At 63.3% G+C, this 109,265-nt stretch carries 87 protein-coding genes, 4 tRNA genes and 3 pseudogenes; 58 read left to right on the forward strand and 36 right to left on the reverse strand.

Going from position 1 to position 109,265, the window contains the following annotated elements:
- Nucleotides 1–275 precede the first annotated feature (275 nt).
- The 15 genes and pseudogenes from ACNFCH_RS16050 to ACNFCH_RS16120 all read left to right on the forward strand — a co-directional run bounded on the left by ACNFCH_RS16050 (nucleotide 276) and on the right by ACNFCH_RS16120 (nucleotide 14,731).
- A complete protein-coding gene (locus ACNFCH_RS16050) occupies nucleotides 276–1,280 on the forward strand; it encodes an aspartate-semialdehyde dehydrogenase (RefSeq protein ID WP_337158748.1) in 1,005 nt (334 codons plus the stop codon).
- Between the two features lie 71 nt (nucleotides 1,281–1,351).
- The gene (locus tag ACNFCH_RS16055; RefSeq protein WP_337158749.1) at nucleotides 1,352–4,051 is read left to right on the forward strand and encodes a FimV/HubP family polar landmark protein; all 2,700 of its coding nucleotides are present in this window, start codon (nucleotides 1,352–1,354) and stop codon (nucleotides 4,049–4,051) included.
- Between the two features lie 54 nt (nucleotides 4,052–4,105).
- On the forward strand, nucleotides 4,106–4,996 hold the full coding sequence (gene truA, locus ACNFCH_RS16060; protein ID WP_416743112.1) for a tRNA pseudouridine(38-40) synthase TruA: 891 nt from the start codon (nucleotides 4,106–4,108) through the stop codon (nucleotides 4,994–4,996).
- Nucleotides 4,997–5,056: 60 nt separating this feature from the next.
- Entirely contained in the window at nucleotides 5,057–5,677 is a 621-nt protein-coding gene (locus ACNFCH_RS16065; RefSeq protein WP_337158750.1) for a phosphoribosylanthranilate isomerase, read from the forward strand.
- A gap of 250 nt (nucleotides 5,678–5,927) precedes the next feature.
- Entirely contained in the window at nucleotides 5,928–6,821 is an 894-nt protein-coding gene (gene accD / locus ACNFCH_RS16070; RefSeq protein WP_043206823.1) for an acetyl-CoA carboxylase, carboxyltransferase subunit beta, read from the forward strand.
- Nucleotides 6,821–8,124 (forward strand): annotated as a pseudogene (gene folC, locus ACNFCH_RS16075) (bifunctional tetrahydrofolate synthase/dihydrofolate synthase). The gene accD and the pseudogene folC overlap by 1 nt, the downstream one beginning before the upstream one ends.
- Nucleotides 8,108–8,782, forward strand: coding sequence for an SPOR domain-containing protein (locus tag ACNFCH_RS16080; RefSeq protein WP_337158751.1), 675 nt, complete (start codon nucleotides 8,108–8,110; stop codon nucleotides 8,780–8,782). The pseudogene folC and the gene ACNFCH_RS16080 overlap by 17 nt, the downstream one beginning before the upstream one ends.
- Nucleotides 8,783–8,974: 192 nt before the next feature.
- Nucleotides 8,975–9,529 (forward strand): CvpA family protein, encoded by a 555-nt coding sequence (locus ACNFCH_RS16085; RefSeq protein WP_043206819.1) that lies wholly within the window; start codon nucleotides 8,975–8,977, stop codon nucleotides 9,527–9,529.
- Between the two features lie 42 nt (nucleotides 9,530–9,571).
- A complete protein-coding gene (gene purF, locus ACNFCH_RS16090) occupies nucleotides 9,572–11,077 on the forward strand; it encodes an amidophosphoribosyltransferase (RefSeq protein ID WP_070092554.1) in 1,506 nt (501 codons plus the stop codon).
- A 15-nt stretch (nucleotides 11,078–11,092) separates the two neighbouring features.
- The gene (locus tag ACNFCH_RS16095; RefSeq protein ID WP_337158752.1) at nucleotides 11,093–12,304 is read left to right on the forward strand and encodes an O-succinylhomoserine sulfhydrylase; all 1,212 of its coding nucleotides are present in this window, start codon (nucleotides 11,093–11,095) and stop codon (nucleotides 12,302–12,304) included.
- Nucleotides 12,301–13,074 carry an SDR family oxidoreductase gene (locus ACNFCH_RS16100; protein WP_337158753.1) on the forward strand — a complete coding sequence of 258 codons (774 nt, stop codon included), beginning with the start codon at nucleotides 12,301–12,303 and terminating at the stop codon, nucleotides 13,072–13,074. The genes ACNFCH_RS16095 and ACNFCH_RS16100 overlap by 4 nt, the downstream gene beginning before the upstream one ends.
- Before the next feature lie 176 nt (nucleotides 13,075–13,250).
- Nucleotides 13,251–13,326 (forward strand) — tRNA-Val (locus ACNFCH_RS16105).
- 78 nt (nucleotides 13,327–13,404) lie between these two features.
- Nucleotides 13,405–13,481, forward strand: a tRNA-Asp gene (locus ACNFCH_RS16110).
- Between the two features lie 99 nt (nucleotides 13,482–13,580).
- Nucleotides 13,581–13,657: transfer RNA gene (locus ACNFCH_RS16115), tRNA-Asp, on the forward strand.
- A gap of 201 nt (nucleotides 13,658–13,858) precedes the next feature.
- Nucleotides 13,859–14,731, forward strand: coding sequence for a DUF2242 domain-containing protein (locus ACNFCH_RS16120; protein ID WP_337158754.1), 873 nt, complete (start codon nucleotides 13,859–13,861; stop codon nucleotides 14,729–14,731).
- Between the two features lie 299 nt (nucleotides 14,732–15,030).
- On the opposite strand, the gene ACNFCH_RS16125 is transcribed toward ACNFCH_RS16120, so the two are convergent.
- Together ACNFCH_RS16125 and ACNFCH_RS16130 are read right to left on the reverse strand one after the other, a co-directional pair.
- Nucleotides 15,031–16,071, reverse strand: a complete 1,041-nt coding sequence (locus ACNFCH_RS16125; RefSeq protein ID WP_337158755.1) for an AraC family transcriptional regulator — start codon at nucleotides 16,069–16,071, stop codon at nucleotides 15,031–15,033.
- A gap of 4 nt (nucleotides 16,072–16,075) precedes the next feature.
- On the reverse strand, nucleotides 16,076–17,194 hold the full coding sequence (locus ACNFCH_RS16130; RefSeq protein ID WP_337158756.1) for a carbon-nitrogen hydrolase family protein: 1,119 nt from the start codon (nucleotides 17,192–17,194) through the stop codon (nucleotides 16,076–16,078).
- A 183-nt stretch (nucleotides 17,195–17,377) separates the two neighbouring features.
- On the opposite strand from ACNFCH_RS16130, the gene ACNFCH_RS16135 reads away from it, so the two are divergent.
- The 3 genes from ACNFCH_RS16135 (at nucleotide 17,378) to ACNFCH_RS16145 (ending at nucleotide 21,820) form a co-directional block, all read left to right on the forward strand.
- Nucleotides 17,378–19,414: an FAD-dependent oxidoreductase gene (locus ACNFCH_RS16135; RefSeq protein WP_416743113.1), complete on the forward strand. Its 2,037-nt coding sequence runs from the start codon at nucleotides 17,378–17,380 to the stop codon at nucleotides 19,412–19,414.
- 209 nt (nucleotides 19,415–19,623) lie between these two features.
- Entirely contained in the window at nucleotides 19,624–20,850 is a 1,227-nt protein-coding gene (locus ACNFCH_RS16140) for a hypothetical protein (RefSeq protein ID WP_337158758.1), read from the forward strand.
- A gap of 73 nt (nucleotides 20,851–20,923) precedes the next feature.
- Complete coding sequence (locus ACNFCH_RS16145; RefSeq protein ID WP_337158759.1) at nucleotides 20,924–21,820, forward strand: 1-aminocyclopropane-1-carboxylate deaminase/D-cysteine desulfhydrase; 897 nt, start codon at nucleotides 20,924–20,926, stop codon at nucleotides 21,818–21,820.
- Here ACNFCH_RS16145 and ACNFCH_RS16150 read toward each other — a convergent pair.
- Nucleotides 21,811–22,356 carry a cytochrome b gene (locus ACNFCH_RS16150; RefSeq protein ID WP_337158760.1) on the reverse strand — a complete coding sequence of 182 codons (546 nt, stop codon included), beginning with the start codon at nucleotides 22,354–22,356 and terminating at the stop codon, nucleotides 21,811–21,813. The genes ACNFCH_RS16145 and ACNFCH_RS16150 overlap by 10 nt on opposite strands.
- A gap of 124 nt (nucleotides 22,357–22,480) precedes the next feature.
- The gene (locus tag ACNFCH_RS16155) at nucleotides 22,481–23,470 is read right to left on the reverse strand and encodes a DUF1853 family protein (RefSeq protein WP_416743127.1); all 990 of its coding nucleotides are present in this window, start codon (nucleotides 23,468–23,470) and stop codon (nucleotides 22,481–22,483) included.
- Nucleotides 23,471–23,527: 57 nt separating this feature from the next.
- Between ACNFCH_RS16155 and ACNFCH_RS16160 the strand changes: the two genes are divergently transcribed.
- The 11 genes from ACNFCH_RS16160 to ACNFCH_RS16210 all read left to right on the forward strand — a co-directional run bounded on the left by ACNFCH_RS16160 (nucleotide 23,528) and on the right by ACNFCH_RS16210 (nucleotide 35,600).
- A complete protein-coding gene (locus tag ACNFCH_RS16160) occupies nucleotides 23,528–24,418 on the forward strand; it encodes an NAD(+) kinase (protein ID WP_196165634.1) in 891 nt (296 codons plus the stop codon).
- Entirely contained in the window at nucleotides 24,418–25,389 is a 972-nt protein-coding gene (locus ACNFCH_RS16165; protein ID WP_070092542.1) for a metallophosphoesterase, read from the forward strand. Before ACNFCH_RS16160 ends, ACNFCH_RS16165 begins: the two co-directional genes overlap by 1 nt.
- Nucleotides 25,386–26,258: a rhomboid family intramembrane serine protease gene (locus tag ACNFCH_RS16170; protein ID WP_416743115.1), complete on the forward strand. Its 873-nt coding sequence runs from the start codon at nucleotides 25,386–25,388 to the stop codon at nucleotides 26,256–26,258. Before ACNFCH_RS16165 ends, ACNFCH_RS16170 begins: the two co-directional genes overlap by 4 nt.
- A 13-nt stretch (nucleotides 26,259–26,271) precedes the next feature.
- Nucleotides 26,272–26,532, forward strand: a complete 261-nt coding sequence (locus ACNFCH_RS16175) for a YeaC family protein (RefSeq protein WP_043206786.1) — start codon at nucleotides 26,272–26,274, stop codon at nucleotides 26,530–26,532.
- Nucleotides 26,529–27,359, forward strand: coding sequence for a DUF2797 domain-containing protein (locus tag ACNFCH_RS16180; protein WP_070092540.1), 831 nt, complete (start codon nucleotides 26,529–26,531; stop codon nucleotides 27,357–27,359). The genes ACNFCH_RS16175 and ACNFCH_RS16180 overlap by 4 nt, the downstream gene beginning before the upstream one ends.
- Before the next feature lie 13 nt (nucleotides 27,360–27,372).
- Entirely contained in the window at nucleotides 27,373–30,030 is a 2,658-nt protein-coding gene (pepN, locus tag ACNFCH_RS16185; protein ID WP_337158762.1) for an aminopeptidase N, read from the forward strand.
- 345 nt (nucleotides 30,031–30,375) lie between these two features.
- Complete coding sequence (locus ACNFCH_RS16190) at nucleotides 30,376–31,404, forward strand: WD40/YVTN/BNR-like repeat-containing protein (RefSeq protein WP_337158763.1); 1,029 nt, start codon at nucleotides 30,376–30,378, stop codon at nucleotides 31,402–31,404.
- A complete protein-coding gene (locus ACNFCH_RS16195; RefSeq protein WP_416743116.1) occupies nucleotides 31,401–33,803 on the forward strand; it encodes an efflux RND transporter permease subunit in 2,403 nt (800 codons plus the stop codon). Before ACNFCH_RS16190 ends, ACNFCH_RS16195 begins: the two co-directional genes overlap by 4 nt.
- Before the next feature lie 110 nt (nucleotides 33,804–33,913).
- Nucleotides 33,914–34,201 (forward strand): DUF5629 family protein, encoded by a 288-nt coding sequence (locus ACNFCH_RS16200; RefSeq protein WP_196165628.1) that lies wholly within the window; start codon nucleotides 33,914–33,916, stop codon nucleotides 34,199–34,201.
- Nucleotides 34,202–34,205: 4 nt separating this feature from the next.
- On the forward strand, nucleotides 34,206–35,297 hold the full coding sequence (locus tag ACNFCH_RS16205) for a lactonase family protein (protein WP_337158807.1): 1,092 nt from the start codon (nucleotides 34,206–34,208) through the stop codon (nucleotides 35,295–35,297).
- 123 nt (nucleotides 35,298–35,420) lie between these two features.
- Nucleotides 35,421–35,600, forward strand: coding sequence for a hypothetical protein (locus ACNFCH_RS16210; protein WP_416743117.1), 180 nt, complete (start codon nucleotides 35,421–35,423; stop codon nucleotides 35,598–35,600).
- A gap of 287 nt (nucleotides 35,601–35,887) precedes the next feature.
- On the opposite strand, the gene ACNFCH_RS16215 is transcribed toward ACNFCH_RS16210, so the two are convergent.
- From ACNFCH_RS16215 to ACNFCH_RS16275, 13 genes and pseudogenes are all read right to left on the reverse strand, one after another.
- Nucleotides 35,888–36,481 carry a glutathione S-transferase gene (locus tag ACNFCH_RS16215; RefSeq protein WP_416743118.1) on the reverse strand — a complete coding sequence of 198 codons (594 nt, stop codon included), beginning with the start codon at nucleotides 36,479–36,481 and terminating at the stop codon, nucleotides 35,888–35,890.
- Entirely contained in the window at nucleotides 36,478–40,122 is a 3,645-nt protein-coding gene (locus ACNFCH_RS16220; RefSeq protein ID WP_416743119.1) for an AAA family ATPase, read from the reverse strand. The genes ACNFCH_RS16215 and ACNFCH_RS16220 overlap by 4 nt, the downstream gene beginning before the upstream one ends.
- A complete protein-coding gene (locus ACNFCH_RS16225) occupies nucleotides 40,119–41,357 on the reverse strand; it encodes an exonuclease SbcCD subunit D C-terminal domain-containing protein (RefSeq protein ID WP_070092531.1) in 1,239 nt (412 codons plus the stop codon). The genes ACNFCH_RS16220 and ACNFCH_RS16225 overlap by 4 nt, the downstream gene beginning before the upstream one ends.
- Before the next feature lie 51 nt (nucleotides 41,358–41,408).
- Nucleotides 41,409–43,034 carry a BatD family protein gene (locus tag ACNFCH_RS16230; RefSeq protein ID WP_337158767.1) on the reverse strand — a complete coding sequence of 542 codons (1,626 nt, stop codon included), beginning with the start codon at nucleotides 43,032–43,034 and terminating at the stop codon, nucleotides 41,409–41,411.
- Nucleotides 43,031–44,749 carry a tetratricopeptide repeat protein gene (locus tag ACNFCH_RS16235; protein ID WP_416743120.1) on the reverse strand — a complete coding sequence of 573 codons (1,719 nt, stop codon included), beginning with the start codon at nucleotides 44,747–44,749 and terminating at the stop codon, nucleotides 43,031–43,033. The genes ACNFCH_RS16230 and ACNFCH_RS16235 overlap by 4 nt, the downstream gene beginning before the upstream one ends.
- Nucleotides 44,746–45,822, reverse strand: coding sequence for a VWA domain-containing protein (locus ACNFCH_RS16240; protein ID WP_337158769.1), 1,077 nt, complete (start codon nucleotides 45,820–45,822; stop codon nucleotides 44,746–44,748). Before ACNFCH_RS16240 ends, ACNFCH_RS16235 begins: the two co-directional genes overlap by 4 nt.
- Nucleotides 45,815–46,309: a DUF4381 domain-containing protein gene (locus ACNFCH_RS16245; protein WP_070092527.1), complete on the reverse strand. Its 495-nt coding sequence runs from the start codon at nucleotides 46,307–46,309 to the stop codon at nucleotides 45,815–45,817. Before ACNFCH_RS16245 ends, ACNFCH_RS16240 begins: the two co-directional genes overlap by 8 nt.
- A complete protein-coding gene (locus ACNFCH_RS16250; RefSeq protein ID WP_337158770.1) occupies nucleotides 46,306–47,250 on the reverse strand; it encodes a DUF58 domain-containing protein in 945 nt (314 codons plus the stop codon). Before ACNFCH_RS16250 ends, ACNFCH_RS16245 begins: the two co-directional genes overlap by 4 nt.
- Before the next feature lie 4 nt (nucleotides 47,251–47,254).
- Nucleotides 47,255–48,214, reverse strand: coding sequence for an AAA family ATPase (locus ACNFCH_RS16255; RefSeq protein WP_043206762.1), 960 nt, complete (start codon nucleotides 48,212–48,214; stop codon nucleotides 47,255–47,257).
- Between the two features lie 140 nt (nucleotides 48,215–48,354).
- Nucleotides 48,355–48,507, reverse strand: a pseudogene (locus ACNFCH_RS16260) (MFS transporter); the annotation flags it as partial.
- Nucleotides 48,508–48,530: 23 nt separating this feature from the next.
- Nucleotides 48,531–49,724, reverse strand: a complete 1,194-nt coding sequence (lhgO, locus tag ACNFCH_RS16265) for an L-2-hydroxyglutarate oxidase (RefSeq protein WP_337158771.1) — start codon at nucleotides 49,722–49,724, stop codon at nucleotides 48,531–48,533.
- 104 nt (nucleotides 49,725–49,828) lie between these two features.
- Nucleotides 49,829–50,539: a FadR/GntR family transcriptional regulator gene (locus ACNFCH_RS16270; RefSeq protein ID WP_337158772.1), complete on the reverse strand. Its 711-nt coding sequence runs from the start codon at nucleotides 50,537–50,539 to the stop codon at nucleotides 49,829–49,831.
- A gap of 153 nt (nucleotides 50,540–50,692) precedes the next feature.
- Entirely contained in the window at nucleotides 50,693–51,046 is a 354-nt protein-coding gene (locus tag ACNFCH_RS16275; RefSeq protein WP_337158773.1) for a hypothetical protein, read from the reverse strand.
- 338 nt (nucleotides 51,047–51,384) lie between these two features.
- Here ACNFCH_RS16275 and ACNFCH_RS16280 point away from each other — a divergent pair, with 338 nt between their 5' ends.
- Nucleotides 51,385–56,250: an NAD-glutamate dehydrogenase gene (locus ACNFCH_RS16280; protein ID WP_416743121.1), complete on the forward strand. Its 4,866-nt coding sequence runs from the start codon at nucleotides 51,385–51,387 to the stop codon at nucleotides 56,248–56,250.
- A 75-nt stretch (nucleotides 56,251–56,325) separates the two neighbouring features.
- Here ACNFCH_RS16280 and ACNFCH_RS16285 read toward each other — a convergent pair whose 3' ends face one another.
- On the reverse strand, nucleotides 56,326–57,144 hold the full coding sequence (locus ACNFCH_RS16285) for a pyruvate, water dikinase regulatory protein (RefSeq protein WP_043206750.1): 819 nt from the start codon (nucleotides 57,142–57,144) through the stop codon (nucleotides 56,326–56,328).
- Between the two features lie 178 nt (nucleotides 57,145–57,322).
- Here ACNFCH_RS16285 and ppsA point away from each other — a divergent pair, with 178 nt between their 5' ends.
- The 9 genes from ppsA to ACNFCH_RS16330 all read left to right on the forward strand — a co-directional run bounded on the left by ppsA (nucleotide 57,323) and on the right by ACNFCH_RS16330 (nucleotide 66,738).
- Nucleotides 57,323–59,698 (forward strand): phosphoenolpyruvate synthase, encoded by a 2,376-nt coding sequence (ppsA, locus tag ACNFCH_RS16290; protein WP_337158775.1) that lies wholly within the window; start codon nucleotides 57,323–57,325, stop codon nucleotides 59,696–59,698.
- Between the two features lie 96 nt (nucleotides 59,699–59,794).
- On the forward strand, nucleotides 59,795–60,787 hold the full coding sequence (locus ACNFCH_RS16295; RefSeq protein ID WP_416743122.1) for an alpha/beta fold hydrolase: 993 nt from the start codon (nucleotides 59,795–59,797) through the stop codon (nucleotides 60,785–60,787).
- A 155-nt stretch (nucleotides 60,788–60,942) separates the two neighbouring features.
- Nucleotides 60,943–61,434, forward strand: a complete 492-nt coding sequence (gene rraA / locus ACNFCH_RS16300; RefSeq protein WP_043206744.1) for a ribonuclease E activity regulator RraA — start codon at nucleotides 60,943–60,945, stop codon at nucleotides 61,432–61,434.
- Between the two features lie 27 nt (nucleotides 61,435–61,461).
- Nucleotides 61,462–62,457, forward strand: a complete 996-nt coding sequence (locus ACNFCH_RS16305; protein WP_196164162.1) for a zinc transporter ZntB — start codon at nucleotides 61,462–61,464, stop codon at nucleotides 62,455–62,457.
- Between the two features lie 112 nt (nucleotides 62,458–62,569).
- Nucleotides 62,570–62,821, forward strand: coding sequence for a CrfX protein (locus ACNFCH_RS16310; protein WP_196164163.1), 252 nt, complete (start codon nucleotides 62,570–62,572; stop codon nucleotides 62,819–62,821).
- A gap of 2 nt (nucleotides 62,822–62,823) precedes the next feature.
- A complete protein-coding gene (locus ACNFCH_RS16315; protein WP_337158778.1) occupies nucleotides 62,824–63,648 on the forward strand; it encodes a mechanosensitive ion channel family protein in 825 nt (274 codons plus the stop codon).
- A 113-nt stretch (nucleotides 63,649–63,761) separates the two neighbouring features.
- Entirely contained in the window at nucleotides 63,762–64,328 is a 567-nt protein-coding gene (gene sigX, locus ACNFCH_RS16320; RefSeq protein WP_043206738.1) for an RNA polymerase sigma factor SigX, read from the forward strand.
- A 110-nt stretch (nucleotides 64,329–64,438) separates the two neighbouring features.
- Nucleotides 64,439–65,473: an OmpA family protein gene (locus tag ACNFCH_RS16325; protein ID WP_070092515.1), complete on the forward strand. Its 1,035-nt coding sequence runs from the start codon at nucleotides 64,439–64,441 to the stop codon at nucleotides 65,471–65,473.
- A 239-nt stretch (nucleotides 65,474–65,712) separates the two neighbouring features.
- Nucleotides 65,713–66,738, forward strand: coding sequence for a quinone-dependent dihydroorotate dehydrogenase (locus ACNFCH_RS16330; protein ID WP_337158779.1), 1,026 nt, complete (start codon nucleotides 65,713–65,715; stop codon nucleotides 66,736–66,738).
- Nucleotides 66,739–66,838: 100 nt separating this feature from the next.
- On the opposite strand, the gene rmf is transcribed toward ACNFCH_RS16330, so the two are convergent.
- Nucleotides 66,839–67,054 (reverse strand): ribosome modulation factor, encoded by a 216-nt coding sequence (gene rmf, locus ACNFCH_RS16335; protein WP_080642046.1) that lies wholly within the window; start codon nucleotides 67,052–67,054, stop codon nucleotides 66,839–66,841.
- 552 nt (nucleotides 67,055–67,606) lie between these two features.
- Here rmf and rlmKL point away from each other — a divergent pair.
- Together rlmKL and ACNFCH_RS16345 are read left to right on the forward strand one after the other, a co-directional pair.
- Entirely contained in the window at nucleotides 67,607–69,799 is a 2,193-nt protein-coding gene (gene rlmKL, locus ACNFCH_RS16340) for a bifunctional 23S rRNA (guanine(2069)-N(7))-methyltransferase RlmK/23S rRNA (guanine(2445)-N(2))-methyltransferase RlmL (RefSeq protein WP_337158780.1), read from the forward strand.
- Nucleotides 69,800–69,896: 97 nt separating this feature from the next.
- The gene (locus tag ACNFCH_RS16345) at nucleotides 69,897–72,290 is read left to right on the forward strand and encodes a diguanylate cyclase (RefSeq protein WP_416743123.1); all 2,394 of its coding nucleotides are present in this window, start codon (nucleotides 69,897–69,899) and stop codon (nucleotides 72,288–72,290) included.
- Between the two features lie 764 nt (nucleotides 72,291–73,054).
- Here the strand turns inward: ACNFCH_RS16345 and dacB are convergent.
- The gene (gene dacB / locus ACNFCH_RS16350; protein WP_337158782.1) at nucleotides 73,055–74,518 is read right to left on the reverse strand and encodes a D-alanyl-D-alanine carboxypeptidase/D-alanyl-D-alanine-endopeptidase; all 1,464 of its coding nucleotides are present in this window, start codon (nucleotides 74,516–74,518) and stop codon (nucleotides 73,055–73,057) included.
- 187 nt (nucleotides 74,519–74,705) lie between these two features.
- Here dacB and ACNFCH_RS16355 point away from each other — a divergent pair, with 187 nt between their 5' ends.
- Nucleotides 74,706–75,053, forward strand: coding sequence for a YggL family protein (locus tag ACNFCH_RS16355; RefSeq protein WP_070093503.1), 348 nt, complete (start codon nucleotides 74,706–74,708; stop codon nucleotides 75,051–75,053).
- Nucleotides 75,054–75,082: 29 nt separating this feature from the next.
- On the opposite strand, the gene ACNFCH_RS16360 is transcribed toward ACNFCH_RS16355, so the two are convergent.
- From ACNFCH_RS16360 to ACNFCH_RS16385, 6 genes are all read right to left on the reverse strand, one after another.
- Nucleotides 75,083–78,703 (reverse strand): transporter substrate-binding domain-containing protein, encoded by a 3,621-nt coding sequence (locus ACNFCH_RS16360; RefSeq protein WP_337158783.1) that lies wholly within the window; start codon nucleotides 78,701–78,703, stop codon nucleotides 75,083–75,085.
- A gap of 8 nt (nucleotides 78,704–78,711) precedes the next feature.
- Entirely contained in the window at nucleotides 78,712–79,332 is a 621-nt protein-coding gene (locus ACNFCH_RS16365; RefSeq protein ID WP_337158784.1) for a response regulator transcription factor, read from the reverse strand.
- A gap of 274 nt (nucleotides 79,333–79,606) precedes the next feature.
- Nucleotides 79,607–80,938 carry a deoxyguanosinetriphosphate triphosphohydrolase gene (locus ACNFCH_RS16370; RefSeq protein WP_196164171.1) on the reverse strand — a complete coding sequence of 444 codons (1,332 nt, stop codon included), beginning with the start codon at nucleotides 80,936–80,938 and terminating at the stop codon, nucleotides 79,607–79,609.
- A gap of 75 nt (nucleotides 80,939–81,013) precedes the next feature.
- The gene (locus ACNFCH_RS16375) at nucleotides 81,014–81,343 is read right to left on the reverse strand and encodes a hypothetical protein (RefSeq protein WP_337158785.1); all 330 of its coding nucleotides are present in this window, start codon (nucleotides 81,341–81,343) and stop codon (nucleotides 81,014–81,016) included.
- Nucleotides 81,340–81,714, reverse strand: a complete 375-nt coding sequence (locus ACNFCH_RS16380; protein WP_070093499.1) for a phage holin family protein — start codon at nucleotides 81,712–81,714, stop codon at nucleotides 81,340–81,342. Before ACNFCH_RS16380 ends, ACNFCH_RS16375 begins: the two co-directional genes overlap by 4 nt.
- A gap of 9 nt (nucleotides 81,715–81,723) precedes the next feature.
- Nucleotides 81,724–82,038, reverse strand: coding sequence for a DUF883 family protein (locus tag ACNFCH_RS16385; protein ID WP_070093498.1), 315 nt, complete (start codon nucleotides 82,036–82,038; stop codon nucleotides 81,724–81,726).
- Nucleotides 82,039–82,337: 299 nt separating this feature from the next.
- On the opposite strand from ACNFCH_RS16385, the gene ACNFCH_RS16390 reads away from it, so the two are divergent.
- The 4 genes from ACNFCH_RS16390 (at nucleotide 82,338) to ACNFCH_RS16405 (ending at nucleotide 85,163) form a co-directional block, all read left to right on the forward strand.
- Nucleotides 82,338–83,546, forward strand: coding sequence for an ammonium transporter (locus ACNFCH_RS16390; protein ID WP_337158786.1), 1,209 nt, complete (start codon nucleotides 82,338–82,340; stop codon nucleotides 83,544–83,546).
- Between the two features lie 73 nt (nucleotides 83,547–83,619).
- The gene (locus ACNFCH_RS16395) at nucleotides 83,620–83,856 is read left to right on the forward strand and encodes a glutaredoxin family protein (RefSeq protein WP_337158787.1); all 237 of its coding nucleotides are present in this window, start codon (nucleotides 83,620–83,622) and stop codon (nucleotides 83,854–83,856) included.
- Between the two features lie 63 nt (nucleotides 83,857–83,919).
- Nucleotides 83,920–84,228: a transcriptional regulator gene (locus tag ACNFCH_RS16400; RefSeq protein ID WP_337158788.1), complete on the forward strand. Its 309-nt coding sequence runs from the start codon at nucleotides 83,920–83,922 to the stop codon at nucleotides 84,226–84,228.
- 50 nt (nucleotides 84,229–84,278) lie between these two features.
- Nucleotides 84,279–85,163, forward strand: coding sequence for a pseudouridine synthase (locus ACNFCH_RS16405; RefSeq protein WP_337158789.1), 885 nt, complete (start codon nucleotides 84,279–84,281; stop codon nucleotides 85,161–85,163).
- Between the two features lie 77 nt (nucleotides 85,164–85,240).
- Here the strand turns inward: ACNFCH_RS16405 and ACNFCH_RS16410 are convergent, their stop codons facing one another.
- The 3 genes from ACNFCH_RS16410 to acnA all read right to left on the reverse strand — a co-directional run bounded on the left by ACNFCH_RS16410 (nucleotide 85,241) and on the right by acnA (nucleotide 90,666).
- Nucleotides 85,241–86,806: a PAS domain-containing methyl-accepting chemotaxis protein gene (locus ACNFCH_RS16410; protein WP_337158790.1), complete on the reverse strand. Its 1,566-nt coding sequence runs from the start codon at nucleotides 86,804–86,806 to the stop codon at nucleotides 85,241–85,243.
- A 197-nt stretch (nucleotides 86,807–87,003) separates the two neighbouring features.
- Nucleotides 87,004–87,780: a CPBP family intramembrane glutamic endopeptidase gene (locus ACNFCH_RS16415; protein WP_337158791.1), complete on the reverse strand. Its 777-nt coding sequence runs from the start codon at nucleotides 87,778–87,780 to the stop codon at nucleotides 87,004–87,006.
- A gap of 144 nt (nucleotides 87,781–87,924) precedes the next feature.
- Nucleotides 87,925–90,666: an aconitate hydratase AcnA gene (acnA, locus tag ACNFCH_RS16420; RefSeq protein WP_337158792.1), complete on the reverse strand. Its 2,742-nt coding sequence runs from the start codon at nucleotides 90,664–90,666 to the stop codon at nucleotides 87,925–87,927.
- Between the two features lie 277 nt (nucleotides 90,667–90,943).
- Between acnA and rlmM the strand changes: the two genes are divergently transcribed.
- The 3 genes from rlmM to pdxB all read left to right on the forward strand — a co-directional run bounded on the left by rlmM (nucleotide 90,944) and on the right by pdxB (nucleotide 93,605).
- Complete coding sequence (gene rlmM, locus ACNFCH_RS16425) at nucleotides 90,944–92,008, forward strand: 23S rRNA (cytidine(2498)-2'-O)-methyltransferase RlmM (RefSeq protein ID WP_337158793.1); 1,065 nt, start codon at nucleotides 90,944–90,946, stop codon at nucleotides 92,006–92,008.
- 153 nt (nucleotides 92,009–92,161) lie between these two features.
- Complete coding sequence (gene tusA / locus ACNFCH_RS16430; protein ID WP_043206710.1) at nucleotides 92,162–92,404, forward strand: sulfurtransferase TusA; 243 nt, start codon at nucleotides 92,162–92,164, stop codon at nucleotides 92,402–92,404.
- Between the two features lie 58 nt (nucleotides 92,405–92,462).
- A complete protein-coding gene (gene pdxB, locus ACNFCH_RS16435) occupies nucleotides 92,463–93,605 on the forward strand; it encodes a 4-phosphoerythronate dehydrogenase PdxB (RefSeq protein WP_416743124.1) in 1,143 nt (380 codons plus the stop codon).
- Between the two features lie 70 nt (nucleotides 93,606–93,675).
- Here the strand turns inward: pdxB and ACNFCH_RS16440 are convergent, their stop codons facing one another.
- Nucleotides 93,676–93,849, reverse strand: coding sequence for a PA1571 family protein (locus ACNFCH_RS16440; RefSeq protein ID WP_170831791.1), 174 nt, complete (start codon nucleotides 93,847–93,849; stop codon nucleotides 93,676–93,678).
- A 262-nt stretch (nucleotides 93,850–94,111) separates the two neighbouring features.
- On the opposite strand from ACNFCH_RS16440, the gene ACNFCH_RS16445 reads away from it, so the two are divergent.
- The 4 genes and pseudogenes from ACNFCH_RS16445 to mqo all read left to right on the forward strand — a co-directional run bounded on the left by ACNFCH_RS16445 (nucleotide 94,112) and on the right by mqo (nucleotide 99,673).
- A complete protein-coding gene (locus ACNFCH_RS16445) occupies nucleotides 94,112–95,875 on the forward strand; it encodes an ABC transporter transmembrane domain-containing protein (RefSeq protein ID WP_416743125.1) in 1,764 nt (587 codons plus the stop codon).
- Nucleotides 95,876–96,642: 767 nt separating this feature from the next.
- Nucleotides 96,643–96,753 (forward strand): annotated as a pseudogene (locus ACNFCH_RS16450) (hypothetical protein); the annotation flags it as partial.
- 228 nt (nucleotides 96,754–96,981) lie between these two features.
- Nucleotides 96,982–97,686, forward strand: coding sequence for a methyl-accepting chemotaxis protein (locus tag ACNFCH_RS16455; protein ID WP_372340673.1), 705 nt, complete (start codon nucleotides 96,982–96,984; stop codon nucleotides 97,684–97,686).
- Nucleotides 97,687–98,086: 400 nt separating this feature from the next.
- Nucleotides 98,087–99,673 carry a malate dehydrogenase (quinone) gene (mqo, locus tag ACNFCH_RS16460; protein ID WP_337158797.1) on the forward strand — a complete coding sequence of 529 codons (1,587 nt, stop codon included), beginning with the start codon at nucleotides 98,087–98,089 and terminating at the stop codon, nucleotides 99,671–99,673.
- Between the two features lie 196 nt (nucleotides 99,674–99,869).
- Here mqo and ACNFCH_RS16465 read toward each other — a convergent pair.
- Both ACNFCH_RS16465 and ACNFCH_RS16470 read right to left on the reverse strand, forming a co-directional pair.
- Nucleotides 99,870–99,946 (reverse strand) — tRNA-Pro (locus tag ACNFCH_RS16465).
- An 82-nt stretch (nucleotides 99,947–100,028) separates the two neighbouring features.
- Nucleotides 100,029–100,250: a YgdI/YgdR family lipoprotein gene (locus ACNFCH_RS16470; RefSeq protein WP_110971301.1), complete on the reverse strand. Its 222-nt coding sequence runs from the start codon at nucleotides 100,248–100,250 to the stop codon at nucleotides 100,029–100,031.
- A 177-nt stretch (nucleotides 100,251–100,427) separates the two neighbouring features.
- Here ACNFCH_RS16470 and moaB point away from each other — a divergent pair, with 177 nt between their 5' ends.
- Nucleotides 100,428–100,967: a molybdenum cofactor biosynthesis protein B gene (gene moaB / locus ACNFCH_RS16475; protein WP_337158798.1), complete on the forward strand. Its 540-nt coding sequence runs from the start codon at nucleotides 100,428–100,430 to the stop codon at nucleotides 100,965–100,967.
- Nucleotides 100,968–100,989: 22 nt separating this feature from the next.
- Nucleotides 100,990–102,177 (forward strand): gephyrin-like molybdotransferase Glp, encoded by a 1,188-nt coding sequence (glp, locus tag ACNFCH_RS16480; RefSeq protein WP_337158808.1) that lies wholly within the window; start codon nucleotides 100,990–100,992, stop codon nucleotides 102,175–102,177.
- Here the strand turns inward: glp and ACNFCH_RS16485 are convergent.
- The gene (locus tag ACNFCH_RS16485; RefSeq protein WP_337158799.1) at nucleotides 102,166–103,413 is read right to left on the reverse strand and encodes a glycosyltransferase family 4 protein; all 1,248 of its coding nucleotides are present in this window, start codon (nucleotides 103,411–103,413) and stop codon (nucleotides 102,166–102,168) included. The two genes, glp and ACNFCH_RS16485, sit on opposite strands and share 12 nt — an antisense overlap.
- A gap of 183 nt (nucleotides 103,414–103,596) precedes the next feature.
- Here ACNFCH_RS16485 and yegS point away from each other — a divergent pair, with 183 nt between their 5' ends.
- Nucleotides 103,597–104,484 (forward strand): lipid kinase YegS, encoded by an 888-nt coding sequence (gene yegS / locus ACNFCH_RS16490; protein WP_416743126.1) that lies wholly within the window; start codon nucleotides 103,597–103,599, stop codon nucleotides 104,482–104,484.
- Here yegS and ACNFCH_RS16495 read toward each other — a convergent pair.
- The 3 genes from ACNFCH_RS16495 to ACNFCH_RS16505 all read right to left on the reverse strand — a co-directional run bounded on the left by ACNFCH_RS16495 (nucleotide 104,468) and on the right by ACNFCH_RS16505 (nucleotide 106,893).
- Entirely contained in the window at nucleotides 104,468–105,127 is a 660-nt protein-coding gene (locus tag ACNFCH_RS16495) for a response regulator transcription factor (RefSeq protein WP_337158801.1), read from the reverse strand. The two genes, yegS and ACNFCH_RS16495, sit on opposite strands and share 17 nt — an antisense overlap.
- Nucleotides 105,117–106,013 carry a sensor histidine kinase gene (locus tag ACNFCH_RS16500; RefSeq protein WP_337158802.1) on the reverse strand — a complete coding sequence of 299 codons (897 nt, stop codon included), beginning with the start codon at nucleotides 106,011–106,013 and terminating at the stop codon, nucleotides 105,117–105,119. The genes ACNFCH_RS16495 and ACNFCH_RS16500 overlap by 11 nt, the downstream gene beginning before the upstream one ends.
- A 367-nt stretch (nucleotides 106,014–106,380) precedes the next feature.
- Nucleotides 106,381–106,893, reverse strand: coding sequence for a histidine kinase (locus tag ACNFCH_RS16505; RefSeq protein WP_337158803.1), 513 nt, complete (start codon nucleotides 106,891–106,893; stop codon nucleotides 106,381–106,383).
- Nucleotides 106,894–107,243: 350 nt separating this feature from the next.
- On the opposite strand from ACNFCH_RS16505, the gene ACNFCH_RS16510 reads away from it, so the two are divergent.
- Complete coding sequence (locus tag ACNFCH_RS16510; RefSeq protein ID WP_070093477.1) at nucleotides 107,244–108,179, forward strand: chemotaxis protein; 936 nt, start codon at nucleotides 107,244–107,246, stop codon at nucleotides 108,177–108,179.
- Nucleotides 108,180–108,237: 58 nt separating this feature from the next.
- Nucleotides 108,238–109,041 carry an MOSC domain-containing protein gene (locus ACNFCH_RS16515; RefSeq protein WP_337158804.1) on the forward strand — a complete coding sequence of 268 codons (804 nt, stop codon included), beginning with the start codon at nucleotides 108,238–108,240 and terminating at the stop codon, nucleotides 109,039–109,041.
- Nucleotides 109,042–109,265: the final 224 nt, after the last annotated feature.

The raw sequence follows: 109,265 nt of genomic DNA on the forward strand, positions 1-109,265 counted from the left end.
TCATGGCGTTTCTCACGTTCCAAGGCATGGCGAAAATCCTGGCAAAGGGGGCTGCCGGGAAGTGTCAACCATGTCTCCGCACACGTGTCCACCATGTGTCCGGTCTCTACACCAAGACCAAAGTGACCCGCCGTAAAGGCGGAAAGCGCCAGTGGCGCCACCACCAAAAATGGATATGCTCAAAACTCAAAACGTCCAAGCCCAAGCAAAACTACTCCCCACCACTCAATCCAAGTAAAGTGCCGCACCCCAAGTTCCGCCAGAAGGCCCAAACCATGCCCCAGCCCATAGACATCGCCATCATCGGCGCCACCGGCAGCGTCGGCGAAACACTCGTCCAGATCCTCGAGGAACTCCAATTCCCCGTCGCCACCCTGCACCTGCTGGCCAGCATGGAGTCCGCTGGCAGCAACATGATGTTCGCTGGAAAGAAACTGCGCGTCCGCGAAGTCGACAGTTTCGACTTCAGCCAAGTCAAGCTGGCCTTCTTCGCCGCAAGCCCCGCCGTCACCCGCAGTTTTGCTCCCAAGGCCCAGCAGGCCGGCTGCTCGGTCATCGACCTGTCGGGTGGCCTGGAGCAGGCCCTGGCGCTGGTCCCGGAAGCCAACGGGGACAAGATCGCCCAGCTCAAGTCTCCTGTGCTGATCGCCAGCCCCAGCGCAGCGGCCGTTGCATTGGCAGTAGCCTTGGCGCCGCTCAAAGGCTTGCTCGACATCGAGCGGGTACAAGTAATGGCTTGTCTGGCCGTGTCGGCCCAGGGCCGCGAAGCTGTCAGCGAATTGGCCCGCCAGACCGCCGAACTGCTCAATGCCCGGCCGCTGGAGCCGCGTTTCTTCGATCGTCAGGTCGCTTTCAACGTGCTGGCGCGGGTTGGTGCGGCCGATGAACACGGTCACACCAGCCTGGAACGGCGCCTGGTCGATGAGCTGCGGGTGCTGCTTGACCTGCCGACGCTGAAAATCTCCGTGAGCTGCGTTCAAGTCCCGGTGTTTTATGGCGATAGCTTCAGTGTGGCGGTGCAGAGCCGTCGCCCGGTCGATCTGCTGGCGGTCAACGAGGCGCTCGAGGCCGCCGATGGCATCGAGCTGGTCGAGCCGGAGGATTATCCGACAGCCGTCGGCGACGCAGTGGGGCAAGACGTGGTCTATGTTGGTCGTGTACGCCATGGCATCGACGAGCAAGAACAACTCAACCTCTGGCTGACCACCGACAATGTGCGTAAAGGGGCCGCCCTTAACGCCGTGCAAGTGGCCGGATTGTTGATAAAAGACATGGTGTAAAAGATACTGGCGCGTACTTTTGTCCTACACCACACGCAGGTCTAGGGACGATTCTTAGAAGGGAAGAGGTCATGCTTCGAATTCGCAAACTGGTTCTGGCCATGGCAGCAGCCTCGGCGCTGTCGTCTGGCATGGCCAACGCCCTCGGGTTGGGTGAGCTGACCCTTAAGTCGGCGCAGAACCAGCCGCTGGACGCCGAGATCGAACTGCTCGACGTGCGTGACCTCACCGCTGCCGAAGTGGCGCCGAGCCTGGCGCCACCGGAAGAGTTCTCCAAGGCTGGGGTGCCTTACCCGTCCTACCTCGAAGACTTGACCTTCACACCGGTGATCAACCCCAACGGCAAGAGTGTGTTGCGGGTGACCTCCAGCCAACCATTGCCGGCACCGGTGGTGAAGTTCCTGGTCCAGGTGATGTGGCCGCAAGGTCGCTTGCTGCGTGACTACAACGTTTTGCTCGACCAGGCCAAGGCCCAGGGCGAGGCGGCCTCCGCCACCGGCATCGCGCCAGCGGTCAGTGGTACCAGCCGCTACACCACCAAACGTCGCGATACGCTTTGGCAGATTGCCGCGCGCAACAGCCAGGGCGGCTCGGTCCAGCAGACCATGCTGGCTATCCAGGCCCTGAACCCGGATGCCTTCATCGGCAACAACATCAATCAGCTCAAGATCGGCCAGGTCCTGCGCCTGCCGGATCAGCAGCAGATCCAGAACATCCCTCAGGGCGAGGCGGTTCGCGAAGTCGCCGAGCAATACGCGGCCTGGCGTGAAGGCCGGCGCCTGGGGCCTCGCGCCCGCCAGCTCGATGCGACCCGCCGAGGCGCGGCCGAGGCAGCACCGGCGCGAATCGCCCAAGGCGACAACCTGCGTCTGGTCAGCCCGGATTCCAAGGGCGCGGCAGGTGATGCCAAGGCGCTCAGCGATAAACTGGCCGTGGCCCAGGAAAGCCTCGACACCAGCCGTCGTGACAACGAAGAACTCAAGAGCCGCATGGCTGACCTGCAGAGCCAGTTGGACAAGCTGCAGCGTCTGATCCAGCTCAAGAACGATCAACTGGCGCGCCTCGAGGCCCAGGGTGCGGCGGGGCAGCCCCCGGCAGCCGCAGCCTTGCCTGGCGAACCGGCCCCTGCGCAGCCGGCGGTCAATGCCCAGCTGACCCCGGCCGAGCCTGTGGTCGAGCCGGCACCGGCAGCCGTGGACACGGCGCCTGTCGTCAAGGAAACCCCTTACCAAGGCGTGCTCGACGAGCTGCTCGGCAACCCGCTGTTGCTGGGGCTGCTGGCCGGTTCGGCCTTCCTGGTGTTGCTGTTGTTGTTGCTGCTTCTGGCACGCAAGCGCAAGGCACAGCAGGAAGCAGAGAAACACCTGCGCATGGCGCGGGCCCTGGCCGAGGAAAATGAGCGCGGTCCTGACCTGAACATGCCGCCAGGCAGCTTCGATGACCTGGATGTGTCGGCGCCGAGCGTGACACTGTCACCAGCCGTGGTGGCAGCTTCCGCCGCCGCTGCCGTTGCCGCGGAGAAGCCGACCGCACCTGCGCCGGAGTCTGCCCCTGCTGTCGCGCCTGTGGCAGCGGCTGATCCGCTGGCCGGTTTGCTCGCCGAGGTCGACCAGAGCCTGGCGCAAGGGCGTCTGAACCACGCCGCAGACCTGCTCGAGCCTGCGCTGATTGCTCAGCCAGAGCGTGGCGACCTACGTCTGAAGCTGATGGAAGTCTATGCCCGCCAGGGGGATCAGAACGCGTTCGCCAACGAGGAGCGCCGTCTGGCGCCGACCGAACAGAACAAGGCCGAAGTCGAGTCGCTCAAGGAGCGTTTCCCGGCGATGGTGGCCGTCGCCGCTGCAGGTCTTGGTGCTGCAGCCCTGGCTGCCGAAATGGACGCGCAGTACGTTCAGGACCTGCTGCAGGAAAGCACTGATGAGGTCGTTGACAGCGAACCTGCGCCGGAGCCCGAATCTGAGGCGGCAGCCGTTGCCCAAGTGGAGCCTGAGCCACAAGTGGAGCCTGAGCTGGATGGGATCATCGAGACGCCAGTCATCGATGAAAACGATCTGGACAGCGCCTTCGACCTCAGCCTGGATGATGACCTTCCCGAGGACGCAGCGCTTGGTTTCGCGTTGCCGGAAGAGCCCGTGGTCGCTGAAGCGCCCGTGCTGGAAAGTGTCGAGCCGGTCGCGCCGCAGACCGATGCCGACGAAGATTTCGAAGCCTTGCTCGAGCAGGCCCAGGTTCAGGCCGAACCACAAAGCCTGGACGATCTGGCCGATTTCGATCTGGACATTGGCGAAGCGCAGTCTGCGGCGTCCACTCCTGCTCCTGCGGAGGCCGAAGAGGCGCCGGTGGATGTGGCGGCTGAGTTGGCAGCCTTCGATGAGATTCCTGAGTTCGATCCGATTTCCGAACTGGAGCTGCCGGAAGACTTCGATCTGTCCCTGTCGCTGGACGATGAGTCGCCGGCGGCCAAGAGCTTTGCCTCGGAGCTCGACGACGTCAACGCCGAGCTGGACAAGCTTTCCCAGAGCCTGGAGTCGCCTTCGCTCGAGCCGCACTTCACCGCTGAGGATGCTGCCCAGGAGCCGGATCCGCTGGACGATCTGGACTTCGACTTCTTCTCCGGTGCTGACGAAGTGGCGACCAAGCTGGACCTTGCCCGCGCCTACATCGACATGGGCGATCACCAAGGGGCGCGCGACATCCTCGATGAAGTGGTCAAGGATGGTGATGACAACCAGCGCCAGGAAGCCGAGGAGATGCTTTCGCGGCTGGTCTAGCACCAACCGATTCACCCGATAACGGCAGCCCTCGTGGCTGCCGTTGCCGTTATAATGCCGCCTTTCGTTTCATCCACAGGTTTCACGTTCTTGGACATTAACGACATCGAGGCAACCGAATCGGCGGCCGAAGGCTACTCCCGCATCGCTCTAGGCGTGGAATACAAAGGCTCGCGCTACCGTGGCTGGCAGCGCCAGGCCAGTGGTGTGCCAAGCGTCCAGCAGGCATTGGAGCAGGCGCTGTCGACGGTGGCCAACGAGCCGATCTCGGTGATCTGCGCCGGGCGTACCGACGCCGGTGTGCATGGTTGCGGCCAGATCGTTCACTTCGACACCCGCGCGGTGCGCGATGAGCGGGCTTGGACCATGGGCACCAATTTCAATCTGCCCAACGACATCAGCGTCACTTGGGCGCGTCCGATGCCCGCGGATTTCCATGCCCGTTTCAAGGCCATGGCGCGGCGCTATCGTTATGTGATCTACAACGACCCGATCCGCCCTGCGCATTTGGCCGAGGAGGTCACCTGGAACCACCGGCCGCTGGATGTCGAGCGCATGGCCGAGGCGGCCCAGTTCCTGCTCGGGACCCATGACTTCAGCGCGTTCCGTGCCAGCCAGTGCCAGGCCAAGTCGCCGATCAAGCATATCTACCACCTGCGCGTCACCCGCCACGGCAAGATGATCGTGCTGGACGTTCGCGCCACGGCGTTCCTTCATCACATGGTGCGCAACATCGCTGGTGTGCTGATGACCATCGGTGCAGGCGAACGCCCGGTGACGTGGGCACGCGAAGTGCTGGAAGGGCGCAATCGTCGCGAAGGCGGCGTCACCGCCCACCCCTACGGCCTGTACTTGGTGCAGGTGGAGTACCCCGAGGTCTTCGCCTTGCCGCAACGTTACATCGGCCCACACTTTCTCACCGGTTACGAGGCGTTGGCAGACTGACGGGCGAAACGTCATTTGCTACCATCCGGCCTTTCACCGACCACTCAAGGTTCGCCGTCCATGAGCAACGTTCGCAGCAAGATCTGCGGGATTACCCGCATCGAGGACGCCCTGGCTGCCGCCGAAGCCGGTGCCGATGCCATCGGGTTGGTCTTTTATGCCAAGAGCCCGCGTGCGGTGGACGTGCGCCAGGCGCGGGCGATCATCGCCGAGCTGCCGCCGTTCGTGACCACGGTGGGCCTGTTCGTCAATGCATCGCGGTGCGAACTCAACGAGATTCTCGAGGCGGTGCCGCTGGACCTGCTACAGTTCCACGGCGATGAAACCCCGGCCGACTGCGAGGGTTACCATCGGCCCTGGATCAAAGCGCTGCGGGTGCGTCCCGGCGATGACCTTGAGTCGGCCTGTCAGCGGTATGCAGGGGCCCGTGGCATTCTCCTGGATACCTACGTGCCCGGTGTGCCGGGCGGTACTGGCGAGGCCTTCGACTGGTCGCTGGTGCCTGCTTCGCTGAGCAAACCGATCATCCTGGCTGGCGGCCTGTCTGCGGGCAACGTCGGTCAGGCCATCGCCCAGGTACGGCCTTATGCCGTTGATGTCAGCGGCGGGGTGGAGCAAGCCAAAGGCATCAAGGATGCGGCGAAGATCGAAGCCTTCATGCGTGCGGTGAAACAGGCGTGACGTTGGATGTGACGGCTGCCCGCGCGGCATCGTCCATAGCTTTCGCAGCCCGGTGCTGCCAAGCCCACCCCTTGGGTGGGTGGTGTGGTTCGCCGGCATGACAGATTGACGATGGCCCGACCGCCAGGTCGGCCCCGCTCAACGCGGGCCCCGGACCGGGCCATCATCGTTTCATTGAAGAACATGAGCTCAAGGGCAGGGCATGGCTGGCCAGACCGGCCCCCGCCCACCGATACTGGAGAAAGAAAGCATGAGCAACTGGTTAGTCGACAAACTGATCCCTTCGATCATGCGTTCCGAGGTGAAGAAGAGCTCGGTGCCGGAAGGCCTGTGGCACAAGTGCCCGGCATGCGAGTCCGTGCTGTATCGTCCGGAGCTGGAAAAGACCCTGGATGTCTGCCCCAAGTGCAACCACCACATGCGCATCGGCGCGCGTGCGCGCATCGATATCTTCCTCGATCCCGAGGGCCGTGCCGAACTGGGTGCGGACCTGGAGCCAGTGGATCGTCTGAAGTTCCGTGACGGCAAGAAGTACAAGGATCGCCTGACCGCTGCCCAGAAGCAGACCGGCGAGAAGGATGCGCTGATCTCCATGAGCGGCACCTTGATGGGCATGCCGATCGTGGTCAGTGCCTTCGAGTTCTCCTTCATGGGTGGCTCCATGGGTGCCATCGTCGGTGAGCGCTTCGTGCGCGCTGCCAACTACGCCTTGGAAAACCGCTGCCCGATGGTCTGCTTCTCGGCTTCGGGCGGCGCGCGCATGCAAGAGGCCTTGATCTCGCTGATGCAAATGGCCAAGACCTCGGCCGTGCTGGCCCGCCTGCGTGAAGAAGGCATTCCGTTCATCTCGGTACTGACCGATCCAGTCTACGGCGGCGTTTCCGCAAGCCTGGCAATGCTCGGTGACGTCATCGTCGGTGAGCCGAAGGCGCTGATCGGCTTCGCCGGCCCGCGCGTGATCGAGCAGACCGTGCGCGAGAAGCTGCCGGAAGGTTTCCAGCGCAGCGAATTCCTGCTCGAGCACGGCGCCATCGACCTGATCATCTCCCGTGGCGAGCTGCGCCCACGCCTGGCGCGTCTGCTGGCCCAGATGACCGGCCAGGCGACCCCGGCGCAAGCCCTCGAGGCGGCTGCTGTCGCGTGATGAGCACTCGCACGCTGGGCGACTGGCTCGCCTACCTCGAGCAGTTGCACCCTTCGGCCATCGACATGGGCCTGGAGCGTTCTCAACAGGTGGCGGCACGGCTCGGCCTGGGCAAGCTGGCGCCTCGGGTGGTGACGGTTACCGGTACCAACGGCAAAGGCTCGACCTGTGCGTTCGTGGCATCCTTGCTCCGGGCGCAGGGGCTGAAGGTCGGCGTGTACAGCTCACCGCACCTGTTGCGTTACAACGAGCGGGTGCGCATCGACGGTGCCGACGCCAGCGATGAGCGCCTCTGCGAGGCGTTCGCCGCGGTAGAGGCGGCCCGTGGCGAGATCTCCCTGACCTATTTCGAGATGGGCACGCTGGCGGCGTTCTGGCTGTTCCAGCAGTCCGCGTTGGATGCGGTGGTGCTCGAGGTCGGCCTGGGAGGGCGTCTGGATGCCGTCAATCTGATCGATGCGGACCTGGCGCTGGTCACCAGCATCGGTGTCGATCATGCCGATTACCTAGGTGATACCCGCGAATCCGTCGCGTTCGAGAAGGCGGGAATCTTCCGCCAAGGCAAGCCTGCCCTGTGTGGTGACCTCAACCCACCGCAGCCGTTGCTGGACAAGGCGCGTGAACTGGCTTGCCCATTCCTGCTGCGCGGCCGCGATTTCGATCTGGCAACCACCGATCGACACTGGCAGTGGCGGGGCGCCCGGGCCGACGGCAGCAGCGTGGAACTGCATGACCTGCCGCTGCTCGACCTGCCGATGGAGAACGCCGCCCTGGCGCTGCAGGCCTATCTATTGATGGGGCTGCCGTGGGAGGCTGGGCAGATTCGTCAGGCATTGCTCGATACCCAGGTGACCGGTCGTCTGGATCGCCGCGCGGTGCGCTGGCAAGGTCGGCGTCTGGAGGTGTTGCTGGATGTGGGGCACAACCCCCATGCTGCCGAGTACCTGGCCGCCCGTTTGGCCGCGCGCCCCATCAGGGGGCGTCGCCTGGCAGTGTTCGGTCTGCTCGCCGACAAGGACCTGGAGGGTGTGATCGCGCCGCTCGTGGGGGGGGTCGACGAATGGGCAGTGGCGCCGCTCGAAACGCCACGCAGCCGCCCAGCTGCAGAGCTGGCGGCAGCCTTGACGAACGTCGGTGCGGCGGTGAAGTCTTATGCCAGCGTCGATGCCGCCCTTGAGGGGCAGTGTGCGCAGGCGACGGCGGATGATCAGATCTTGCTGTTCGGTTCGTTTTTCTGTGTTGGCCAAGCCCTGGAATGGCTAGAGCGGCAAGCTCCGGAGGAGTAGATGGCAGTGCTGGATAAAGGGATTAAGCAGCGCATGGTGGGTGCGTTGGTGCTGGTGGCGCTGGCGGTGATTTTCCTGCCGATGCTGTTCACCCGTGAAGACGAGATGCGCCAAGTGCGTGTCGAGGCGCCTGAGGCGCCTGCCATGCCGAGCCTGCCGCAGGTTCAGGTCGAGCCTGTGCAGGTGCCTGAGCCCCAGCCACTGCCCGAGGTCTCGGCGCCCATGCCGGAGCAGCCACCGGTGGTGGTCAATGAATCCAGTGCACCGATGACCACCCCGAGCCAACCGATCGCGCCAGCGCCCACCCAGGCGCCGGCGCCCAAGCCTGCGCCAGCACCCGCACCGAAGGTCGAGACGCGCCCGGCTGCCGCCACGTCCGCACCCGCAGTCAGCGCCCCCAAACCGGCCGCACCGTCCAAGATCGACGTCAATGGTCTGCCGGTGAGCTGGTCGATTCAATTGGCCAGTCTTTCCAATCGCGCTGGCGCCGACAACCTGCAGAAAACCCTGCGCAGCCAGGGCTACAACGCCTACATCCGCTCCGCCGACGGCATGAACCGTGTCTACGTCGGGCCGCTGATCGAGCGGGCCGAGGCCGAGCGTCTGCGGGATGTGATCAACCGCCAGCACAACCTCAAGGGCTTCGTGGTGCGCTTCCAGCCAGAGCGCAACTGATCTGCGGTGGCTGCGCGGCCTATCGCAGGCTGCGCCAGCTCCCACCATTGCTGGTTTGACAGGGGTAGAGAGCTCCCAGCGGGCCTTGTGTCGCGAGAGGGCGCAAAGCAGCCCCAATGGGCTGACATTCCGCTTACCCCAAACCCGCCGCTCTGGTAAAATGCGCCGCCTCAAACGTCGGCAGGCAACACCGTGGCATTTACCTGGGTCGATTGGGCGATCATCGCGATCATCGCCATTTCCTCACTGATCAGTCTCAAGCGTGGCTTCGTCAAGGAAGCCTTGTCCCTGCTCATCTGGATCATTGCCGGTGCGGTTGCCTGGATGTTCGGCGGCTCCCTTTCGCAGTATCTTGAAAGCTATATCCAAACGCCTTCGGCGCGCATCATCGCCGGCTGCGCCATTCTTTTCGTCGCCACCTTGCTGGTGGGGGCCATGATCAACTTCCTTATCGGCGAGCTGATCCGCGTGACCGGGCTATCCGGCACCGATCGTTTCCTCGGCATGGCCTTCGGGGCCGCGCGTGGTGCCTTGCTGGTGGTGGTGGCCATCGGGCTGTTGAGCCTGGGGCCTGTGCAACAGGATCCGTGGTGGCAGGAATCACGCCTGATACCACAGTTTCTATTGGTCGCGGATTGGTCCAAGAACCTGATCCTCGGGTTCACCGGTCAATGGATGTCCAGTGGGATCAGCGCACCGGCTGATCTTCCGTTCAAGGAACAGTTGCTCGGGCCTACCAGGCCTTGAGCGCTTTTCAATCAAGTTTCATCAAAGTAGGGGTTGCGTCGCATGTGTGGCATCGTCGGTATCGTCGGTAAGTCGAACGTCAATCAGGCGCTGTATGACGCGCTAACCGTGCTCCAGCACCGCGGCCAGGACGCTGCCGGTATCGTGACCAGCCATGACGGCCGGTTGTTCCTGCGCAAGGATAACGGCCTGGTGCGTGATGTCTTCCAGCAGCGCCACATGCAGCGCCTGGTTGGCCACATGGGTATTGGCCATGTCCGCTACCCGACTGCGGGCAGCTCCACCTCGGCCGAGGCGCAGCCGTTCTACGTCAACTCGCCTTATGGCATCACCCTGGCGCACAACGGTAACCTGACCAACGTCGAGCAGTTGGCCAAGGAGATCTACGAATCGGATCTGCGCCACGTCAACACCAACTCCGACTCGGAAGTGCTGCTGAATGTGTTCGCCCATGAGCTGGCCGTGCGCGGCAAGCTGCAGCCGACCGAAGACGACGTGTTCGCTGCGGTTTCCCACGTGCACAGCCGCTGTGTGGGTGGCTACGCCGTGGTCGCGATGATCACCGGCTATGGCATCGTCGGCTTCCGTGACCCCAACGGTATCCGTCCGGTCGTGTTCGGCCAGCGTCATACCGACGAGGGCGTCGAGTACATGATCGCCTCCGAAAGCGTCGCCCTGGACGTGCTTGGCTTCACCCTGATCCGTGACCTGGCGCCGGGCGAAGCGGTGTACATCACCGAGGAAGGCCAGCTGTTCACCAAACAGTGCGCCAACGATCCGAAGCTTCAGCCGTGCATCTTCGAGCACGTCTACCTGGCCCGCCCGGACTCGATCATGGACGGCGTCTCGGTGTACAAGGCGCGCCTGCGCATGGGTGAAAAGCTGGCCGAGAAGATCCAGCGCGAGCGCCCTGACCACGACATCGATGTGGTCATCCCGATCCCGGACACCAGCCGTACCGCTGCCCTGGAACTGGCCAACCACCTGGGCGTGAAGTTCCGCGAAGGCTTCGTCAAGAACCGTTACATCGGCCGTACCTTCATCATGCCCGGCCAGGCCGCACGCAAGAAGTCGGTGCGCCAGAAGCTCAACGCCATCGAGCTGGAGTTCCGCGGCAAGAACGTGATGCTGGTGGACGATTCCATCGTGCGTGGCACCACCTGCAAGCAGATCATCCAGATGGCCCGCGAAGCCGGTGCCAAGAATGTCTACTTCTGCTCCGCGGCCCCCGCGGTGCGCTACCCCAACGTCTACGGCATCGACATGCCGAGCGCTCACGAACTGATCGCCCACAACCGTACCACCGAACAGGTGGCCGAGTTGATCGGCGCCGACTGGCTGGTCTACCAGGACCTGCCTGACCTGATCGAATCGGTCGGTGGCGGCAAGATCAAGATCGAGCACTTCGATTGCGCGGTGTTCAATGGTGAATACGTCACCGGCGACATCGACGAAGCCTACCTTGAGCGTATCGAGCAGCAGCGCAACGATCTGGCCAAGGTCAAAAATCAGGCTGTCAGCGCGATCATCGACCTCTACAACAACTGATTTGGGAGCGACGGCATGACCGATCAATGGGATGCCGGTCGACTGGACAGTGACCTCGAGGGTGTCGGTTTCGACACCCTGGCGGTGCGCGCCGGTCAGAACCGTACACCGGAAGCCGAACACAGCGAAGCGCTGTTCCTGACGTCCAGCTATGTCTTCCGCACCGCCGCCGACGCGGCTGCGCGGTTTGCTGGCGAAACGCCCGGCAACGTCTATTCGCGTTACACCAACCCGTCCGTGCGCGCCTTCGAGGAGCGTCTGGCGGCCATGGAAGGTGCCGAGCAGGCCGTGGGCACCTCCACCGGCATGGCGGCGATCCTGGCCGTGGTGATGTCACTGTGCAGCGCCGGTGATCACGTCCTGGTGTCGCAGAGCGTGTTCGGCTCGACCATCAGCCTGTTCGAGAAGTATTTCAAGCGTTTCGGCGTGCAGGTGGATTACGTGCCGCTGGTCGACCTCAACGGTTGGGAAAAGGCTATCAAGGCCAACACCAAGCTGCTGATCGTCGAGTCGCCCTCCAACCCGCTGGCCGAACTGGTCGATATCGCCGCACTGGCCGAGATCGCCCACGCCCGTGGCGCGATGCTGGTCGTGGACAACTGTTTCAGCACTCCGGCATTGCAGCAGCCGCTCAAGCTCGGCGCTGACATCGTGTTCCACTCCGCGACCAAGTTCATCGATGGCCAGGGCCGTTGCATGGGCGGCGTGGTGGCCGGACGCAGCGAGCAGATGAAAGAAGTGGTGGGTTTTCTGCGTACCGCTGGCCCAACGCTTAGCCCCTTCAACGCCTGGATCTTCACCAAAGGTCTGGAGACGCTCAAGCTGCGTATGCGCGCCCACTGCGAGAGCGCTCAGGCGCTGGCCGAGTGGCTGGAGAAGCAGGATGGCGTGGAGAAGGTTCACTACGCCGGCCTGCCGAGTCACCCGCAACACGAACTGGCCAAGCGCCAGATGAGTGGCTTCGGCGCGGTGGTCAGCTTCGAGGTCAAGGGCGGCAAAGAGGGCGCCTGGCGCTTCATCGATGCGACCCGCGTGATCTCCATCACCACCAACCTGGGTGACAGCAAGACCACCATTGCCCACCCCGCGACCACCTCCCACGGGCGTCTTACGCCGCAGGAGCGTGAGGCGGCAGGCATCCGCGACAGCCTGATTCGTGTCGCTGTCGGCCTGGAAGACGTGGCTGACCTGCAAGCCGACCTGGCCCGCGGTCTGGCGGCGCTGTGATCGACTGGAAGGGCGGTGAGCCGGACCATAATGGTCGGGTAGCCCTGGTCACCGGTGCCGCTCGCGGCATCGGCCTGGGCATCGCCGCCTGGCTGATCTGCGAAGGCTGGCAGGTGGTGCTCAGCGACCTGGACCGCGCGCGGGGTTCCAAGGTGGCCAAGGCCTTGGGCGACAATGCCTGGTTCGTGTCCATGGATGTCGCCGACGAGGCTCAGGTCAGCGCTGGCGTCTCCGAGGTGCTGGCACAGTTCGGTCGCCTGGATGCCCTGGTGTGCAATGCCGCCATCGCCAATCCCCACAACCAGACCCTCGAGAGCCTATCGCTGGCTCAGTGGAGCAGGGTGCTGGCGGTCAACCTGAACGGGCCGATGCTGCTGGCCAAGCACTGTGCGCCTTATCTGCGCGCCCATGGCGGGGCCATCGTCAATCTGACTTCCACCCGTGCCCGACAGTCAGAACCGGACTCCGAGGCTTACGCAGCGAGCAAGGGTGGCCTGTTGGCGCTGACCCATGCACTGGCCATGAGTCTTGGACCGGAGATTCGCGTCAATGCGGTCAGCCCCGGTTGGATCGACGCCCGGGACCCTTCCCTGCGTCGTGCAGAACCGTTGACCGAGGCCGACCATGCCCAGCATCCAGCGGGCAGGGTGGGGACGGTGGAGGATGTCGCGGCGCTGGTGGCGTGGCTACTGTCGCGCCAGGCGGGGTTCGTCACCGGCCAGGAGTTCGTGGTCGATGGCGGCATGAGCCGCAAAATGATCTACACCTGAGCGGCACGCTATTCGTCACAAGCTGCAAGAGGGGACCGTGAGGTCCCTTCGTTGTTTGTAGTACGCAGCTTTTTTGCCCTTTTTGAAAAAAAATCCAATGGGGCTATTGACTTAGCTTCGGTACCTGCGTAAATTTCGCGGCCTCAGCGAAGCAAACGCACCAAGCAACACAGCGAGGGTGATTAGCTCAGCCGGGAGAGCATCTGCCTTACAAGCAGAGGGTCGGCGGTTCGATCCCGTCATCACCCACCACTTCCTGAGGCGTTCCTGACCCAGGAGACTTCGAAAGAAGCTTCCTAATTGAGAGGAACCGGACGCAAGTCCATATGCGCAGCGGTAGTTCAGTCGGTTAGAATACCGGCCTGTCACGCCGGGGGTCGCGGGTTCGAGTCCCGTCCGCTGCGCCACTTTTTCTTCAGATGGGTGTTATCACCGGTCTGGGGTCTGAAGGCCAAGAGCACTTCAGGCCGATCCCAGTTTCAATCAGGCGAAAGCCTGAACGATACGCAGCGGTAGTTCAGTCGGTTAGAATACCGGCCTGTCACGCCGGGGGTCGCGGGTTCGAGTCCCGTCCGCTGCGCCATCTTCGCCACGAGGTCCCATGAACACCTCGGCGCAACAAGAAAGCGACCTTAGGGTCGCTTTTTTGCTTTCCGGGCCCGCGTCATTCAAGCGGGTCTGCTGGTCGGTTATATGAATTTTCCCAGCCAAGCGTGCAACGCGGTTTCAGTGATTGGCCATGTGTTGCACAATAGGCGCAGTTTGTCCTACCCCGGAACCCATGATGTCCAGAACCTCCGTCTTCGGTGCGCTCGGGCTAGCCCTTGTGCTGGCGGGCGTATCCGGTTGCTCCTCGAAGAAGCCTGCGATCTACGAGCACGAGAACTTCGACGACTCGGGCACCTTTTCGCGCAGCTTTCCGGTCAGCGAGGCCGGCTCGTGCGAGGCGGCCCGGCGCGCGCTGCTCAGCCAGGGTTACATCATCACCAGCAGTGGTGCCAACCAGATCGCGGGTAACAAAAGCTTTCAACAGAACGCCGAGAATCACCTGCAGATCAGCTTCAACATCACCTGCGTCCCAGACAGCGGTGATGAGCAGCGCTCCACCATGTTCGCCAACGCCTTGCAGGACCGTTATGCGCTGAAGAAGTCCAACACCTCCGCAAGCCTCGGCGTCGGTGTCCTGGGCTCGGTGTCCATGCCTATCGGTTCGACCGACGATTCCATGGTCAAGGTGGCCAGCGAGACCGTCACCGCGCCGCAGTTCTACGAGCGCTATTTCGCCTTGGTCGAAAGTTACCTGCCAAAGCCTAAAAAGGTGAAAAAAGCCGTGCCCAAGGTCGAGGCGCCCAAGCCTGAGAAGCCAGCTGCCGATTTGGGCCTGCCAGAGCAGGCCTCGGCACAGCCCGTGGCCGCACCGCTTGCGGCCAGTGCACCCGCTTCGGCCCCTGAACCCGTACCGGCCCCCGCCCCAGTAGCAGCTCCGCTCGCAGCCGAAGCGCCTGCGGCCGTCACGGCACCTGCCAGCGAGGTGCCGGCGGCGCCGGTGGTCGATGATAGCCACGGCTCGCAGCCCGTTGCTCCGCCCGCCGAACCTGCGCCGATCCAGGTGCAGCAGGAGATGCCCGTGACCGAGGCGGCCCCGGCCCCCTTGTAAGCTCGCAGCCTTTGCGGTGCGCCTGTGGCCGGAGAAACCTTCCTTACCTAACTTCCTGAACGCCTGCTACGTTTACCCTTCATCAGGGTGTCATGAAATGTTCACGCCGCCCGCTTAGCGTGACGGCATGACCCGACAGATGAACGAGAAGAGGAAGTACGCCAATGGATGACTATCAGGAAGAGTTGCTCGAATACCAAGCCTACGAGCTGGACCCCGTGGAGTCGGCAGACGACGCCACCGAGCTCTAGGCGCTATACCGCTCCATTTCATACAGATCGTAGCGTTTCATACAGGGCCTAGCCCACCCGCCGCTGATTGCGGCGAAACTCCCCCGGTGTCAGGCCGGTCCAGCGCTTGAATGCGCGCTGGAAGGCCTCTGCCGACGCAAACCCCAAGAGATAAGCAATTTCGCCGAAGGCCAGCTCCGTCTCGCGGATGTAGGTTTCGGCGAGGTCGCGGCGTGTGTCATTGAGCAGGTTGCGAAACCGCGTGCCTTCCTCGGCCAGCTTGCGACGCAGGGTCCAGGTGGGCAGTTGCAGGTGGCGCGCCACGGCTTCGAGATCCGGTTCCTGGCCGCCATTGAGCAATGGGCCGAGCAGATGGGTGATGCGCTCGCCCAGGCTGCGCACGCGGGTGCGTTGGGCCAGTTCCGCTTCGCACAGCTGCAACAGGTGTTGCCAGGTGCTGGGGCAGTGTTGGAGGTTGGGCAAGTCCAGGGTGGCGCGGTCCAGGCGTAATTGGTTGCTGGATGCTCCGAACTGCACCGAGGTTGCGCTCAACGCTTGGTATTGGGCTGCATAACTGGGCGCCTGGAATTCGATCTCCATGCGCTCGGCCTGCACCGAGTGGCCTGCCAGGTGCGAGAGCTGGGCCAGCCAGCCGGCCAGCAGCGAGTCGACCACGAAGCGGTTGTAGGCGTTGTAGGGGCTGATCGAGTAGAAGCGCAGCCAGGCGCCATGGGCGTCCTCCAGGAAGCTCGAATGGCCCCGGTAATTGGCGGCATACAACGGCTCGAAGTGCAGCAAGACGCGCGCGGCCTCGCCGAGCGTCGGGGCTTGGGCGGCGGTGACGCCTGCCAGGCCTGCCTGGGCCAGGCGACTCAGGCGACCCATGTGCAGGCCCAAGGCCGGATCGCCACACAGCTCGATTGCGGCATGACCCAAGTGCATGTAGCGCGGAATCGACAAGCGCGCGCCAGCCTCGGCCAGGCGCGCATCGTCCAGCCCGTAGCGGCCCAGAAGCGGGGCGGGGTCGTGCCCCAACTGTTGGAGCGCCTCGCCCAGGGGCTGGACAAAACCTACCGAGAGTTCGCCCAGGCGTATGCGAGGCCGGGTCATGGGATTACAACCAGAGATTGATCAGGCGAGCGCCGTGGCTGGGGCTGCCGGCCAGGTGCGTACCTGCCTGGTTGGCAAAGCCCTGGCCGTCGCTGCCCTGTTCCCAGAACTGGCCGCGCAGGAAAACGCTCAGGCTGGGGGTGGTGCTGTTGGCTGTCAGGGTCAGTTGCTGCCAGGCCGTCTGTTCGCTGACTTGGCCGCGCTGCAGTGGCAATTCGGCCGTCGCGTCCTGGTGGCGGTTGCCACGCCAGGGCGTGTTCCAGGTGTCTTTGCCGCTGAGGAAAACAGGGTTGGCGATCAGTTCCACCGATTGTTGCGCCAGTTGGCGGTAGTTTTCCGGATACCAGCTGTCACTGCCCACCAGCACGCCCAGGCGGCCAGCCGGGGTCTGGATGACCTGCAGAGGGAACTTACGGCCATGGTGGACGTAGCGACGTACTTCACTGTCCGGATACTGCTGGTGCTGGGGTTGGCCCAGTACCGAACCGTCGCCGCCGAACACCAGGCTGCTGTTGAACAGCGGGCCGCTGCCGGCGCGCAGTACGCCGTGATCCAGGTAGGGCGCGGGCAGGACGATGGAGCCGGCCACCAGTGTCACGCCGAATTCCTTGGCCAGTCCACCGAACAGTTGCTGGTAGTCGCTGGCCATCTGTTCGGCCTTCATCCGCAGGTGGGCGTCGGAGCGCCGATCATCACCCGTGGCGGTCAGCATGGCCAGGCCATAGCGCAGCGGGTTGCTCACCTCCAGCCATTGCCAGGCCTCGTGGCGCTGGGTGACCTGATACAGCTCGTTCTTTTCGCCACGGGCCCAGAGCCAGGTACCGATGTGTTCTGGCAGTACCACCACCGTACGCGGGCCGACCAGGCCTTGGGCGCGGGCTTGCTCCAGATAGGCTGAAAGCTTGCGGTGCAGGCGTTGAAGGTTCTGGTAATCGCCCGGGTAGAGCACAGGTTCGATACCCAGCAGGTTGCCGTGTTCACCCGGCACCCCCTGGTTGAGCGCCAGTTCGATACGCAGATCGGAAAGGTAGTGGCCTTCCGGGCGCTGCATCGTCCAGAAGCCGTAGCCGCAGAGGGCGGCGATCATCACCAGCGCCAGAGCGCCTGCCAGGAGTTTTCGCATGAAGCGCCAGGGCACCTTCACTGTCTAGGGTGTCCTAGGGTAGACCCGCTGTGCAGGAGGATCAATAAGTTGTCAGTTTCGATCATTGAGCGTGTTCAAACGGCTGTTTAATGTCGATGTCTATAAACGACGGGACCTGCGAGGTACCCGCGCTCTGTGATCATGCCAACTGGGAGTTCATCCATGGCCGCCACTCCATATCCGCACCTGCTGGCTCCGCTCGATCTGGGCTTTAGCACTTTGCGCAACCGAACGCTGATGGGCTCGATGCATACGGGCCTTGAGGAGCGCCCGGGCGGTTTCGAGCGCATGGCTGCCTATTTTGCCGAACGCGCCCGGGGCGGCGTCGGCCTGATGGTCACCGGCGGCATCGCACCGAACGACGAAGGCGGGGTGTATTCCGGCGCAGCCAAGCTCAGCACCGAGGAGGAGGCCGACAAGCATCGTATCGTCACCGAGGCGGTGCATGCCGCGGGTGGCAAGATCTGTCTGCAGATCCTCCACGCCGGGCGATATGCCTACAGCCCTCGTCAGGTCGCGCCCAGTGCCATCCAGGCGCCGATCAACCCGTTCAAGCCCAAGGAGCTGGACGAGCAGGGCATCGAGAAGCAGATCGCCGACTTCGTCAACTGCGCAACGCTCGCCCAGCGCGCAGGCTACGATGGTGTCGAGATCATGGGCTCGGAAGGTTACTTCATCAATCAGTTCCTCGCCGCGCACACCAACCAGCGTACCGACCGCTGGGGGGGCAGCTACGAGAACCGCATGCGTCTGGCCGTGGAGATCGTGCGCCGGGTGCGCGAGGCGGTGGGGAGCGACTTCATCATCATCTTCCGCCTGTCGATGCTCGACCTGGTGGAAGGCGGTAGCACCTGGGACGAGATCGTGCAGTTGGCCAAGGCCATCGAGCAGGCCGGGGCTACCTTGATCAATACCGGTATTGGCTGGCACGAGGCGCGCATCCCCACCATCGCCACCAAGGTGCCGCGCGCGGCCTTCACCAAAGTGACCGCCAAGCTGCGCGGCGCGGTGAGCATTCCGCTGATCACCACCAACCGCATCAACACGCCGGAGGTGGCCGAGGCCGTGCTGGCTGAGGGCGATGCCGACATGGTGTCCATGGCTCGACCGTTCCTGGCCGACCCGGAGTTCGTCAACAAAGCCGCCGCAGGCCACAGCGAAGAGATCAACACCTGCATTGGCTGCAACCAGGCCTGCCTGGACCACACCTTCGCCGGCAAACTCACCAGTTGCCTGGTCAACCCGCGTGCCTGTCACGAGACGGAGCTCAATTACCTGCCGGTTACCCAGATCAAGCGGATCGCGGTGGTAGGCGCGGGCCCCGCAGGGCTGGCCGCGGCCACCGTGGCCGCCGAGCGAGGCCATCAGGTGACGCTGTTCGACAGCGCCAGCGAAATCGGCGGGCAGTTCAATGTCGCCAAGCGTGTTCCGGGCAAGGAAGAGTTCCATGAAACCCTGCGTTACTTCCGCAACAAGGTGGCGCGCACCGGTGTCGAGCTGCGCCTCAATACCCGGGTCCGGGTCGATGAGCTGGTGGCGGGCGGTTTCGACGAGATCATCCTCGCCACCGGCATCAGCCCCCGTACCCCGGCGATTCCGGGCATCGAGCATGCCAAGGTACTGAGCTACCTGGACGTGCTGCTCGAACGCAAGCCGGTCGGCAAGCGTGTGGCTGTGATCGGTGCGGGTGGTATCGGTTTTGATGTGTCCGAGTTCCTGGTGCATGAGGGGGTTGCCACCAGCCAGGACCGCGAGGCGTTCTGGAAGGAGTGGGGCATCGATACCCATCTGCAGGCGCGGGGTGGTGTCGCCGGCATCAAGGCCGAGCCGCATGCGCCAGCGCGGCAGGTGTACCTGCTGCAGCGCAAGAAGACCAAGGTCGGCGATGGCCTGGGCAAGACCACGGGCTGGATCCACCGCACAGGCCTTAAGAACAAGCACGTGCAGATGCTCAACAGCGTGGAGTACCTGGCCATCGACAATGACGGCTTGCACGTGCGTATCGGTGAGGGCGAGCCGCAGGTACTGGCGGTGGACAATATCGTCATCTGTGCAGGGCAGGAGCCGCTGCGTGAGTTGCAAGAAGGGCTGGTCGCGGCGGGGCAATCGGTGCACCTGATCGGTGGGGCCGACGTGGCGGCGGAGCTCGATGCCAAGCGGGCGATCGATCAGGGGTCGAGGCTGGCCGCCCAGTTGTGATCGGCCCGAGATCGCGGGGGCGTCTTGCGCCCCACGCGTGACGCTCACTGCTGCAAGATCAATGCACGCCGGTGCTTGGCCGTGCACCTTCCACAATCCACCGCATCCTGGATTGGGAAGTTTCCTCAAAATGCTCGGAAATGTCGGCTATTTGAGGATTAAGCACAGCGCATAGGCTCTTGGGCTACCCGGACTTATGAGAGCGCTGCATGTTTCCCACAAAAAAGATGCTCGAAGCATTTACATCCTTGCGTTGGTTCAAAACGAGCGTGTTTCTGGGGATGTTGACCGGACCTCTGTGTAGCGAGGCGGTAGAGACCGTCATCAGCGCGCGCTACAACGGCAATGCTTCTGGAGAGTTCGAGAACACCACGCCAGAGGCTGCCTATTGCAAGAGGTTCCCTGGACGGTGCGTCGGGTACAAGCTGTTCACGGCCAACTTGCCCATCACCTACGATAGGCAGTCGGTACACGCTTCCCCGGACCCTCGCAAGCAATTCTACTTAAAGGCACCCGCGAGCCGTACCGTTCGGGTGACCCATGACAAGGGCATAGACGCCCATGAGCTGCTGTTCGAGATCACTCACCTCAGCCAGGGCGTGACGAACGATCCTAGATTCCAGGGGGCGGCGAATCCGGTGTTCACGGCCTACGTCTATGGGGGGTGCAGTCATGTGGCAGCAACGGCGGTAGGCTCGATGAGTTATTACCTGCGGGCCGTTCGCTCACCCACAAGTCCAACAGGTTGTTACTCAAGCGGTCACGAGGGCAGCGCGGGTGATGTTCATCAGAATCCCGTCGATACACTGGGCGTGGGCTTCAGATTGACCATGCCTTCGGCGCTGCGAATGAAACAGGGCATCTATCGCGGCAGTCTTGACTTCACTGTTGGCCCTGGAGGCGATTTCGACCCGGGGGAGGGCGTCACCAACCTCAATTCGCCAACCCTGCGGATCAACTTCGAACTGGATGTCCAGCACGCGTTCGTCCTGAACTTTCCCGCCGCGAGCGACCGTGCCGTGCTGGAGCCTCCAGGAGGTTGGTCGCGGTGGCTCGGAGGGGGCACGCCGCCCTCTCGCCTCGAGCGCAGCATGCGCTTGAACCTATGGTCCACCGGCCCGTTCAAGGTCTACAAAGTGTGTCAGTACGACCAGGGCGCGGGCTGCGGCATTCGCAACGGTGCGGGCCACGAGGTGCCTGTCGAGGTGGCTTTGACGCTGCCCTCGGGCGTGCAGCATGCCAATGCGCCCGTGCGTCGGCTGGCCATTCCGACCGGCCGCGATGCCGCCCTAGCGTTCGACATGGCGATGCCTGTGGTTGGCCAGTCGGGGCAGTTGCACTTCGATGTCGTCTCTCAGCATGTCAAGTCCATGCTCGACTATCCCGGCAGCACGTATCTAGGCGATGTGACGGTGTTGTTCGATGCCGCGCTTTGAGCGGGTGGCGCTGATGGTGCAAATGTGGAACACGGGGTGCACAGCGGCCCCGTGATCTCGATACACTCTCACGATGTCCAACGCCTTTGCTGACCTTCCCCAAGCACCTTTGCAGCCCTTGTCCTTGCCCTGGCTCGAGCGGGCCGGTGTCCAGGTCGCGGTGCTGCGCCTGGACCTGATCGACCCGCTGATCAGCGGCAACAAGGGGTTCAAGCTTCGCCACCACCTACGCGACGCCCATGCCATGGGCGCCCCGGGGCTGATCAGCCTCGGCGGCAATCACTCCAATCACCTTCACGCCCTGGCGGCGGCGGGCAAGCGCTTTGGTTTTGCCACGGCCGGGCTGCTGCGTGGCCATCCACAGGACACCCCCACGGTTCGTGACCTGCAGGCCTTCGGCATGGAGCTGCACTGGTTGGGTTACAGCGGCTACCGCGAACGTCACCAGGCAGGTTTCTGGGCGCCTTGGCAGGCGCGCTATCCCGGGTGGTACTGCATTCCCGAAGGCGGTGGCGGGCTGGCGGGCGCCGAGGGTTGTCGACTGATCGTCGAGCAGGCAAGGGCGCAGCTACCGATGCTGGGTTGGACGGATTACCACGGTTGGTGGCTGGCGGTGGGGACCGGCACCACGCTGGCGGGCCTGGTGATGGCGGAGCAGGGGCGTCGCGGGGTGCATGGGGCCCTGGCGGTGCCACCCGGGCATGGCGTCGAAGAAAATCTTTCGGCCCTGGTGCACGGCGGCCATGAACTGCATGACGCGTCCCGTGGTGGATTCGCCCGCATCGATGATGAACTGCTGGCCTTCATCGACCAGAGTGAGCGTGAAAGTGGCTTGCCGCTGGAAGCGGTGTACACCGGCAAGGCTTTGCTGGCCCTGCGCGATCAGGTCGTGGCCGGGCGTTTCTCGCCCGGCACACGCCTGATCTTCCTGCACACCGGAGGGCTGCAGGGGCGTCGCGGTTACTTGTAGGGCAGCATGCGCAGTAGTGTGTCGTCGCGGCGCACATAGTGGTGGTAGAGACCGGCCACGGCGTGCAGGCCGATCAGCCAGTAGCCCCAACTGCCGACTCGCTCATGCCAGCCTTTGACGAACTTGGCCAGATCCTGATCGGGTGCGACCAATGCGGGCAGGTCGAGGCCATAGAAAGGGATCGGTTTGTCCGCGGCGCTGAGGATGATCCAGCCGGCGATTGGCAGGCCGATCATCATCACGTACAGCAGCAGATGCACCAGGTGCGCCAGGCCCGTCTGCCAGGCCGGAGGCTTGGGCACGATCGGTGGGGTCGGGCGGCTCAGGCGCATGGCCAGGCGCAGCCAGACCAGCACGAACACCGTCAGGCCGAGCATGAAGTGCAGCTCTTTCATCAGGTCGCGCTCGGCGCTGCCCTTGGGAAACAGGCCGCGCAGCTCGATGGTGGCGTAGACCGCGGCGAACAGCACCAGCATCAGCCAGTGCAGGGCGATGGACAGACGCGCGTAATGCGCCGTGGGTGTGGGTGAAGCCATGGTGGTTCCTCGTCATCAGGTCGGGGGCGGCGCTCTTGGTTGGCGCGTGGGTGTAACTCTAATCGTTGGCGAGGCTTTTTTCTTTGCGCCAAGTCGTTGAAATGGCGGTTGGCAGCAAAAAAGCTTAGGGGCTCAGTTGCGGCCAGTTGTCCGCCACCAGGAACACCCGCTCAGCTTCTTCCCATGCCCCGTGCTCGGCCTTCTCCAGCCTGACCAGCAACTGCGCAGGCGCAGTGCTGTCCAACTGCTGAAGCCAGGCTTGGAATTGGCCGGGCGACCAGCAGTCTTTAGGCTCGACCCGTGTCGGCGCCAGCCAGGCGTGGCGGGGCAGGGCTTGCCAGTGTTCGGTGGCACAGGCCCGCTGGTAGTCGTGCCAGTGGCGGCGATGCAGCCATCGCCCGTGCAGGTGCTGCGGATGGGCGCCTGCCGGCGGTTCGGCATGCCCAGGCCAGGGGTAGAACAAATAGCCGCCTAGCCACAGATGCGCCTGAACCTGCGTCACGCCCAGGCCCGCCAGGACCGCACGGCTTTGGGGGCGGGCGGAGATGGGCAATTGGTGTCCCGCCAAATGGGCCAGCTTGAGGTCCAGGCGGTCGTGACACCCGGGGCCCAGCCAGTGTGCGGGGTCGTGGCCGTCGCCATCGGGTGGGCCGAGATAGAGCTTGATGGCCAGCTCCAGATGGTGCACACCGTCCCGGTCCCGAAGGAGGATGTCCAATTCCCCCAGGGTATGGCCAGCTTCGCGGATCGCCAGGTTGGCCGCCAGCAACTCGATCCCAGGCGCCTGGCCCAGGGCAAATTGCCAGAGACCTTCGTAGTACAGGCCCAGGCGGCGACTGGTGATGCGCGCGAGCCAGTCGTGCAGAGGGCGGGGGTCATGGTCCAGCGCTAGCAGCCAGTCGTGCAGGCGCTGTGGGTCGTGCGCCCAGTCGCTGGCGGCCAGCGGGTGGCGCTGGGGCGCGGGCGGCTGGTGCAGCATGGGGGCGGACACCAGCACCCAGGCCAGGTCGCGAACCGCAGGCTGGCGCAGTTGGCGGGGGAGGTCGTGCAGGTGGGCGAAGGGCGTCATCCAGCGAGCATAGCCGGTTTGCCGCTGGCTGGTCGTTTCGCCCATAATCCCAAGGGCCATACTGGCCATCCGTCACCCGCCGCAGAGCCTTGCAGGAGCACCATGGAGCAATTTCGCAATATCGGTATCATCGGTCGCCTTGGCAGCTCCCAGGTGCTCGATACCATTCGCCGACTGAAAAAATTCCTGATCGAGCGCCACCTGCACGTGATCCTCGAGGACACCATTGCCGAGGTGCTGCCCGGCCATGGCCTGCAGATCTCCACGCGCAAGCTGTTGGGCGAGGTCTGCGACCTGGTCATCGTGGTCGGTGGTGACGGCAGCCTGCTCGGCGCCGCCCGCGCGCTGGCCCGGCATAACATCCCGGTGCTGGGCATCAACCGCGGCAACCTGGGCTTTCTCACCGATATCCGCCCTGACGAGCTGGAGACCAAGGTCGCCGAGGTGCTCGACGGCCACTACCTGGTCGAGAACCGCTTCCTGCTGCAGGCCGAGGTCCGTCGTCACAACGAGGCCATCGGCCAGGGCGATGCGCTCAACGACGTGGTACTGCACCCCGGCAAGTCGACGCGGATGATCGAGTTCGAGATCTACATCGATGGCCAGTTCGTCTGCAGCCAGAAGGCCGACGGCCTGATCATCGCCACCCCCACCGGCTCCACCGCCTACGCGCTCTCCGCGGGCGGGCCGATCATGCACCCCAAGCTCGACGCCATCGTCATCGTGCCGATGTACCCGCACACCTTATCCGGGCGGCCGATCGTGGTGGATGGCAACAGTGAGCTCAAGATCGTCGTTTCCCAGGACCTGCAGATCTACCCACAGGTGTCCTGCGACGGCCAGAACCACTTCACCTGTGCCCCCGGCGACACCATCACCGTGAGCAAGAAACCGCAGAAACTGCGCCTGATCCATCCGCTGGACCATAACTACTACGAGGTGTGCCGCACCAAACTCGGCTGGGGCAGCCGTCTGGGGAGTGGAGGCGACTGATGCTCGATCCGGCACGCAGTTTCGACATCATCGGCGATGTACACGGTTGTGCCCTGACCCTGGAACGCCTGCTCGATGCCATGGGCTACAAGCGCCAGGGCGGGGTGTGGCGCCATCCTCGGCGCCAGGCGCTGTTCCTCGGCGACATCGTCGACCGCGGCCCGCGCATCCGCGAGGCCCTGCACATCGTCCACGACATGGTCGAGGCCGGCCAGGCCTTCTGCATCATGGGCAACCACGAATACAACGCCCTGGCCTGGGTCACCCCGGCGTTGCCGGACAGCGGCAAGACCTACGTCCGCGAGCACACCCCGCGCCACGCGCGGCTGATCGACGAGACGCTGACCCAGTTCGCCCATCATCCTGGTGACTGGCACGATTTTCTGCAGTGGTTCTACGAGCTGCCGTTGTTCGTCGATGCCGGGCGCTTCCGTCTGGTCCACGCCTGCTGGGATCCGGGGTTGATCGCGCCGCTGCGCCGCGAGTACCCCAATGGGTGCATCGACGAGCATTTCATCCAGGCCTCGGCGGTCTCCGGCAGCTTTGCCTCCACCGTGTGCAACCGCCTGCTGCGCGGTACCGACATGCGCCTGCCGGACGGGCTGACCCTGACCGGCGGCGATGGTCTGACGCGCGCGTTCTTCCGCACCAAGTTCTGGGAGGAAGACCCACAAACCTATGGAGACATCGTGTTCCAGCCCGACGCCCTGCCCGAGGACGTGGCCCGCACGCCCCTGAGCCACAGCCAGAAGAACGCCCTGCTGCGGTATGCCGAAGACGAGCCGTTGCTGTTCGTCGGCCATTACTGGCGCAGCGGCCGCCCGGCCCCGATCCGCGACAACCTGGCCTGCCTGGACTACAGCGCCGTGCTCTACGGCAAACTGGCGGCCTACCGCCTGGATGATGAAACCCGCATCGACCCCCACAAATTCGTCTGGGTCGATGTCGAACGCCCGCAGGCCAGCCAATGAATGTGATCGAAGCGATGCGCCTGCCACTGACGGTCGACCTGGGCGGCTTCGTCAAGATGCTGCGCCGGTTGCAGGTCCCGCACCGGGTGGTCGAGCAGGGGCAGGAGCAGATTCTCTGGGTACCGGCCTCGCTGGCCGAGGACGTGCGCGAGTTGTATCAGCGGTATCCCGAAGGCAACGACGAGATCCAGTTGCCCGAGGAGGTGCTCGCCGCCATGGCCCAGCGTCCTACCCTGGCCGACCAGGCCCGGGCCTGCAAGGTCACCGCAGGGGTGCTGCTGCTGTGCCTGGTCGTCGCCGTGCTGACCGGTCTGGGCGACAACCTGTCGACGGTCGGCTGGTTCACCTTCCTGGATTTCCGTGTGCAGGGCCAATACCTGTACTTCACCTCGCTGGACCAAGGCTTGGCCGAGGGGCAGTGGTGGCGCCTGGTGTCGCCGATGCTGCTGCACTTTGGTGTGCTGCACCTGGCCATGAACGCCCTGTGGTACTGGGAGCTGGGGCGGCGCATCGAGTTGCGCCAGGGGCCCTGGGCGCTGTTGGGCCTGACACTGCTGTTCAGCTTGGTATCCAACCTGGCTCAGCATTACACCAGTGGCCCCAGCCTGTTCGGTGGCTTGTCCGGTGTGCTCTACGGTTTGCTCGGGCATGTCTGGCTGTACCAGTGGCTGGCGCCCAGCCCGTTGTTCAGCCTGCCCAAGGGCGTACTGGTGATGATGCTGGTGTGGCTGTTGATCTGCCTGACCGGCGTGGTCGGCCAGCTCGGCTTCGGTCAGATCGCCAATGCCGCCCACGTAGGCGGGCTGCTCATCGGATGCCTGACCGGGCTCTTGGGCGGGGGCCTGGCACGGCGTAAACTGTCGGCTTGATTTAGGAGATGTTATGTCCACCTTTGCGCAAATGATCGAAAACATCACCCCCGAGATCTACGAGAGCCTGAAGCTGGCCGTGGAAATCGGCAAATGGGCCGACGGCCGCAAGCTGACCCCGGAGCAAAAGGCCTTGTCGCTGCAGGCGGTGATCGCCTGGGAGATGAAGAACCTGCCCGAGGAGCAGCGCACCGGCTACATGGGCCCACAGGAGTGCGCGTCGAAATCGGCACCGGTCCCTAACATTCTGTTCAAGTCGGACTCGGTACATTGATCGAACTCGCTCGTGGCTCTCTGAGCAAGATGGCGGTGCGCCTGGAAGCACCGGTTGTCCAATACGCCTTTCGCCTGGGTGAGGAGCAGGTGCCGGTCAATCCGCTGATCGGCAAGACACTGCGCCTCGAGTACCTCGGCGCCATCCACTGCACCCATTGCGGCAAGCGCACCAAGACCAGCTTCAGCCAGGGTTACTGCTACCCGTGCATGACCAAGCTGGCCCAGTGCGATGTCTGCATCATGGCCCCGGAAAAATGCCATTACGACGCTGGCACCTGTCGTGAGCCGTCGTGGGGCGAGCAGTTCTGCATGACCGACCATGTGGTGTACCTGGCCAACTCCTCGGGCATCAAGGTCGGCATCACCCGCGCCACCCAGCTGCCCACCCGCTGGCTCGACCAGGGGGCCAGTCAGGCTCTGCCGATCCTGCGCGTGGCCACCCGGCAACAGTCCGGCCTGGTCGAGGACTTGCTGCGCAGCCAGGTACCGGATCGCACCAACTGGCGCGCGCTGCTCAAGGGCGACGCCGAGGTGCTCGACCTGCCGGCCATCCGCGAACAGATCTTCGACGCCTGCGCCGATGGCCTGCGGGGCTTGCAGGAGCGCTTTGGCCTGCAGGCGATCCAGCCGCTGGCCGATGCCGAAGTGGTCCAGATGCGCTACCCGGTCGAGGCCTACCCGAAAAAGATCGTCAGCTTCAACCTGGACAAGGACCCCGTGGCCGAAGGCACGCTGCTGGGCATCAAGGGCCAGTACCTGATCTTCGACACCGGCGTGATCAACATTCGCAAGTACACGGCCTACCAATTGGCCGTGCACCAGTAAAAGGACCAGCACGATGCGTACCGAACAACCGCAAGTGATCTACCTCAAGGATTACCAGGCGCCCGAGTACCTGATCGACGAGACGCACCTGACGTTCGAGCTGTTCGAGGACCACAGCCTGGTCCATGCGCAGTTGGTCATGCGCCGCAACCCGGCCCGTGGCGCCGGCCTGCCGCCGCTGGTGCTCGATGGCCAGCAGCTTGAGCTTCTGAGCGTGCAGCTGGATGACCAGCCGCTGGCCGCCGGCGACTACCAGGTCGATGGCGACAGCCTGACCGTGCAGCCCAAGGCCGAGCGGTTCACCCTCGACACCAGCGTGAAGATCCATCCAGAGAGCAACACCGCGCTCGAAGGCCTGTACAAGTCCGGCAAGATGTTCTGCACCCAGTGCGAGGCCGAGGGTTTTCGCAAGATCACCTACTACCTCGACCGCCCGGACGTGATGAGCACCTTCACCACCACGGTGATCGCCGAACAGCATCGCTACCCGGTGCTGCTGAGCAACGGCAACCCGATCGGCAGCGGTCCGGCCGAGGACGGCCGCCACTGGGCGACCTGGGAAGACCCGTTCATGAAGCCGGCCTACCTGTTCGCCCTGGTCGCCGGTGACCTGTGGTGCGTCGAGGACACCTTCACCCGCCAGTCCGGCCGCGATGTGACCCTGCGTATCTACGTGGAGCCGGAGAACATCGACAAGTGCGACCACGCCATGGTCAGCCTGAAGAAGTCCATGCGCTGGGACGAGGAGGTCTACGGCCGTGAGTACGACCTGGACATCTTCATGATCGTCGCGGTCAACGACTTCAACATGGGCGCCATGGAAAACAAGGGCCTGAACATCTTTAACTCCAGCTGTGTGCTGGCGCGCGCCGAAACGGCCACCGACGCGGCTCATCAGCGTGTCGAAGGCGTGGTGGCCCACGAATATTTCCACAACTGGTCGGGCAACCGCGTCACCTGCCGCGACTGGTTCCAGCTGTCGCTCAAGGAAGGCTTCACCGTATTCCGCGACGCCGAGTTCAGCGCCGACATGAACTCGCGTACCGTCAAGCGCATCGAGGACGTGGCCTATCTGCGCACGCACCAGTTCGCCGAGGATGCCGGCCCCATGGCCCACCCGGTGCGCCCGGACAGCTTCATCGAGATCTCCAACTTCTACACCCTGACCGTGTACGAGAAGGGCGCCGAAGTGGTGCGCATGGTCCGCACCCTGCTGGGCAGTGAAGGTTTCCGCAAGGGCAGCGACCTGTATTTCGAGCGCCATGACGGCCAGGCCGTCACCTGCGACGACTTCATCAAAGCCATGGAAGACGCCAACGGCGTGGACCTCACCCAGTTCAAGCGTTGGTACAGCCAGGCCGGCACGCCACGCCTGGAGGTCAGCGAAGCCTATGACGCCGCTGCGCAGACCTACAGCTTGACCTTCCGCCAGAGCTGCCCGCAGACCCCGGACAAAGCCCAGAAGCAACCGTTCGTGATCCCGGTGGAACTGGGCCTGCTGGACGCCCAGGGCAACGACCTGCCGCTGCGCCTGGCCGGCGAGGCCGCGCCGCAGGGCACCAGCCGCGTGTTGTCGGTAACCGAGGTCGAGCAGACTTTCACCTTCGAAGGTATCGCCGCCAAGCCGCTGCCGTCGCTGCTGCGTGGCTTCAGCGCACCGGTCAAACTGAGCTTCCCGTACGATCGCGACCAGTTGATGTTCCTCATGCAGCACGACAGCGACGGCTTCAACCGCTGGGAAGCGGGTCAGCAGTTGTCGGTGCAGGTGTTGCAGGAGCTGATCGGCCAGCACCAGCGTGGTGAGGCGCTCAAGCTCGACCAGCGGTTGATCACGGCCCTGGGCACGGTGCTGGGCAACGCGTCGCTCGATGCGGCCATGGTCGCCGAGATGCTGTCGCTGCCAGGCGAGGCCTACCTCACCGAGATCAGCCAGGTGGCCGACGTCGACGCCATCCATGCTGCCCGCGAGTTCGCCCGCAAACAGATCGCCGAACAGCTGTTCGATGCGCTGTGGGCGCGTTATCAGGCCAACCGCGAAGTCTCTGGCAAGACCGCCTACGTCGCCGAGGCCGAGCACTTCGCCCGTCGCAGCCTGCAGAACATCGCGCTGTCGTACCTGATGCTCACCGGCAAGCCGCAAGTGCTGGAGGCGACCCTGGAGCAGTTCGAGCAGTGCGACAACATGACCGAGCGTCTCACCGCCCTGGCCGTGTTGGTCAACTCGCCGTTCGAGGCCGAACGCGCCAAGGCCCTGGACGCCTTCGCCGAGCACTTCAAGGACAACCCGTTGGTCATGGACCAGTGGTTCAGCGTGCAAGCCGCCAGCACCTTGCCGGGCGGCCTGGCGCGGGTCAAGGCGCTCATGCAACACCCGGCCTTCACCCTGAAGAACCCCAACAAGGTGCGTGCACTGATCGGCGCCTTTGCCGGGCAGAACCTGGTGAACTTCCATGCCGCTGACGGTTCCGGCTACCGCTTCCTGGCGGACCTGGTGATCGAGCTCAACGCCCTCAACCCGCAGATCGCTTCGCGCCAGTTGGCGCCGCTGACCCGCTGGCGCAAGTACGACGATGCGCGCCAGGCGCTGATGCGTGGCGAGCTGGAGCGCATCCTGGCTTCCGGGGCGCTGTCCAGCGATGTGTATGAAGTGGTGAGCAAGAGCCTGGCCTGAGCCGGGGCGGTTCACAGCCCCTGATGGGGCAACCGCTTTGTAGTTTGTGTTGCATGCAATGGCCGATTCGCGGGTAAATCGGAGCGCCGAACCGCTGCTCCCACAGGGCTGGCATTAGTCTGTGGGAGCGGGCTTACCCGCGAAGCCAGCACCGCGTCCCATGGCAAGGGCCTCGCCCTTGTCCTTCATGTTTTAGTGCTTAACAAAACATAACGTCCCGCTCGTTGTTTTCCCGCCGACATCCCCGATAGGATGGCCCCAAAGCTATTGCGGTGCTCTGGAACAGGCTTTTCGCAGCACCCGTCAATGGCCTTACCCACTACAAGAACACAAAAGGGGGCGGTCATGAGAGACCGGACAAGCGTGCGTGCGCGGCGTGGTGCCTGGCCACTGGCGGCCAGTATGTGGCTGGCGCTGGCCATGGCGACAGGAGCAGGTAGCGCGCAGGCCGCCGCTGCCGAGGAGTACTCGGTGGAATCGGCCAGGGCCAGCCAGAGCCTGCTGATCGATGCCGCCACGCTCGGTAACCGGCTGGTGGTGGTCGGCGACCGTGGCCATATCCTGTTCTCCGACGACCAGGGCAAGACCTGGACCCAGGCCCGGGTGCCCACCCGGCAATTGCTCACGGCCGTGTTCTTCCTCGACGACAAACGCGGCTGGGCCGTCGGCCATGATGCCCAGGTACTGACCACCAACGATGGCGGCGCCACCTGGAGCAAGCAGTTCGAGGACCTTTCGCGCGAAGCGCCACTGCTCGATGTGACCTTCCTCGACGCCCAGCACGGTTTCGCCGTGGGTGCCTATGGCGCCCTGATCGAGACCACCGATGGCGGCCAGCACTGGCAGGACATCGCCGAGCGCCTGGACAACCCCGACCAACTGCACCTCAACGCCATTGCCCCGATCAAGGGCGCAGGCCTGTTCATCGTCGGTGAACAGGGCAGCATGTTCCGCTCCAGCGACAACGGCCAGAGCTGGTCGCGCGTCGAAGGCCCCTACGAGGGGTCGCTGTTTGGCGTGATCGGCACCGCCCAACCCCGCACGCTGCTCGCCTATGGCCTGCGCGGCAACCTGTTCCGCTCCACCGATTTCGGTGACACCTGGCAGCCGATCGCGCTCAAGGCCGCCCGCGGCTCGCTGGAGTTCGGTCTGGCAAGCGCCACTCTGCTCGACGATGGCAGCCTGGTCCTGGTGGGCAACGGCGGCACGGTGCTGCGCAGCCACGATGACGGCCAGAGCTTCACGGTCTACAACCGCGCCGACCGCCTGGCGCTGTCAGCTGCCACGGGGCTTGCCAACGGCGGCCTGCTGCTGGTGGGCCAAGGTGGCGTGCACCTGGCCACCGCCAAAGGCGCAGAGGAGGAACAGCGATGACCCGTCGGGAGAATTTCGACATGCACCAGCAGCATCATCAGGACAAAGCGACCCTGCTCGAACGGCTGATCTTCAACAACCGGCCGGTGGTCATCGCCCTGTGCCTGCTGGTGAGCATCTTCCTGTTTTGGCAGGCCACGCAGATCCGCCCGTCCACCAGCTTCGAAAAGATGATCCCGCTGCAGCACCCGTTCATCGAACAGATGCTCGAGCACCGCAACGACCTGGCCAACCTCGGCAACACCGTGCGCATCTCGGTGGAGGCGGTCAACGGCGATATCTTCGACAAGAACTACATGGAGACCCTGCGCCAGATCCACGACGAGGTCTTCTACATTCCTGGCGTCGACCGGGCCGGGCTCAAGTCGCTGTGGAGCCCGAGCGTGCGCTGGACCGAAGTGACCGAGGATGGCTTCGCCGGCGGCGAGGTGATCCCCAACACCTACAACGGCTCGGCCGAAAGCCTCGATGAGCTGCGCGACAACGTGCTCAAGTCCGGCCAGGTCGGGCGTCTGGTGGCCAACAACTTCAAGTCCAGCATCGTCGACGTGCCCTTGATGGAGAGCTACCCGGACCCGCAAGACCAGAGCAAGCAGGTCAAGCTGGACTACCAGCAGTTCTCCCATCAGCTGGAAGAGAAGATCCGCGACAAGTTCCAGGCCCAGAATCCCAATGTGAAGGTGCACATCGTCGGCTTCGCCAAGAAGGTCGGTGACCTGATCGACGGCCTGGTGATGGTGGTGATGTTCTTCGGTGTGGCCCTGGCCATCACCTGGGCGCTGTTGTACTGGTTCACCTGGTGCATCCGCAGCACCATCGCTGTGCTCATCACCACCTTGGTGGCGGTGGTCTGGCAGTTGGGGTTGATGCATGCGGTCGGCTTTGGGCTGGATCCGTACTCGATGCTGGTGCCGTTCTTGATCTTCGCCATCGGCATCTCCCACGGTGTGCAGAAAATCAACGGCATCGCGTTGCAGTCGAGCGGTGCCGACAATGCCCTGACCGCTGCACGGCGCACCTTCCGCCAGCTGTTCCTGCCGGGCATGATCGCCATCCTGGCCGACGCCGTGGGCTTCATCACTTTGCTGGTGATCGACATCGGGGTGATCCGCGAGCTTGCCATCGGTGCGTCGATCGGCGTGGCGGTGATCGTCTTCACCAACCTGATCCTGTTGCCGGTAGCGATTTCCTACGTGGGTATCAGCCAGAAGGCCATCGCCCGCAGCAAGAAGGACGCAACCCGTGAACACCCGTTCTGGCGCCTGCTGGCCAACTTCGCCAGCCCCAAGGTGGCGCCGGTGTCCATCGCCCTGGCCCTGGCGGCCTTTGCCGGTGGCCTGTGGTACAGCCAGAACCTCAAGATCGGCGACCTCGATCAGGGGGCGCCGGAACTGCGTCCTGACTCACGCTACAACCAGGACAACAACTTCATCATCAGCAACTACTCCACCAGCTCCGACGTCTTGGTGATCATGGTCAAGACCCCGGCCGAGAGCTGCTCGATCCATTCGACCATGGCGCCGATCGACGAGCTGATGTGGACCATGGAAAACACCCCTGGCGTGCAGTCGGCGATCTCCCTGGTGACCGTGTCCAAGCAGGTGATCAAGGGCATGAACGAGGGCAGCCTGAAATGGGAGACCTTGTCGCGCAACCCGGACGTGCTCAACAACTCCATCGCCCGCGCCGATGGCCTGTACAACACCGACTGCTCCCTGGCGCCGGTGCTGGTGTTCCTCAACGACCACAAGGCCGAGACGCTGGAGCGGGTCACCGCGGCGGCCCAGGCCTTTGCCGACAGCCATGACAAAGAGGGCCTGCAGTTCCTCCTGGCGGCCGGCAACGCGGGCATCGAGGCAGCCACCAACGAGGTGATCAAGTCGGCCGAATTGACCATCCTGGTGCTGGTGTACTTGTGCGTGGCGGTGATGTGCCTGATCACCTTCCGCTCGTTCGCCGCCACCCTGTGCATCGTCCTGCCGCTGGTGCTCACCTCGGTGCTGGGCAACGCCCTGATGGCCTTCATGGGCATCGGCGTGAAGGTCGCCACCTTGCCGGTGGTGGCCCTGGGCGTGGGGATCGGCGTGGACTACGGCATCTACATCTACAGCCGGTTGGAGAGTTTCTTGCGGGCGGGGCTGCCGCTGCAGGAGGCCTACTACGAAACCCTGCGCTCCACCGGCAAGGCAGTGCTGTTCACCGGCCTGTGCCTGGCCATCGGGGTGTGCACCTGGATCTTCTCGGCGATCAAGTTCCAGGCCGACATGGGCCTGATGCTGACCTTCATGTTGCTGTGGAACATGTTCGGTGCGCTGTGGCTGCTGCCAGCGCTGGCGCGGTTCCTGATTCGTCCGCAGAAGCTGGCGGGCAAGGCGGGCGGGTCGATCTTCGCGCATTGATCCTGAGGGGGCTGCAATGCAGCCCCCGCTCTTCGCAAACTCCCCCAGCTCCCCACAGGTATCGCGTCGCCGAAGCTATAATGCCGGTCCATTTCTTTGCGGACCTTCCCATGACCTCTCTTGCCACCGCCCTCGAATCCTGCGACATGCTGCTGATCGATGGGCTGCATGCCTTCGATTTCACCTTCGACGCCGATGGCCTGTCGGTCGAATGCATGGACGGCCGTCAACTGCGCCGCTGGCGCTTCACGCCCGAGCAGGTTGCCGCCGCGATCGCCGAGGGTGATCAATGGCTGCTCAACGATGCCGAAGGCGAGCATCGGCTAGTCTGTATGGATGCCTTGCGCGCCTCGGAAGATGACGAAGATGAAGACTTGGAAGAGCCTGCTGATCGCTAGTCTCATGGGCCTGACGTTCACCGCCCAGGCGGGCGTGCTATTGGTCGGCAGCTACACCGACGGCACCAGTCAGGGCATCTACCGCTACAGCTTCGATACCCGCAGCGGCCAGATCGACGCCACGCCCCGGCAGGTGGTCAAGAGCGTGAGCCCGTCATGGCTGGTGCTCTCGGCTGACCAGCGCCTGTTGTTCGCGGTCAACGAAACGCCCCAGGGCCACGTGAGCAGTTTTTCGTTGGGCACCCAGGGCGAGATCAAGCCCCTCAACCAGGTGGCCAGCCGTGGCGACGAGCCAACCCACGCCAGCCTCAGCCATGACCAGCGCTACCTGTTCATTGCCAACTACGCCGTCGCACCCGTACCCGGCGGTAGCCTGGTGGTGATACCGGTGGCACGGGACGGCAAGCTCAAGGATGTGGTCCAGCAACTGCGTCATGCTCCGAGCAAGGTCAATCCCGAGCGTCAGGCCGGTGCCCACGTGCATTCGGTGGTGCTTTCGCCTGACGGGCGCCATCTGTATGCCAGCGACCTGGGGGCAGACAAGGTGTTCATCTACCGCTATGACGGCGCCAGCCCTGAGCACCCGTTGAGCCCGGCGATTCCCGCCTCGGTGGCGTTGCCTGCCGGCAGTGGCCCGCGTCATCTGCTGTTCGACGCCAAGGGCCGGCACGCCTATTTGACCCTGGAAATGAGCGGCGAGGTGGTGAAGTTCGACGTGCAGGACGGCAATTTGATCGAACGCCAGCGCCTGCCCCTGACCGAACGGCAGGATGCTGCGGCCAAAGCCTCCGGCGGGCTGCACCTGTCGGCCGACGGGCGTTTCCTGTATGTCAGCAACCGTGGCACTGCCAATGAGATCGTGGTGTATGCAGTGGGCAAGGACGACGGCCAACTGACCCTGTTGCAGCGTCGGTCGGTGGAGGGGGATCACCCCCGGGAGTTCGCCCTCGATCCGAGTGGCAACTTCTTGCTGGTGGCCAACCAGAAAAGCAATCAGATCGTGGTCATGCGCCGTGACCCACGCAGCGGCAAGCTCGGCGAGACCGTGCAGGCCTTGGCGCAGGACGCGCCGTCGGACCTCAAGTTTCTCGAGTGACTATCAATCGGCGTGATAATCGCTACTGGCGCAATGAATTTCTGCGGGCCTGCCTGGCGGCGTAAGTTTGACCCAAGGCCAACAACGGCCATCGTCAAACCACCGAAGTCGAGGACTGCCCGCATGAACTTCAATCTCTTCCCGGTCATTGCCGCTTCCGCCATTTCCGCCTCTGTCGTCCTGCCGGCCCATGCCCAGGTCGAAGTGCGCGGTAAATCGTCTGTCGCCCACAGCTATACCGAAAAGTACCTACAGCAAAGCGCGCATTTCCACGCGGCCCTCGGCGGCAAACACGCACATTGATTGCAGGAAAGAGTGGTAGTAGCACAACGCCATATGTTTAAATTTGACGCTGTATTTTTGACTCCGGGGGTGGAGCATGATGTGGCGTATCGCGGCGGTGGTGCTATTGCTGTTCTCTTCGCCGATCCTGGCGATCTAAAAAGGCACGAACGAGGGTCTGTTGCTGCACTGGCCTATTCGCGGGTGAACCCGCTCCCACAGGTGCTTCGACGCTATCAAGAACTGTGGGAACGGGTTTTATCGAGGCGTCGAACTGCCGCGAATGGACAGCATGCAGACAGAGGAAATCAGCGGGCCATGATGGCCTTGAACAGGTCTGATTCCAGCCAGCCCTGCAACCAGCTGCGTACCCGCGGGTAGGGCGCCTCGGCGAACCATTGCGGTTCGACCCCGGCGAACTGGCGCATCAAGGGCAGCAGCGCGGCATCGGCCAGACTCGGATGTTCGGCGAGTAGATATGGACGGCCTTCGAGCAATCCTTCCAGCTCCGCCAGCCAGGGTTCGGCCTGCTGGCGATAGTGCTCGCGCGAATGCTCAAGGTAGCGTTCGGCGTACTTGTACAGGTTCACCTGGGCCTTGAATGTCTGGTCGTTGCGCGCGATCAGCTCCAGCGCCTGGGCGGCGGCCGCAGGTGCCGCCTGCAGGCGCCAATCCTGCGGATCGTTCTGCTCCAGAGCCCAACGCATGATATCCAGGCTTTCTTCGAGCACCTGGTCACCGGTATCGAGCACCGGCACCGTGCCCTTGGGCGACAGTGCCAGCAGCTCGGCGGGCTTGTTCTTCATCGCCACTTCGCAGATATCCACCGGGCATCCGGCATAGCGCAGGGCCAGGCGCGCGCGCATGGCCCAGGGGCAGCGGCGGAACGAATAGAGCCTCACCCGCACACCTCCACATCGCTCAGGCCATTGCCCTGGCGACGCACCTGGATCTGCACCGGGATGCGCTCGTGCATCTCCTGCACGTGGGAAATCACCGCCACCTTGCGTCCCTGGGCCTGCAGGCCGTCGAGGGCATCCATCGCCAACTGCAGGGACTCCGGGTCCAGGCTGCCGAAGCCCTCATCGATGAACAGCGACTCGATGCGCAGTGTGCTGGAGGCCATGGACGCCAGGCCCAAGGCCAGAGCCAGGGACACCAGGAAGGTCTCGCCACCGGAGAGCGAATGCACCGAGCGCAGCTCGTCGCCCATCTCGGTGTCCAGCACCAGCAGGCCCAGGGCGCTGCCGCCGCGTTTGAGGCGATAGCGCTTGGCCAGTTGGCGCAATTGGCTGTTGGCGTGATGCAGCAGCAGGTCCAGGTTGTAGCCCTGGGCGATCTTGCGGAAGACATCGCCTGAGGCCGAGCCGATCAATGCATTCAGACGTGCCCAGCGCTGCCACTGCTGATAGGCCTGGTCGATCTCGTCGGCCAGTGCCTCGTGGGCCTGCTGGCGACGCTGATCGTCGGCCTGACGGGCGCGCAGTTCGGCGCACTGCTGCTCCTGGCTGGCGAGTGCTTGCTGGAGGGAGGCCAACGCTTCTTCCAGGGCCTCGGGGGCAACCTCGACGATGGCCTGGGTGGCATGCTGCTGTACGCGCTGCTCACGTTCCTGCAGCAACACGCGGCCCTGCTCGATGGCTTTTTCCGCTGTTTGCAGACGCTGGCGCAGTTCGCCGAGCTGGGCATCGTCGATGCCCAGCAGGCGGTCGAGACCGGCGTCGTCCAGTTCGGGATGTGCGCTGCGCCACTGGGCGATCTCGCCCTGCAGCTGCTGGCACTCCTGCTCCAGCGTGCGCTGTTGCTGGCGGTTGGACTTGAGCTCGCCGGCCAATTGCACGCCCTGGGTGCGCAGCGCCTGCAAGCGCTCGGCGGTTTCGGCTTCGGTGAGGCGGGCCTGGTCCAGTTGTGCGTCCATGTGCTGTTGCCAAGTCTCGGCACTGGGCTGCTCGCCGAGCAGTTCGGCCAGCGTTGCCAAGGCTTGCAGGCGCTGCTCATCCAAGGTGGCGAGTTTGTGCTGAAGCTGCTGTTGGGTGTTCAGGCGCAGTTGCTGCTGGTCGCGCAGTTTCTCCAGTTGAACCTGGCGGGCCTGCTGTTCTTCCTGCTCATCCTTGCGTTGGTCGAGCTGCTGGCGGCGCTGGGCGATCTGCTGGTCGAGGCCGAGGAAGGCATTGGCCGGGTCGTCGCGCAGGGCTTGGAGAATGTCCAGGGGCAGCACGCTGGCCAGGTCGTTCAGGCCTTGCTCGAGCTGTTGTTCGTCGGCGGCCAGGGCCTGGTGTTGTTGGTCGAGGTGACGTTGGGCCTGCTGCTGGGCTTCGCTGGCGGCCTGCAACTGCTGGTTCAGGCGGGCAGCGTCTTTTTGCAGGGTGAGCAGGGCGCTCTGGCGTTGCTCGTCCCGGTTGATCTCCTCCTCCAGGCGGCGCAGTTGCCCATCGAGCCAGGCACTGCGGGCCTTGTCGTCTTGCGGGGCGAGGGCGGGCCACAGGGCATGGGCCTGGAGCTGTTCGACGAGCGGTTGCAGTTGCTCGCCCAGCTGCACCTGTTGCTGCTGGTAGTCCTTGAGTTGGGCGTTGACCACGCCCAGTTGGGTACGCAGCTCCATCAATTGGCTGTTGAGCCCTTCGACCTGTGCGCGGGCGGCGTCTTCTTCGGCCTGGTCATGGCGGCCCAGGCTCTGCAGCAGGGCTTCGGGCTGGTGGAAGGGATGTTCGGCGCTGCCGCAGACCGGGCAGGGCTCGCCGTCGCGCAGTTGCGCGCGCAGCTCCTCGACACTGCTGGTCCGGGCCAGGCGCTGGCGTTCCAGCAGCTGGCGGGTCAGGGCGAGGGCCTGCTCGGCGGCTTCCAGCTCGGCCTTGGCGGCGGTGCCCTGGCCAATCAGTTGCTGGCGTTGCTGCATGGCCTGCTGCTGGCGTTCGCGCAGGCTGGAGAGGGTGTGACGCAGCTCCTGTTCACGGCCATGCAGGCGTGACAGATCTTCGACTGCACGTTGTTGTTTGCGGTTGTCCTGGAGCATGGCGCCCAGCAGGTCGATCTGCTCGGCCAGCGCCTGGGGTTCGGCACCGGCTTCGCGGAACAACAGCTCGAAGCTGTCGCGTTGGGCCTGCAACTGGGCATTGGCCTGACTGACCTGGGCTTGCAGGCCCGGCAGCTCTTCGCGGCCCTTGGCCAGGCGGCCGCCGACCTGCATCACTTGCTTGAGCTGAGGCAGGTAGGCCTGCCAGGCATCGGTCAGCCCGGCCAGCTGTTCGCTGTGTGCGAGCGCCGCGTCGATTTGCTCCAGGGTGTGCAGGCTGCGCTGCTGGTTTTCTTCCAGTTGCTGCAATTGCTGCTGGCCGTTGGCGACGTCCTGGTCGGCGTGCTCAGCGGCGGTGCGCTGGGCGGCAAGCTCTTCGGTCAGGCGCGCCAGGCTGTCCTGGGCGGCGAAGGCCTGGCGCAGGCGTGGGACGTTTTCGCTGTGCTGGGCCTGATGTTGGGCCAGCGCTTGGCGCGCCGCTTCAAGCGCCTGCTCGAGTTCGCCCGTGCGGGCCTGCAGTTCGTCTTGCTGGCGTGCTTGCTCGACGAGCACCGCGGCCAGTGGAGTCAACTGTGCGGTCAGTACCTGCTGGCGATTGAACTGGTGGCGCTGCGGCGCCAGGCGTTCCAGACGCTGCAGGTCCAGGCGCTGCTCAGCCAGTTTTTGCCAGTCCAGTTCGGCCGCGTGCAGCGCCTGTTGGGCCTCGGTGTGCTGGGCCTGCAACTGGCGCTGCTCCTGGAGCCAGGTGCGTTGTTGCTCCAGTTGACGCTGGCGCGCCTGGTCGGCCTTGAATTGCTGCTGGGCCTGTTCCAGCTGCTGGTCGAGCGCGGCGCGGGCTTCGGCGTCCATGGGCAGCAGGTGTTCGGCCTGCTTCTTCAGGTCGTTGTGCCGCTCGCCAGCTTCCCTGGCCTTGGTGAAGGCGCGTTGGCCCAGGCGGGTGTAGATGGCGGTGTTGGTGAGCTTTTCCAGCAGCTCGCTGCGTTCTCTGTCGTCGGCCTTGAGGAAGGCCCCGAATTCGCTCTGGGCCAGCATCACCGCGCGGGTGAACTGCTCGAAGTTCAGCCCCAGGCGCGCCTCGACCAATTGCTTGTATTCGTTCTTGCCGCTGCCCAGCAGTTGCTCGCTGTCCAGGTCGTACAGGCTCTGGCGGCTATGTTGCAGCTTGCCGTTGGCTTTTTCGCGGGCGCGGTTGGCTTCCCAGCGGGCGCGGTAGCGGCGGCCGTCGATGCCGACGAAGTCCACCTCGGCATAGCCGCTGCCGGTGCCCCGGCGCAGCAGGTTGCGTGGGTCGTAGGTCGGGATCTCGCCGTCGGCGTCCGGCACCTTGGCCTCCCGGCCGATGTCGTCGAGCCGGGGGACTGCGCCGAACAACGCCAGGCACAAGGCATCGAGCAGGGTGCTCTTGCCGGCGCCGGTGGGGCCGGTGATGGCGAACAGGCCGGCGCTGGCCAGGGGCTCGGCGGTGAAGTCGATGTCGATCGGGCCTGCCAGGGAGGCGAGGTTCTTCAGGCGAATGGCAAGGATCTTCATGGTTGCTCCTCCTCCAGCTGGACGTCTTGCAGGAGCAGGGCGAAATCGGCCAGGGCCTGCTCATCCACCGGGTTGCCGTAAGCCTGTTCCCAGGCGCGGCTGAACAGGTCCTGCGGCGTCAGTTGCGACAGCTCGACGAAGGGTTGCTCGTCATCGTCCTGTCGGTCGCGTCCGGCGTATTCGGCGCTGATGCGCACCAGGCGCACGGCCTTGCCCTCCAGGGCACTTTCGATCTGCTGGCGCAGGTCTGGCTGCGGCTCGTCCAGGCGTACCCGCACTTCCAGCCAAGGCTGGCGGTTGGGGTCTTCCAGCAGGTCGATCACCGGCAGGTCGGTCAGTTGTTGCAGCAACTCGCCCAGCGGGGCCGGGCCGATGCGTTGCAGGGCCACGGCACGCGGCACTGGTCGAGACTCGACGCTGACCAGCTCGGCGCCGTCGAGCTCGATTTCCAGTACCTGGTGCGGGTAGTTGATTTCAGCGAACGACAGCGGGATCGGCGAGCCGCTGTAGCGGATGCGTTCCTCGCGGTTGACCCGTTGCGGCTTGTGCAGGTGGCCCAGGGCGACGTAGCTGATGGCCTTGTCGAACAGTCGCGCCGGCAAGGCCTCGGCGTTGCCGATGATCAGGCTGCGCTCGGAATCTTCCGAAACCGCGCCACCGGCCATGTGCGCATGGCTGATGGCGACCAGCGCCTGGTCTTTCTTGCGCTTGGCCTGGGCGGCGGCGATCAGTTGCTGGTGCACCTGGGTGATGCCTTGCAGGTAGTCGTCGCCCAGTTGCGGGCCGGTGACTTCCGCCGGGCGCAGGAATGGCAGGGCCAGGCACCAGGCGCAGACCTTGCCGCGGGCGTTGGTCAGCGGGATCAACAGGCGTTCGGCGTCCAGCTGGCCTTCGTCGAGCCAATGCACGCGGCCCAGCGCGTGGGTGCGCAGGCGTCGCATCAAGGCGGCCGGCAGCTCGATGCGCGAGCCGGAGTCGTGGTTGCCAGCGATCATCACGATGTCGAGCTTGGGCTGCTGCTCATGGGCCTGGACGATGAAGTCGTAGAGCCGCTCCTGGGCTTTGACCGGTGGGTTGACCGTGTCGAAGATATCGCCAGCGATCAGCAGGGCGTCGGGTTGTCGCAGGCGCAGTTGGCCGAGCAGCCAATCGAGGAAACAGGCGTGTTCGAAGTCGCGTTCCTGGCCGTGCAGGCTTTGGCCCAGGTGCCAGTCGGAGGTGTGAAACAGACGCATGGAGATTTCCGCAAGCATGCAGGCGTGGCACAAGGCGCCACGCGCTGAAGGTTATTTGGGGTAAAGCGGCGGCAGGCTGCCTGTTTCGCCCGAAGGCGTCAGGACCTGCTCGGCCGGTGGGATGGTGCCGATGGCGCGCCACAGCTCGTCGCCTTGCCAGTACTGGCCGCTTTCGCTGTACAAGGCGCCATTGAGCCCATCCAGGGCATCGGACAAGGGTACGAAACGGGCGGCCATCTCGGCCAGGGTTTCCGGTTGCTGGCGCGCCCAGGCATCGAGCGCCTGACGGGTGGCCTGAGGGTCGTTGGCCTGGCAGGCGCGCTTGAGATCGTCCAGCAGGCTGCGTGGGCTCGGGCCGGTCTGGGTGGCTCGCAGCACCGCTGGCTGCGAGCGGGCGCGCCACCACAGGGCGAAGCCCAGCAGGGTGGTCAGGGCCAGCACCAGGGTCGCCAGTTGCCAGGGCCACAGCAGGGCATTGCTGGCGCTGCTGTCGCCAACCGGGGTGTCGGCACTCAGCGCCGGGTTGTCCTCCACTTGCAGGGTGCGCGCCGGCAGGCTGCTGTGTTCCAGGTGGTCTTCGCGGGTATTCCACCAGGTGATTTCCAACGCGGGCAGGGCCAGGTCGCCGCTGTGGGTCGGGACCAGCGCCTCGCGTTCTTCGCGGTTGGCGGTCATGCCCCGTTCACTGATTTCATTGCGCAGCACCGGTTGGTCCGGGTAACGGCGCAGGCCGCGGATCTCGGTGGCGGGCAAGGGTGGAAGCTGGGTGCTGGACAGCCCCTCGGCGCGCAAGGTGATGCCACGGGTGAGGGAGTCGCCGATCTGTGTCTGCTGGCCGCTGGGGTCCGGGCTCCAATGCTCTTCCAGGGTCAGGCTGCGTGCCGGCAGCCACGGCTGGTCGGCGGGCCAGGCGGCGGGAATCGGCCGTACCTTCAGGTGCAGGGGCAACGAGCTGACCTGGACCTGACGGCCCACGCGCGGGGTGCCGGCCGGCTGCTCGCCATTGTCGGCGGCGGTGGCGGTGAAGGTCAGCGCGGGGAGGTCCAGGGTGCCGCTTTGTTGCGGGTAGATCGCATAGCGGGTCTCGATCACGCCGTGGCGTACGCCGTTGATTTCCTTCTCGTAGGTGCGCGACTCGCCCAGGGGTTCGACCTTGGCGCTGTCCAGTTGCAGCGGGCTCAGGCTGCTGTCGTCGTACAGCGACACCGAGTGATAGATACGCAGGGTCAGCACCGCCTGGGCCTGGACGTACACCTCGGGGCTGTCCAGGGTGGCCTCGACGAACACTTGGGAGGCGCCTTCGGGGCGACTGGCGTCGGCTTGCAATACTTGCAGTTCGATGGCCTGGCTCTGCGACTGGCCCAATTGCAGCTCAGGGATGCGCAAGCTGCCGCTGCGCTTGGGCAGCAGGGTGATGATCCAGCGGGTACTGGCACGGGTCTCGCCGTCGAGGGTGTGCAGGCTGTTGAGCTGACGGGTGCCGCGCACTTCGAAATCGCCTTCCAGGGCTCGCAGGTCAGGTTTGCCGAACTGGGTGACGTCCTGGCTTTCCAGGGTCAGCTCCAGGGTTTCGCCGGCCTGCAGGCGAGTGCGGTCGACGCTGGCTTGCAGGATGGGTTGGGCCTGGGCCTGGAGAAGCCACAGCAGGCTGAATAGAAAGACGCCGAGGCGACTCATCGTGGGGTGTCCTGATGCAATTGCTGTTCATACCAGAATTTGCGCCGCAGCAGCTGGGCCGGGTTGTCGGGGATTTCCCGCAACCATTGCTCCAGGGCCTGACGCTGTTCGGCATCCAGGCTGGTGGAGACCGGCCGCTGCGGCGGCTGGGTGGTGCTGTCGTCATCGCCGGGCTGGTCGCTGCCTGGCCCTTGCGCATTATTGGCATTCTCGCCCTGAGCCTGGCCCGACGCCTGCTCATCGCTGCCGGGCGTGCCCTGGGCTGGGCTGGACGCCGAGCTGCTGTTGCCCTCGGTCTCATGGCCAGGTGTGCCTTCGGACTCGCTGTCTGCCGGTTGCTCCTCCGCCTTGGCCTGGCGCTGCTGCAACAATTGCTGGACCAAGGCCTGGTTGTCCAGGGCCGGCTGCAGGTCGGGCTGGCGCTCCAGGGCCTGTTCGTAGGCATCCAGCGCGGCTTCCAGTTCGCCGGCACGGGCCAGGGCGTTGCCTCGATTGTAGTGGGCCGCGGCGCTGCTGCCTTGGGCAAAGGCCTTGGCGGCACCTTCGTAGTCGCCGGCCTGGTACAGCGCCATGCCGCGCCACTGTGGGTCTTCGAAGCGCCGGGCGGCTTCGGTGGGGTGTTGCTGCTCGAGCAGGCGCTGGCCTTGTTGGTCCGGGCGCAGCCACAGGTCGTTGAACTCGAAGGCCTGGCTGGGTTGCGGCAACGCCAGCAGCAATGGCAGGCAGAACAGCCAGCCGCGCCGGCCGGCACAGGCCGCCAGCAGCAGCAAGGGCAGCAGCAACCAGTAACCTTGGTCGGCCCAGCTGTCCAGTTGCAGGGTCTGGCCGTCGGCGCGCAGGGCGCGGGGGTTGTCGAACAGGCCCAGGCCGCGCAGGTCAAGGTCATCGATGCGGGCATGACGGTAGCGCCCACCGGTACCGTTGATGAAGGCTTTGAGGCTGGCGCTGTCCAGGCGTGGCAGCAGGATGCCTCCCTGATCGTCCTTGAGGTATTCGCCATTGGCCTGGCGCACCGGCGCGCCCTCGCTGCTGCCGATGCCGAGCATCATCAGGCTGGGGCCCTGGCGGCCGAGGGCTTTGAGGATGCCGCTGCGTTCCGCGTCGCTCAGCGACGAGCCGATCAGCAGCAGGCGCCCCTGGCCCAGGCCGCTTTGGGCGAGCAGGGCCAGGCCCTTCTGCACGGCCAGGTCGGCCCGCTGCCCCGGTTGCGGCATGATCGAGGGGTCGACCGCCTCGAGCAGGTTGCGGGTGGTGCCCAGATCGTCCGACAGCGGCACCAGGGTATGCGCGCTGCCGGCATATACCACCAGGGCGGTCTGGCTGTCGTGACGGTGCTCGAGCAGGTCGAGGATCTTGCGGCGGGCTTGCTCCAGGCGGTTGGGCGTGCTGTCTTCGGCGAGCATCTGCGGGGTCAGTTCGAGCAGGATCACCAGTGGGTCGGCGGGGCGCTGGCGGGTTTCCTCCAGGCGTTGCCAGCTCGGGCCGAGCAAGGCCAGGACCACCAGCAGCCAGGCCAGGCCCAGGGCGATCCATGGCAGTTTGCTGGTCTGGCCTTTACCGCCGCCAAGCAGTACGGCGTGGAACTGCACAGGCAGGATCAACTGCCAGCGCCCGGCGCGCTTGCGCCGGTGCCAGAGCTTGAACAGCAGCCAGCCGAGCAGGGGAACCACCAGCAACCAGAATGGGCGCAGCCATTGCGGCCAGAGTTCGATCATCGCCGTCTCCTCAGGCGCAGGCGTTTGAGGCGCTGACGCCATTCCGGGTGCGGCTGCAGAAAGCGCGGGCGGCGCAGCAGGCGCTGGAAAAGGTTGTCCGGCCATTGCACGGCAACCACCAGCAGCACGCTCAGGAGCAATGCCACGGCCAGCGGCCAGGCGTACAGGGCTTTGGCGGTGCGTGCCTGGGTGGGCTGCTGGGCCACCGGTTCGAGCTGGTCGAGGGTATCGCCGATCGCGACCAGTTCGGCGCCGTCATGGGCGCGGAAGTAGGCGCCGTGGGTCAGTTCGGCGATTTCCTTGAGCGAGGCTTCGTCCAGGTCCAGGCTCGGGTTCAGGCCCAGCAGCCCTGGGGTACCACTGGCTTCGGGGTTGGCACCAATGCCGATGGTGTAGATGCGTACGCCTTCCTGGGCGGCCAGGCGGGCGGCGGTGAGCGGGTGGATCTGGCCGCCATTGTTGGCGCCGTCGGTGATCAGCACCAGTACCCGGCTCTGCGCCGGACGCTGGCGCAGGCGCTTGACCGCAAGGCCAATGGCATCGCCAATGGCGGTGTTCTTGCCGGCGATGCCGATCTGCGCCTCGTCAAGGAAGGTGCGCACGGTGCGTCGGTCGAAAGTCAGGGGGGCCTGCAGGTAGGCTTCGCTGCCGAACAGGATCAACCCGACCCGATCGCCTTCGCGGTCCTGGAGGAAATCGCCGAGCAGCGCCTTGACCAGGTCCAAGCGGCTGATTTCGTCGTTCTTCCACTGCATGTCGGGAAAGTCCATCGAACCGGACACATCCACGGCCACCAGCAGGTCGCGTCCGCTGGCTGCCACCGGCACCGGATCGCCGAGCCATTGCGGGCGGGCGGCGGCCAGCAGCAGGAGCAGCCAGATCGCCACGAAGGGCGCTTGCTGACGCCAAGTCGGCAGGTTCAGGCGGGCACGGCGCCCGGCCAGGCCTTCGAGCTCATCGAGAAAGCCTACCTTGAGCACCGGCTCGCCGCTGTCGGCGGCCGGCAGCACCAGCCGCGCGAGCCAAGGCAGCGGTAGCAGCAGGAAGACCCACGGCCAAGCCAACTCAAACATGCTTGCGGATCCAGGTTTCGACCGCCTGGGCGAGCCCGGCGATGGCTTTGTCGTCGAGCTTGCACTCGGGTTTGTAGGCGCCTTCGACCAGCACCATCCAGCGGGTCAGGCCTGCGGCCGGGCAGCGGTTGTCGAGAAATGCCAGCCACTGACGGCCGTTGAGTGTGTGGCTGTTGGCGCCGGGGTAGTGGTTGCGGCACAGGCGTTTGAGCAGCGCATTGATTTGCTGCAACCAGGCGCCGGCGGGCGCGCCGTCGTAGGGGCGGGGCAGGCGGGCCAGTTCGGCCAGTGCTTCCAGGCGGATGGGGTCCAAGGGCAGCTCGGCACGCACCACGCGGGGTTTGGCTGGACGCCAATGACGCAGCCGCCACAGCCCCCAGCCGAGCAAGGGGAGCAGGGCCAGCAGCACCCACCAGCCTGGCGCGGGCGGCCACAGGCCTATCGCCGGTGGCGCGATCAAGGGTTGCAACTGATCCAGCGGGTTCATTGACTGCTCCCCGGACGCTGGGCGTTTAGGTACTCGCGCAGTTGCTCGATCATCTCACTCTGGGTGCTCAAAGGCATCATCAGCACCCGCAGCTTCTGCGCCAGCAGCTCCCAGCGCTCGATGCGCGCCTCGGCCTGCTGGCGGTAGGCCTGGCGCAGGTTGGCATCGAGGGTGTCGAGCTCCAGCTGGGCGCTGCGCTGGGCAAAGCGCAGCAGGCCGGCGGCCGGCAAGGCGTGGTCGAGCGGGTCGGAGACGGGCATCAGCAACAGGTCGCAGTGGCGGGAGAGCATGCTCAGGTGCTGTTCGACCCCAGGGGTCAAGGCGCGTTCGTCGCAGATGATGATGGCCAGGCTGCCGGGGCGCAGCACTTCACGGGCGCGGCGCAAGGCCAGGCCCAGGCTGTCGGGCTGGGGCACAGCCTCGGTGTGCAGTGACTGGTTGACCTTGGCCAGGCGATTGAGCAGTTGCAGCAGGCTCTGCTTGCTGCGCCGGGGCTTGATCTCATGGTGTTCGTTGTCGCCGAACACCAAGCCGCCGATGCGGTCGTTGTGCCCCAGCGCAGCCCAGCCAAACAGGGCCGCGGCCTGGGCCGCCAGGACCGACTTGAACATCAGCCCGGAGCCGAAGAACAGGCGTTGGCTCTGTTCGACCAGGATGAAGATCGGCCGCTCGCGCTCTTCATGGAACAGCTTGGTGTGGGGCTCCTGGGTACGTGCGGTGACGCGCCAATCGATGTTGCGCACGTCGTCGCCGGCCTGGTAGACCCGCACCTGGTCGAAGTCCACACCCCGTCCGCGCAGTTTGGAGTGGTGCAGGCCCACCAGCGGGCTGCGCTGGCCAGGCCGGGAAAACAGCTGGATTTCGCGCACGCGGTGACGCATGTCGATCAACTCGGCAAGGCCAATGCGGATGCCAGGGTCGGCCAGGTGCGCGGAGGGCATCGGGTCAGGCGACAGCGACGACGTCGAGGATGCGCTGGACCACCCGGTCCTGGTCGATCCCCGCCGCTTCCGCCTCGAAAGACAGGATGATGCGGTGGCGCAGCACGTCGAACAGCACCGCCTGGATGTCCTCGGGGCTGACGAAATCACGCCCGGCCAGCCAGGCGTGGGCGCGTGCGCAGCGGTCCAGGGCGATCGAGCCGCGGGGGCTGGCGCCATAGGCGATCCAGTCGGCCAGCTCGGCGTCGAACTTGGCTGGCGTGCGGGTGGCCATCACCAACTGCACCAGGTATTCCTCCACGGCGTCGGCCATGTACAGGCCGAGGATCTCCTTGCGTGCGGCGAAAATCGCCTGCTGGCTGACTCGCCGCTCCGGCTTGACCTCGCCACCGAGCGCCTCGCCGCGGGCTTGCTGGAGGATGCGCCGCTCCACGGCGGCATCCGGGAAGCCGATCTTCACGTGCATCAGGAAGCGGTCGAGCTGGGCCTCGGGCAGGGGATAGGTACCTTCCTGTTCGATCGGGTTCTGGGTGGCCATGACCAGGAACAGCGGCGACAGCTCGTAGGTGCTACGCCCGACGCTGACCTGGCGTTCGGCCATGGCTTCGAGCAACGCGGACTGCACCTTGGCAGGCGCCCGATTGATTTCGTCGGCCAGCACCAGGTTATGGAAGATCGGCCCCTGCTGGAACACGAAGCTGCCGGTTTCGGGACGGTAGATCTCGGTGCCGGTGATATCGGCCGGGAGCAGGTCGGGCGTGAACTGGATGCGGTGGAACTGCGCTTCGATGCCTTCGGCCAGCTCCTTGATAGCCTTGGTCTTGGCAAGGCCCGGTGCGCCTTCGACCAGCATGTGGCCGTCGGCCAGCAGCACGATCAGCAGGCGTTCGACCAGCTTCTCCTGGCCAAGGATCTGGGAGGAAAGAAAGGTGCGCAGCGCGATCAGCGCCTCACGGTGTTCCATCGTCGACGGTTCCTGGGGATAGGCCCTGGCGCGCTGGAAGCGGTTGCCGGGCAGGGGTGGATACTTTAATCCATCCGGGGGGGCGGGGACCAATGGGGGTTTGCAAAATTCGTATAAAGCAGCGGGTGGTGCAGGAGCGTTCAGTTCTTCGAGGTGGAGTGCTTGCGGCCTTGGTCGAACAGGGCAAAGATCACCACCAGCACGCCCCAGATTGCCAGGATCAGCGCCACGCCATCGGTGGAGTGAGTGGCCGAGCCTGCGACCAGGGCCAGGCCTTCTAGCGGTGCCAGGCCTTTGTAATGGGTTGTGCAGGGGTTCAGCGGGCCGTGAGGATCTTTGCGGCGATCATCTGGCCAATGGGGATGGCAGAGGTGGCTGCAGGCGAGGGCGCGTTGCAGACGTGCACCATGCGCGGGGTCTCGGCGAACAGGAAGTCATGGACCAGGGTGCCGTCGCGCATCACTGCCTGGGCGCGGATACCGGCCTCGTAGGGCAGCAGGTCTTGCACCTCGAGCTGCGGGCAGTACTTGCGGCACTGCTCCAGGTAGCCACGCTTGAACAACGAGTTCTTCATCTCGGTGGTGCCGGAGCCCAGGTTGTTCCAGATCGTCTTCCAGAAGCCGGGGAATCGCGCGTACTCGGCCACATCGCGCCAGTTCACCGAAAACTTGCGGTAGTTCTCCCGGCCCAAGCCCAGCACGGCGTTGGGGCCGACAGTGACGCTGCCGTCGATCATGCGGGTCAGGTGCACGCCCAGGAACGGCAGGTCCGGGTCGGGGATCGGGTAGATCAGGTGGTTGACGATCTGGTTCTTGCTCGCCGGCAGGCGGTAGTACTCACCGCGGAAGGGGATGATCTGGTGATCGATCTTCACTCCGGCCAGGCGCGCCAGGCGGTCGGACTGCAGGCCAGCGCAGGCGACCAATTGGCGAGCGCGCCAGTTTTGGCTGTCGCTGCTGACCTCGACGTACTCGCCCTGTTCCTGGATCGCCCGCACGGTGGTGGCCAAGCGAAGGTGGCCGCCACCCTTCTGGATGACCCGGGCCATGGCATCGCACACCTGCTTGTAGTCGACGATGCCGGTCGCATCGAGAAACAGCGCGCCCTTGCCGATGATGTTCGGCTCGCGGCGCTTGAGCTCGGTGGCGTCCAGGCGCTCGACCTTCAGCCCGTTCTGCTGCGAGCGCTCGTACAGCGCTTGCATGCGCTGCATTTCCAGGTCGTTGGAGGCCACCAGCAGTTTGCCGCAAACATCGAAGGCGATGCTGTGCTCGGTGCAGAAGTCCTTGGTGGCCTGGGCGCCGCGTTTGCACAGGTCGGCCTTGAGGCTGCCCGGTGCGTAGTAGATGCCCGCATGGATTACGCCGCTGTTGTGGCCGGTCTGATGCAGACCGAGGCTGGCTTCTTTCTCGAGGATCAGCAACGAAGCGCCGGGGCGTTGTTCGAGTAGGGCCATGGCGGTGGCGAGGCCGACGATGCCGCCGCCGATGATGCAGTAGTCGTAAGTCATGCAGGGTTTACCTTGGTGTTCTTGTCGGTGGATCTGCTTATCAGGTTGTCAGACTAAGTAGGGCGTATGAAGGGCTCGCCAGGCCATGTGCGAAGGCTCCGAAATCAGTCGAGGGCGGGAAGGTCGATCTTCAGGCGTCGGGCGGACGCGCGCAGGTGGGCTTCGGCACAGGCGGCAGCCGCTTGGCGATCGCCGTCGGCGATGGCCTGGTACAGCGCTTGGTGCTCGCGATTGGCATCGGCCGAACCGCCCAAGGAAAGGGCGGCGGAGTTTTCCCAGGCGTTGCGCCGCGCGGTGGCCAACTGACCGCCGAGAAAGTCATGGAAGGCCACGAAGGAGTCGTTCTTGCTGGCTTCGGCGATGGCCCGGTGGAAGGCCACGTCGGCTGCGGAGGCGGTGGCCAGGTCGCTGTGGTGGTCGAACATCGTCTGCAGGGCCTGGGCCATGCGGGCGAGGTCCGTATCGTCGCGGCGGCGTGCGGCGATCGCGGCGGCCTGGGTCTCGATCCACAGGCGCATCTCGAACATCTGCACGAGGTCTGGCTTGCGGCTGTTGCTGCCGGGGAAGCGGAACACCGTGCCGCAGGGGGTTTGCGAGATATAGGAGCCGAGCCCGCGGCGGGCGATGAGCACGCCGTCCGCTTTCAGTTGCGCCACCGCCTCGCGCACCACCGAACGGCTGACATTGAGCTGCTCGGCCAGTTGCTGTTCGGTGGGCAGGCGCGATTCGGCGGCCAGGCGGCCGGAATCGATTTCTGCGCGGATGGCGCTGACGACCCGTTCGACCAGGGTGTCGGGGCGCTGAAGCTCTAGCATGGGAAATGCTGCCTATTGGTCAGGTTGTCAGACAATGCCTGCGGCGGGGATGGGGTGTCAATGATTTCAGGGCTTGTGGGGGTGGTCCAATAGCGGGACAAGCCTGCTCCAGCAGGTGTTGCGTCGCACGCGGTACCTGCTGGAGGCAGCGCTTCAGAGCTCGCTGACGTAGGTCCCGGTGCCATCGAGGATGTTGCGCAAGGTCAGCTCGACTTCCTCGAGGTCCGTGCCCGGCGAGGTCAGCAGGATCTCCAGTTGCTCCGAGCCCTTGAGCGCATCCCGGTCGCCGGCGGCCACTTCGATCAGCAGGCGGTCGGCGCTGAGGGTGATCTTCAGGCCGTCGAGGGTCGAGGGCTCGTCGTCCAGGGTCAGGTCAACGGTGTCTTCGTCGGGGTAGCGGGTGAGCAGGAACATCTGCCCCTTGTCGCTGTGGCAGCACAAGGTCGCCATGTTGTCTTCCTCTTCATCGCAGGGCGTGGCGAAGAGCAGGGCGGTTTTCAGTTGCATGGGCAGGCTCTGGTCAAGGAAATGAGAGGGAATTCTGACAGTCTTGGACGGGGACATAAACGTAAAGTTACCGCCCCTTGACCGAAATTGTCGCAGCGCTGCAAGCCGTGGTGACCGCTCAGTCGTTAAGCTGCCCAATCGATGGACACCCGTAAAGCCACAGCCTCCAGGGGCAGTCGTCTTTGCAGGTGCCCATCCATGGAATGGATGGACGTGCCGATCGCGTCCAACGCCTGGTTTTTCACCGTCCTGTCGCCACAGGTTAGCTATCGTTGACCTTTGACGGCGGACGCACGCGACGCTTCACCTAATAACAAAGCCCAAGCGGAGTACCACAGATGGCGTTCTTCACCGCAGCCAGCAAAGCCGACTTCCAGCATCAACTGCAAGCGGCCCTGGCGCAGCACATCAGCGAGCAGGCACTGCCACAAGTGGCGCTGTTCGCCGAACAGTTCTTCGGCATCATCTCTCTGGACGAACTCACCCAGCGCAGGCTTTCCGACCTGGCGGGCTGCACCCTCTCTGCCTGGCGCATCATCGAGCGCTTCGACCCCGAACACCCGCAGGTGCGGGTCTACAACCCCGATTACGAACGCCACGGCTGGCAATCGACCCACACCGTGGTCGAGGTGCTGCACCACGACCTGCCGTTTTTGGTCGACTCGGTGCGCACCGAACTCAACCGTCGCGGCTACAGCATCCACACCTTGCAGACCACCGTGCTGAGCGTGCGCCGCGGCGCCAAGGGCGAGCTGGTGGAACTGCTGCCGAAAGGCACCCAGGGCGAAGGCATCCGCCACGAATCGCTGATGTACCTGGAGATCGACCGCTGCTCCAGCGCTGCCGAGCTGACCACACTGACGAAGGAAATCGAGCAGGTGCTGGCCGAGGTGCGCGTGGCAGTGGCCGATTTCGAGCCGATGAAGGCCAAGGTCCGCGACCTGTTGGCATTGGTGGAGCAGACCGCATTCGGTCCGGCGCAACACGACAAAGCCGAGGTGAAGAGCTTTCTGTCGTGGTTGCTGGACAACCATTTCACCTTCCTCGGTTACGAAGAGTTCGTGGTCGAGTCCGACGCCGATGGCGGCCACCTGGTCTATGACGAAGGCTCGTTCCTCGGCCTGACCCGCCTGCTGCGCGCAGGGCTGGGCGCCGACGACCTGCGTATCGAAGACTACGCCGTCGCCTACCTGCGCGAGCCCGAGTTGCTGTCGTTCGCCAAGGCTTCGCAGCCGAGCCGTGTGCACCGCCCGGCGTATCCGGACTACGTGTCGATCCGCCAGATCGACGCCGACGGCAAGGTCATCAAGGAGTGCCGCTTCATGGGCCTGTACACCTCCTCGGTGTATGGCGAGAGCGTGCGCACCATTCCGTACATCCGCGGCAAGGTCGCTGAAGTCGAGCGCCGCTCCCACTTCGACGCCAAGGCCCACCTGGGCAAGGAGCTGGCCCAGGTGCTCGAAGTGCTGCCGCGCGACGACCTGTTCCAGACGCCGGTGGACGAGCTGTTCACCACGGTCATGTCGATCGTGCAGATCCAGGAGCGCAACAAGATCCGCGTGTTCCTGCGCAAGGACCCGTACGGCCGCTTCTGCTATTGCCTGGCCTACGTACCGCGTGAAATCTACTCCACCGAAGTACGCCAGAAGATCCAGCAGGTGCTGATGGAGCGCCTGAAGGCCAGCGACTGCGAGTTCTGGACGTTCTTCTCCGAGTCGGTGCTGGCGCGTGTCCAGCTCATTTTGCGGGTCGATCCGAAGAACCGCATCGACCTGGACCCGCAGCAACTGGAAAACGAAGTCATCCAGGCCTGCCGTTCCTGGCAGGACGACTACTCCGCCCTGGTGGTGGAGAACTTCGGCGAAGCCCAGGGCACCAATATCCTGGCCGACTTCCCCAAAGGCTTCCCGGCCGGCTACCGCGAGCGCTTCGCCGCCCATTCGGCGGTCGTCGACATGCAGCATGTGCTGGCGCTTTCCGAGAGCAAGCCGCTGGCGATGAGCTTCTACCAGCCGCTGACCCGTCTGGGCGACCGACTGCTGCACTGCAAGCTGTATCACGCCGATACCCCGCTGGCGCTGTCGGATGTGCTGCCGATCCTGGAAAACCTCGGTCTTCGCGTGCTCGGCGAGTTCCCGTACCGCCTGCGTCACGCCAGTGGCCGCGAGTACTGGATCCACGATTTCGCCTTCACCTACAGCGAAGGCCTGGACCTGGACATCCAGCAGCTCAACGACATCCTGCAGGATGCCTTCATCCATATCGTCAAGGGCGATGCCGAAAACGACGCCTTCAACCGCCTGGTGCTGACCGCCGGCCTGCCGTGGCGTGACGTGGCGCTGCTGCGCGCCTATGCCCGCTACCTCAAGCAGATCCGCCTGGGCTTCGACCTGGGCTACATCGCCAGCACCCTGAACAACCACACCGACATCGCCCGCGAGCTGACCCGGCTGTTCAAGACCCGCTTCTACCTGGCGCGCAAGCTCACCAATGAAGACCTGGACGACAAGCAGCAACGCCTGGAGCAAGCCATTCTCAGCGCTCTGGATGAGGTCCAGGTGCTTAACGAAGACCGGATCCTGCGTCGCTACCTGGACCTGATCAAAGCCACCCTGCGCACCAACTTCTATCAGCCGGACGCCAACGGCCAGAACAAGTCGTACTTCAGCTTCAAGTTCAATCCCAAGCTGATCCCCGAGCTGCCCAAACCGGTGCCGAAGTTCGAGATCTTCGTCTATTCGCCACGGGTCGAAGGCGTGCACCTGCGCTTTGGCAACGTCGCCCGCGGCGGCTTGCGTTGGTCGGACCGCGAGGAGGACTTCCGTACCGAAGTGCTCGGCCTGGTCAAGGCCCAGCAGGTGAAGAACTCGGTGATCGTGCCAGTGGGCGCCAAGGGGGGCTTCCTGCCGCGTCGCCTGCCGCTGGGCGGCAGCCGCGACGAGATCCAGGCCGAAGGCATCGCCTGCTACCGGATCTTCATCTCGGGCCTGCTCGACATCACCGACAACCTCAAGGACGGCGGCGTGGTGCCCCCGGCCAACGTGGTGCGTCACGATGACGATGACCCGTACCTGGTAGTGGCCGCGGACAAAGGCACCGCGACCTTCTCCGACATCGCCAACGGCATCGCCATCGACTACGGCTTCTGGCTGGGCGACGCCTTTGCCTCCGGCGGCTCGGCCGGTTACGACCACAAGAAGATGGGCATCACTGCCCGTGGCGCCTGGGTCGGCGTGCAGCGCCACTTCCGCGAGCGCGGCATCAACGTGCAGGAAGACCCGATCACCGTGGTCGGTGTCGGCGACATGGCCGGCGACGTGTTCGGCAACGGTCTGCTGATGTCCGACAAGCTCAAGCTGGTGGCGGCGTTCAACCACCTGCACATCTTCATCGACCCGAATCCGGACCCGGCTACCAGCTTCGTCGAGCGCAAGCGCCTGTTCGAGCTGCCGCGTTCGGCCTGGAGCGACTACGACACCAGCATCATGTCCGAAGGCGGCGGGATTTTCCCGCGCAGCGCCAAGAGCATCGCCATCACCCCGCAGATGAAGGAACGCTTCGCCATCGAAGCTGACCGCCTGACGCCGACCGAACTGCTGCACGCGCTGTTGCAGGCTCCGGTGGACCTGCTGTGGAACGGTGGTATCGGTACCTACGTCAAGGCCAGCAGCGAAAGCCACGCCGATGTCGGCGACAAGGCCAACGACGCCCTGCGGGTCAACGGCAACGAGCTGCGCTGCAAGGTGGTGGGCGAGGGTGGCAACCTGGGCATGACCCAGCTCGGCCGTGTCGAGTTCGGCCTCAACGGCGGCGCGACCAACACCGACTTCATCGACAACGCCGGCGGCGTGGACTGCTCCGACCACGAGGTCAACATCAAGATCCTGCTCAACGAAGTGGTGCAGGGTGGCGACATGACCGAGAAGCAGCGCAACCAGCTGCTGGGCAGCATGACCGACGAAGTCGCCTCGCTGGTGCTGGGCAACAACTACAAGCAGACCCAGGCCCTGTCCCTGGCGGCCCGCCGCGCCCTTGAGCGGATCGCCGAGTACAAGCGCCTGATGGCTGACCTGGAGTCGCGTGGCAAGCTGGACCGGGCCATCGAGTTCCTGCCGTCCGAGGAGCAACTGGCCGAGCGCCTGGCCGCAGGCCAGGGCCTGACCCGTGCCGAGCTGTCGGTACTGATCTCCTACAGCAAGATCGACCTCAAGGAGCAGTTGCTCAAGTCGCTGGTGCCGGATGACGACTACCTGACCCGCGACATGGAGAACGCGTTCCCGCCGTCGCTGGTCAGCAAGTTCGCCGACGCCATGCGCCGTCACCGCCTCAAGCGCGAAATCGTCAGCAACCAGATCGCCAACGACCTGGTCAACAACATGGGCATCACCTTCGTCCAGCGTCTGAAGGAGTCCACCGGCATGAGCCCGGCCAACGTCGCCGGTGCCTATGTGATCGTGCGGGACATCTTCCACCTGCCGCACTGGTTCCGTCAGATCGAGGCATTGGACTACCAGGTCCCGGCCGAGATCCAGCTGACCCTGATGGACGAGCTGATGCGCCTGGGCCGTCGCGCGACCCGCTGGTTCCTGCGCAGCCGCCGCAACGAGCAGGACGCCGGCCGCGACGTCGCGCACTTCGGGCCGAAAATCGCCCAGTTGGGCTTGAAGCTCGACGAGCTGTTGGAAGGGCCGACCCGCGATCGCTGGCAGCAGCGCTACCAGGGCTTCGTCGAGGCTGGGGTGCCGGAATTGCTGGCGCGCATGGTTGCAGGCACTACTCACCTGTATACCCTGTTGCCGATCATCGAAGCTTCGGATGTCACCGGTCATGACCCGGCTCAGGTGGCCAAGGCGTTCTTCGCCGTGGGCAGCTCGCTGGACCTGACCTGGTATCTGCAGGAGATCAGCAACCTTCCGGTGGAGAACAACTGGCAGGCCTTGGCTCGCGAGGCGTTCCGCGACGACATCGACCTGCAGCAGCGGGCGATCACCATCTCCGTGCTGCAGATGGCCGATGCGCCGGACGACATGGACGCCCGTGTGGCACTGTGGTGTGAACAGCACCGCGTGATGGCTGAGCGCTGGCGCGCCATGCTCGATGACCTGCGCAATGCCACTGGCACCGACTATGCGATGTACGCGGTGGCCAACCGCGAGCTGGTCGACCTGGCCATGAGTGGGCAGGCGGCGGTGATTCCGTCCTGAGCCAGGCGTTGAAGTAAAAAGAAGCCCCGACAGCGATGCCGGGGCTTTTTCATATCCGCTCCTACAGGGGCGGTGTTACTTGAACCTGCGCTCGACGCCTTTCTCGACCAGGATCTTGGCCGAGATCTCCTCCACCGAAAAATGCGTGGAGTTGATGTGCGGGATGTTTTCTCGACGGAACAGGCTCTCGACTTCACGTACTTCGAACTCGCACTGGGCGAAGCTCGAATAGCGGCTGTTGGGTTTACGCTCGTGGCGGATGGCGGTGAGGCGGTCGGGGTCGATGGTCAGGCCGAACAGCTTGTGATGGTACTTCTTGAGTACCGCCGGCAACTGCAATCGCTCCATGTCATCTTCGGTCAGCGGGTAGTTGGCCGCACGGATGCCGAATTGCATGGCCATGTACAAACACGTCGGCGTCTTGCCACATCGCGACACGCCCACGAGGATCAGGTCGGCTTTGTCGTAATAATGGGTGCGCGCGCCATCGTCGTTATCCAAGGCAAAGTTGACCGCCTCGATGCGCTCCATGTAGTTGGAATTGCCGCCAATCGAGTGGGACTTACCCACGGAATACGACGAATGGGCAGTCAATTCCTGCTCGAGCGGGGATAAAAACGTCGAAAAGATGTCGATCATGAAGCCGTTCGACGTTGCCAGGATTTCTCGGATGTCCTGGTTGACGATGGTGTCGAAAATGATCGGCCGCATGCCGTCCCGTTCGGCGGCAGCATTGATTTGCTGCACCATGCTCCGGGCTTTGTCCGGAGTGTCGATGTAGGGGCGGGTGAATTTATTGAAAGGAATGCTTTCGAATTGTGCGAGCAGGCTTTGGCCCAGTGTTTCTGCAGTGATGCCGGTACCGTCGGAGATGAAGAACGCGGATCGTTTCATTTGCACCCTGGGCCTTAAGCTGCCGAAGTTTTCTGGAGTATGATAGGTTCGGTTTGCCGAACGCGACTGTTCGGCATTCTCACTTATTTTCCAGGTCCAGGCCACAAGCGTCCGGCCAAGTCAGTGTGACAGGCGGCCGCCCTTGAGCTTTTCCAATACAGTTAGTGGAGAGATCACCTTGGTTGAGTACGTAGTTTCCCTCGATAAGCTCGGCGTCCATGATGTAGAGCATGTGGGGGGCAAGAACGCATCCCTGGGCGAGATGATCAGTAACCTCGCAGGTGCCGGCGTATCGGTGCCGGGCGGCTTTGCCACTACGGCTCAGGCGTACCGCGATTTTCTCGAGCAGAGTGGCCTGAACGACCGCATCCATGCGGCCCTGGACGCTTTGGACGTCGATGACGTCAACGCCCTGGCCAAGACCGGCGCGCAGATCCGCCAATGGGTCATGGACGCCGAATTCCCGACGCGCCTGGATGCCGAAATCCGCACTGCCTTCGCCGAAATGTCCCAAGGCAACGAGAACATGGCCGTTGCCGTGCGTTCCTCGGCCACCGCCGAAGACCTGCCCGATGCCTCCTTCGCTGGCCAGCAGGAAACCTTCCTGAACATCCGTGGCGTGGACAACGTGATTCGCGCCGCCAAGGAGGTATTCGCCTCCCTGTTCAACGACCGCGCCATCGCCTACCGCGTCCACCAAGGCTTCGACCACAAGCTGGTCGCCCTGTCCGCCGGTGTGCAGCGCATGGTCCGTTCGGAAACCGGTACTGCCGGCGTGATGTTCACCCTCGACACCGAGTCGGGCTTCCGTGACGTGGTGTTCATCACCGGCGCCTACGGCCTGGGCGAGACCGTAGTCCAGGGTGCGGTCAACCCTGACGAATTCTACGTGCACAAGAACACCTTGCAGGCAGGCCGTCCGGCCATCCTGCGCCGCAACCTGGGCAGCAAAGCCATCAAGATGATCTACGGCGACGAGGCCAAGGCCGGTCGTTCGGTCAAGACCGTCGATGTCGATCGCGCCGACCGCGCGCGCTTCTGCCTGAGCGACGCCGAGGTCACCGAACTGGCCAAGCAGGCCATGATCATCGAGCAGCACTACCAGCGCCCGATGGACATCGAGTGGGCCAAAGACGGTGATGACGGCAAGCTGTACATCGTCCAGGCGCGTCCCGAGACCGTGAAGAGCCGCTCCAGCGCCAATGTCATGGAGCGCTACTTGCTCAAGGAGAAGGGCACCGTCCTGGTGGAAGGTCGCGCCATTGGCCAGCGCATCGGCGCCGGCAAGGTCCGCGTGATCCACGACGTGTCCGAAATGGACAAGGTCCAGCCAGGCGACGTGCTGGTCTCGGACATGACCGACCCGGACTGGGAACCTGTGATGAAGCGCGCCAGCGCCATCGTCACCAACCGCGGCGGGCGTACTTGTCACGCGGCGATCATCGCCCGTGAGCTGGGCATCCCAGCGGTCGTCGGTTGCGGCAACGCCACCCAGGTGCTCAAGGACGGCCAGGGCGTGACCGTCTCCTGCGCCGAAGGCGACACCGGCTTCATCTTCGAAGGTGAACTGGGCTTCGACATCAAGCAGAACTCGGTCGACGCCATGCCGGAACTGCCGTTCAAGATCATGATGAACGTCGGTAACCCGGACCGCGCCTTCGACTTCGCCCAACTGCCCAATGCCGGCGTGGGTCTGGCGCGTCTTGAGTTCATCATCAACCGCATGATCGGTGTGCACCCCAAGGCACTGCTCAACTATGCGGGCCTGCCAGCTGACCTCAAAGAGAGCGTCGACAAGCGCGTAGCCGGTTACTCCGACCCGGTCGGCTTCTATGTCGAGAAGCTGGTCGAGGGCATCAGCACCCTGGCTGCGGCGTTCTATCCGAAGAAGGTCATCGTGCGCCTGTCGGACTTCAAGTCCAACGAGTACGCCAACCTGATCGGCGGCAAGCTGTACGAGCCGGAAGAAGAGAACCCGATGCTGGGCTTCCGTGGCGCCTCGCGCTACATCAGCGAGTCGTTCCGTGACTGCTTCGAACTCGAATGCCGCGCCCTCAAGCGTGTGCGCGACGAGATGGGCCTGACCAACGTCGAGATCATGGTGCCGTTCGTGCGTACCCTGGGCGAGGCGAGCCAGGTGGTCGACCTGCTGGCCGAAAACGGCCTGGGCCGTGGCGTCAATGGCCTGCGCGTGATCATGATGTGCGAACTGCCATCCAACGCCCTGCTGGCCGATGAATTCCTCGAGTACTTCGACGGCTTCTCCATCGGTTCGAACGACCTGACCCAGCTGACTTTGGGCCTGGACCGTGACTCCGGCATCATTGCCCACCTGTTCGACGAGCGTAACCCGGCCGTGAAGAAGCTGCTGGCCAACGCCATCGCTGCGTGCAACAAGGCTGGCAAGTACATCGGTATCTGCGGTCAGGGCCCTTCGGACCACCCGGACTTGGCCAAATGGCTGATGGAGCAGGGCATCGAGAGCGTTTCGCTGAACCCGGACTCGGTGCTCGAGACCTGGTTCTTCCTGGCCGAGGATCAGAGCGCGGCATGATGCAATGAACGCAGGAGCGCTTCACGGCGCTCCTGCCTGGTTTCTTCCAGGGCGAGTTCCAGCGATGGATCCCGCCCTTTTTTGTGCAATCGACCTATGCAAAGCAGCAGTACCCTGTTTCCCGTGGCCTTGCTCAGCGCCGAGCGCCGGGGCGATCTGAGCGAGGATGTGTACCGGATCAAGGCCGGCAACAGCCCCGACCCCAGCGTCGAGCTGGCCGTGACGCGTCTCGGGCTGGCCGACCAGGCCGCAGCCCAAGGTGTGCCGGTGATTCTCCTGCATGGCAGCTTCTCCAACCGCCGCTTCTGGTATTCGCCCAAGGGCGTTGGCCTGGGCGCCTTTTTGGCGCGCGCCGGGTTCGATGTGTGGATCCCGGAAATGCGCGGCCACGGCCTTTCGCCCCGCAACCGCCACTGGCGACACAACCGGGTGGCCGACTATGCCCGCTTCGACTTGCCGGTGATCGGCGCATTCATCCGGGAACAGGCCGGTCAGGCGCCGCATTGGGTCGGCCACTCTCTGGGCGGCACCATCCTCGCCGCAGCCTTGGGCGGTGCGTATCTGCCAGCCGAGCAGGTGGCCAGCGCGGCGTTCTTTGGCACTCAGGTCAGTCGGGTCTATTGGCCGTTGAAAGTCCCCCCGGTGGCCTGGAGCGCCCGTTTGCTGCTCAAGCGCCTGGGGCAGCTGTCTGGCACGCGGCTCAAGCGTGGGCCGGAGGACGAACCGATCGGCCTAGCCCTGGAAACGCTGGGCTGGCATGGCCTGTTCGGGCGTTTTGGCGACAAGCACGACGACTGGTGGGCGGGACTCGCGCATGTGGATGTGCCCGTGCTGGCGGTGGCCGGTGCGGCGGACTACCAGGACCCGGTCTGGGCGTGCCGCAAGCTGTTCGAGCAGTTGGGAGGGGCACGCAAGCAGTTCCTGCGCCTGGGGCCGCAGGAAGGATTCGACGCGTTCGGGCATGTGGACATGCTGGTCAGCAAGGCCGCCCAGGCACAGGTCTGGCCGTTGGTGGAGCGCTGGTTGAAAGCGCCGTATTCGCCTTTGCCGGGGGCTGCGGTGGTTGCCGAATCTGTGCCGGTCAACTGAGCGTCGTGGTGCAGTTGCGGGTGCTTTGCGGGGCAGGTCCGCGCCCACTTGCGACAAGCGCCAATGTTGACTGGCCAGTCTCGGATGACTGCGAGGCCTTCCCCGGTGTAGCCTTGCTCAAACCTTGCTTTCGTTGTGACTGACAGGAGTTTCCCATGCAGCATTACGTAACGCCCGACCTGTGCGACGCCTACCCGGACCTAGTCCAGGTACTGGAGCCGATGTTCAGCAACTTTGGTGGCCGCGATTCGTTCGGTGGCCAGATCGTCACGATCAAATGCTTCGAGGACAACTCGCTGGTCAAGGAGCAGGTCGAGCTCGATGGCAAGGGCAAGGTCCTGGTGGTGGACGGCGGTGGCTCGCTGCGCCGCGCGCTGCTCGGCGACATGCTGGCCGAAAAGGCGGCCAAGAATGGTTGGGAAGGCTTGGTGATCTACGGCTGCGTGCGTGATGTGGACGTGCTGGTTCAGACCGATGTCGGTGTCCAGGCCCTGGCCAGTCACCCAATGAAGACCGACAAGCGCGGTATTGGCGATCTCAACGTGGCCGTGACCTTCGCAGGGGTGACCTTCCGCCCAGGTGAATACGTGTATGCCGACAACAATGGCGTGATCGTCTCGCCAAGCCCGCTGAAGATGCCGGAGTGATGCGCCGCGCGCGCTGATGGAGCAGGAATGTTCGAGGAAGACAACGCGCAGTGGGGGCTGGTCCACGCCCTGGTGCTCGATGGTAAAGGCGGTGCGCGCTCGATTGCCCGGACAGCGCTGGACGATCTTCAGTTGCAGCCAGGGGAAAGCCTCTGGTTGCACTGGGATCGCAGCCATCCCCAGACCCGTACCTGGCTGCTGCAGGAAAGCGGCTTGAGTGCGTTCGCCTGCGATCTGCTGCTTGAGGAGAACACGCGTCCGCGCCTGCTGCCCTTGGCCGATGAGCAAATGCTGTTGTTCCTGCGCGGGGTGAATCTCAATCCGGGCGCCGAGCCTGAGGACATGGTCTCGGTGCGGATCTTCGCCGAGGCCCGGCGCGTGATTTCTCTGCGCCTGCGACCGCTGCGTGCCAGTGATGAAGTGCTCCAGCAACTGGACGAGGGCAGGGGGCCGAAATCAGCCTCCGAGCTGTTGCTGCTGATGGGGGAGCTGCTCACCGAAAAGGTCCAGGCATTGGTCAGCGACCTGTCGGAAGTGGTCGATCTCGAAGAAGAGAAGGTGGAAACCGACGAACGGTATGCTCCGGCACAAGGCAGCCTGCAGCAGATCCGTCGTCGCGCGGCGGGCCTGCGGCGTTTTCTCGCCCCGCAGCGGGAACTCTATGCCCAACTCTCGCGTAACAAATGGAGCTGGTTCGCCGAGGGTGATGCCGATTACTGGAACGAGCTGAACAACAGCCTGATCCGTTATCTCGAAGAGCTCGAGCTGACGCGCGAACGGGCCGCGCTGGTGCTCGAAAGCGAGGACCGGCGGCGCAGCGAACGGATGAACCGGACCATGTACCGTTTCGGCATCATCACCTGCATCTTCCTGCCGATGAGCTTCGTCACCGGCCTGCTGGGTATCAATGTCGGCGGCATTCCGGGTGCTGAAAGCCCGTATGGCTTCCTGCTCGCCTGTGCCGTGGTGCTGGGGCTGGCGGCAGGGCAGTGGTGGCTGTTCCGGCGGTTGCGGTGGGTGTGATGGACAGTCCGGCCGTGGTGATATATGAGGCATTTTGAAACATTCGTCCCACATTCATGTGTGACCCGTAGTCCCGAGCCCTCGTCTTTGACAGACATTACGCGAGGTGCCTATGCACGATCCGTTTGAAGAATCCTTGCGCGACCTGCTCAAGGCATCGCCGTCCGGCCAGGACCGAGACGATGCCGCATGCCTGGGTCGCGTCCTGAAGACCGCCAACCGCCAGGTCGGTGCGGGTGATCTGTTCAGCTTGCTGGGGCGCTGGAGCCAGGCACTGATGATCGCTGTGAACAATGGCTCGGCGCATATCGCGCCGGTGCGTCGCAACCCTGCCGCTGGCAGAAAAGCAGATAAGGCCGATTGAATATGGAACTCGATCTCTGGACCCAGAGCCTGGTCACCGCCATGACCGCCCTTTGGACCAAGGTGGCGAACTTCATCCCCAACCTGTTCGGCGCACTGGTCGTGGTGCTGCTCGGTTTCGTGGTGGCCAAGCTGCTCGATACGCTGTTGTCCAAACTGCTGGCCAAGTTCGGTCTGGACCGCCTGATGAGCGGTACCGGTCTGACCAAGATGCTCGGGCGGGTGGGTATCCAGGTACCGATTTCCACCTTGATCGGCAAGATCGTCTATTGGTTTGTGTTGCTGATTTTCCTGGTCTCGGCTGCCGAGTCCCTGGGCCTTGAGCGTGTCTCGGCCACCTTGGACATGCTCGCCCTCTACCTGCCCAAGGTGTTTGGCGCAGCCCTGGTGCTGCTGGCGGGCGTGCTGCTGGCGCAACTGGCCAATGGTTTGGTACGTGGCGCTGCCGAAGGTGTCGGCCTGGAATATGCCGCAGGCCTAGGGCGCATCGCCCAGGGCCTGGTGATCATCATCAGCATCTCGGTTGCGATCAGCCAGTTGGAGGTCAAGACCGACCTGCTCAACCATGTGATCGTCATCGGCTTGATTACCGTTGGTCTGGCCGTTGCGCTTGCGATGGGCCTGGGCAGCCGTGAAATCGCAGGGCAAATCCTGGCCGGAATCTACGTGCGTGAACTCTATCAAGTGGGCCAGCAGGTGCGGATTGGAGAGGTCGAAGGGCACATCGAAGAGATCGGCACGGTCAAGACGACCCTGCTGACGGATGATGGCGAATTGGTGTCGCTTTCGAACCGAGAATTGCTCGAGCAGCGAGTCAATAGCCGCTAACCGCACAAAAGCTGTTAATGTATGCCGCCGCGAAAACGGCCCAAGGGGGCCGCGCGGCGACATTGACCTGACTGTCGGCCAGATCCGTTTTGAATAAAGTTCATTCGCCGCCCATGCGCTATGACCCCCGCGAGCTCACCGATGAGGAATTGGTGGCGCGTTCGCATGAGGAGCTGTATCACGTAACGCGCGCCTATGAAGAGCTCATGCGGCGCTATCAGCGGACCCTGTTCAACGTCTGCGCGCGTTACTTGGGGAACGACCGGGACGCCGACGATGTCTGCCAGGAAGTGATGCTGAAGGTGCTCTACGGTCTGAAGAACTTCGAGGGTAAGTCGAAGTTCAAGACCTGGCTCTACAGCATCACCTACAACGAATGCATTACCCAGTACCGCAAGGAGCGTCGCAAACGACGGTTGATGGATGCCTTGAGTCTGGACCCTGTCGAAGAGGCGTCCGAAGAGAAGGCACCCAAGGCCGAAGAGAAGGGCGGGCTGGATAGATGGCTGGTGCATGTGAACCCGATCGATCGGGAAATTCTGGTGCTTCGATTTGTCGCAGAGCTGGAGTTTCAGGAGATCGCCGATATCATGCACATGGGCCTGAGCGCCACGAAAATGCGCTACAAGCGTGCGCTCGACAAGCTTAGAGAGAAATTTACGGGGTTGGCTGAAACTTAGCGCCTCGGAAATATCTCTAACCAACCGGCAAGTTCTGCTAGACTTGCCGTCGAGTTGTCCCCCGGATGTTGGTGGGACTGCTTAACTATCACCAGATGGGGATTTAACGGATGAAATTGAAAAACACCTTGGGCTTGGCCATTGGTTCGCTTGTAGCCGCCACTTCGTTTGGCGCTCTGGCACAAGGTCAAGGCGCCGTCGAGACCGAACTCTTCTACAAGAAAGAGTTCTTTGACAGCCAGCGCGACTTCAAGAACGACGGCAACCTGTTCGGTGGCTCGATCGGTTACTTCCTGACCGACGACGTCGAACTGCGTCTGGGCTATGACGAAGTTCACAACGCTCGTGGCGAAGACGGCAAGAACATCAAGGGCTCCAACACCGCCCTGGACGCCGTTTACCACTTCAACAACCCGTACGACGCTATCCGTCCGTACGTTTCGGCTGGTTTCTCGCACCAGAGCCTGGGCCAGACCGGCCGTGGTGGTCGTAACCAGTCCACCTTCGCCAACGTTGGCGCTGGCGCCAAGTGGTACATCACTGACATGTTCTACGCCCGTGCTGGCGTTGAAGCTCAGTACAACATCGACCAGGGCGACACCGAGTGGGCTCCTAGCGTTGGTATCGGCATGAACTTCGGCGGTAGCCCGAAGCAAGCTGAAGCTGCTCCGGCTCCTGTTGCTGAAGTCTGCTCCGACAGCGACAACGACGGCGTTTGCGACAACGTTGACAAGTGCCCTGACACCCCGGCCAACGTTACCGTTGACGCCGACGGCTGCCCGGCTGTTGCCGAAGTCGTACGTGTTGAGCTGGACGTCAAGTTCGACTTCGACAAGTCGGTCGTCAAGCCAAACAGCTACGGTGACATCAAGAACCTGGCTGACTTCATGAAGCAGTACCCACAAACCACCACCACCGTTGAAGGTCACACCGACTCCGTTGGTCCAGACGCTTACAACCAGAAGCTGTCCGAGCGTCGTGCCAATGCTGTCAAGCAGGTTCTGACCCAGCAGTACGGTGTTGAATCCAGCCGAATCGACTCGGTTGGCTACGGTGAGACCCGTCCGGTTGCTGACAACGCCACCGAAGAAGGCCGCGCTATCAACCGTCGCGTTGAAGCTCAGGTCGAAGCCCAGGCCAAGTAATTTGGTTTGATGCTTCACGAAAAACCCGGCCTCGGCCGGGTTTTTCTTTTTCCAGGGTGCTGCTTTGTCGTGCAGGCAGCCTTGGCGTTCTGCCTCAAATACCTATTCAACGGGATGCTCGCCCTCACAGGAGCATGCCGTGCGCCCGTGGCATAGCAACCCATGTGCCAAGAGCCCTGTCGTCCGAGCCGCGTGGTAGCTATAATCGCCCCCTCACTCACCGCGAGTCTTGCCTGACCATGTATACCCTGGCCCGCCAGCTGTTGTTCAAGCTTTCCCCGGAAACTTCCCACGACCTGTCCCTGGACCTGATCGGTGCCGGTGGCCGCCTCGGTCTCAATGGCCTGCTGTGCAAGCAGCCAGCGGCATTGCCGGTGACGGTCATGGGCTTGAACTTTGCCAATCCGGTGGGCCTTGCTGCAGGCCTGGACAAGAATGGCACCGCCATCGATGGTTTCGCCCAGTTGGGGTTCGGCTTCGTCGAGATCGGTACCGTGACGCCGCGCCCGCAGCCGGGTAACCCCAAGCCGCGACTGTTCCGGTTGCCAGAGGCCACTGCGATCATCAATCGGATGGGCTTCAACAACCTGGGTGTCGATCACTTGCTGGCCCGGGTGCGTGCGTCGCGCTATGACGGTGTGCTCGGCATCAACATCGGCAAGAATTTCGATACCCCCGTCGAGCGTGCGGTGGACGACTACCTGATCTGCCTGGAAAAGGTCTACGCAGACGCCAGCTACATCACCGTCAACGTCAGCTCGCCCAACACCCCAGGCCTGCGTACCCTGCAGTTCGGCGACTCGCTCAAGCAACTGCTTCAGGCCCTGGCTGTGCGTCGCGAGGAGCTGGCAAACGAGCACGGTAAGCGCGTGCCGCTGGCAATCAAGATCGCCCCAGACATGACTGACGAAGAAACGGCCATGGTGGCCTCGGCCTTGCTCGAGACTGGCATGGACGCGGTGATCGCGACCAACACCACCCTGAGCCGTGAAGGTGTGCAGGGCCTGCCGTATGGTGACGAGGCGGGCGGTTTATCCGGCGCGCCGGTGCTTGAGAAAAGCACCCACACCGTGAAAGTGCTGGCGGGCGAACTGGCCGGCAAGTTGCCGATCATTGCCGCAGGGGGTATCACCGAGGGGCGTCATGCAGCCGAAAAGATCGCGGCTGGTGCAAGCCTGGTGCAGATCTATTCGGGCTTCATCTACAAAGGGCCTGCGCTGATTCGCGAGGCAGTGGACGCGATTGCAGCCTTGCCTCGGTCTTAAGAAAGGCAGGCATAAAAAAGGGCCCCACTAAGGGGCCCCTGGGCCTCAGCCCGCCGCCCGGATAGGGCGCGCATGGTGACTCGAATTCAGTGTCCTCGTCTCAGCCAACGGCGTGATTTTCGTTGAGTCTCTGGATGCCTGCGGTGCCGGTCATACCATCCCAGTTATCGCCCCGGCCCTCCCGCCAGCCATTGATCCAGGCTTGACGAACGGACGGCAGATTGAAGGGGCAAAGCTCGCGGGATTTGCCGGTAACCCCGTATTGGTAGCCACGTGAATATGCTCTTTCCAACGGATCACGCTTAAGTCTTCTCATAGGGTGTTGCCCTCACTTGTTGACTGTAATGTCCCGTCGGCCTCTCCGAGGCCGGGCAGAATCGTTCTGCCGGTGTGCGCTCGCTGCCGGCGTGGCGAGCAGAAAGTGTTGCCTCGTTGCGAGACAACCTAAAGCCAGTTCTAACCAAAGCGAGTCACAGTGTGAATGATCGATTTGTCATAAGGACGTAACGTTTCATAGAGTCAAAGGATAAGTAAATAAATGCGACTCAACGTGATTTGTCGTTGAGCCCGCTATGATCAGGGTTTAGTGCCCCTTGCAGTCATCTGGCCAGCGTCTTGGGCGGATGTGCGGTAACAATTTGAAATGCGACGAAGGGTCACATTGGCCGCCGCGTCGCTGGAAATTTTCATACTGCCTGACGATCTAACCCATTTCGCAAGGTGCGAAGGGGCGCGTCGTTCAGGTGGCCCGGCCTTCCCGGACTGCGGGCAAGGCCACCCGGGCGCCTGCTGGAAGGGTGTGCGGGCAAACATCGGCGGGGCGATGCGTCGGCCCGTCACTCAATCAGCCCAAGGCTCTGGATTGCTCATGTCGGACCGTTTCGAACTTTATCTTACCTGCCCCAAAGGTCTTGAAGGCCTGCTTGCCGAGGAAGCCCGCAACCTGGGCCTGGACGATGTGCGTGAGCACACCTCGGCCATCCGCGGCTCGGCCGACATGGAAACCGCTTACCGCCTGTGCCTGTGGTCGCGCCTGGCCAACCGAGTACTGCTGGTGCTCAAGCGCTTCTCCATGAAAAACGCCGATGAACTCTACAACGGTGTGCATGGGGTCGATTGGCAAGATCACCTGGCGGCCGACGGCACCTTGGCGGTGGAGTTCAGTGGCCATGGCTCGGGAATCGACAACACCCATTTCGGTGCTCTCAAGGTCAAGGACGCGATCGTCGACAAGCTTCGTAACCGCGAAGGGCAGCGCCCGTCCGTGGACAAGATCGATCCGGATGTGCGCGTGCACCTGCGCCTGGATCGTGGCGAGGCGATTCTCTCCTTGGACCTGTCCGGGCACAGCCTGCATCAACGCGGCTACCGTCTGCAGCAAGGTGCCGCGCCGTTGAAGGAGAACCTGGCGGCGGCAGTGTTGATCCGCGCCGGCTGGCCACGCATCGCCGCCGAAGGAGGCGCTCTGGCCGACCCTATGTGCGGTGTGGGCACCTTCCTGGTGGAGGCGGCGATGATTGCCGCCGATATCGCGCCCAACCTCAAGCGTGAGCGCTGGGGCTTCACTGCCTGGCTTGGCCATGTGCCGGCGTTGTGGCGCAAGGTCCATGAGCAAGCCCAGGCCCGTGCCCAGGCCGGTCTGGCCAAGCCCCCGCTGTGGATTCGTGGTTATGAGGCCGACCCACGGCTGATCCAGCCGGGGCGCAACAACGTCGAGCGTGCAGGCCTGGGCGACTGGGTGAAGATCTATCAGGGCGAAGTCGGCAGCTTCGAACCGCGTCCAGACCAGAACCAGAAAGGCCTGGTCATCAGCAACCCACCTTACGGTGAGCGTCTCGGTGACGAAGCCAGCCTGCTGTACCTCTACCAGAACCTCGGTGAGCGTTTGCGCCAGGCCTGCCTGGGCTGGGAGGCGGCAGTGTTCACCGGCGCCCCTGAGCTGGGCAAGCGCATGGGCATCCGCAGTCACAAGCAGTACGCCTTCTGGAACGGCGCCTTGCCGTGCAAGCTGCTGCTGTTCAAGGTCCAGCCCGACCAGTTCGTCACTGGCGAGCGTCGCCAGGCCGAGTCGGACTCAGACATCGCACGGCACCCGGCAGCGGTGGCCAATGAGCCGGCGCGTTTGTCCGAAGGCGCGCAGATGTTCGCCAACCGCCTGCAGAAAAACCTCAAGCAATTGGGCAAGTGGGCCCGCCGCGAGCAGGTCGATTGCTACCGCTTGTATGACGCCGACATGCCGGAATATGCCCTGGCGGTGGACCTCTACCACGACTGGGTGCACGTGCAGGAGTATGCCGCGCCACGCTCGGTCGACCCGGACAAGGCCCAGGCGCGTCTGCTCGATGCCTTGGCCGCCATCCCCCAGGCGCTGGGTATCGACCCCCAGCGTGTGGTGCTCAAGCGTCGGGAGCGCCAGAGCGGGACGCGTCAGTACGAACGCCAAGGTGCGGAGGGCCGTTTCCAAGAGGTGAACGAAGGTGGCGTGAAACTGCTGGTCAACCTCACGGATTACCTGGACACCGGTCTGTTCCTCGATCACCGTCCGATCCGTCTGCGCATCCAGCGCGAGGCGTCCGGCAAGCGCTTCCTCAATCTGTTCTGCTACACCGCGACGGCTACGGTACACGCGGCCAAAGGCGGTGCTCGCAGCACCACCAGCGTCGATCTGTCCAAGACCTATCTGGACTGGGCGCGCCGCAACCTGGCGCTCAACGGATTCTCGGACCGCCATCGCCTGGAGCAGGGTGACGTGATGGCCTGGCTGGAAGGCAACCGGGACAGCTACGACCTGATCTTCATCGATCCGCCGACCTTCTCCAACTCCAAGCGTATGGAAGGGGTGTTCGACGTGCAGCGCGACCATGTGCAGTTGCTGGATCTGGCCATGGCCCGTCTGGCGCCAGGCGGTGTGCTGTACTTCTCCAACAACTTCCGCAAGTTCCAGCTCGACCCGAGCCTGGTCGAGCGTTATGCCGTCGAGGAGATCAGCAACCAGACCCTTGACCCTGATTTCGCGCGTAACAATCGAATTCACCGGGCATGGCGCATTCAGGCACGATAGGCGGCGTGTACGAGGTTGCGCGGCTAGTGGCCAATAGCTATAACTGACCCGAAGGGCCCGACAAATTCGCAGGACGCTGATGTGATGAGATCGCTTTATGTCGAAGTGTGGCGTTCGTGCGAAGGTGCTCGGCATGTTCCGCGAAGCGCTGCCCGCCTGGGGGGTGGCGTTGGTGGTCCTGGTCGCTGGCGGTCTGCTGACGGCGGCCTTGGCCATTGCCACACAAAGCTTCTACTTGCAGCAACTGCGTCAACGCTTCGAGCTGCTGGCCAACGAGCGTTTTAGTCGTATTGCCGAACGCTTCGAGGATCAGGAGCAGCGTCTGGACGGCCTGCGACGGTTTTTCAGTTATTCCAACGAAATCACCCCCCAGGAATTCGACGGGTACGCCCGACCACTGTTGTACCGGACCCAGGCGTATTCCTGGGCACCCCGGGTCGAGGCCGGACAACGCGCGGATTTCGAACGACGCGCAAGCGCCTGGCTAGGCCAGGATTACCAAATCCGTGATCAGGACGCCCACGGCATCTGGCATCCTGCGCCTGCGCGCGACCATTACTATCCGGTGCTCTATACCCAGGCGGCATCCTTGCAAGGACAGCCCTATGGGCTGGACTTGCGTGGGCAGCCCCAGCGTGAGGCGGCGCTTGCTCGGGCTTCGTCACCTGGCAGCATGGCGGTGTCCGCACCGCTGGACATGATCAACGTCGAGCCCGCCTATGCCCGTGGCGTCTTGGTCGTGGCGCCAGTGTTCGCCAACAGCAATCCCGATGGGTTGCCCTCTGGCTATGTCATGGCGTTGCTGAGCATGCAGCGCTTGATCACCGAAGGGCTACCGCCAGCAGCGGACGACAACTTAGTGGTGCGCATCCTCGATGCCTCGGGAGCCAAAGGGGCGGAAGTGCTGTTTGACTCCCGAAACACTGTCGCCCAAGTACCCTTGGCCAGCACCCACCTTTTGCATTTGGCCGACCACCACTACCAGCTCGACATCCGTCCCAGCCAGGCTTTTCTCAAGGCCAACCGCTCCTCGGCGGTGGTGGCAGTCAGCTTGTTGGGCGGTTTGCTCAGCGTGTTGCTCAGTGCCTTGCTCTACAGCTTGTTCAGTCAGCGCCAGCGTGCGCTTGCGCTGGTCGACCAGCGCACCGCCGAACTGCAGATCAGTGAGCAGTCCCTGCGTGAAACCCACAATCGACTGCGCAGCGTGCTGGACGCCGCGACCCAGGTCGCGATCATCGCCACCAATCTCAAGGGGCTGGTCAGCACCTTCAATGCCGGCGCCGAGCGCATGCTGGGGTACTCGGCAAGCGAAGCCATTGGTCAGTTGCGACTCGAGGATCTGGTACCCCCGGAAGAACTCAGCCAGCGCGCCCATGCCCTGAGCGTGCGTTATGGGCGCGAGATGGGCGGCGGCCAGGCGATGTTCGCTGAGACCGTGCAGGAAAAAGGGACCGAGGCAGGGGAGTGGACCTTGGTGCGCAAGGACGGCAGCCACCTGCTGGCCAACATGCTGGTCACCGCAGTGCTCGATGAGCAGGGCCTGTGGGTGGGCTACCTGGCCATCTGCATCGATGTCACCGAACGGCGGCGCGTCCATGAAGCGCTGGCGGCCCGTGATCGGTTGTTGGAGAAGCTCAGCGCCGAAGTCCCGGGCGGGATCTACCAGTACCGCCTGGATGCGAGTGGACACTCCTGTTTCCCCTATGCCAGCCAGGGGCTGCACGATATCTATGAAGTCGATCTTCAGACACTGCGCGAGGATGCTTCGGCGGTGTTCGAACGCATCCATCCTGACGACCTGGAACGCGTCCGTCGTTCGGTCCGATACTCGGCCCTGCACCTGACGCCCTGGCGCGAAGAGTACCGCGTGATACTGCCCCAGGCGGGCCTGCGCTGGGTTCGCGGAGAGGCCACCCCGGAAGTTGGCGAGGCGGGGTGTACCTTGTGGCATGGCTACCAGACGGATATCTCCGACCTCAAACGGGTGGAGGAAGAGCTTCGGGCGCTCTCGGTCACCGATGCCTTGACCGGCATCCATAATCGGCGGCATTTCCAGGAGCGGCTGCAGAACGAGCTGGAGCGTGCTCAACGTGATGGGCTGGACCTGGCGGTGATCATGCTGGATATCGATCATTTCAAACGGATCAACGACCAGTACGGCCATGCGGTGGGGGATCATGTGTTGCGTAGTCTTTGCCAACGGATTGGCAATCGCCTGCGGCGTACCGATGTGTTTTGCCGTTTGGGTGGCGAGGAGTTCATGGTGCTTTGCCCTGGCAGCAACGCCGAACAGGCGCGGTCGTTGGCGTTGGAGCTGTGGCAGGGGGTTCGCAGTGTTCCGATTGATGGGGTGGGCCGGGTGACGGCGAGTTTCGGCGTGGCGGGCTGGCGGCCGGGGGAGGGGGCTGATGCTTTGCTGTTGCGGGCTGATGCGGGGGTGTATGCGGCCAAGCAGGCGGGGCGGGATCGGGTCGAGGCGGAGTTGCTCTGAGGCTGGGCTTTTGTGGTTTTGTGTTGGTTGTTGGTGTTGTGGGCAGATCCGTTTGCTTGGGTGACGCTGAGTCACCTTTGCGCTCTTACGGCGGGTCACTTGGTCTTGGCCAAAGTAACCAAAGCCGCTGCGCCCCCGCATACGGCCCGGCGCTTCGCACCGGGTCTCCTCGCTGTGGCGGCCTCCATCTCGCGACTTCGGCTACGCCGAAGGGCGCTGCGTGCCTGCACCTCCAGACACCTCCGCTTGGCCCAAGTTACAGGCGGCGCCTGGGTTGGCGTTGTTTTTTCAGTGAGGTGGGTATTGAGTTTTCCGGCCATTCGCGGGTAAACCCGCTCCCACAGGTACAGCGTCGTTCTCAAGGACAGCGGTGAGCCTGTGGGCGGGTTTACCCGCGAATAGGCCGGCAGAAACAACAAATTAATTAGCTTGTTTGCCGTTGCCTTTGCTTTTGATGCGCGATAGTTCAGACACCACCAATCGCGACCTCAGAAGGCCGAGTGTAGGTGTCTGTAGGGGCAGGCGCGCAGCGCCCTTCGGCGTGAGCCGAAGTCGCGAGATGGAGGCTTGCGTAGCGAGCCGGAGGCCGCGAAGCCCTGCAAGGCAATGAAGAGGGAACCCCGCCACGGGCGGTGCGGATGTGGGAGCCAGCGGCTTTTGCCTACTTTTGCCCAAGAGCAAAAGTAGGTCGCCGTAAAGGCGAAAAGCGCCAGTGGCGCCACCACCAACACCGGATATTCACACTCTCTGAAAGCCCAAGCCGATCAAGGCATCCCAGCCGCCGCAGTACTCCCTACCTTCGGCTGCCGATAAAGATCCAGCAACACCTGATCCAGCACCTGCGATGCTCCCCAAGGCTTGGGATCATTCAGAATCGCCGCCACCGCCCAGGTGTTTCCATTGCTGTCCCGGCTGTACCCGGCAATCGCCCGAACGGTGTTCAGGGTACCGGTCTTGATGTGTCCTTCACCGGTCATGGCCGTGCGTTTGAGCCGCTTACGCATGGTGCCATCCATGCCCACCAGCGGCATGGAGCTGATGAACTCGGCGGAGTAGGGGCTTTTCCAGGCTGCTTGCAGCAATGCCGCCATCTCACGGGTGCTGACCCGCTCGGCGCGGGACAGCCCGGAGCCGTTTTCCATGATCAGGTGCGGTGCGGTGATGCCTTTTTTCGCCAGCCACTGACGTACCACACGCTGGGCGGCGCGGGCGTCGTCGCCATCGGCATCCGTGCGGAACTGCGCACCCAGGCTCAGGAACAACTGCTGGGCCATGGTGTTGTTGCTGTACTTGTTGATGTCGCGGATCACCTCGACCAGATCCGGCGAGAATGCCCGTGCCAGCAGGCGTGCGCTTTTGGGCACGTTCTCGATACGGTCGCGACCCTGAATGCTGCCGCCCAGTTCGTTCCAGATCGCTCGCACCGCACCGGCTGCATAGGTCGGGTGATCGAGCAGCGACAGGTAGGTCTGGGAGTTGCAGCCTTCGCCAAGCTGGCCACTGACGACTACGCTGACGCCGTCGGGCTGAGTCACCGGGTTGTAGCGTACATCGCCAACACATTTTCTGGAGGCGACGGCCTTGACCTGGTTGTCGATGCGGACGTTCGCAAGCGGCGGCTCCATGGCTACGGTGACTTTTCCGCCATCGTTGCGGGCCACGAAGCGCAGGGCCTTCAGATTGACCAGCAGTGAGTCGGGACGGACCAGAAACGGCTTGTTCACATCGCCGCCGTCGTCATTGAACTGCGGCAGGTTGGGCTGAACAAAGTGGCTGCGATCCAGCACCAGGTCGCCGGTCACCGTGCGCACGCCGTTGGCGCGCAGGTCACGCATCAACAGCCAGAGCTTTTCCATGTTCAGCTTCGGGTCGCCACCGCCCTTGAGGTACAGGTTGCCGTTGAGCACGCCGTTGCTCAGAGTGCCATCGGTATAGAACTCGGTTTTCCACTGGAAGGTCGGGCCCAACAGTTCCAGGGCCGCATAAGTGGTCACCAGCTTCATGGTCGAGGCCGGGTTGACCGAGACATCGGCGTTGAACACGGTTGGCGTGCCGGGGCCGTTGAGCGGCAGCATCACCAGGGACAAGGCCGAATCTTGCAGTTTGTTGGCTTTGAGCGCCTGTTGCACTTTCGGCGGGAGAGTGGTGTTGGCGGGCGCGGCCTGGCTGGGCATGGCGAGCGGCAGGAACAGACCGGCGAGAATCAGGGGACGGAGCGTTTTGATCATGTGCAATTTGAACCCTGCGGACGAGGGAAAGTGACATTGGGGCTGTACAAGATGATGGCCCCACGACGAAATATAGTGCGCATTATGCCCCAAGCGCACCCTCCATGGGCCATGTTCGACGGAAAAGCGCCGCAGTCGTCCGGAAACTGGTAAAGTGCCGCGCGTTAATACTCAAGAGGATTGTTTCATGGCCACCAACCGTTCCCGTCGTCTGCGCAAGAAACTGTGCGTGGACGAATTCCAGGAGCTGGGTTTCGAACTGAACCTGGAATTCAAGGAAGACCTGTCCGACGAAGCCATCGATGCCTTCCTCGATGCCTTCCTCGCTGAAGCCATGGATGCCAACGGCCTGGATTACGTCGGTGGTGATGACTTCGGCCTGGTTTGCCTGGCCAAGCGTGGCTCGGTCAGCGAAGAGCAGCGCGCCATTGTCGAAGCTTGGCTCAAGGGCCGCAGCGAACTGACCAACATCGAGCTCAGCCCGCTGCTGGACGCTTGGTATCCGGACAAGCCGATCAACACCCAGGCTTCCTGATCCGCCTGAGCGGCGCATTTCTGCGCTGCTCATCCAGCACTGGCCGGGTGTTGCAGATGCCTGGCCAGCGCTTTCTCCGTTCGGCGCATATGCCGTGCCAATGCCTGTCTTCGCAGCTTGAGCTGCGTCAATGACAAGGTTTCCTGCTCCAGCGCTTCACACGCTTCCATCAAATCCCTGGCCTCCAGCATTCGGGCCGTGCTGAGGATTTTGTGCGCCTGCGCGGCGATGGCCTGTGCATCTTCCGAGTCGATGGCCATCAGTGTGGCCAGGTCCTGTATCAAACTCTCTTGTAAGGCATTCAGGAGTCGAGTGCGGCTGTCAGGATCATCGCCGACGATGGCCGACAGGCCCTCGAGCGCCAGGCGCTTGCGTGGCCTGGGCCCTGGCGCCGCATGCCGACCTGGCGCGACGCCCGCCAGGCGCTGGTTCAGCGTGTGCAGGCCAATCGGCTTGAGCAGGCAGTCATCCATGCCGACATCCAGGCATCGCTGACGGACTTCCGGCTGGGCGTTGGCGGTGTAGCCCAGGATCAGGCAGCGCGGCCAGCCGCGTTGGCGCTCCACGGCACGGATCGCCTCAGCCACTTGATAGCCGTTCATTTGCGGCATGTTGCAGTCGAGGATCACTACATCGAAACCGCCCGCGCGCCATTTCTCCAGGCCCTCGCGTCCATCGCAGGCGGTGGACAGGCTCAGCCCCAGGAAACTCAGTTGCTGCTCCATCAATAACAGGTTGGCTGGGTGATCATCGATGACCAGCACGTTCAACCCGCTGTTCGGTGCCTCGACGTCCTGCACGAGCGGAGTGGGCACCGGTGGCGCTTCGACGCATTGCAGTGGCATGACCAGGCTCACCTGAGTGCCGACGCCAGGCAGGCTCTTGATGGTCAGCGTGCCCCCCATCATTTCGCTCAGGCTGTGGCTGATCGCCAACCCCAGACCGGTCCCCGCCCGTGCGCCTTCGCTGTGTGGATTGGCCTGGACGAACGGATTGAACAGCTCCTTGAGTGCCTCCTCGTGGATACCGATGCCGGTGTCGCGGACCTTGAGTTCCAGGCACGGTCCATTGAGGTCGGTGCCTTCGTGCACGTGCAGATTGATCTGGATCTGGCCATGCTCGGTGAACTTGATGGCATTGCTGACCAGGTTCGACAGCACTTGCTTGAACCGCAGCGGGTCGAGCAGCGCATGGCAGCGGGCATTTGGCGCAATGACCACCTGCAAAGCCAGGCCCTTCTGTCGTGCCAAGCCATCGAACACTCGGGCCACCGACTGGACCAGAGCGCTGGGGTCGACCGACTCCGGGGAGAGGCACAGATGGCCAGACTCGATCCTGACGATGTCCAGGATGTCACCGATGAGCCCTAGCAGGTCTTTTGCCGAATGGTAGGCGACCTCCAGGGACGGCCGATCCAGTTGCCCGCGATCCGCCCGTCGCACTGCCAGCTCCAGCATGCCGATGACCGCATTCATGGGCGTGCGAATCTCGTGGCTGATGGTCGCCAGGAAGGTGCTCTTGGCACGATTGGCGTCGTCGGCCCGCTGTTTGGCCAAGCGCAGCTCCTGCACCAGCTCGCGACGGTCGCTGATGTCGATCCAGCCACCGATGATCCCCTGGACTTCACCCAGGGAGTCGCGATAGGGCAGGATCCAGTGGTAGATGGTCAGCTCCCGTCCTCCCATGCGTAAAGGACGGTCGAGGATCAGGGGGGTACCGGCGGCCATGACTTGCTGATAGTCGGCCTCCATCTGCTGGGTGTATTCCCGGTCAGCGCCCGGGCTCTCATCCAGTCGCTTGCCCATGACTTGGTCGGTCTGGGCTTGGACGGCCTGCAGGTAGCTGTCGTTACAGCTTTGCAGTCGTCCTTCGCGATCGCGTACATACATCGGATGAGGCGTGCCGTTGAGCAGGGCGCGCATGAACTCCAGCTGGTCGTTGAGAGCCCGCTCGGCGCATTTGCGTTGCCTGATCTGCCATCGCAGGTGGGCGTTCCAGATCAGTGCCAAGAGCAACAACAAGCCGACTGCCAGCAAGAACTTCAGCGCCAGGCGGCGAAATTCCCGCCAATACACGTCGTCGTGGAGCCGATAACCTCCCCACCGATTGTTGATCACGCCAAGCTCTTCCGGCGAGATGCTTTGCAGGGCTTTGTCCAAGATGGACGCCAGCGCATGGGCCTGGCTGTTGGTGGCCATCGCGACCGTGGCTGGCTCGCTGCCAATCGTACTGCGAATGACCAGGTCTGGGTTTCCGGCCAGGGCATGGTTGGCGTCGATCAGGGTAGTGATGGCCGCATCGACCTCCCCGCTGCCCAAAAGCGCAATGGAGAAGAACGGGCTGTCGGTTTCGATCTTGCTGATTTTCGGGTATCGGGCCGAGAGCAACCCGGCCATGATGCTGTCGCGTGTGATCGCGACTTGCCGGTTCTGCAGGTGCTCCAAGGACGCCGCTTGGTCACTGCCGGCGCGGGTGACCAGCACATAGGTGCTTTCCAGGTAGGGCCGGCTGATGTGCAGGGCGCCATCGTGCTTTTCGTCACTGGAGATGGCGGCGATGACATCGGCCCGGCCGTCCTTGAGGCGAGCCAGCATGTCCCGTATGCCGCTGGCCCGCTCGATCTCGAAGCGCAGGCCGGTGCGCAGCCGGATCAGATCCAGCAGGTCGGCGGCGATGCCGCGAAAATTGCTGTTGCTATCGAAATAGGAAACCGGGGCGGCGGTCTCGTTGATGGCCACGCGCATCACTGGATGTTCCCGCAACCATTGTTCTTCGCTGGCCGAGAGTTGGAGCTTGCGATCAGTCAGCAGATGGTCGCTCCCCGCACCCCAGCGCTTGAAGATGCTGGCGGCCATGATGGGCGTCTGGCTCTCGAGGGTCGTATCGACCAACTCCTTGAGGAGGGTGTCCTGGTGACGCAGGGCGAAACTGAAGCCAATGGCCTCGTGCTTGCCGAAGCTGGCCATGCGCAAAGGCGGGAGGTGACCGCGATTGAGTTGGTAGTGGGTCGAGATGGTATCGCCAATGAACACGTCGGCCTGGCCGAAAGCGACGGCGTTCAGGGCCAGGGTGGAGGAGCGAAAGGCCAGCAGTTCGGCTTTCGGATAGGCACTGAGCACCTCCTTGGGCGAGAGATAGTGATAGAGCATGCTCAGGCGCAGCCCTTTGAGTTCGTCATCCAGTACGCGACGTTCGTGTTCACGGGTCACCAGCACTGGCTGATCGATCGCATAGGGGCGAGAGAGCGCAAGGCCTGCGACGGCTTCATAGCCGTTGGCGCTGCCCAGCAGGTCGATCTGACCATTCTTGAGTGCCTCGATCGCTGACTGGCGGCTGTCGAAGCCCAGCACGCGGACCTTCAAGCCCAGCGCAGTGCCGATCAGGCCGGCATATTCTGCGGTGAGCCCTTGGTAGTCGCGCCCGCCGGTGGTGATATCGAAAGGTGGGTAGTCCGGAAAGGATGTGCCGATCACCAACTCCTTCTTTTCAGCGAGCCATTGGCGTTGGGTCGGTGTCAGCACCGGTAGCACCGGCTTGAGCGACGAACGCGTCAGCAGGTTGAGTGCCTTGGGCCTGTATTGCATGGCATGCGCCGGGTGGCAGGCCAACACAAGGGCAACGATGAACAGGCAGGTCAGATACCGCCCCATGTCCCACCTCAAACCAGCGCGTTGCGCTTGGCAACATCAATCAGGTCGACCAACGTCTGGACCTCAAGTTTTTGCATCAAGCGCTTCTTGTAGGTGCTGACGGTTTTGTTACTCAGAAACATGCCCTTGGCAATTTCCTTGTTGCTCTTTCCTTGGGCGAAAAGTTGTAGAACCATAAGTTCTCTGTCGTTAACGTGTCGGAAAAGTCGTATCTCTTGGTCTGGAATAACCTGGCTGGTGTTAACCGCCTGGCTGGGGAAATAGTTGTAACCGGAGAGCACGGCCTTTATTGCGCTAAGCAGTTCACTCAGGTCCTCCTGTTTACCAACATATCCGGCGGCCCCCGACTGCATGCAGCGGACCGCGAAAAGCGCAGGGCTTTGTGCTGTCAGTACCAGCACTTTCAAGGGCAAGGCCATGCTCTGGAAGCGGGACAGGATCTCAAGGCCATCGAGCTTGGGGATGGCAATGTCGAGGATTACCAGGTCGGGGCGTGTCTCTCGGACCATCTGCATGGCATGGACGCCATTGTCCGACTCACCGACGACCTTGTAGTTCTGATTTTCCAGCAACATGCGAACCGCCATGCGGATAACGGGGTGATCATCGACAATATATACAGAGTGCATATTCAACTTCCATGCGGCGGGTGTCGGAAATAATGCGCACCTTAGCTCAGTTGGAAGTCATCGGACATGCGAGGAGCGGCCGCGGCTCGCATATGGGAAAATACCTACAGTAAAAAGCTACGCGCGCTACGAATGGGGCGTATTGGTGCCGATAATTGCGCGGAGTTTGGTAACTTTTTATTAGTAAATATGGGTGAGTGTTTAATGCTATTGAGGGCTAATAAGAAATTTCCTTCAAATACTAGCCCTCAAGACTATTGGTTTGTCACAACGCTCAGAGGGGGCTGGAACGTCCCGTCATTTCACTGGCCATTTCGCTCGCATAGCTGTCGGTCATGCCGGCGATGAAATCGATCATGCGCAGGAAGGCCGTATGCAGTGAGTCATGCGGGTCGGGGGCATGATTACCGATCAAGTCCAGTACACGTCGGCTCTTGAATGAAGGGGTGCGTCCACCATGTTGTTCCAATGCCGCTCCACAGAAGGCATTCAGGAGAATCTCGAGGGTGGTGTAGGCACCGATTTCGTGCAGGGTCTTGCGTTTGTCCTGGAAGATTTTCTTGCGCGCCATGTCCTTGGCCTGGAGCACGCAGCGCTTGGCTGGGCCGTGCATGTGCTCGACCAGATCGCCGGGCAGGTGCCCAGCCAGCAAGGCCGTCTGTTGCTCGACGAAGGCCTGGGCCGCCGCGTTGGTCAGATGCTCGATGGCCTTGCCACGCAGGATCGCCAGTTTGCGTCGCCGTGAGTCCGTTGGCCCCAGTTGACGGTAGGTTTCGGGCAAATCGTCGCCCACCAGATCGAGCAGCAAGGCCTCGACCTCGGCGTACTGCAACAACTCCATCTCCAGGCCGTCTTCGAGGTCGATCAAGGCGTAGCAGATGTCGTCCGCGGCCTCCATCAGGTACACCAACGGATGGCGCGCCCAGCGCTGCTGCTCGAGCTGTGGCAGGCCGAGCTTGCGGGCGATTTGCTCGAGCAGCGGCAGTTCGCTCTGGTAGGCGCCGAACTTGTGTTTCTTGTAGCCCAAGGCGTCGGCGTGGCGGGCGCTCCACGGATACTTGAGGTAGGTGCCCAAGGTGGCGTAGGTCAGCCGGGTGCCGCCGTCGAACTGGTGGTATTCCAGTTGGGTGAGTACACGAAATCCCTGGGCATTGCCTTCGAAGTTGAGAAAGTCGGCGCGCTCGTCATCGCTCATGTCGTCCAGCCAGCCACGTCCGGCAGCCTGCTGGAACCAGTGGCGTATGGCATCTTCGCCGGAGTGGCCAAAGGGCGGATTGCCGATGTCATGGGCCAGGCACGCTGACTGTACGATCATGCCCAGGTCGCTGGGCTCGCACCAGGCCGGCAGGTGGTCGCGCAGGGTTTCACCCACGCGCATGCCCAGGGAGCGACCGACGCAGCTGACTTCCAGGGAATGGGTCAGGCGCGTATGGATGTGATCGTTGCTGGAAACAGGGTGGACCTGGGTCTTACGCCCCAGGCGGCGAAAGGCACCGGAGAAGATGATGCGGTCATGGTCTTTGTGGAAGGGGCTGCGCCCCAGTTCCTCGGGGCTGTACAGGGCTTTGCCCAGGCGTTCGCGGGTCAGCAGGGTGTGCCAGTCCAAGGCTCAATCTCCCGTCAGGTGGAAGCCATAGCTTCCCGTGTCGGGCGCGCCCGCGCAAGCAGCGGGCGCGATCGATCAGGGGCGTTGGCTATTGCGCAGGAACAGTCGCACCAGCGGTGCCAGGCTGGTGCCCAGGCGCAGCAGGCGGGCAAGGTTGCCGCTACGCACGCCTTTACCGGTGAGGAACCCTAATGCGACCACCGCGCCCAGGCCCCAAAGCGGTGCATGCTTGATCCCCAGGCCCCCGTGTAGTGAGTCGCCCATGCCACGCAGGCGGCGGACCGGCTCGAGCAGTTGTGCCGACTCGTGGTGGATCTGTTGGCGGTGCATTTCAAGGCGCAGGCGCAGCAATGCCTTGCGCAGCTCACGCGGGTTACGGGTATTGGGCAGTTCGGGCAGGCTCATGGCAGCAGGCGCTCCCTGTCCTTGGCGAGTTCTTCAAGGGTGGCGCTGAAGGGGGACGACTCGTCGAACACCGCCGCCTTCAGCCGCAGCCCACAGTACAGTGCAGCGATGCCGTAGAACACGCACAAGCCGATGATGCCGGCCAGGCGATAGCTGTCCCACAGCAACACCAGCACCAAGCCCGACAGGGCCGTTAGTAGCAAGAGGGCAAACACCAGCGCGAGGCCCGCGAACAACAGCAAGCTCAGGGTGCGGGATTTCTGCTCCTGCAGCTCGATGCCGAACAGTTCGATGTGACTGTGCAATAGACCGAGCAAAGCCGCGCCGAGGCGCTTGCCGGAAGCGCTGGCGCCTGGGGCGTCGTTTTCCATGCTCACCCCTTAGCGTCGACTGGCCAGCAAGCCGATCAACAGGCCAACGCCCGCGGCGATGCCGATGGCCTGCCACGGGTTTTCCTGGACGTACTGCTCGGCGCTGCCCAAGGCTGCCTGGCCACGTTCGCGGACCGAATCCTGAGTCAGTTGCAGGGTTTCGCGGGCTTGGGTCAGACGATCATGAAGCTGCTCTCGCAGTTCGTCGGCCTGGTCGCCGGCCAGATTGGCGGTGTCGGCGAGCAGTTTCTCGGTGTCTCGAACCAAGGCCTGGAAGTCAGCCATCAGTATCTCTTGAGCAGTCTTTGCCGATTTGCTGGCCATGGAGGCTCTCCCTGTAGAAGTGTATGGCTATTTCGAGTGATGGGGTTGGCGGAAGGTTCAGTATGGTCGCTGGTACGGCCCTTGCTATCTCCCGGAGCGTGGCTAGCCGTTATTGCGCTGAATGCGTGCGCAGGCCACGCAATACCGATAAACCTTAACCCAATCCACGACAAACCCAAGAAAAAACCACGCAGGCCTCGCCCGGCTCACCGAAACAGGGCAGGGGCCTGGCACCGAATCGGTGCACAGATGCGGGCTCTTGAACTGTCCTGGTGCCTTTTCAGCAGGTCTGCCTACTCATGGAAAACATGCACAGCGCGATGGACTCCCTCGTTCACGGCTCCAATACCTTGTTCATTCTCATGGGCGCCATCTTGGTCCTGGCCATGCACGCGGGGTTCGCCTTCCTGGAGGTTGGGACCGTACGCCACAAGAACCAGGTCAATGCCCTGTCGAAGATCCTCAGCGACTTCGCGATCTCGGCCTTGGTGTACTTCTTTGTGGGCTATTGGGTGGCCTATGGCGTGAGCTTCTTCCAACCTGCGGCGGCGCTGTCCGCCGACCATGGCTATGCGCTGGTCAAATGCTTCTTCCTGCTGACGTTCGCGGCGGCGATTCCGGCGATCATCTCCGGGGGGATCGCCGAACGCGCCCGCTTCGTGCCTCAGCTGTGCGCCACGGCGTTGATCGTGGCGATGGTGTATCCGTTCTTCGAAGGGGTGGTGTGGAACGGCAACTTCGGGGTGCAGGCCTGGCTGCAAGCGCGCTTCGGGGCCCCGTTCCATGACTTTGCCGGCTCGGTGGTGGTGCATGCCATGGGCGGCTGGCTGGCGCTGGCAGCGGTGCTGTTGCTCGGAGCGCGCCGTGGACGTTACCGCGAAGGTCGGCTGGTGGCCTTTGCACCGTCGAGCATTCCGTTTCTGGCGCTGGGCTCGTGGATTCTGATCATCGGCTGGTTCGGCTTCAACGTCATGAGCGCCCAGACCTTGCAGGGGGTCAGCGGACTGGTGGCGATCAATTCGTTGCTGGCGATGGTCGGTGGCACCTTGTCGGCCTTGCTGGCCGGGCGCAATGACCCGGGCTTTCTGCACAACGGCCCGCTGGCCGGATTGGTGGCGGTGTGTGCCGGTTCGGACGTCATGCACCCTGTCGGTGCCCTGGCCACGGGCTTGGTCGCCGGGGTGTTGTTCGTCTGGTGCTTCACCGCGGCGCAGAACCGCTGGAAGATCGACGATGTGCTCGGGGTCTGGCCGCTGCATGGCCTGTGTGGCGTGTGGGGCGGTATCGCCTGCGGTATTTTCGGGCAGGTGGCCCTGGGCGGGATGGGCGGTGTCAGTCTGGGCAGCCAGTTGCTGGGCAGCCTGGCGGGTGTCGTCGTGGCGTTGGTCGGTGGTTTTGCGGTCTATGGCCTGATCAAGCGGGTGCATGGGCTGCGTCTTAGCCATGAACAGGAGTTCCAGGGCGCCGACTTGTCGCTGCACCGTATCGGGGCGACCAGCCAGGATTGACGTGCATCAGATGCACGAGGGCGGGCATGGTCCTAGAATGGATATCCCGTTCCCGCAGACTCGAGGCGTGTCCATGCTGCCTGAATGCCAACTGTTCGGCACCTTGGGGTGCCACCTGTGCGAAGTCGCCGAGGCCATGCTGATGCCGTTCATCGAACATGGCCTGTTGGTCGAACTGGTCGATGTCGCCGAAAGCGAGGCGTTGTTCGAGCGTTATGGGCTGAGCATTCCGGTACTGCGTCGGTGTGACACCGGCGCCGAACTGGGCTGGCCGTTCGATGCCGAGCAGGTCGTGGCGTTTCTGGGCTGAGCCGTTGACGCAGGCTTGGGCGAATCCGTATGCTGTATATAAATACAGTATTTGGATGTGCCCATGTTCAACGTCGAGCAACTGAAGTACAGCGTCAATCGCATGCCGCCCGAGCAGGTATGCGAGGCGGTGCTGGAACTGCGCCTCGAAGGCCTGGTGACCGACGACCGGACTCCGTTCGGCAAAGTCCATTTCAACACCTGTTTCGCCGAGATCGAAGCGTTGTTCCAGCGCGCGGGCTATCACCGGGCGCTGGATGTAGTGGGTTACCAGGGACTGATCTATGCCCTTTACGATCCCGGCCGTTGGGAGCCTGTGCAGGTCCTGCGCTGGCTCAAGGAGCGCAGTGAACTGCAGGCCGAGGCTGGTTGAGCCTGTGGCCATGGGGGATAATGCCCGCCTTTGAATGCCCGAGCCCTGTCATGACTGCCCCTTTCGACCCCGCCCATCAGCAAGCCAGTACTGTTTGTCTGCCTCCGGGCTCGTGGCGAACGGTGCTCGATTGCCTGTGCGACCACTTCAAGGGCATCGGTCGTGAACAATGGCTGGACCGCTTCGCCCGGGGGCGGGTGCTGGATGCACAGGGCCAGCCCATAGCGGCGGACTTTCCCTATCGTCGGGGGCTTCGCCTGCATTATTTTCGCGAAGTGCTCAATGAAAAGCCGATTCCTGTCCAGGAGTCGGTCCTGCACGTAGACGAGCACCTGGTGGTGGCGGACAAACCGCATTTCCTGCCGGTCACGCCGACAGGCGAGTATGTCGAACAGACCTTGTTGCGCCGTCTCATTCGGCGCCTGGACAACCCGCATCTGGTGCCGTTGCACCGCATCGACCGGCATACCGCGGGCCTGGTGCTGTTCTCTGCCAATCCGCAGACTCGCAGCGCTTATCAACGACTGTTCCCCGAGCGGCGTATCGACAAACGCTACCAGGCCATTGCGGCGGCACTGCCCGAGCACGAGTTCCCGTTGGTGCACCGTAGCCGCCTGGTGCATGGCGAGCCTTTCTTCCGTATGCACGAAGTGGAAGGTGTGGAGAACAGTGAAACCCTCGCTGAGGTGCTTGAGAAGAACGGCGAGCTATGGCGCTATGGTCTCTCGCCGGTGACCGGCAAGACGCATCAATTGCGGGTACACATGGCCGCGCTGGGTGCGGGTATCTGCAATGACCCGTTCTACCCGCAGTTGTCGAAGGATGAGGACGATTACCAGCGGCCGTTGAAGCTGCTGGCGCACAGTTTGCGTTTCGAGGATCCCCTGACTGGGGAGATGCGCTACTTCCAGAGCCGGCTGGCGCTGGACTGGTGAGCTGTTGCGCTTCTCCGTCGGTGGTCGGCCCGCTCCTGTAGAAGCGGGCCGGCCACCGACAATAACACCGACTTGCGTCAGCGGTTGAAGCGTTCCACCAGCGAGTACTGGCTGCCGGCGGTGCTGGTCAGCTCTTCACTGAGCAAGGCCGAGCGCTGGGCCTGTTCGGCGGTCTGGTCGGCGAGGTCGGCAATGGTGCTGATGTTGCGGCTGATCTCGTCGGCCACGGCCGTTTGTTCTTCGGTAGCCGCGGCGATCTGGGTCGCCATGTCGGTGATGTTGGCCACGGCTTCGCTGATCCCTACCAGGGCCTGGTCTGCCTCCATTACCCGCTCTACGCCTTCCTGGGCCTGACGATGGCCATTTTCCATGGTCTGCACGGCATTGCTGGCCGTCTGTTGCAACTTGGCGATCAGGTTGTGGATCTGCCCGGTGGACTCGGCGGTGCGTTGAGCCAACTGGCGGACTTCGTCGGCCACGACCGCGAAACCACGGCCCATCTCACCGGCACGCGCGGCCTCGATGGCGGCGTTGAGGGCCAGCAGGTTGGTCTGGTCGGCGATGCCTTTGATCACATCGACCACGCCGCCGATCTCGTCGCTGTCCTTGGCCAGCTGGGTGACGGTCTGCCCGGTTTCGCCAACGGCTTGGGACAGGCGAGAAATGGCCTCGCGGGTTTCTCCGGCGATCTGCCGCCCCTGGCTGGTCAGGCGATTGGCCTCCTGGGTCGCATCGGCGGTGCGCTGCACATGATTGGCCACTTCCTGGGTGGTGGCTGCCATCTGGTTGACCGCGGCGGCGACCTGTTCGGTTTCCACACGTTGGCGCTCCAGGCCGGTGGAGCTCTGGTGGGCCAGGGTGTCGGACTCGCGGGCCTGGTCACTGAGCTGCTCGGCACTGTCCTGCAAGCGGGTCAGGCAGGTCTTCATGCGGGCGTCCTGGCTGAGCATGGCCATTTCCAGGCGGGCCTGGACACCGCGGCTGTCGGTAAACATCTGCGCGATCAGTGGGTCAGAGGTGGTCTGTTCGGCCAGGCGCAGTAGGCGCTTGAGGCCGCGCTGCTGCCAACTCAGGCCGAGCAGGCCCAGTGGCACCGACAGGCCCGCGGCCAGGGCGAAGCCCCAGGAGTGGCCGAGCCAGTTGCCGATCAAGAAACCGATCTGGCTGACCAGGATGAACGGCAGCCAGTCCTGCAGGACGGGCAGCCACTTGTCACGGCGCGGGACCGCAGGCTTGCCCTGGTTGATGCGCTGGTACAACGCCTCGGCGCGGCGGATCTGCTCGGCAGTGGGCTTGACCCGCACCGACTCGTAACCGACCACCTGGTTGTTGTCGAAGATCGGCGTCACATAGGCATTGACCCAGTAGTGATCGCCGGACTTGCAGCGGTTCTTGACGATCCCCATCCACGGCAGACCCTGCTTGAGGGTTTGCCACATATGGGCGAACACGGCCGATGGCACGTCGGGATGGCGGACCAGATTGTGGGGCGCTCCCGTCAGTTCCTCGCGGGAGAAGCCGCTGATATCGATGAATGCATCGTTGACGTAGGTGATCACCCCCTTGGCATTGGTGGTGGAGATCAACCGCTGTTCAGCAGGAAACGTCCGTTCTCTCTGGGTAATCGGTTGGTTGTTACGCATGAGGTTCAATCCGCAAGGCTTTGGATTCGTATCGGCCAGCCGCTGGTTTTATTGAATGTTTATTTAATTTACTTGATCTGGAGCAAGGAATGGCTTCAGATTTTTAGTAAATAAACGCCTGTTTTTGCATCATTTGTCGTCAATATTGCCGATTTTTTAAGGTTTTGTGACGCAGTAGTCCGATCATGACCGATTGCTTAGCTAAGTGCCAGCATCGGATAGCTAAAGCCTGCGAAGTGCGCAAGGTTGACGCCGAAGTGGCAGAGGACCGCTGCCATCAATCCGCCATGGCGATAAGCCAGGCCGTAACCCACGCCGGCGAGAGTGGCCAGGCAAAACCATTGCCAGCCCGCCCCTAGATGGGCCAGGCCGAACAGCAACGCGGCGGCGAATAGCGCCAGATGGCCATGGCCGAACAGGCGTTGCAATCCACCTTGGATGTAGCCACGAAACAGAAGCTCCTCGGTAAGGCTGACCAGCAACAGATTGTTCAGCAGCCAAAGCCAGGCTTGATCCGGCCATTTCGGTGCCCAGGCCACTATGCCCAGCGCCCAGGCGCCGCCGAGGCAGACGAACACGGTCGCGGGCAGGATGAACACAAGGCTTGTGCGCCACGCGTGCCCGCGCCAGGCCAGTACCCAAGGGCAGGTCAACAACAGCCAGAAGCCGATCAGCGGCTTGTCGAGATTCAGGTACATGGAAAAGGGCAGGGCGCCTTCGCTGAAGATCGCTTGGTCGATCACCTTGGCGCCCTGAAAACCAGGTAGCCAGTGCATTGCCAAGGCGATGGCGAGCGCGATGAACAGTGCGTGCCCGGCCACCTGCTGCCAAGGTACCGCACGGTGGGCCAGCAGAGCGGCGCAAACCAGGGCGCCGAATGTCGGTAGGCTGGCCGGTCCCAGGTTGCCGTAGACCAAGGCCAGGCTGTAGCCGAGCCCGAGTGGAAGCAGCGCGGGCCAGGAAAAAGCAGGCATGGGAATTCCTTGTCATGACGCGTCGAATACCGTTTCGACTGAGCAGCGACTGGCCAGGACACGTGCGCCCACTCGCAGGCTGACGCCAGTTCCTATACATCGGTATGGGAAAGGCGTTGCCTGCGATGGAGGCAATGCGGGCGATCAGGCGGCGATCAACTGGCGCAGCACATAGTGAAGGATGCCGCCGGACTTGAAGTACTCCACTTCGTTCAGGGTGTCTATCCGGCACAGTACTTCAATTTGTTGCTGCTGCCCGTCCTCGCGGGTGATACGCAGCGGCAGACTCATGCCTGGGCGCAAAGGCGCATGGGTGAGGCCCAGCACATCGATGCGCTCCTTGCCAGTCAGCCCGAGGGTCTTGCGGTTTTCGCCGGCCTTGAACTGCAACGGCAACACGCCCATGCCCACCAGGTTGGAGCGGTGGATGCGCTCGAAACTTTCCGCAAGCACAGCCTTCACACCCAACAGGTTGGTGCCCTTGGCGGCCCAGTCACGGCTGGAGCCTGTGCCGTATTCCTGGCCTGCGATCACCACCAGCGGGGTGCCTTCGCCCTGGTAGCGCATGGCGGCGTCATAGATCGACAGTTTCTCGCCGCTGGGCACATGCAGGGTGTTGCCGCCTTCCTCACCGGCGAGCATTTCGTTGCGGATGCGGATGTTGGCGAAGGTGCCACGCATCATGACTTCATGGTTGCCTCTTCGTGAGCCATAGGAGTTGAAGTCCCGCGGCTCCACGCCCTTGCTGCGCAAGTATCGCCCGGCGGGGCTTTCGGCCTTGATGTTGCCGGCGGGAGAAATGTGGTCGGTGGTCACCGAGTCGCCGAGCAGGGCCAGAACGCGCGCGCCCTGGATATCGCGGACCTCCGGCAGCGGGCCGCCGATGGCGTCGAAGAACGGTGGGTGCTGGATGTACGTGGAGTCGTCCTGCCAGACATACGTGGCTGCCTGGGGCACCTCGATGGCCTGCCATTGGGCATCGCCCGCGAAGACTTCGGCGTATTCCTTGTGGAACATGTCAGTGTCTACCTTGGCCACGGCCTCGGCGATCTCTTGCTGGCTGGGCCAGATATCGCGCAGGAATACCGGTTGGCCGTCCTTGCCGGTGCCCAGCGGGTCGCGGGTCAAGTCGGTGCGTACGCTGCCAGCCAGGGCGTAAGCCACCACCAGGGGCGGGGAGGCCAGCCAATTGGTCTTGACCAGCGGGTGCACACGGCCTTCGAAGTTGCGGTTGCCTGAGAGCACCGAGGCCACCGTGAGGTCGGCGGTGCCAATGGCCTGCTCGATGGCGTCGTCCAGAGGGCCTGAGTTGCCGATGCAGGTGGTGCAGCCGTAGCCGACGAGGGCGAAGCCGAGTTGATCCAGGTAAGGCGTCAGGCCGGCGGCCTTGAAGTAGTCGGTGACCACCTTGGAGCCTGGTGCCAGTGAGCTTTTCACCCAGGGCTTGCGGGTGAGGCCTTTTTCGAGGGCTTTCTTGGCCACCAGGCCGGCGGCCATCATCACGCTTGGGTTGGAAGTGTTGGTGCAGGACGTGATGGCGGCGATCACCACCGCGCCGTCACGCAGGGTGTGGGTCTGGCCGTCATGGGTATAGTCGATTTCCCCGGCCTGGTCGGCGTTGCCCACGGCCACGCCGCCACCCCCTTCGCTCTCCAGGCGTCCGACCTCCTTGGCCAGCGGCTTGGGCTGCAGTTCGATGAAGCCATCGAAGGCTTGGCTGACCTGTGAAAGGGCCACCCGGTCCTGCGGGCGCTTGGGCCCGGCCAGACTGGCTTCGACATCGTGCATGTCCAGCGACAGGGTATCGCTGAAGGCCGGCTCATGGCCGGGCAGGCGCCACAGGCCCTGTTCCTTGCAATAGGCCTCGACCAGTTGCACCGCCGCTTCCGGACGCCCCGAAAGACGCAGGTAGTCGAGTGTCACCTGGTCCACCGGGAAGAAACCACAGGTGGCGCCATACTCCGGCGCCATGTTGGCGATGGTGGCGCGGTCGGCCAGGGGCAGGTCGGCCAGGCCATCGCCGTAGAACTCGACGAATTTGCCCACCACGCCCTTCTTGCGCAGCATCTGGGTGACGGTCAGCACCAGATCGGTGGCGGTGATGCCTTCACGCAGCTTGCCGGTCAGCTTGAAGCCGATCACTTCGGGAATCAGCATCGACACGGGCTGGCCGAGCATCGCCGCCTCTGCCTCGATGCCGCCTACGCCCCAGCCGAGCACACCCAGGCCGTTGATCATGGTGGTGTGTGAATCGGTGCCGACCAGGGTGTCGGGGAAGGCATAGGTGCGGCCGTTCTCCTTGCGTGTCCAGACGGTGCGGCCGAGGTATTCGAGGTTGACCTGATGGCAGATGCCGGTTCCCGGCGGTACCACGCGGAAGTTGTCGAAGGCGCTCTGACCCCAGCGCAGGAAGGCGTAGCGCTCGCCGTTTCGTTGCATCTCGATGTCGACGTTCTGGGCAAAGGCGGCGGGGCTGGCGTAACGGTCCACCATCACCGAGTGGTCGATCACCAGATCCACCGGCGACAACGGATTGATCCGCTGCGGATCGCCGCCGGCCTTGGCCATGGCGGCGCGCATGGCGGCCAGGTCGACCACGGCGGGCACGCCGGTGAAATCCTGCATCAGGACCCGCGCGGGGCGGTACTGGATTTCCCGATCCGAATGACGTTCGCCCAGCCAGCCGGCCAGGGCGTGCAAATCGTCGCCGGTGACGGTCTTGCCGTCTTCCCAGCGCAGCAGGTTCTCCAGCAGTACCTTGAGCGACATGGGCAGGCGCTGCAGGTCACCCAATTGCCGGGCGGCCTCGGCGAGGCTGAAATAATGGTAGGTGTGGTCGGCCACCGTGAGTGTCTTGAGGGTCTTCAGGCTATCGAGCGAGGGCATTGCCAACTCCTTCTGCGCCGGTGCCCGGTCATTCCCGTTTCGAGTGTGCGGACTCGCCACACAGGCCAATGGATGCCGGTGTCACCGCTCTGTGACGGTCCGTGGGCAACGGACCTGGCTGAATGGTCAGGGTAGACCGGTTTGCCGGCCCTGACCCACTTCTGGACAGGTGGGGCGTGTCGCAGGTTCCGATCTTCCTTTATCATCGCCGCCCTGCCGGCGCCTGCCTTGCGCCGGATCAAGGCTGGCGATCCAGGCCAGCGATGTGGAGTGAAAGATGAATACCCTGTTCATGCATTGCCGGCCCGGTTTCGAGGGCGAGGTATGCGCCGAAATCAGCGAACACGCCGCCCTCCTGGGCATCGCCGGCTACGCCAGGGGCAAGCCGCAAAGCGCCTGCGCCGAGTTCGTCTGTGCCGAGCCCGATGGCGGCGAGCGCTTGATGCGTGAATTGCGTTTCGAGCGGCTGATCTTCCCGCGCCAGTGGGCCCGCGGGGCGTTCGTCGAGCTACCGGAGAGCGACCGGATCAGCGTTCTGCTCGAGCACCTGGCCGATTACCCGGTGTTCGGCAGCCTGTGGCTGGAGGTGCTCGACAGCAACGAGGGCAAGGCGCTTTCGACCTTCTGCCGCAAGTTCGAGGTGCCACTGCGCAAGGCGCTGCAGAAGGCCGGGCGCCTCTCGGAGAGTGCCGCAGGGCCGCGCTTGTTGCTCACGTTCATCAGTGGACGCCGAGTATTCGTCGGTCTGGCCGAGCCGAACAATTCGGCCCTTTGGCCCATGGGTATCCCGCGACTGAAGTTCCCCCGTGAAGCGCCCAGCCGCTCGACCCTCAAGCTGGAGGAGGCCTGGCATCAGTTCATCCCGCGTGAGCAATGGGACCTGCGCCTGAACGACGACATGACCGGTGTCGACCTGGGCGCCTCGCCAGGTGGCTGGACGTATCAGCTGGTCAAGCGCGGCATGCTGGTGACGGCCATCGACAACGGCCCGATGGCCGAAAGCCTGATGGAGACCGGCTTGGTCCAGCACCTGATGGCCGATGGGTTCACCTGGCAACCCAAGCAGACCGTGGACTGGATGGTCTGCGACATCGTCGAGAAACCTGCGCGTACCGCTTCGCTGATCGAGACCTGGCTGGGCGAGGGACTGTGCCGCGAGGCGGTGGTCAATCTCAAACTGCCAATGAAGCAGCGTTATGCCGAGGTGCGCCGTCTGCTCGACCGGATCGAGGCAGGCTTCAAGGCGCGCAAGGTCAAGGTGTCGATCGCCTGCAAGCAGCTGTATCACGACCGTGAGGAAGTGACCTGCCACCTGCGGCGGCTGGACCTCAAGCCGCGTTGAGCCGAGGAAGTGACCTGCCACCTGCGGCGGCTGGACCTCAAGCCGCGTTGAGCCATCGCAGGCTTTGCCAGCCCCACCGTCGTCGGGCTGGCAAAGCCCCTTGGACCCTGCCGCCCGATGCGCGACAATGCCTCATCATTTGTGGAGTCCCCCATGACCGAATTCACCCCTGACGCCATCCTCGATGCTACCGGCCTGAACTGCCCGGAGCCGGTGATGATGCTGCACCAGCACGTGCGTGACCTGGCGGCCGGTGGCCTGCTCAAGGTCATCGCCACCGACCCCTCGACCCGCCGCGATATCCCTAAGTTCTGCAACTTCCTCGGCCACGAACTGCTCGAGCAGCAGGAGCAGGCTGGCACCTACCTGTACTGGATCCGCAAGAAGGCCGACTGAGCCTGGATCGCGCACCGCAATAGGGCCTACACTGCGCTCCCCCTGACAGGAGAGCGCCATGCTGATAGTTGCCGACGAGAATATTCCGCTGCTCGATGCCTTCTTTGCCGGGTTCGGCGAGATCCGCCGCTACCCCGGCCGCAGCATCGACGCCGCCTGCGTCAAGGACGCCGATGTGCTGCTGGTGCGTTCGGTGACCCAGGTCGACCGGCGACTGCTCGAAGGCAGCCAGGTACGTTTCGTGGGTACCTGCACCATTGGCACCGATCACCTGGACCTGGATTACTTCGCCCAAGCGGGCATTCACTGGAGCAGTGCGCCAGGCTGCAACGCCCGTGGCGTGGTGGACTACGTGCTGGGCAGCGTGCTGACCCTGGCCGAGTTGGATGGCGCCAAGCTGAGCGAGCGCGTCTATGGCGTGGTCGGGGCAGGGCAGGTCGGCGCGCGCCTGGTGCGTGTGCTGCATGGCCTGGGCTGGAAAGTGCTGGTCTGCGACCCACCCCGCCAGGCGCGGGAAGGCGGGGACTTCGTCAGCCTCGATACCCTGCTGGAAACCTGTGACGTAATCAGCCTGCACACCCCACTGCAGCGCGATGGTGATTACTCCACCTGGCATCTGCTGGGCGCCGATCAGTTGGCGCGCCTGCGCCCGGGTGCCTGGTTGATCAATGCCAGCCGTGGCCCGGTGGTGGATAACCACGCCCTGCGAGAACTGCTGCTCGACCGAGAGGATGTGCATGCCGTGCTCGACGTGTGGGAGGGCGAGCCGCAGGTGAACCTGGACCTGGCTGACCTGTGTACCCTGGCCACGCCGCACATCGCCGGTTATAGCCTGGACGGCAAGCAACGTGGCACGGCGCAGATCTACCAGGCGTTCTGCCGTTGGCGGGGTGAACCGGCACAGGTGCAATTGGCCGAGCTGTTGCCGGCCCCGGCACTGGCGCAGATCGATCTGGATGCGAGCTGTGATCCGGCCTGGGCATTGGCCACCCTGTGCCGGGCGGTCTATGACCCACGTCGGGACGATGCCGATTTTCGTCGCAGCCTCAGTGACGACTCAGCCGAGCAGCGCGCTGCGTTCGACCTGTTGCGCAAGCACTACCCGCAGCGGCGGGAGATCGAAGGGCTGGCGGTACACCTGCGTGGCGAGGCGCCGCAATTGGCGCAAATGGTCTGCGCGCTGGGGGGCGTGCTGGTCTGATTCGGTAGGTTGAAATGCGGTGGTCCATTAAAAACCCGGCGCATGCGCCGGGTTGTAAGGAATACTTGGCTCAGGCCTTTTTCACACGTTCGACCCGGCTTTGCTCCAGGTCCTTGCAGGCCTTCTGGATCATCTGCTCGGTGATCGGGATTTCCCGTCCCTGTGCGTCGATGATCGAACCACAGACCTGAGGTTGTGGTGGGGTGGGGGCCTTGGGTGTTTCACTGCCATGTTGCAGGCTCATTTCCTGTCTCCTCATCAGGTTCAAGCTCAGGATAAACCGTTGCCGTGACTGCCTTGTGACAATTCCTGGCGTCGCGACAGGGGTAGTCCACCAGAAAGTTCATGAAAGCTCCAGCTCCGTTTTAGAACGAAAGCGCATAGGCACTGATCTATGCTCCCTTGCACGGCGTCTCGCTTGTTAACGATGGCTGCAGACTGGTTACAGTTCCGCGCTGTCCGATGAGTGGTAGGCTGCTGGCTCTTCGCAGTGGATGGCTCCTTTCATGCCTGAACCGGTTTCCATGCGTCAACGTCGGGCCTTGCGCTTGGCTTGGCAGTTCATCCGCCCGTACCGCAAGCAGGTCGTGCTGGCTTTGTTGGCATTGGTCGTGACAGCCGCCATTACCTTGTCGATGGGGCAGGGTATCCGCCTGTTGGTGGACCAAGGCTTCATGACCGGCTCGCCGCAACAGCTCAACCAGACCATCGGCCTGTTCCTGGTGCTGGTGCTGGCCCTGGCGGTCGGCACCTTCAGTCGCTTCTACTTGGTTTCATGGATCGGTGAGCGCTGCGTGGCGGATATCCGCAGGGCGGTATTCGATCACCTGCTTGGGCTGCACCCTGGATTCTTCGAGGACAATCGCAGCTCGGAGATCCAGTCGCGGCTGACGGCCGACACCACCTTGCTGCAGTCGGTCATCGGCTCGTCGCTGTCGATGTTCCTGCGCAACGCCTTGATGGTCGTCGGCGGCGTGGTGTTGCTGTTTGTCACCAATCCCAAGCTCACCAGCATCGTGGTGCTGGCCCTGCCGCTGGTGCTGGCGCCGATCCTGCTGTTTGGCCGGCGGGTGCGCAGCTTGTCGCGCCAGAGCCAGGATCGGGTCGCAGATGTCGGCAGCTATGTGGCCGAGACCCTGGGCCAGATCAAGACCGTGCAGGCCTACAACCACCAGCCGCTGGATCGCGAACGCTTCGCCGAGACCGTGGAGGCGGCCTTTGCCGTGGCCCGGCGGCGTATCGCCCAGCGCGCCTGGTTGATCACTTTGGTGATCGTGCTGGTGCTGGGCGCGGTGGGGGTGATGCTTTGGGTCGGTGGCATGGATGTGATCGCAGGGCGCATCTCCGGTGGCGAGTTGGCCGCGTTCGTGTTCTACAGCCTGATCGTCGGCAGCGCCTTCGGCACCCTCAGCGAAGTGATCGGCGAGTTACAGCGTGCGGCAGGTGCGGCTGAGCGCATCGCCGAGCTGCTGGCGGCACGCAGTGCAATCCTGGCGCCACTCCAGGTCAGTGATGTGTCGACCGGGCGGACGAGTGGGCGCATCGAGTTGCGTGAGTTGCACTTTGCCTACCCTTCGCGCCCGGGCGTGGCGGCCATCGATGGCCTGAGCCTGATCATCGAGCCTGGGCAGACCGTGGCACTGGTCGGCCCGTCTGGTGCCGGCAAGTCGACCCTGTTCGACTTGCTGCTGCGTTTCTATGACCCCCAGCAAGGGCAGATCCTGCTCGATGGGCAGCAGATCACGGCAATGGATCCCAGCTGTTTGCGCCATCAGTTCGCCCTGGTGGCGCAGAATCCTGCGTTGTTTCGCGGCACGGTGGAGGCCAACATCCGCTATGGCCGGCCCCAGGCCAGCCTGGCCGACGTCGAGGCCGCGGCGCGCAGTGCCTACGCCCATGAGTTCATCGAGCAACTGCCCCAGGGCTACCAGACGCCATTGGGGGAGGGCGGTATCGGTTTGTCCGGCGGACAGCGCCAGCGCCTGGCGATCGCCAGGGCCTTGCTGGTGGATGCGCCGATTCTGCTGCTCGATGAAGCCACCAGCGCCCTGGATGCCCAGAGCGAATACCTGATCCAGCAGGCCTTGCCACGGCTCATGGCCGGACGCACCACCTTGGTGATCGCCCATCGCCTGGCCACCGTGCAGCATGCCGATCGCATCGCGGTGATCGACAAGGGGCGTTTGGTGGCAGTGGGTAACCATCGGCAGCTCATCGAGCAAAGCCCGCTTTATGCGCGATTGGCAGCGCTTCAATTCACATCGGTCTAGGTGCGCAGCGAGTTTGTAACATTTCTGTAGCAATTGCCTGAGACTATCTAGCTCAACTGTTGCGTAAGTGCTCGACCTGGCTGCTATCGATCGATGGCAGCTTTTTTTTGGCCTGCGAACGAAGACAAGGATGTCTTGTGCGGCATTGCCTTCGGCCTGTCGTTCCCCCAAGCCTTGCTCCCGAGATCCTCCCGATGTTGCATAAATCCCTTAGAGTGCAAATTCTCACCCTGCTCGGTGGTAGCCTGGTGGCGATGCTGCTGATCGCCCTGGTGTGCTTCCAGTTCCTGTCTGCCAATGTGCGTGGCTATGCCGAGCTGGTCGATGGCCCGTTGCGTGACTCGCAGTTGATCGACGAGGCCAACCTGCAGTTCAAGATCCAGGTGCAGGAATGGAAAAACGTGTTGCTGCGTGGTCGTCAGAGCGCCGAGCTGGACAAGTACTGGCAGCAGTTCCAGGCTCGGGAACAGCAGGTGCAGCAGCTGCTTGGGCAGTTGATCGACACCCGCGAGGGCGAACTCAAGACCCGCCTGCAGCATCTGCGTGATAGCCATCGGCAACTGGGCCAGGCCTATGCCCAGGGGCGTGAGGCGTTTCTGGCCGCAGGCGGTGACCCGGTGGTAGGTGACCAGGCGGTAAAGGGCGTTGACCGCGCCGCCAGTGAGCAAATGAGCGAGCTGGTCGAGCATTTGCGAGCTGATGCCCGTGAACGCGCGACCCAGCTCAGTGCCGCTGCCGAGCGTACGGTGTGGCTGGGTATGTTGGTGATGCTCGGCTCGGCGGTGCTGGTGGGCCTGTTCAGCCTGTGGCTGGTCAACCGCAGCCTGGTCGAGCCTATCCGTGGTTTGATCGAGTATGTGGCGCAGTTGAGTCAGGGTCGCTTTGGCGCCCGGGTCGACAGTCGCCGGCAGGACGAACTTGGGCGCCTGGCGCGGGCTGCCAATACCCTGCGGGATTTCCTGGCCGAGACCGTTGGCCGGCTCAAGGACAACGCCGATGAGCTGGAAACCGCCAGCGGCCAGTTGCGCACCATCGCCGGTGGCATGGCCCGGGGCACGGATGATCAATTCCAGCGCACCGACCAAGTGGCCACGGCGATGCACGAGATGTCCGCCACGGCCCAAGAGGTGGCGCGCCACGCTGCCGAGGCGGCGCGGGCGGCAGACGATGCCGACCACAGCGCCCAGGCCGGTGAGCAGGTGATGCAGGCGACCATCGATATCATTGGCGTGGTCAACCGCGAGATCGCCGGCACGGCCCAGGTGATTCGAGACCTGGAAAGTGACAGCACAAGGATCGGCAAGGTGCTGGAAGTTATTCGCGGCATCGCCGAACAGACAAACCTGCTGGCGCTCAACGCGGCTATCGAAGCCGCTCGGGCCGGAGAGGCGGGGCGTGGCTTCGCAGTGGTTGCCGACGAGGTCCGCAGCCTGGCCCAGCGTACGGCGGCGTCGATCGCCGAGATCAATCAGATCATCGAAGCCGTGCAGGTTGGCGCGGTACACGCGGTCAAAGCCATTGAAAGCGGCCAGCGGCGCAGTGAAGAGGGCGCCGAGCAGGTCGAGCAGGCAGGGCAGATGCTGCAGCGCATCACCACGGCGGTGGAGGCGATCCGCGACATGAACCGGCAGATCGCAACGGCAGCCGAAGAGCAGACCAGCGTGGCCGAGGACATTTCCCGCAATCTGGTGGAAATCACCCGTATCGCCACGGCCAACCAGCAGGCCGTGCAGCATACCGAGCAGGCGGGTCAGCGCCTGCATGGGTTGTCTGGGCAACTGGGTGAAGTCACTTCACGTCTGAGTGCGTGATCCCCTTCGGGGCCGCGATGCGGCCCCGTTACATCCGGCGGTGCTCGTTAAAGCGCGCAGTGGGGAAACCCGCCATTTCGCCCCCGGCGACCGCTTCAATGTGGCGGATTGTCGCCAGCCAAACCGCTAAAGATGGGCTGCGACCAAACGTCCTGGCTATTAGCCGTTGGTCTTGGCGTAACTGGCACAACTTCTGCTTAAGGGCGAGCCGGGCCAAAGCCCACGGCGATCCTGTCCCGATCCCTCGAAACCCCAGGCGTTGACCTTCAGCGACCCTGCCGGCCAGTTGCCGCAGGATGCAGCGTCGCCGACGCGAAGGTCGCGTGAGCCAGAACAACAACCGGGCGTGCACAGCAAGGGCAGCGAAAGGCCAGTCACTTCACTTCAATTGGATTGAATCATGAAAAAAATCCTGCTGACGCTCCTGTGCCTGAGCGTCATCGGTTGCTCCAAGCCCGGTGAACCGGAAAAATCCGTCGACGTCCTGCTGATTGGCGGCGGCATCATGAGCGCGAGCCTGGGGACCTACCTCACCGAGCTCGAGCCAAACTGGAAGGTCGATGTGTACGAGCGCATGGACCAGGTCGCCGAAGAAAGCTCCAACGCCTGGAACAACGCCGGTACCGGCCATTCCGCCTTTTGCGAGCTGAATTACACCAGCGAAGGCAAGGACGGCAAGATCGACATCAGCAAGGCGGTCAACGTCAACGAGCAGTTCGAGGTGTCCAAGCAGTTCTGGGCCTATCAGGTCGAGCAAGGCGTGCTGAGCAACCCGAAGACCTTCATCAACAATGTGCCGCACATGAGCTTCGTCTGGGGTGAGGAGAACATCGCCTTCCTGCACAAGCGCGTCGAAGCCCTGCAGCACAGCTCGCTGTTCCGCGGCATGGAGATTTCCGAAGACCACGAGCAGATTCGCAAGTGGGTGCCGATCGTGATGGAGGGTCGCTCGCCTGAACAGCGGGTCGCAGCGACCCGCATGGCCATTGGCACCGACGTCAACTTTGGCGAGATCACTCGCCAGCTGTTCGCGTCCATGACCCGCAACCCGAACGTGCAACTGCACCTGCGCCACGAAGTGCGCGACATCGTGCGCAACGATGACGGCACCTGGAATGTGGTGGTTGCAGACCTGGCCGACGGCGGCAAGCAAACCCGCGTCAACGCCAAATTCGTGTTCATCGGCGCCGGTGGCGGCGCGCTGAAGCTGTTGCAGAAGTCCGGCATTCCTGAAGCCGAAGGCTATGCAGGCTTCCCGGTGGGAGGTCAGTTCCTGATGACCGACAACCCGGATATCGTTGCCCGTCACAAGGCCAAGCTGTATGGCAAGGCTTCGGTCGGTGCGCCGCCCATGTCGGTGCCGCACCTCGATACCCGGGTGATCGATGGCAAGGAGGTGCTGCTGTTCGGCCCATTCGCGACCTTCTCCACCAAGTACCTGAAGAACGGCTCGCTGCTGGACATGTTCGCGTCGCTGACCAGCCACAACATCATGCCGATGATGCACGCCGGTATCGACAACATCGACCTGAGCACCTACCTGATGGGTCAACTGATGCTTAGTTTCGATGACCGCATGAATGCCCTGCGCGAGTACTTCCCCAACGCCAAGAATGAAGACTGGAAGCTGCTGCAGGCTGGCCAGCGCGTACAGGTGATCAAGAAGGATCCCGAGCACGGTGGCATCTTGCAGTTCGGTACTGAAGTGGTTGCCTCCCAGGATGGCTCCATCGCAGCGCTGCTGGGCGCCTCGCCAGGTGCCTCCACTGCCGCGCCGATCATGCTGAGCGTGCTGGAGAAGACCTTCAAGGATCGCGTCAAGAGCCCAGAGTGGCAGGCCAAGCTTCAGCAGATCGTGCCGACCTACGGCCAGAAGCTGAACAACAACCTCGAGCTGACCAACAAGACCCGCGAATGGAGCAGCTCGCGCCTGCAACTGCTGTACGTTCCGGTGCAGCCTGAGCAAGCGATGGTCCAAGCGCAGTGAAGAGGGATTGAAGAGCGCCCTGCGGGGCGTTTTTCTGTGCCAGCTCTTTCGCGGGGAAGCCCACTTCCACAGATACGGCGCTGTACGTGAGCAGGGTGCTGAATCCTGGGAGTGGTTACCTGCGAAAAAGCAGCACCGTGATTTTCTGCGCGCAACAAAAAGCCCGCACAAGGCGGGCTTTCTGAAAATCAGGATTTGGTCGGAGAGACAGGATTCGAACCTGCGGCCTTCTCGTCCCGAACGAGACGCGCTACCTGGCTGCGCTACACTCCGATGAACAAAATCCTACTGCATCGTATTTTTCAACGCAAGCCCTTGTTGCGAAAAGGAGGTTTGCAAAAAAGGGCCTGTCAAATCACAGCTCTTTGACGGTGCGGATCTGGTCTTTGTTGACGCGGGTGCGCTTGCCATCGAGTTGTTCGAATTCGTAAAAACCGGAGTCCTCGTCATAGGAAGGGGTATCCACTGCCTGGATCTCGCGGCCGTCGTTCAGCGTGATGACGGTCGGCGATGCGCACCCGGCCAGGGCACCCAGGCCGAGGGCGAGCAGGAAGGCGGGAAGGGTCCGTTGAATCATTGCTTTTCTCCAGTACGATCGTGCTTGATAAGTTGTAGGACGCTTGGTGTCCCTGCAAGTTCCTTCTCAGTGCAGCATAGCGGCAATAGGCTGGCATTGACGGAGAACAACGGCGGCGTCGCGCATGCCGGCCTGTGATATAACAACGGCCATCTTATCCTCCTGCGACGCACTCTCATGAAAGCCAAGGCAGACACCCCCTTCGTGCCGCTGAACATCGCGGTGCTCACCGTCAGCGATACCCGTACCTTCGAGACCGACACTTCCGGCCAGTTGTTCGTCGACCGCCTGAGCGCAGCCGGGCATCGACTGGCAGAGCGTGTGCTGCTCAAGGATGACCTCTACAAGATTCGCGCCCAGGTCGCTACCTGGATCGCAGACGAGCAAGTGCAGGTGGTGTTGATCACCGGCGGGACCGGCTTTACCGGTCGAGACAGCACGCCAGAGGCGGTGGCGTGCCTGCTGGACAAGCAGGTCGAAGGTTTCGGTGAGCTGTTCCGGCAGATCTCCGTCGCGGATATCGGCACCTCTACTGTCCAGTCCCGTGCCTTGGCTGGCTTGGCCAATGGCACTCTGGTGTGCTGCCTGCCGGGCTCGACCAACGCGGTGCGCACCGGATGGGACGGCATTCTTGCCGAGCAGCTCGATGCACGTCATCGCCCGTGCAACTTCGTGCCTCACCTGAAGCAGGCAGCGACCTGTGACAGCCGTGGTTGAGGTCAAGCAGGCACGGCCTCTGATGCCGGTCGAGGAGGCTCTGGAGCGCTTGCTGGCGTTGGCCGAGGCCGCGCCGATCAAAGACAGTGAAGAGCTGGCGCTGGCCGAGGCCGAAGGCCGTGTGCTGGCTCGCGACCTGGTGGCCAGTCTGGACCTGCCGCCTTGGCCGAACAGTGCCATGGACGGCTACGCCTTGCGCATGGCTGACTGGCAGGGTGAACCCTTGCCGGTGAGCCAGCGCATCTTCGCCGGCCATGCCCCAACGCCGCTTCAGCCGGGCACCTGCGCGCGGATCTTTACCGGGGCGCCTCTGCCCGAGGGGGCCGATTGCGTGGAAATGCAGGAGAACGCCGAGGTCCTGGAGGACGGTCGAGTGCGTTTGCTCGAGCCGCTCAAGGTCGGTCAGAACGTGCGCCCGCAGGGGCAGGAGACCCGCGTCGGCGAACAGGTGATGGCCGCTGGCACGCGCCTGGGGCCGATCGAACTGGGCCTGGCGGCGACCCTGGGGCAGGCTCGTCTCGAGGTGGTACGCAAGGTCCGTGTTGCCGTGCTGTCCACTGGCGACGAGTTGGTGGAACCGGGGCTGCCACTGGGGCCGGGGCAGATCTACAACAGCAACCGGCGCCTGCTGGTCAGTTGGTTGCAGCGCCTGGGGTGTGAAGTGCTGGACGTGGGGATTCTCGCCGATGACCTGCAACGTACCCGTGACTGCCTGGCCGGTTTGGGCGAGGTCGACCTGATTCTTTCCACAGGCGGTGTCTCGGTAGGTGAGGCTGATTACCTCGGTATGGCCTTACGCGAGGCCGGCGAGCTCGCTTTGTGGAAGTTGGCGATCAAACCAGGCAAGCCGCTGACATTCGGGCACTTCCGTGGTGTACCGGTGATCGGCCTGCCGGGTAATCCGGCCTCGACCCTGGTGACTTTCGCCTTGCTGACCCGTCCTTACCTGTTGCGTCGCCAGGGCGTCGAGCAGGTAGCGCCCCTGCGTTTTCCCGTTCCGGCGGGTTTCGAGTGGACCAAACCCGGCAGCCGGCGCGAGTACCTGCGCGCGCGCATCGAAGAGGGCAAGGTACGGATCTACAAGAACCAGAGTTCCGGTGTGCTGCGCAGTGCCGCCTGGGCCGAAGGGCTGGTGGAAGTGCGCGAGGGCACCACGGTGCGCGAGGGCGACAGCGTGGCGTTCATCCCCTTCAGCGAACTACTTGGCTGACCGGCCGAGCCACGCATTGTCCAGGGGCGAGGCGTCCGCCGGCCCCAGTTGGCTCAAGCGCATGTGCACGTTGGTCAGTTGCTGCGCCGCCACGCTCCAGTCGTGGCGCTGGCGCGCGAACTGGCGACCTGCCTCGCTCAGTTGGCACATGCGCCAGGGCTGGTTGAGCAGTTGGGTGATCAGCAGCGCCAGTTGGCCGCTGTCATCACTGCCCAGGTAGTGCTCGCCATTGTTGGCTGCCAGGCCTGACACACCCTTGCTGGTGGTAATGACCGGCAGACCGGCGGCCATGGCTTCGAGGATCTTCACCTTGGAGCCGCCCGCGTAGCGCAGTGGTGCGAAGAACAGCGCTGAGCGCCGCTGCAGTTCACGCAGGTCTGGGCGGTAGCCGATCCATTCGATGCGCGGGTCGTTCCAGTGCAGTTTCCAGCTCGCTGGCAAGGCGTGCCCGGCAATGGCCAGGCGCACGGCCGGATTGCTCATCCAGACTTGGGGCAGGATTTCTTCGAGTGCCCATTCGATGGCTTCGAGGTTGGCGCCATACTCGAAGTTACCAACGAACAGCAGACGCTGGCTGTGGTAGGCGGGGTGCACGTCCTGGTAGTAGTCACAGTCCACGCCATTGACCACCACGTTCACCGGCCGTCCGCTGATCTGACCGATCAGCTCGGCGTCGTGGGGACTCACGGCAACCACTTCGCTGGGTTGGCGCAGCACACGTTGCTCCCACCGCCGATAGCGCCAGCGATCGAAGGCATTGAGAGGGCGCAGCCACAGCGGCAAGCGGTCGTGACAGGCCGCGCCCATCACCGATTCCAGATTATGCTCGCTGAGCACAAAGGGTAGGCGTCGGGCCTGCAGGGCTTTTTCGAAGGGCTGGAAGCTGTAGCTGTGTTCGATCTGGATGATGTCCCAAGGCTCGTCCAGCAGTTGCTCGAAGCGATGGCGCAGGCAAGGCGCCAAACCATTGATGATGGCGCGCATGGGGTAATCGATGATGGGCGAGGCCAGTAGGTTGAGCGGGCTGTGCAGCGGGCGCCTGGGCAGGACGATCAAGCGTTCGACCACCGCTTCCAGCGCTTGCCGGGCGGCGTCGCCAAGCGGGACTTTGGACTGCGCCAACAAGGTGATCCGGTGGCCTTGGCGCGTCAATTCGCGCAGAAGGTGGTATTGCCGGGTCTTGCTGCCGCTGGTGGTGGGCCAGGGCAGGTAGGGCAGTGTCCAGAGTATACGCATGGCCCCGCTACCTCGTCGTCGGCTGGTATGGTCGGTCCGCTGTATGGCAGAAGCTTAGTCAATAAAATGGCCTGGTAGCCGTGCAGGTGGTCCGATAGCCAAGTATCTGGCGAATGGTGTATGCAGCAATTGGTCTTCGCCGATGGTCGAGATTGAAAACCCCAGCTTTCAGGGAGAGGCGTGATGGACGAACGCAAGGCGATGTTGATCCTGCATGGCAAGCAAGCCATGAACGACGAGGTGCGCAGCGCCGTGGGCGCGCTGCGCGAGCGAGGATGGACGCTGGAGGTGCGCCTGACCTGGGAGGCTGGCGATGCGCAGCGATTGGTCGCCGAGGCGTTGGCCGCAGGCGTGCGACAGATTGTGGCTGGCGGTGGAGACGGCACCCTGAGGGACGTGGCCGAGGCCATGGCGCAGGCCCCTGGGGGCGCGAGCCTTGCATTGCTGCCCCTGGGTACGGCCAACGATTTCGCCAAGGCTGCGGGTATACCCCTGGAGCCTGCGGCAGCCCTGGACTTGCTGGAGCAACCGGCGCGGCCAGTGGATCTGGGCAAGGTGGGTGATCAGTTGTTTCTCAACATGGCCACTGGCGGCTTCGGCAGCCAGGTCACGGCCAATACGTCCGAGGACTTGAAAAAAGTACTGGGCGCTGCCGCTTACCTGTTCACCGGCCTGTCTCGCTTCAGTGAGCTGCAGGCGGCCTCCGTGGAGCTTCAGGGGCCGGAGTTTCATTGGCAGGGTCAACTGCTGGCGCTGGGTATCGGCAATGGTCGTCAGGCAGGCGGTGGGCATGTGCTGTGCCCTGATGCGTGGGTGGACGATGGCTTGCTGGACATCAGCATTCTGCCAGCCCCCCAGGAAATGGTCGGGGCCTTGCGCGATTTGCTTGCAGGAGAGGGGTTGTTCGTTCGGGCACGTCTGCCTTGGGTCGAGATCAAAAGCTCCCAGGGGTTGGACATCAACCTCGATGGTGAGCCATTGCAGGCCGACAGTCTGCGCTTCGAGGCGTGCCCGGCTGCGTTACGCCTGCATTTGCCCGCGGACTCGCCCTTGCTCAGTCGTCCAGGCTGATGATCTTCTCGCGCACGGCGAACAGCACCAGGCCAGCCACGTCATAGATCTGCAGGCGTTTCATGATCTGCGAACGATGGGTCTCGACGGTCTTGATCGACAGACCAAGGCCGTTGGCGATTTCCCGGGTCGATTTGCCTCGCACGATCAGGCGCAGGATTTCCAGCTGGCGAGCGGTCAGGTTGTGGCGCTCGCCTGCCGTTTGCTTGCTGTCCTGGGCATGTAATAGCGCCTGGTTGATGACGGTATGGGCGATCGCCGGGCTCAGATAACGCTCGTCGTTGCGCAAGGCGGCCAAGGCCTGTTCCAGTTCGTTGGCTGTGGTGTCCTTGAGCAGGTAGCCGTGGGCACCGCTTTGCAGGGCGCGCATGATCAGGTCCGGATCAGTGTGCATAGAAAGGATCAGCACCTTGCACGCGAAACCGTTTGCGCGCAGTTGGCTGAGGGCATCCAGGCCGCTGGTCGAGCGCATGGAGATATCCAGCAGGACGATGTCCGGCGCCAGGCGCTGGACCATGTCCAGCAACTGGCTGCCATCATCGGCTTCGCCCACCACGCAATAGCCAGGGATATCGGTCACCAAGGCGCGTACGCCGGCGCGGATCAGCGAGTGGTCATCCACCAGCAGCAATCTACAGGTCATGGGAAACGGAAGTCCTGGCGCGCTCTTCGGTGCGCGGTGGCCATGGGAACAGGGCATCGATTCGGGTCCCTCGACCCGGTTGGCTTGAGACGGTGAGGGTGCCTTGCAGCGCCGCCGCGCGTTCCAGCATCCCCGCCATGCCTCGTTGCCCGGCCTCGGCAGGGTCGGCGGCAGGCTCGAAACCCTGGCCGTCATCCTGGATCGACAGGCTCAGGCCCGCGGGTGTGCGGCGCAGGCTGATGGTGAGATTGCGTGCTTTGGCGTGACGCAGCATGTTGGTTACCGCTTCCTGGGTGATCCGAAACGCAGCCATGGAAACCGCTTCGCCAATGCCGCCAAGGCGCTGGTGGCACTCCAGGCTCCAGTGTACGTCGCTGCTCTCCAGAGTACGCACCAGATGGGCCCGCAGGCTGGCCTCGAGGCCCAGGCTCGCCAGTTGGCGTGGGTTGAGAATCGCAGAGACGTCTCTGACATTGCTCAAGGTGCTTTCAAGGGTCTTGCGCAAGGTCTGGCAGTGCGCTTGAAGCTCTGCCGGGATGCGCCGCTGGAGCCAGTCGAGCTGAAGCTTTGCGGCCGTGAGCGATTGGCCGATATCGTCATGCAGTTCGCGGCTCAGGCGCTGGCGCTCGCCTTCCTGGACCTTAAGCATGCGGTCGGCCAGCTCCGCTGGGCGCAGGCTGATCGATCTGGCCCATTGGCGCCAGTGCCAGAGAATCCCGATCACGGCGGCCAGTTGCACCACCAGCAGGCTGGCGGGCAGGGGGAGGGCACGCAGGGTAAACGTCAGGTTGGCGAGCAGTGATCCCACGCACAGCAACCCGGTCGCCCAGCGCAGCAAGGTGGCGCGGGAGCGGCAATGCCGAGGGAGTTTCAAGCGTGGAAGCATAGATAGAAAAGCCACTGAATTGTTGCTGTTGGAGGCCTTGCATGGGACTGATCAGAGGCTTTGGCGTCCTGCTTTCAAGCAATTACCGACGACGGTTCACTCAATTGAACAATACCTGCGACGCGTGCATTCAAGTGCGTGCATGGTATCACTTCAAGTTGTTTTGGTCGCGGTGGCCGACTGCCTGAAACCTCAGGTTTTTCGGGGTCATGCAGTAGCATTACCCGGTTCGCTGAATATCAAAATGCCATTATTCATCGAAATGGTTTTTCTTCAAGCACAACTAATGCGCCCACGTCCGTTAGAACGTTTTGGGAACTAAGGAAACTTTGCGCTTGTATGTTAGTTGGTTGTTCGCCGCGAGCGCTCAGTGCCGGTGATCGGGCACGGTGCCGGATGAGGCAAGAGGCGCATGGGACAGGTGAGGGTGGGCGCACAGGTCGCCGCGCGTTTGGCATGGCCCGCACAGTTCCGGCAGTGGTTGCCCCAGGGCATTCGCAAGTTCTTCGAGCAGCAGGGTCTGCTCCCCGGTATCCAGGTTCAAACGGCCTGTCGAGATATCCACCAGTTCCAGCTGCCAGGCCAACAGATTCATGCAGGCATGCAGCGTGGCCAATGCCTTCTGGCCCAGGTGTTGCTGCTGGCAGACAGGCGCGAGCAGTTGCTGGAGCGCGGCGGTGTAGTGGGCGACTTCCAGCAGCCCAAGTGCATCGGCACGGCGGGCAAGGGTGTCGAGCGTCTCGTTCAGGCATTGGCATGCATCGGGATCGTTGTCGATCAGTTCCAGGTGCTGAAGGCATTCCTGGGACTTGGTCAGCCACACTTGTGCATCCAGCAGAAAGTCCTGCAGGGCGCCGTTGTTCAGTGGTGCGCTGTCCATCATGAAACGCCTGCGCACAGGGCATGATCTGCGCTTGGCAACACCGAGACCGTCGCTAGCAAAAGCCTGACTCCATTCATGCAGTGAGAATGGCGTCACATTAATGGCTAATGGATACGGGGAACATCAGGTCACACCCGATTGCTACTAGGGGATTCCCTGATAGCTGTCGGATGAATAGTCTGCTGGCGGCGGATATGTCTACGCGAGGTGTGGCGCCAGTAAAACATGATGGTAAAGTGATATCAAATGTCGGTGATGCAATTTCCCTCAGGGGTCAAGCTGCGCGCGGAGCCGCCGATACAAGGCAGATGAATTCACATTCCTGACTCAAGCCTGGGGGTTTTCCAATGGCTGGCATTCTCGATACGGTCGATCAACGCACACAATTGGTGGGTGAGAACCGCCTGGAAATCCTCATGTTCCGACTGGCGGGGCGCCAGTTGTTCGCCATCAACGTGTTCAAGGTCCAGGAAGTGCTGCAACTGCCGAAGCTGACCTTGATGCCGCAGCGCCACGCTTTCGTGTGTGGGGTTGTCAATCTGCGTGGCCAGACGCTGCCAGTGATCGACCTCTCCCAGGCGATTGGCATGCGGCCTCTGCAGCCGGGCCCGAACAGCACCATCATCGTCACCGAGTACAACCGCTCGGTACAGGCGTTTTTGGTGGGAGGGGTCGACCGCATCGTCAACATGAACTGGGAAGCCATCATGCCGCCGCCGTCCAGCGCCGGGCGCCAGCACTACCTGACCGCGATCACCAAGGTCGATGAGCAGTTGGTGGAGGTGATCGATGTGGAAAAGGTCCTGGCCGAGATCGTGCCCTACAACACGCGCGTCTCGCGGGACAAGCTCGATGATCCGGTCCTGGCGCGTGCCCGAGGGCGTGAAGTGTTGTTGGTGGACGACTCCAGCGTGGCCCTGGTGCAACTGCGCGAGACCTTGTCTCAGTTGGGCATGAAGCTGCACGTGGCAAGCGACGGCCTGAAGGCCTTGCGCATGCTCAAGGGCTGGGCGGATGCCGGAGAGGATGTCTGCGAGAAGTTGCTGATGGTGTTTACCGACGCGGAAATGCCTGAAATGGATGGTTACCGCCTGACCACCGAAATACGTGGCGACGCGCGCTTGCGTGGGCTTTACGTGGTGCTGCATACCTCGCTGTCGGGCAGTTTCAACGAGTCCATGGTGAAGAAGGTGGGTTGTGACAACTTCCTTTCCAAGTTCCAGCCTGACCGGCTGGTGGATGTTGTGCGACAGCGCCTGATGCTGGATCACGCTACAGCCTAGTGGCCTGCCGTGGCCGGGTATAAGCTTGGCATTTTCGACTGGCACGAGGCGGGCAGGGATGTTTTTGAGCGCGTTGTATCGATACCCGGTGAAATCGGGGCAGGCCCAGAGCCTGCCGGACTCGCCGGTTGATCTTCTGGGGCTGCAGGGTGATCGGCGCTGGATGGTGGTGGAGCAGGACAATGGACGTTTCCTCACCCAGCGCGCCTGGCCAGGTCTGGGGCAGATCGACGCCCGCTACGACGAGCGTGGACAATTGCTGCTCCAGGCCCCAGGGCAGGCGCCGTTGGTCGTGCCCGTGCCGGGGGCGGATGACGACCTGCGTGGTGTGACCATCTGGCGTGACACCCTGCGAGTGCCGGACGCCGGCGATGCTGCCGCAGCCTGGTTGAGCGAACTGCTCGGCAAGTCGGTACGCCTGGTGCATTGTCCGGAGCAGCGGGCACGTTATTTACCTAATGGCTATGGCCTGAACAGCGACCGGGCGGCGTTTCCGGACGGATTTCCGTTGTTGTTGATCGGGCAAGGGTCGCTTGACGAGCTGAACCGGCGGATCGGACGTCCCATGGAAATGTTGCGGTTTCGGCCGAACTTGGTGGTGGAAGGGGCTGCACCGTTCGCCGAGGACGGCTGGAAGCGCATTCGTATTGGTGATCTGACCTTCCGGCTGCTCAAGCCTAGTGTGCGGTGCATCTTGACCACGCTCGATCCTGCAACTGGGGAGCGCAGTGCGGATCGTGAGCCTTTGACGACGCTGAAGACATTTCGGGAGAAGGAGGGGGATGTGCTGTTTGGGCAGAACCTGGCGGTCGATGGGCCTGGGGTGTTGCGGGTTGGGATGGCGGTCGAGGTGATCGAGTAATACGTTGTGGCTGGTTTGTGGTTTGTGGTTTTGAGGTTTGTGGGCTTATCCGTTTGATTTATCGACGGTTAATCACCTTTCCGCCTTTACGGCGGGTCACTTTTGGTCTTGGCTGTAGAGACCGGACACATGGTGGACACGTGTGCGGAGACATGGTTGACACTTCCCGGCAGCCCCCTTTGCCAGGATTTTCGCCATGCCTTGGAACGTGAGAAACGCCATGA

The sequence above is a fragment of the Pseudomonas sp. NY15354 genome, assembly GCF_048068075.1.
GTDB classification, from domain to species: domain Bacteria; phylum Pseudomonadota; class Gammaproteobacteria; order Pseudomonadales; family Pseudomonadaceae; genus Aquipseudomonas; species Aquipseudomonas guariconensis_C.

Excerpts from the sequence above, each read along its gene's own strand:
- ACNFCH_RS16050 (WP_337158748.1), top strand. The coding sequence starts at position 276 with ATGCCCCAGCCCATAGACATCGCCATCATCGGCGCCACCGGCAGCGTC.
- ACNFCH_RS16055 (WP_337158749.1), top strand. The coding sequence starts at position 1,352 with ATGCTTCGAATTCGCAAACTGGTTCTGGCCATGGCAGCAGCCTCGGCG.
- truA (WP_416743112.1), top strand. The coding sequence starts at position 4,106 with ATGCCGCCTTTCGTTTCATCCACAGGTTTCACGTTCTTGGACATTAAC.
- ACNFCH_RS16065 (WP_337158750.1), top strand. The coding sequence starts at position 5,057 with ATGAGCAACGTTCGCAGCAAGATCTGCGGGATTACCCGCATCGAGGAC.
- accD (WP_043206823.1), top strand. The coding sequence starts at position 5,928 with ATGAGCAACTGGTTAGTCGACAAACTGATCCCTTCGATCATGCGTTCC.
- ACNFCH_RS16080 (WP_337158751.1), top strand. The coding sequence starts at position 8,108 with ATGGCAGTGCTGGATAAAGGGATTAAGCAGCGCATGGTGGGTGCGTTG.
- purF (WP_070092554.1), top strand. The coding sequence starts at position 9,572 with ATGTGTGGCATCGTCGGTATCGTCGGTAAGTCGAACGTCAATCAGGCG.
- ACNFCH_RS16095 (WP_337158752.1), top strand. The coding sequence starts at position 11,093 with ATGACCGATCAATGGGATGCCGGTCGACTGGACAGTGACCTCGAGGGT.
- ACNFCH_RS16120 (WP_337158754.1), top strand. The coding sequence starts at position 13,859 with ATGTCCAGAACCTCCGTCTTCGGTGCGCTCGGGCTAGCCCTTGTGCTG.
- ACNFCH_RS16125 (WP_337158755.1), bottom strand. The coding sequence starts at position 16,071 with ATGACCCGGCCTCGCATACGCCTGGGCGAACTCTCGGTAGGTTTTGTC.
- ACNFCH_RS16130 (WP_337158756.1), bottom strand. The coding sequence starts at position 17,194 with ATGCGAAAACTCCTGGCAGGCGCTCTGGCGCTGGTGATGATCGCCGCC.
- ACNFCH_RS16135 (WP_416743113.1), top strand. The coding sequence starts at position 17,378 with ATGGCCGCCACTCCATATCCGCACCTGCTGGCTCCGCTCGATCTGGGC.
- ACNFCH_RS16140 (WP_337158758.1), top strand. The coding sequence starts at position 19,624 with ATGTTTCCCACAAAAAAGATGCTCGAAGCATTTACATCCTTGCGTTGG.
- ACNFCH_RS16145 (WP_337158759.1), top strand. The coding sequence starts at position 20,924 with ATGTCCAACGCCTTTGCTGACCTTCCCCAAGCACCTTTGCAGCCCTTG.
- ACNFCH_RS16150 (WP_337158760.1), bottom strand. The coding sequence starts at position 22,356 with ATGGCTTCACCCACACCCACGGCGCATTACGCGCGTCTGTCCATCGCC.
- ACNFCH_RS16155 (WP_416743127.1), bottom strand. The coding sequence starts at position 23,470 with ATGGGCGAAACGACCAGCCAGCGGCAAACCGGCTATGCTCGCTGGATG.
- ACNFCH_RS16160 (WP_196165634.1), top strand. The coding sequence starts at position 23,528 with ATGGAGCAATTTCGCAATATCGGTATCATCGGTCGCCTTGGCAGCTCC.
- ACNFCH_RS16165 (WP_070092542.1), top strand. The coding sequence starts at position 24,418 with ATGCTCGATCCGGCACGCAGTTTCGACATCATCGGCGATGTACACGGT.
- ACNFCH_RS16170 (WP_416743115.1), top strand. The coding sequence starts at position 25,386 with ATGAATGTGATCGAAGCGATGCGCCTGCCACTGACGGTCGACCTGGGC.
- ACNFCH_RS16175 (WP_043206786.1), top strand. The coding sequence starts at position 26,272 with ATGTCCACCTTTGCGCAAATGATCGAAAACATCACCCCCGAGATCTAC.
- pepN (WP_337158762.1), top strand. The coding sequence starts at position 27,373 with ATGCGTACCGAACAACCGCAAGTGATCTACCTCAAGGATTACCAGGCG.
- ACNFCH_RS16190 (WP_337158763.1), top strand. The coding sequence starts at position 30,376 with ATGAGAGACCGGACAAGCGTGCGTGCGCGGCGTGGTGCCTGGCCACTG.
- ACNFCH_RS16195 (WP_416743116.1), top strand. The coding sequence starts at position 31,401 with ATGACCCGTCGGGAGAATTTCGACATGCACCAGCAGCATCATCAGGAC.
- ACNFCH_RS16200 (WP_196165628.1), top strand. The coding sequence starts at position 33,914 with ATGACCTCTCTTGCCACCGCCCTCGAATCCTGCGACATGCTGCTGATC.
- ACNFCH_RS16205 (WP_337158807.1), top strand. The coding sequence starts at position 34,206 with ATGGGCCTGACGTTCACCGCCCAGGCGGGCGTGCTATTGGTCGGCAGC.
- ACNFCH_RS16210 (WP_416743117.1), top strand. The coding sequence starts at position 35,421 with ATGAACTTCAATCTCTTCCCGGTCATTGCCGCTTCCGCCATTTCCGCC.
- ACNFCH_RS16220 (WP_416743119.1), bottom strand. The coding sequence starts at position 40,122 with ATGAAGATCCTTGCCATTCGCCTGAAGAACCTCGCCTCCCTGGCAGGC.
- ACNFCH_RS16225 (WP_070092531.1), bottom strand. The coding sequence starts at position 41,357 with ATGCGTCTGTTTCACACCTCCGACTGGCACCTGGGCCAAAGCCTGCAC.
- ACNFCH_RS16230 (WP_337158767.1), bottom strand. The coding sequence starts at position 43,034 with ATGAGTCGCCTCGGCGTCTTTCTATTCAGCCTGCTGTGGCTTCTCCAG.
- ACNFCH_RS16235 (WP_416743120.1), bottom strand. The coding sequence starts at position 44,749 with ATGATCGAACTCTGGCCGCAATGGCTGCGCCCATTCTGGTTGCTGGTG.
- ACNFCH_RS16240 (WP_337158769.1), bottom strand. The coding sequence starts at position 45,822 with ATGTTTGAGTTGGCTTGGCCGTGGGTCTTCCTGCTGCTACCGCTGCCT.
- ACNFCH_RS16245 (WP_070092527.1), bottom strand. The coding sequence starts at position 46,309 with ATGAACCCGCTGGATCAGTTGCAACCCTTGATCGCGCCACCGGCGATA.
- ACNFCH_RS16250 (WP_337158770.1), bottom strand. The coding sequence starts at position 47,250 with ATGCCCTCCGCGCACCTGGCCGACCCTGGCATCCGCATTGGCCTTGCC.
- ACNFCH_RS16255 (WP_043206762.1), bottom strand. The coding sequence starts at position 48,214 with ATGGAACACCGTGAGGCGCTGATCGCGCTGCGCACCTTTCTTTCCTCC.
- lhgO (WP_337158771.1), bottom strand. The coding sequence starts at position 49,724 with ATGACTTACGACTACTGCATCATCGGCGGCGGCATCGTCGGCCTCGCC.
- ACNFCH_RS16270 (WP_337158772.1), bottom strand. The coding sequence starts at position 50,539 with ATGCTAGAGCTTCAGCGCCCCGACACCCTGGTCGAACGGGTCGTCAGC.
- ACNFCH_RS16275 (WP_337158773.1), bottom strand. The coding sequence starts at position 51,046 with ATGCAACTGAAAACCGCCCTGCTCTTCGCCACGCCCTGCGATGAAGAG.
- ACNFCH_RS16280 (WP_416743121.1), top strand. The coding sequence starts at position 51,385 with ATGGCGTTCTTCACCGCAGCCAGCAAAGCCGACTTCCAGCATCAACTG.
- ACNFCH_RS16285 (WP_043206750.1), bottom strand. The coding sequence starts at position 57,144 with ATGAAACGATCCGCGTTCTTCATCTCCGACGGTACCGGCATCACTGCA.
- ACNFCH_RS16295 (WP_416743122.1), top strand. The coding sequence starts at position 59,795 with ATGCAAAGCAGCAGTACCCTGTTTCCCGTGGCCTTGCTCAGCGCCGAG.
- rraA (WP_043206744.1), top strand. The coding sequence starts at position 60,943 with ATGCAGCATTACGTAACGCCCGACCTGTGCGACGCCTACCCGGACCTA.
- ACNFCH_RS16305 (WP_196164162.1), top strand. The coding sequence starts at position 61,462 with ATGTTCGAGGAAGACAACGCGCAGTGGGGGCTGGTCCACGCCCTGGTG.
- ACNFCH_RS16310 (WP_196164163.1), top strand. The coding sequence starts at position 62,570 with ATGCACGATCCGTTTGAAGAATCCTTGCGCGACCTGCTCAAGGCATCG.
- ACNFCH_RS16315 (WP_337158778.1), top strand. The coding sequence starts at position 62,824 with ATGGAACTCGATCTCTGGACCCAGAGCCTGGTCACCGCCATGACCGCC.
- sigX (WP_043206738.1), top strand. The coding sequence starts at position 63,762 with ATGCGCTATGACCCCCGCGAGCTCACCGATGAGGAATTGGTGGCGCGT.
- ACNFCH_RS16325 (WP_070092515.1), top strand. The coding sequence starts at position 64,439 with ATGAAATTGAAAAACACCTTGGGCTTGGCCATTGGTTCGCTTGTAGCC.
- ACNFCH_RS16330 (WP_337158779.1), top strand. The coding sequence starts at position 65,713 with ATGTATACCCTGGCCCGCCAGCTGTTGTTCAAGCTTTCCCCGGAAACT.
- rmf (WP_080642046.1), bottom strand. The coding sequence starts at position 67,054 with ATGAGAAGACTTAAGCGTGATCCGTTGGAAAGAGCATATTCACGTGGC.
- rlmKL (WP_337158780.1), top strand. The coding sequence starts at position 67,607 with ATGTCGGACCGTTTCGAACTTTATCTTACCTGCCCCAAAGGTCTTGAA.
- ACNFCH_RS16345 (WP_416743123.1), top strand. The coding sequence starts at position 69,897 with ATGTCGAAGTGTGGCGTTCGTGCGAAGGTGCTCGGCATGTTCCGCGAA.
- dacB (WP_337158782.1), bottom strand. The coding sequence starts at position 74,518 with ATGATCAAAACGCTCCGTCCCCTGATTCTCGCCGGTCTGTTCCTGCCG.
- ACNFCH_RS16355 (WP_070093503.1), top strand. The coding sequence starts at position 74,706 with ATGGCCACCAACCGTTCCCGTCGTCTGCGCAAGAAACTGTGCGTGGAC.
- ACNFCH_RS16360 (WP_337158783.1), bottom strand. The coding sequence starts at position 78,703 with ATGGGGCGGTATCTGACCTGCCTGTTCATCGTTGCCCTTGTGTTGGCC.
- ACNFCH_RS16365 (WP_337158784.1), bottom strand. The coding sequence starts at position 79,332 with ATGCACTCTGTATATATTGTCGATGATCACCCCGTTATCCGCATGGCG.
- ACNFCH_RS16375 (WP_337158785.1), bottom strand. The coding sequence starts at position 81,343 with ATGAGCCTGCCCGAACTGCCCAATACCCGTAACCCGCGTGAGCTGCGC.
- ACNFCH_RS16380 (WP_070093499.1), bottom strand. The coding sequence starts at position 81,714 with ATGGAAAACGACGCCCCAGGCGCCAGCGCTTCCGGCAAGCGCCTCGGC.
- ACNFCH_RS16385 (WP_070093498.1), bottom strand. The coding sequence starts at position 82,038 with ATGGCCAGCAAATCGGCAAAGACTGCTCAAGAGATACTGATGGCTGAC.
- ACNFCH_RS16390 (WP_337158786.1), top strand. The coding sequence starts at position 82,338 with ATGGAAAACATGCACAGCGCGATGGACTCCCTCGTTCACGGCTCCAAT.
- ACNFCH_RS16395 (WP_337158787.1), top strand. The coding sequence starts at position 83,620 with ATGCTGCCTGAATGCCAACTGTTCGGCACCTTGGGGTGCCACCTGTGC.
- ACNFCH_RS16400 (WP_337158788.1), top strand. The coding sequence starts at position 83,920 with ATGTTCAACGTCGAGCAACTGAAGTACAGCGTCAATCGCATGCCGCCC.
- ACNFCH_RS16405 (WP_337158789.1), top strand. The coding sequence starts at position 84,279 with ATGACTGCCCCTTTCGACCCCGCCCATCAGCAAGCCAGTACTGTTTGT.
- ACNFCH_RS16410 (WP_337158790.1), bottom strand. The coding sequence starts at position 86,806 with ATGCGTAACAACCAACCGATTACCCAGAGAGAACGGACGTTTCCTGCT.
- ACNFCH_RS16415 (WP_337158791.1), bottom strand. The coding sequence starts at position 87,780 with ATGCCTGCTTTTTCCTGGCCCGCGCTGCTTCCACTCGGGCTCGGCTAC.
- acnA (WP_337158792.1), bottom strand. The coding sequence starts at position 90,666 with ATGCCCTCGCTCGATAGCCTGAAGACCCTCAAGACACTCACGGTGGCC.
- rlmM (WP_337158793.1), top strand. The coding sequence starts at position 90,944 with ATGAATACCCTGTTCATGCATTGCCGGCCCGGTTTCGAGGGCGAGGTA.
- tusA (WP_043206710.1), top strand. The coding sequence starts at position 92,162 with ATGACCGAATTCACCCCTGACGCCATCCTCGATGCTACCGGCCTGAAC.
- pdxB (WP_416743124.1), top strand. The coding sequence starts at position 92,463 with ATGCTGATAGTTGCCGACGAGAATATTCCGCTGCTCGATGCCTTCTTT.
- ACNFCH_RS16440 (WP_170831791.1), bottom strand. The coding sequence starts at position 93,849 with ATGAGCCTGCAACATGGCAGTGAAACACCCAAGGCCCCCACCCCACCA.
- ACNFCH_RS16445 (WP_416743125.1), top strand. The coding sequence starts at position 94,112 with ATGCCTGAACCGGTTTCCATGCGTCAACGTCGGGCCTTGCGCTTGGCT.
- ACNFCH_RS16455 (WP_372340673.1), top strand. The coding sequence starts at position 96,982 with ATGTCCGCCACGGCCCAAGAGGTGGCGCGCCACGCTGCCGAGGCGGCG.
- mqo (WP_337158797.1), top strand. The coding sequence starts at position 98,087 with ATGAAAAAAATCCTGCTGACGCTCCTGTGCCTGAGCGTCATCGGTTGC.
- ACNFCH_RS16470 (WP_110971301.1), bottom strand. The coding sequence starts at position 100,250 with ATGATTCAACGGACCCTTCCCGCCTTCCTGCTCGCCCTCGGCCTGGGT.
- moaB (WP_337158798.1), top strand. The coding sequence starts at position 100,428 with ATGAAAGCCAAGGCAGACACCCCCTTCGTGCCGCTGAACATCGCGGTG.
- glp (WP_337158808.1), top strand. The coding sequence starts at position 100,990 with ATGCCGGTCGAGGAGGCTCTGGAGCGCTTGCTGGCGTTGGCCGAGGCC.
- ACNFCH_RS16485 (WP_337158799.1), bottom strand. The coding sequence starts at position 103,413 with ATGCGTATACTCTGGACACTGCCCTACCTGCCCTGGCCCACCACCAGC.
- yegS (WP_416743126.1), top strand. The coding sequence starts at position 103,597 with ATGGACGAACGCAAGGCGATGTTGATCCTGCATGGCAAGCAAGCCATG.
- ACNFCH_RS16495 (WP_337158801.1), bottom strand. The coding sequence starts at position 105,127 with ATGACCTGTAGATTGCTGCTGGTGGATGACCACTCGCTGATCCGCGCC.
- ACNFCH_RS16500 (WP_337158802.1), bottom strand. The coding sequence starts at position 106,013 with ATGCTTCCACGCTTGAAACTCCCTCGGCATTGCCGCTCCCGCGCCACC.
- ACNFCH_RS16505 (WP_337158803.1), bottom strand. The coding sequence starts at position 106,893 with ATGGACAGCGCACCACTGAACAACGGCGCCCTGCAGGACTTTCTGCTG.
- ACNFCH_RS16510 (WP_070093477.1), top strand. The coding sequence starts at position 107,244 with ATGGCTGGCATTCTCGATACGGTCGATCAACGCACACAATTGGTGGGT.
- ACNFCH_RS16515 (WP_337158804.1), top strand. The coding sequence starts at position 108,238 with ATGTTTTTGAGCGCGTTGTATCGATACCCGGTGAAATCGGGGCAGGCC.